Origin of the sequence: Salinarimonas rosea DSM 21201, assembly GCF_000429045.1 — a bacterium.
In the GTDB taxonomy this organism is placed as follows: Bacteria; Pseudomonadota; Alphaproteobacteria; order Rhizobiales; family Beijerinckiaceae; genus Salinarimonas; species Salinarimonas rosea.
Window position 1 is genome coordinate 263,876 of sequence record NZ_KE386841.1, and the last position, 113,897, is coordinate 377,772.

General features: G+C 71.5%; 97 protein-coding genes and 1 tRNA gene (2 of these 98 running past the window's edge). 38 read left to right on the forward strand and 60 right to left on the reverse strand.

Features of this window, described 5'->3' with window-relative positions:
- Both G407_RS0122560 and rpmB read right to left on the reverse strand, forming a co-directional pair.
- Positions 1-138 carry the start of a queuosine precursor transporter gene (locus tag G407_RS0122560; RefSeq protein ID WP_043540359.1) on the reverse strand. 498 nt of this gene lie to the left of the window's left edge, so only the first 138 of its 636 coding nucleotides appear in the window; its start codon is at positions 136-138; its stop codon lies beyond the left edge, outside the window.
- 92 nt (positions 139-230) lie between these two features.
- Positions 231-530 (reverse strand): 50S ribosomal protein L28, encoded by a 300-nt coding sequence (gene rpmB, locus G407_RS0122565; protein ID WP_029032629.1) that lies wholly within the window; start codon positions 528-530, stop codon positions 231-233.
- A gap of 386 nt (positions 531-916) precedes the next feature.
- Here rpmB and G407_RS0122570 point away from each other — a divergent pair, with 386 nt between their 5' ends.
- The 3 genes from G407_RS0122570 (at position 917) to G407_RS29480 (ending at position 3,295) form a co-directional block, all read left to right on the forward strand.
- Positions 917-1,756, forward strand: coding sequence for a DUF3108 domain-containing protein (locus G407_RS0122570; protein ID WP_029032630.1), 840 nt, complete (start codon positions 917-919; stop codon positions 1,754-1,756).
- A gap of 87 nt (positions 1,757-1,843) precedes the next feature.
- The gene (gene hrcA / locus G407_RS0122575; protein ID WP_052341762.1) at positions 1,844-2,956 is read left to right on the forward strand and encodes a heat-inducible transcriptional repressor HrcA; all 1,113 of its coding nucleotides are present in this window, start codon (positions 1,844-1,846) and stop codon (positions 2,954-2,956) included.
- Between the two features lie 99 nt (positions 2,957-3,055).
- Entirely contained in the window at positions 3,056-3,295 is a 240-nt protein-coding gene (locus tag G407_RS29480) for a DUF2093 domain-containing protein (protein WP_052341763.1), read from the forward strand.
- On the opposite strand, the gene lpxK is transcribed toward G407_RS29480, so the two are convergent.
- The 5 genes from lpxK to G407_RS29490 form a co-directional block, all read right to left on the reverse strand.
- Positions 3,292-4,293, reverse strand: a complete 1,002-nt coding sequence (gene lpxK, locus G407_RS0122585; protein WP_029032632.1) for a tetraacyldisaccharide 4'-kinase — start codon at positions 4,291-4,293, stop codon at positions 3,292-3,294. The genes G407_RS29480 and lpxK overlap by 4 nt on opposite strands.
- Positions 4,293-5,585 carry a 3-deoxy-D-manno-octulosonic acid transferase gene (locus tag G407_RS0122590; RefSeq protein ID WP_029032633.1) on the reverse strand — a complete coding sequence of 431 codons (1,293 nt, stop codon included), beginning with the start codon at positions 5,583-5,585 and terminating at the stop codon, positions 4,293-4,295. Before G407_RS0122590 ends, lpxK begins: the two co-directional genes overlap by 1 nt.
- A complete protein-coding gene (locus G407_RS0122595) occupies positions 5,582-6,322 on the reverse strand; it encodes a lysophospholipid acyltransferase family protein (protein WP_029032634.1) in 741 nt (246 codons plus the stop codon). Before G407_RS0122595 ends, G407_RS0122590 begins: the two co-directional genes overlap by 4 nt.
- Before the next feature lie 30 nt (positions 6,323-6,352).
- Entirely contained in the window at positions 6,353-6,637 is a 285-nt protein-coding gene (locus G407_RS29485) for a DUF4170 domain-containing protein (RefSeq protein WP_052341764.1), read from the reverse strand.
- A 72-nt stretch (positions 6,638-6,709) separates the two neighbouring features.
- A complete protein-coding gene (locus tag G407_RS29490) occupies positions 6,710-7,546 on the reverse strand; it encodes a 3'(2'),5'-bisphosphate nucleotidase CysQ (RefSeq protein WP_052341765.1) in 837 nt (278 codons plus the stop codon).
- Positions 7,547-7,829: 283 nt separating this feature from the next.
- Between G407_RS29490 and G407_RS30795 the strand changes: the two genes are divergently transcribed.
- The 4 genes from G407_RS30795 to G407_RS0122625 all read left to right on the forward strand — a co-directional run bounded on the left by G407_RS30795 (position 7,830) and on the right by G407_RS0122625 (position 12,900).
- On the forward strand, positions 7,830-8,321 hold the full coding sequence (locus tag G407_RS30795) for a DUF6101 family protein (protein WP_052341766.1): 492 nt from the start codon (positions 7,830-7,832) through the stop codon (positions 8,319-8,321).
- A gap of 86 nt (positions 8,322-8,407) precedes the next feature.
- The gene (locus G407_RS29500; RefSeq protein WP_052341767.1) at positions 8,408-10,705 is read left to right on the forward strand and encodes a putative bifunctional diguanylate cyclase/phosphodiesterase; all 2,298 of its coding nucleotides are present in this window, start codon (positions 8,408-8,410) and stop codon (positions 10,703-10,705) included.
- Between the two features lie 138 nt (positions 10,706-10,843).
- Positions 10,844-12,091: a phosphoglycerate dehydrogenase gene (gene serA, locus G407_RS0122620; RefSeq protein WP_029032635.1), complete on the forward strand. Its 1,248-nt coding sequence runs from the start codon at positions 10,844-10,846 to the stop codon at positions 12,089-12,091.
- 140 nt (positions 12,092-12,231) lie between these two features.
- Positions 12,232-12,900, forward strand: a complete 669-nt coding sequence (locus G407_RS0122625) for a L,D-transpeptidase (protein ID WP_029032636.1) — start codon at positions 12,232-12,234, stop codon at positions 12,898-12,900.
- 14 nt (positions 12,901-12,914) lie between these two features.
- On the opposite strand, the gene murD is transcribed toward G407_RS0122625, so the two are convergent.
- Genes murD through mraZ form a run of 8 tightly spaced genes read right to left on the reverse strand, consistent with a single transcriptional unit; the run spans position 12,915 to position 22,076 of the window.
- Complete coding sequence (murD, locus tag G407_RS0122630; RefSeq protein ID WP_029032637.1) at positions 12,915-14,300, reverse strand: UDP-N-acetylmuramoyl-L-alanine--D-glutamate ligase; 1,386 nt, start codon at positions 14,298-14,300, stop codon at positions 12,915-12,917.
- A gap of 13 nt (positions 14,301-14,313) precedes the next feature.
- Positions 14,314-15,399: a phospho-N-acetylmuramoyl-pentapeptide-transferase gene (gene mraY / locus G407_RS0122635; protein ID WP_029032638.1), complete on the reverse strand. Its 1,086-nt coding sequence runs from the start codon at positions 15,397-15,399 to the stop codon at positions 14,314-14,316.
- Between the two features lie 9 nt (positions 15,400-15,408).
- Complete coding sequence (locus G407_RS0122640; protein ID WP_029032639.1) at positions 15,409-16,881, reverse strand: UDP-N-acetylmuramoylalanyl-D-glutamyl-2,6-diaminopimelate--D-alanyl-D-alanine ligase; 1,473 nt, start codon at positions 16,879-16,881, stop codon at positions 15,409-15,411.
- Complete coding sequence (locus tag G407_RS0122645; RefSeq protein ID WP_029032640.1) at positions 16,878-18,332, reverse strand: UDP-N-acetylmuramoyl-L-alanyl-D-glutamate--2,6-diaminopimelate ligase; 1,455 nt, start codon at positions 18,330-18,332, stop codon at positions 16,878-16,880. The genes G407_RS0122640 and G407_RS0122645 overlap by 4 nt, the downstream gene beginning before the upstream one ends.
- On the reverse strand, positions 18,329-20,110 hold the full coding sequence (locus G407_RS29505) for a peptidoglycan D,D-transpeptidase FtsI family protein (protein WP_043540360.1): 1,782 nt from the start codon (positions 20,108-20,110) through the stop codon (positions 18,329-18,331). The genes G407_RS0122645 and G407_RS29505 overlap by 4 nt, the downstream gene beginning before the upstream one ends.
- Positions 20,111-20,113: 3 nt before the next feature.
- Positions 20,114-20,524, reverse strand: coding sequence for a cell division protein FtsL (gene ftsL / locus G407_RS0122655; RefSeq protein WP_029032641.1), 411 nt, complete (start codon positions 20,522-20,524; stop codon positions 20,114-20,116).
- Entirely contained in the window at positions 20,521-21,564 is a 1,044-nt protein-coding gene (rsmH, locus tag G407_RS0122660; RefSeq protein ID WP_029032642.1) for a 16S rRNA (cytosine(1402)-N(4))-methyltransferase RsmH, read from the reverse strand. The genes ftsL and rsmH overlap by 4 nt, the downstream gene beginning before the upstream one ends.
- Positions 21,561-22,076 (reverse strand): division/cell wall cluster transcriptional repressor MraZ, encoded by a 516-nt coding sequence (gene mraZ / locus G407_RS0122665; RefSeq protein ID WP_029032643.1) that lies wholly within the window; start codon positions 22,074-22,076, stop codon positions 21,561-21,563. The genes rsmH and mraZ overlap by 4 nt, the downstream gene beginning before the upstream one ends.
- A gap of 402 nt (positions 22,077-22,478) precedes the next feature.
- Here mraZ and G407_RS0122670 point away from each other — a divergent pair, with 402 nt between their 5' ends.
- The gene (locus G407_RS0122670) at positions 22,479-23,723 is read left to right on the forward strand and encodes a phosphopentomutase (RefSeq protein WP_029032644.1); all 1,245 of its coding nucleotides are present in this window, start codon (positions 22,479-22,481) and stop codon (positions 23,721-23,723) included.
- A 100-nt stretch (positions 23,724-23,823) separates the two neighbouring features.
- Here the strand turns inward: G407_RS0122670 and G407_RS29510 are convergent, their stop codons facing one another.
- The 10 genes from G407_RS29510 to G407_RS0122720 form a co-directional block, all read right to left on the reverse strand.
- Complete coding sequence (locus G407_RS29510) at positions 23,824-24,870, reverse strand: formate dehydrogenase subunit gamma (RefSeq protein WP_084327742.1); 1,047 nt, start codon at positions 24,868-24,870, stop codon at positions 23,824-23,826.
- Between the two features lie 83 nt (positions 24,871-24,953).
- Positions 24,954-25,550 carry a formate dehydrogenase FDH3 subunit beta gene (fdh3B, locus tag G407_RS0122680; RefSeq protein WP_029032645.1) on the reverse strand — a complete coding sequence of 199 codons (597 nt, stop codon included), beginning with the start codon at positions 25,548-25,550 and terminating at the stop codon, positions 24,954-24,956.
- 16 nt (positions 25,551-25,566) lie between these two features.
- Positions 25,567-28,530 (reverse strand): formate dehydrogenase subunit alpha, encoded by a 2,964-nt coding sequence (locus G407_RS0122685; RefSeq protein WP_029032646.1) that lies wholly within the window; start codon positions 28,528-28,530, stop codon positions 25,567-25,569.
- A 13-nt stretch (positions 28,531-28,543) separates the two neighbouring features.
- A complete protein-coding gene (locus G407_RS0122690) occupies positions 28,544-28,762 on the reverse strand; it encodes a twin-arginine translocation signal domain-containing protein (RefSeq protein WP_029032647.1) in 219 nt (72 codons plus the stop codon).
- 106 nt (positions 28,763-28,868) lie between these two features.
- Positions 28,869-29,654: a Cro/CI family transcriptional regulator gene (locus G407_RS0122695; RefSeq protein ID WP_029032648.1), complete on the reverse strand. Its 786-nt coding sequence runs from the start codon at positions 29,652-29,654 to the stop codon at positions 28,869-28,871.
- 97 nt (positions 29,655-29,751) lie between these two features.
- A complete protein-coding gene (locus G407_RS0122700; RefSeq protein ID WP_029032649.1) occupies positions 29,752-30,456 on the reverse strand; it encodes a DUF3306 domain-containing protein in 705 nt (234 codons plus the stop codon).
- Positions 30,453-30,965: a DUF3305 domain-containing protein gene (locus G407_RS29515; RefSeq protein WP_052341768.1), complete on the reverse strand. Its 513-nt coding sequence runs from the start codon at positions 30,963-30,965 to the stop codon at positions 30,453-30,455. Before G407_RS29515 ends, G407_RS0122700 begins: the two co-directional genes overlap by 4 nt.
- Positions 30,962-31,963, reverse strand: a complete 1,002-nt coding sequence (locus G407_RS0122710; RefSeq protein WP_029032650.1) for a DUF6352 family protein — start codon at positions 31,961-31,963, stop codon at positions 30,962-30,964. The genes G407_RS29515 and G407_RS0122710 overlap by 4 nt, the downstream gene beginning before the upstream one ends.
- Positions 31,960-32,523, reverse strand: a complete 564-nt coding sequence (locus G407_RS0122715) for a DUF6505 family protein (protein ID WP_029032651.1) — start codon at positions 32,521-32,523, stop codon at positions 31,960-31,962. Before G407_RS0122715 ends, G407_RS0122710 begins: the two co-directional genes overlap by 4 nt.
- Complete coding sequence (locus tag G407_RS0122720; protein WP_245259154.1) at positions 32,520-33,281, reverse strand: biotin/lipoate--protein ligase family protein; 762 nt, start codon at positions 33,279-33,281, stop codon at positions 32,520-32,522. Before G407_RS0122720 ends, G407_RS0122715 begins: the two co-directional genes overlap by 4 nt.
- Positions 33,282-33,440: 159 nt before the next feature.
- On the opposite strand from G407_RS0122720, the gene G407_RS0122725 reads away from it, so the two are divergent.
- The gene (locus G407_RS0122725; protein WP_156917692.1) at positions 33,441-35,435 is read left to right on the forward strand and encodes a 4Fe-4S binding protein; all 1,995 of its coding nucleotides are present in this window, start codon (positions 33,441-33,443) and stop codon (positions 35,433-35,435) included.
- Positions 35,436-35,494: 59 nt separating this feature from the next.
- Here G407_RS0122725 and G407_RS0122730 read toward each other — a convergent pair whose 3' ends face one another.
- Positions 35,495-35,785: a YggT family protein gene (locus tag G407_RS0122730; protein WP_029032654.1), complete on the reverse strand. Its 291-nt coding sequence runs from the start codon at positions 35,783-35,785 to the stop codon at positions 35,495-35,497.
- Positions 35,786-36,038: 253 nt separating this feature from the next.
- Between G407_RS0122730 and G407_RS0122735 the strand changes: the two genes are divergently transcribed.
- Positions 36,039-36,114, forward strand: a tRNA-Ala gene (locus G407_RS0122735).
- Between the two features lie 399 nt (positions 36,115-36,513).
- Here the strand turns inward: G407_RS0122735 and G407_RS0122740 are convergent.
- Genes G407_RS0122740 through G407_RS0122760 form a run of 5 tightly spaced genes read right to left on the reverse strand, consistent with a single transcriptional unit; the run spans position 36,514 to position 48,318 of the window.
- Positions 36,514-38,247, reverse strand: coding sequence for an HsdM family class I SAM-dependent methyltransferase (locus tag G407_RS0122740; RefSeq protein WP_029032655.1), 1,734 nt, complete (start codon positions 38,245-38,247; stop codon positions 36,514-36,516).
- A 12-nt stretch (positions 38,248-38,259) separates the two neighbouring features.
- Entirely contained in the window at positions 38,260-39,105 is an 846-nt protein-coding gene (locus G407_RS30800; protein WP_052341769.1) for a phospholipase D-like domain-containing protein, read from the reverse strand.
- Positions 39,102-41,318 carry a hypothetical protein gene (locus G407_RS0122750; protein ID WP_029032656.1) on the reverse strand — a complete coding sequence of 739 codons (2,217 nt, stop codon included), beginning with the start codon at positions 41,316-41,318 and terminating at the stop codon, positions 39,102-39,104. Before G407_RS0122750 ends, G407_RS30800 begins: the two co-directional genes overlap by 4 nt.
- A 24-nt stretch (positions 41,319-41,342) precedes the next feature.
- Positions 41,343-45,554, reverse strand: a complete 4,212-nt coding sequence (locus tag G407_RS29525) for a DEAD/DEAH box helicase family protein (RefSeq protein ID WP_052341770.1) — start codon at positions 45,552-45,554, stop codon at positions 41,343-41,345.
- A gap of 4 nt (positions 45,555-45,558) precedes the next feature.
- Entirely contained in the window at positions 45,559-48,318 is a 2,760-nt protein-coding gene (locus G407_RS0122760; RefSeq protein WP_156917686.1) for a hypothetical protein, read from the reverse strand.
- Positions 48,319-48,593: 275 nt separating this feature from the next.
- Between G407_RS0122760 and G407_RS0122765 the strand changes: the two genes are divergently transcribed.
- Positions 48,594-49,307 carry a hypothetical protein gene (locus G407_RS0122765; RefSeq protein WP_029032658.1) on the forward strand — a complete coding sequence of 238 codons (714 nt, stop codon included), beginning with the start codon at positions 48,594-48,596 and terminating at the stop codon, positions 49,305-49,307.
- A 25-nt stretch (positions 49,308-49,332) separates the two neighbouring features.
- Entirely contained in the window at positions 49,333-49,545 is a 213-nt protein-coding gene (locus tag G407_RS31920; protein WP_156917687.1) for a hypothetical protein, read from the forward strand.
- Positions 49,546-49,569: 24 nt separating this feature from the next.
- On the opposite strand, the gene G407_RS0122770 is transcribed toward G407_RS31920, so the two are convergent.
- On the reverse strand, positions 49,570-50,433 hold the full coding sequence (locus G407_RS0122770; RefSeq protein ID WP_029032659.1) for a DNA-binding protein: 864 nt from the start codon (positions 50,431-50,433) through the stop codon (positions 49,570-49,572).
- A 159-nt stretch (positions 50,434-50,592) separates the two neighbouring features.
- Here G407_RS0122770 and G407_RS29530 point away from each other — a divergent pair, with 159 nt between their 5' ends.
- The 3 genes from G407_RS29530 to G407_RS0122780 all read left to right on the forward strand — a co-directional run bounded on the left by G407_RS29530 (position 50,593) and on the right by G407_RS0122780 (position 52,669).
- Positions 50,593-51,357, forward strand: a complete 765-nt coding sequence (locus tag G407_RS29530; protein ID WP_052341771.1) for a hypothetical protein — start codon at positions 50,593-50,595, stop codon at positions 51,355-51,357.
- Complete coding sequence (locus tag G407_RS30805) at positions 51,339-51,524, forward strand: hypothetical protein (protein WP_052341772.1); 186 nt, start codon at positions 51,339-51,341, stop codon at positions 51,522-51,524. The genes G407_RS29530 and G407_RS30805 overlap by 19 nt, the downstream gene beginning before the upstream one ends.
- Before the next feature lie 77 nt (positions 51,525-51,601).
- Positions 51,602-52,669, forward strand: a complete 1,068-nt coding sequence (locus G407_RS0122780) for a type I restriction endonuclease (protein WP_029032660.1) — start codon at positions 51,602-51,604, stop codon at positions 52,667-52,669.
- A 12-nt stretch (positions 52,670-52,681) separates the two neighbouring features.
- Here the strand turns inward: G407_RS0122780 and G407_RS0122785 are convergent, their stop codons facing one another.
- Positions 52,682-53,293, reverse strand: coding sequence for a GIY-YIG nuclease family protein (locus tag G407_RS0122785; protein WP_169728824.1), 612 nt, complete (start codon positions 53,291-53,293; stop codon positions 52,682-52,684).
- A gap of 486 nt (positions 53,294-53,779) precedes the next feature.
- On the opposite strand from G407_RS0122785, the gene G407_RS29540 reads away from it, so the two are divergent.
- From G407_RS29540 to G407_RS0122805, 4 genes are all read left to right on the forward strand, one after another.
- Positions 53,780-55,840 (forward strand): AAA family ATPase, encoded by a 2,061-nt coding sequence (locus G407_RS29540; protein ID WP_052341773.1) that lies wholly within the window; start codon positions 53,780-53,782, stop codon positions 55,838-55,840.
- The gene (locus tag G407_RS0122795; RefSeq protein WP_029032662.1) at positions 55,833-56,036 is read left to right on the forward strand and encodes a hypothetical protein; all 204 of its coding nucleotides are present in this window, start codon (positions 55,833-55,835) and stop codon (positions 56,034-56,036) included. Before G407_RS29540 ends, G407_RS0122795 begins: the two co-directional genes overlap by 8 nt.
- A gap of 205 nt (positions 56,037-56,241) precedes the next feature.
- Entirely contained in the window at positions 56,242-56,484 is a 243-nt protein-coding gene (locus G407_RS29545) for a MerR family transcriptional regulator (RefSeq protein ID WP_156917688.1), read from the forward strand.
- Between the two features lie 147 nt (positions 56,485-56,631).
- Entirely contained in the window at positions 56,632-58,296 is a 1,665-nt protein-coding gene (locus tag G407_RS0122805) for a site-specific integrase (protein ID WP_029032663.1), read from the forward strand.
- Positions 58,297-58,348: 52 nt separating this feature from the next.
- Here the strand turns inward: G407_RS0122805 and G407_RS0122810 are convergent, their stop codons facing one another.
- Together G407_RS0122810 and G407_RS0122815 are read right to left on the reverse strand one after the other, a co-directional pair.
- Entirely contained in the window at positions 58,349-58,609 is a 261-nt protein-coding gene (locus G407_RS0122810; protein WP_029032664.1) for a hypothetical protein, read from the reverse strand.
- 22 nt (positions 58,610-58,631) lie between these two features.
- Positions 58,632-60,077: a hypothetical protein gene (locus tag G407_RS0122815; RefSeq protein ID WP_029032665.1), complete on the reverse strand. Its 1,446-nt coding sequence runs from the start codon at positions 60,075-60,077 to the stop codon at positions 58,632-58,634.
- A 229-nt stretch (positions 60,078-60,306) separates the two neighbouring features.
- Here G407_RS0122815 and G407_RS0122820 point away from each other — a divergent pair, with 229 nt between their 5' ends.
- A complete protein-coding gene (locus G407_RS0122820) occupies positions 60,307-61,563 on the forward strand; it encodes a DUF4427 domain-containing protein (protein ID WP_029032666.1) in 1,257 nt (418 codons plus the stop codon).
- Positions 61,564-62,219: 656 nt separating this feature from the next.
- Here the strand turns inward: G407_RS0122820 and G407_RS0122825 are convergent.
- Both G407_RS0122825 and G407_RS0122830 read right to left on the reverse strand, forming a co-directional pair.
- On the reverse strand, positions 62,220-63,728 hold the full coding sequence (locus G407_RS0122825; protein WP_245259155.1) for a tyrosine-type recombinase/integrase: 1,509 nt from the start codon (positions 63,726-63,728) through the stop codon (positions 62,220-62,222).
- A gap of 71 nt (positions 63,729-63,799) precedes the next feature.
- Positions 63,800-65,359 carry a fused MFS/spermidine synthase gene (locus G407_RS0122830; protein ID WP_029032668.1) on the reverse strand — a complete coding sequence of 520 codons (1,560 nt, stop codon included), beginning with the start codon at positions 65,357-65,359 and terminating at the stop codon, positions 63,800-63,802.
- A gap of 166 nt (positions 65,360-65,525) precedes the next feature.
- On the opposite strand from G407_RS0122830, the gene G407_RS0122835 reads away from it, so the two are divergent.
- A complete protein-coding gene (locus tag G407_RS0122835) occupies positions 65,526-66,533 on the forward strand; it encodes a GNAT family N-acetyltransferase (RefSeq protein ID WP_029032669.1) in 1,008 nt (335 codons plus the stop codon).
- A 70-nt stretch (positions 66,534-66,603) separates the two neighbouring features.
- Here G407_RS0122835 and G407_RS0122840 read toward each other — a convergent pair whose 3' ends face one another.
- The 8 genes from G407_RS0122840 to G407_RS30810 form a co-directional block, all read right to left on the reverse strand.
- Entirely contained in the window at positions 66,604-68,802 is a 2,199-nt protein-coding gene (locus tag G407_RS0122840) for a 3-hydroxyacyl-CoA dehydrogenase NAD-binding domain-containing protein (protein WP_029032670.1), read from the reverse strand.
- A 20-nt stretch (positions 68,803-68,822) separates the two neighbouring features.
- Entirely contained in the window at positions 68,823-70,031 is a 1,209-nt protein-coding gene (locus tag G407_RS0122845; RefSeq protein WP_029032671.1) for an acetyl-CoA C-acetyltransferase, read from the reverse strand.
- Between the two features lie 44 nt (positions 70,032-70,075).
- Positions 70,076-71,854 carry an acyl-CoA dehydrogenase C-terminal domain-containing protein gene (locus tag G407_RS0122850; RefSeq protein ID WP_029032672.1) on the reverse strand — a complete coding sequence of 593 codons (1,779 nt, stop codon included), beginning with the start codon at positions 71,852-71,854 and terminating at the stop codon, positions 70,076-70,078.
- Between the two features lie 233 nt (positions 71,855-72,087).
- The gene (locus G407_RS0122855; RefSeq protein WP_043540364.1) at positions 72,088-73,734 is read right to left on the reverse strand and encodes an ABC transporter ATP-binding protein; all 1,647 of its coding nucleotides are present in this window, start codon (positions 73,732-73,734) and stop codon (positions 72,088-72,090) included.
- Positions 73,734-74,882 carry an ABC transporter permease gene (locus tag G407_RS0122860; protein ID WP_156917693.1) on the reverse strand — a complete coding sequence of 383 codons (1,149 nt, stop codon included), beginning with the start codon at positions 74,880-74,882 and terminating at the stop codon, positions 73,734-73,736. Before G407_RS0122860 ends, G407_RS0122855 begins: the two co-directional genes overlap by 1 nt.
- A 19-nt stretch (positions 74,883-74,901) precedes the next feature.
- A complete protein-coding gene (locus G407_RS0122865; RefSeq protein WP_029032675.1) occupies positions 74,902-75,822 on the reverse strand; it encodes an ABC transporter permease subunit in 921 nt (306 codons plus the stop codon).
- Between the two features lie 97 nt (positions 75,823-75,919).
- Positions 75,920-77,521: a peptide ABC transporter substrate-binding protein gene (locus G407_RS0122870; RefSeq protein ID WP_029032676.1), complete on the reverse strand. Its 1,602-nt coding sequence runs from the start codon at positions 77,519-77,521 to the stop codon at positions 75,920-75,922.
- Positions 77,522-77,742: 221 nt separating this feature from the next.
- A complete protein-coding gene (locus G407_RS30810; RefSeq protein WP_052341775.1) occupies positions 77,743-78,423 on the reverse strand; it encodes an SH3 domain-containing protein in 681 nt (226 codons plus the stop codon).
- A 289-nt stretch (positions 78,424-78,712) separates the two neighbouring features.
- Between G407_RS30810 and G407_RS0122880 the strand changes: the two genes are divergently transcribed.
- The 8 genes from G407_RS0122880 (at position 78,713) to G407_RS0122915 (ending at position 87,276) form a co-directional block, all read left to right on the forward strand.
- The gene (locus G407_RS0122880; RefSeq protein ID WP_029032677.1) at positions 78,713-79,744 is read left to right on the forward strand and encodes a LacI family DNA-binding transcriptional regulator; all 1,032 of its coding nucleotides are present in this window, start codon (positions 78,713-78,715) and stop codon (positions 79,742-79,744) included.
- 212 nt (positions 79,745-79,956) lie between these two features.
- Positions 79,957-81,276 (forward strand): ABC transporter substrate-binding protein, encoded by a 1,320-nt coding sequence (locus G407_RS0122885; protein ID WP_029032678.1) that lies wholly within the window; start codon positions 79,957-79,959, stop codon positions 81,274-81,276.
- 192 nt (positions 81,277-81,468) lie between these two features.
- Positions 81,469-82,416, forward strand: coding sequence for a carbohydrate ABC transporter permease (locus G407_RS0122890; protein WP_029032679.1), 948 nt, complete (start codon positions 81,469-81,471; stop codon positions 82,414-82,416).
- Positions 82,413-83,354 carry a carbohydrate ABC transporter permease gene (locus G407_RS0122895; RefSeq protein WP_029032680.1) on the forward strand — a complete coding sequence of 314 codons (942 nt, stop codon included), beginning with the start codon at positions 82,413-82,415 and terminating at the stop codon, positions 83,352-83,354. Before G407_RS0122890 ends, G407_RS0122895 begins: the two co-directional genes overlap by 4 nt.
- Positions 83,351-83,539, forward strand: coding sequence for a hypothetical protein (locus tag G407_RS0122900; protein ID WP_029032681.1), 189 nt, complete (start codon positions 83,351-83,353; stop codon positions 83,537-83,539). Before G407_RS0122895 ends, G407_RS0122900 begins: the two co-directional genes overlap by 4 nt.
- A 3-nt stretch (positions 83,540-83,542) precedes the next feature.
- Positions 83,543-84,646 carry an ABC transporter ATP-binding protein gene (locus G407_RS0122905; RefSeq protein ID WP_029032682.1) on the forward strand — a complete coding sequence of 368 codons (1,104 nt, stop codon included), beginning with the start codon at positions 83,543-83,545 and terminating at the stop codon, positions 84,644-84,646.
- Positions 84,639-85,643: an ABC transporter ATP-binding protein gene (locus tag G407_RS0122910; protein WP_029032683.1), complete on the forward strand. Its 1,005-nt coding sequence runs from the start codon at positions 84,639-84,641 to the stop codon at positions 85,641-85,643. The genes G407_RS0122905 and G407_RS0122910 overlap by 8 nt, the downstream gene beginning before the upstream one ends.
- A 4-nt stretch (positions 85,644-85,647) precedes the next feature.
- Positions 85,648-87,276: a dihydroxyacetone kinase subunit DhaK gene (locus tag G407_RS0122915; RefSeq protein ID WP_029032684.1), complete on the forward strand. Its 1,629-nt coding sequence runs from the start codon at positions 85,648-85,650 to the stop codon at positions 87,274-87,276.
- A gap of 55 nt (positions 87,277-87,331) precedes the next feature.
- On the opposite strand, the gene G407_RS29555 is transcribed toward G407_RS0122915, so the two are convergent.
- Together G407_RS29555 and G407_RS0122925 are read right to left on the reverse strand one after the other, a co-directional pair.
- Positions 87,332-88,180: a DUF2189 domain-containing protein gene (locus tag G407_RS29555; RefSeq protein ID WP_084327745.1), complete on the reverse strand. Its 849-nt coding sequence runs from the start codon at positions 88,178-88,180 to the stop codon at positions 87,332-87,334.
- 113 nt (positions 88,181-88,293) lie between these two features.
- On the reverse strand, positions 88,294-89,265 hold the full coding sequence (locus tag G407_RS0122925; protein WP_029032685.1) for a glutathione S-transferase family protein: 972 nt from the start codon (positions 89,263-89,265) through the stop codon (positions 88,294-88,296).
- 175 nt (positions 89,266-89,440) lie between these two features.
- Here G407_RS0122925 and msrA point away from each other — a divergent pair, with 175 nt between their 5' ends.
- The gene (gene msrA, locus G407_RS0122930; RefSeq protein WP_029032686.1) at positions 89,441-90,067 is read left to right on the forward strand and encodes a peptide-methionine (S)-S-oxide reductase MsrA; all 627 of its coding nucleotides are present in this window, start codon (positions 89,441-89,443) and stop codon (positions 90,065-90,067) included.
- A 12-nt stretch (positions 90,068-90,079) separates the two neighbouring features.
- Here the strand turns inward: msrA and G407_RS29560 are convergent, their stop codons facing one another.
- Positions 90,080-91,192, reverse strand: a complete 1,113-nt coding sequence (locus tag G407_RS29560; protein WP_052341776.1) for a LacI family DNA-binding transcriptional regulator — start codon at positions 91,190-91,192, stop codon at positions 90,080-90,082.
- 168 nt (positions 91,193-91,360) lie between these two features.
- Here G407_RS29560 and G407_RS31925 point away from each other — a divergent pair, with 168 nt between their 5' ends.
- Positions 91,361-91,531: a hypothetical protein gene (locus tag G407_RS31925; protein ID WP_156917689.1), complete on the forward strand. Its 171-nt coding sequence runs from the start codon at positions 91,361-91,363 to the stop codon at positions 91,529-91,531.
- Between the two features lie 281 nt (positions 91,532-91,812).
- Here G407_RS31925 and G407_RS0122945 read toward each other — a convergent pair whose 3' ends face one another.
- On the reverse strand, positions 91,813-92,136 hold the full coding sequence (locus tag G407_RS0122945) for a hypothetical protein (protein WP_029032687.1): 324 nt from the start codon (positions 92,134-92,136) through the stop codon (positions 91,813-91,815).
- A 267-nt stretch (positions 92,137-92,403) separates the two neighbouring features.
- On the opposite strand from G407_RS0122945, the gene flhA reads away from it, so the two are divergent.
- Positions 92,404-94,554: a flagellar biosynthesis protein FlhA gene (gene flhA / locus G407_RS0122950; protein ID WP_029032688.1), complete on the forward strand. Its 2,151-nt coding sequence runs from the start codon at positions 92,404-92,406 to the stop codon at positions 94,552-94,554.
- A 64-nt stretch (positions 94,555-94,618) separates the two neighbouring features.
- A complete protein-coding gene (locus tag G407_RS29565; protein ID WP_043540365.1) occupies positions 94,619-94,834 on the forward strand; it encodes a hypothetical protein in 216 nt (71 codons plus the stop codon).
- Here G407_RS29565 and G407_RS29570 read toward each other — a convergent pair.
- Together G407_RS29570 and hemN are read right to left on the reverse strand one after the other, a co-directional pair.
- Positions 94,774-95,826, reverse strand: coding sequence for an Acg family FMN-binding oxidoreductase (locus G407_RS29570; RefSeq protein ID WP_052341777.1), 1,053 nt, complete (start codon positions 95,824-95,826; stop codon positions 94,774-94,776). The two genes, G407_RS29565 and G407_RS29570, sit on opposite strands and share 61 nt — an antisense overlap.
- Positions 95,827-95,872: 46 nt before the next feature.
- Complete coding sequence (hemN, locus tag G407_RS0122965) at positions 95,873-97,261, reverse strand: oxygen-independent coproporphyrinogen III oxidase (RefSeq protein ID WP_029032689.1); 1,389 nt, start codon at positions 97,259-97,261, stop codon at positions 95,873-95,875.
- A 164-nt stretch (positions 97,262-97,425) separates the two neighbouring features.
- Here hemN and gghA point away from each other — a divergent pair, with 164 nt between their 5' ends.
- Positions 97,426-99,816 carry a glucosylglycerol hydrolase gene (gene gghA / locus G407_RS0122970; protein ID WP_029032690.1) on the forward strand — a complete coding sequence of 797 codons (2,391 nt, stop codon included), beginning with the start codon at positions 97,426-97,428 and terminating at the stop codon, positions 99,814-99,816.
- A 272-nt stretch (positions 99,817-100,088) separates the two neighbouring features.
- Here the strand turns inward: gghA and G407_RS0122975 are convergent, their stop codons facing one another.
- The 4 genes from G407_RS0122975 to G407_RS0122990 all read right to left on the reverse strand — a co-directional run bounded on the left by G407_RS0122975 (position 100,089) and on the right by G407_RS0122990 (position 102,775).
- Positions 100,089-100,301 carry a DUF3126 family protein gene (locus tag G407_RS0122975; RefSeq protein WP_029032691.1) on the reverse strand — a complete coding sequence of 71 codons (213 nt, stop codon included), beginning with the start codon at positions 100,299-100,301 and terminating at the stop codon, positions 100,089-100,091.
- A gap of 76 nt (positions 100,302-100,377) precedes the next feature.
- Positions 100,378-101,217: a serine O-acetyltransferase gene (cysE, locus tag G407_RS0122980; RefSeq protein ID WP_029032692.1), complete on the reverse strand. Its 840-nt coding sequence runs from the start codon at positions 101,215-101,217 to the stop codon at positions 100,378-100,380.
- Between the two features lie 194 nt (positions 101,218-101,411).
- Entirely contained in the window at positions 101,412-101,906 is a 495-nt protein-coding gene (locus G407_RS0122985; RefSeq protein WP_029032693.1) for a ferritin-like domain-containing protein, read from the reverse strand.
- Between the two features lie 101 nt (positions 101,907-102,007).
- On the reverse strand, positions 102,008-102,775 hold the full coding sequence (locus tag G407_RS0122990) for an SDR family NAD(P)-dependent oxidoreductase (protein ID WP_029032694.1): 768 nt from the start codon (positions 102,773-102,775) through the stop codon (positions 102,008-102,010).
- A gap of 108 nt (positions 102,776-102,883) precedes the next feature.
- Here G407_RS0122990 and G407_RS0122995 point away from each other — a divergent pair, with 108 nt between their 5' ends.
- From G407_RS0122995 to G407_RS29580, 4 genes are all read left to right on the forward strand, one after another.
- Positions 102,884-103,786: an SMP-30/gluconolactonase/LRE family protein gene (locus G407_RS0122995; protein ID WP_029032695.1), complete on the forward strand. Its 903-nt coding sequence runs from the start codon at positions 102,884-102,886 to the stop codon at positions 103,784-103,786.
- 71 nt (positions 103,787-103,857) lie between these two features.
- Positions 103,858-104,916 carry an ABC transporter ATP-binding protein gene (locus G407_RS0123000; protein ID WP_029032696.1) on the forward strand — a complete coding sequence of 353 codons (1,059 nt, stop codon included), beginning with the start codon at positions 103,858-103,860 and terminating at the stop codon, positions 104,914-104,916.
- Between the two features lie 93 nt (positions 104,917-105,009).
- On the forward strand, positions 105,010-106,632 hold the full coding sequence (locus G407_RS29575; RefSeq protein ID WP_052341778.1) for a methyl-accepting chemotaxis protein: 1,623 nt from the start codon (positions 105,010-105,012) through the stop codon (positions 106,630-106,632).
- Positions 106,629-107,750, forward strand: coding sequence for an MBL fold metallo-hydrolase (locus G407_RS29580; protein ID WP_052341779.1), 1,122 nt, complete (start codon positions 106,629-106,631; stop codon positions 107,748-107,750). The genes G407_RS29575 and G407_RS29580 overlap by 4 nt, the downstream gene beginning before the upstream one ends.
- Before the next feature lie 19 nt (positions 107,751-107,769).
- Here the strand turns inward: G407_RS29580 and G407_RS0123015 are convergent, their stop codons facing one another.
- The 5 genes from G407_RS0123015 to G407_RS0123035 form a co-directional block, all read right to left on the reverse strand.
- A complete protein-coding gene (locus G407_RS0123015) occupies positions 107,770-108,966 on the reverse strand; it encodes an efflux RND transporter periplasmic adaptor subunit (RefSeq protein ID WP_029032697.1) in 1,197 nt (398 codons plus the stop codon).
- A gap of 4 nt (positions 108,967-108,970) precedes the next feature.
- Positions 108,971-111,337, reverse strand: a complete 2,367-nt coding sequence (locus G407_RS0123020) for an ABC transporter permease (RefSeq protein WP_029032698.1) — start codon at positions 111,335-111,337, stop codon at positions 108,971-108,973.
- A 13-nt stretch (positions 111,338-111,350) separates the two neighbouring features.
- Positions 111,351-112,073, reverse strand: a complete 723-nt coding sequence (locus G407_RS0123025) for an ABC transporter ATP-binding protein (protein WP_029032699.1) — start codon at positions 112,071-112,073, stop codon at positions 111,351-111,353.
- Between the two features lie 318 nt (positions 112,074-112,391).
- Complete coding sequence (locus G407_RS29585; protein ID WP_043540366.1) at positions 112,392-113,381, reverse strand: putative bifunctional lysylphosphatidylglycerol flippase/synthetase; 990 nt, start codon at positions 113,379-113,381, stop codon at positions 112,392-112,394.
- A 31-nt stretch (positions 113,382-113,412) separates the two neighbouring features.
- A protein-coding gene (locus G407_RS0123035) for an alpha/beta hydrolase (RefSeq protein WP_029032700.1) crosses the window boundary here: on the reverse strand, positions 113,413-113,897 show its 3' portion. It continues 406 nt past the right edge of the window; 485 of the gene's 891 nt are visible here — the last part of the coding sequence; its start codon lies beyond the right edge, outside the window — the gene reads right to left on this strand; it ends in the stop codon at positions 113,413-113,415.

The following is a 113,897-nucleotide window of genomic DNA, read 5'->3' on the forward strand; positions in this document are numbered from 1 at the left end:
GCCCCAGGTCAGCCAGTCCTGCAGGCCGAAGGACCGGACCGGGTGCTGCACGAGGATGTTCGAGGCGAGCACCACCAGGGCCATCGCCGCGACGGCGAGGACGATGGGGCTGCGGTCGTCGCTGCGCAGGGCGGCCATGATCGAACCTTCGGATGCTGGAAACGGCGAAGGGCGACCGCGAGGCCGCCCGTCGATCTCGTCTCGCGGAGAGGAGCGGCGCGCCCGGCGGGTCAGCCGGCGGCGGCGTCCGCCATCTGCTTCTTCTCGATCTCGCGCTTCACGCCGAGCGCCGTCTGCGACAGCTCGACTTCCTTCGCCTTGGCGAGGAAGGCGTCGAGGCCGCCGCGATGCTCCACCGTGCGCAGGGCGGCAGCGGAGATGCGCATGCGCACCGAGCGGCCCAGCGTGTCGGACTGGAGCGTCACGTTGACGAGGTTCGGCAGGAAGCGACGCTTCGTCTTGCGGTTCGAGTGGCTCACGAGGTGGCCGGTCAGAACGGCCTTGCCGGTCAGTTCGCAACGGCGCGACATGATCTCTTACGTCCTATCGTCGATGAGGTGCGGCCGCGTCTCTCCCCCACGCTCCCGCGCGTGACGCGCGCCGATGCGGGGCGACCGGACACCGGTGTCCCTGGAAGGTTGGAGCCTATAGGCGCAAAGCCCCCGGCGCGTCAAGGACGCAGGGCGCCTTCCGTCACCGCGCGGAAGGCGCGCCGCGGCGCATCGGTCTCCTCGCGCGGCGCGCGCGGGAGGTCGGCGAGGAGACCGCACCGCCTCCCGTATAGGAGTGCGTTAACCATCTGGCTCGATGGTCGATATCGCCTCGACAACGCCCGATTCGCCGAGGAGCCTCGACGGACGCCATCGTGCGCGGGCTCCCGGCGCGAACGGGACCCGACGGGACCCAAGGAAACGCCATGCGCGCGCGCCGCCTCGCACAAGCCCTTCTCGTCGCCGCCTTCGGCACGGCCCTCGCCGCGTCGCCGGGCACGGCATCCGCCCGCGGCTCGTCCTTCGACGCGACCTACGGCATCTGGCTCGCGGGCTTCCCCATCGGCGAGGCGGACGTGACGTCCTCCTCCGACGGGCGGCGCTACGAGATCTCGGTCCAGGCCCGGCTCGTCGGGCTCGCGGGGCTGATCACCGACGGGCGCGGAGCCGCGACGGCGACGGGGCGCGTCGACGGCGAACGGGTGGCGCCCGCGAGCTTCGCGGTGAACTCGGCGTCCAGCCGCGCGAGCCGGACCGTGCGCATGGGCCTCTCCGGCGGCGCGGTCTCCGCCGTGGAGATCCTGCCGCCGCTCCCCGAGCATCCCGACCGCGTGCCGGTCCGCTCCGCCGATCGCCGCGGCGTGGTCGATCCGGTCAGCGCCTTCCTCTTTCCCGCGCGCGGGCGCCTCGCGTCGACCGATCCGGGCCAGTGCGAGCGCACGATCCCCGTGTTCGACGGTGCCTCGCGCTTCGACATCGTGCTGAGCTACGGCGGCACGCGCGAGCTCGACAAGCCCGGCTATTCCGGCCCGGTGCTGATCTGCAAGGCGCGATTCCGGGCCGTCTCCGGCCATCGCGCGGGCAAGGAGGCCGTGCGCTTCATGGAGGACAACCGCGATATGGCGGTCTGGCTCGCGCCGGTGGAGGCGGGCGGTGTGCTGCTGCCGATGCGAATCGAGGTGCGCACGCAGATCGGCATGAGCATCATCGAGGCCTCACGGGTGTCGATCGACGGCGGCGGCGTCGCGCGCCGCGCCTCGAACTGAGCGGCGCGTGCCGATCCGCCGCTTGCGCGCGGGCCGGGGGCGGGTCACATAATCGGGTATGACCGACGCCAGGCACGATCACCCGCGATGACAGGCGAGAGCCCATCCCGCACGGACTTCCTCGGCCGCCTCCCCGGCCAAGCGCAGGCGCTGGCGGAGCTCAACGAGCGCTCGCGCGAGATCTTCCGGCAGATCGTGGAGAGCTATCTCGCCAACGGCGAGCCGGTGGGCTCGCGCAACATCTCGAAGCTCCTGCACGCGCCCTTGTCGCCGGCGTCGGTGCGCAACGTCATGGCCGACCTAGAGCAGGCGGGCCTGATCTTCGCGCCGCACACGTCCGCCGGCCGGCTGCCGACGGAGACGGGCCTGCGCTTCTTCGTCGACGCCATGCTGGAGCTCGGCGACCTGTCGCTCGAGGAGCGCGGCAACATCGAGGCGCAGATGCGCGCGGCCGCCCAGGCGCGCGACTTCGAGAGCGCGCTGGCGGAGGCCTCCGCCATGCTGTCGGGCCTCTCGCGCGGGGCCGGCGTCGTCGTCACCTCGAAGCAGGACCCGCGGCTCAAGCACATCGAGTTCGTGCGCCTCGATCCTGCCCGCGCCCTCGTCGTGCTCGTCTCCGAGGACGGCTCCGTCGAGAACCGCCTGCTCGACCTGCCGCCGGGCCTGCCCGCCTCCGCGCTGACGGAGGCCGCGAACTTCCTCAACGCGCGCATCCGCGGCAAGACGCTCGCCGAGGTCCGCGACGAGACCCGCGCCCTGCGCGAGGCGATGGAGCGCGAGCTCGACGCGCTCACCGCGCGGCTGATCGAGGCGGGGGTCGCGTTTCCCACCGAGGGCGCCGTCGAGCGCCACCTGATCGTGCGCGGCCAGGCGAACCTCCTCGCCGACCTCCAGGCGCTCGAGGACCTCGAGCGCATCCGCCTGCTGTTCGAGGACCTCGAGACCCAGACCGACGTGATCGACCTCCTCGGCCGCGCCGAGGCGGGCGAGGGCGTGCGGATCTTCATCGGCTCGGAGAACAAGCTGTTCTCGCTGTCGGGCTCCTCGCTGGTCGCCGCGCCCTTCCGCGACGGCGGGCAGAAGATCGTCGGCGTGCTCGGCGTGATCGGCCCGACGCGGCTCAACTACGCCCGCATCGTGCCGATGGTGGACTACACGGCCAAGGTGCTCTCGCGGATGCTGGAGGGCAGCGGGAGATGATCGCGCTCGCGGTCGCTGCCCCGAGTTGAACCGGCAGCCCCCTTTCCGCTATGGCTCGGTGGAGCGGTGCGCCCTTTCGCGCGCGGAACGGATGACGCGATGAACAAGATCGAGCGGCCGGGCGGCGAGGCCGAGGTCGAATACCTGGATTCGAGCTTCCGCGTGGTGAAGCCCGGCACCTTCGTGCGCTGCGGCGTCACCGGCGAGGCGATCCCGCTCGAGCGGCTGCGCTACTGGAGCGTCCCGCGCCAGGAGGCCTATGCGAGCCCGCAGGCGGCGCTGGTGCGCCTCGGCTACGCGAAGGACGCGGCGACGGACACCTCGCGGCAGTCGGGCTAGCGGCCGGAGACGGTCGTCGCGAGACCCAGGCGCGCCGCCAGCAGCGCGCGAACGCCGTCGACGTCCTCGAATCGCGCGCTCACCGGCAGCGCCAGGAGCCCGTCCAGCGGCGGGAGGCGGGCGGCGTCCTTCTCCGTCGTCACCGGCAGGAGCCCGCGGGCGCGCGCATGGTCGAGGAGCGCCTCCGCCTCGCCGCGACGGTAGACGTGGTGGTCGGGCAGGGCGACGCGCTCGACGACGCTCGCCCCGCAATCCTCCAGCGTTCGGAAGAACTTCTCCGGCCGGCCGATGCCGGCGAAGGCGAGCACGCGTGCGCCGTCGAGCCGCTCGCCCAGCGCCGGGTCCGGAGCGAGGCGCGCCTGGAAGACGGGCTTGCCGCGGGCGCGGGCCTCCTCGGCCAGCCGCGCGCCGGGCGCGCCGCGGCCCATCAGCACGAGCGCGTCGACGTGCGGCCATTGCGCGGAGAGCGGCGCGCGCAGCGGGCCCGCCGGCAGGCACAGCCCGTTGCCGATCCCGGTCTCGCCGTCCACCACCGCGAAGGCGAGGTCCTTCGCGAGCGCGGGGTTCTGCAGGCCGTCGTCCATGACGATCGCGTCCGCCCCGGCCTCCGCCGCGCGTGCGGCGCCGGCGACGCGGTCCGGCGAGACGATCGTCGGTCGGGCGCGGGCGAGCAGCAGCGCCTCGTCGCCCACCGCGCGATGATCGTGGTGCGCGGGGTCGACCAGGAGCGGCGTATGCGCCCGCCCGCCGTGGCCGCGCGTCAGGAAGGCCGGAGCGAAGCCGCTCTCGACGAGGAGGGCGGCGAGCGCCACGGCGGTCGGCGTCTTGCCGGCGCCGCCCGCGGTGAAGTTGCCCACGCAGATCACGGGGAGTCCGGTGCGCGTGCCGGGCCGGGCCATCCGCCGCGCGGCGACGGACCCGTACAGGGCGCCGGCGGGCGCCAGCAGGCGGGCGGGGAGGCTCGGCGCCTGCGCCGTCCAGAAGCCCGGTGCCCGCATCAGCTGGACGAGCCCGCGCGCAAATCGACGAGGAACGGGTCGATCGCCCGGATCGTGCGCTCCAGCGCGCCGCCGAGCGCGTCCACGGCGGCGGTGCCGGCACGTCCCATCGTGCGCATGCGCCCAGGCTCGGACAGGAGCTGGGCCAGGGCGGCGGCGAGCGCGCGCGCGTCCTCGACCGGCAGGGCGCCGCGGGCGCGGTCGATGGCGGCGTAGACGTCGGTGAAGTTGTGGACGTGCGGCCCGTGCAGGATCGCCGCGCCGAGCTTCGCCGGCTCGATCGGGTTCTGCCCGCCGTGCGGCACGAGCGAGCCGCCCATGAACACCACCGGCGCGAGCCGGTAGAACAGGCCGAGCTCGCCGATCGTGTCGGCGACGTAGAGGTCGACCGTCCGGTCCGGCTGCATTCCGTCCGCGCGCCGCACGGCGACGAGGCCCGATTCGAGCGCCGTCGCGGCGATGTCCGGTCCGCGGTTCGGATGTCGCGGCGCGATGATGGTCAGGAGGCTCGGATAGCGCCTGGAGAGCGCGCGATGGACGGCGATCGCCGCCTCCTCCTCGCCGGGATGGGTCGACGCCGCCATCCAGATCGGGCGCCCGGCGGTCAGCGCCTGGAGGCTCGCCACCGTGCGCGGATCTGCGGGCGGGGCCGGCGAATCGAACTTGAGGTTCCCCGCCACCGCCACCCGCGGCGCGCCGAGCCGCGCGAGGCGCTCGGCGTCGGCCTGCGACTGCGCCAGGCAGAAGGCGAAGCGCGACAGGATCGCCTCCGCCGCCTTGGGCGCGCGCATCCAGCGCCGGAACGAGCGCTCGGACAGCCTGCCGTTGACGAGCACGAGGGGGATGCCGCGCCGGTCGAGCGCGTGCACGAAGTTCGGCCACAGCTCCGACTCGGCGAACAGCGCGAGATCCGGCCGCCAATGGTCGAGGAAGCGCTTGACGTAGAGCGGTACGTCGAGGGGCACGAACTGGTGGATCGCGCCGGGCGGCAGGCGCCGCGCCACGAGCTGCGCCGAGGTCCGCGTGCCCGAGGTGACGAGGACCGTGACGCCCCGTCGCGTCAGCCGCTCGACGAGGGGGAGGATCGAGAGCGTCTCGCCGATCGAGGCGCCGTGCAGCCAGGCGAGCGGTCCCTCGGGCCGCGAGCGGCCGGCATGGCCGCGGCGCTCGCCGAGCCGCGCGGGGTCCTCCTTGCCCTTGCCGCGCCGCCACAGCAGGAGCCCCGCGGCGGCGGGGGTCAGCAGCGACACGCCGAGGCGATAGCCCGCGAGCAGCGGAGAGCCGCGCTTCATGCGCCGCCTCCCGAGGGCGCGGCGCGCAGGTCGCCGCCGGGGTCGCTCGCGCCGATCAGCGTGTAGGCGCGGGCATGGACCCCGTCGAGCCCCGCCTCGACCGCCCGGCGGGCGGCCTCGATCGCGTCCGGCCCCGCATCCCGCGCGACGAAGACGGGATCGCCGATGACGATTGCGCCGCGCCCGAAGGGCAGGCCCAGCGCCGCGCGATCCCAGCTGTCGAAGACCTTGCGCCGGCTCGTCACCACCGCGACGGGGACGATCGGCCGGCCCGAGAGGCGCGCGAGCGTGACGATGCCCTCACCGGCGCGCCGCGCGATCTTGGGAACATCGGCGGTCATCACGACGCTCTCCCCGCCCGCGAGCGCCCGGAGCATGGCGCGCATGGCCTGCGCGCCGCCCTTCTCGCGCACGCGCCCGCGCCCGCGATCGCCGGAGCCGCGGATCGGGCGCACGCCCAGATGCTCGAGCGCGATGGCGTTGAGCTCGCCGTCTCCCGAGCGCGAGACGAGGCAGGCGGTGGGGTCCTGCGGGCGCCTCGCGAGGTGCACCAGGAAGTGCTGGCCGTGCCACATCGCCGCGATCACGGGCATCAGCGGCCCGACGCGGTCGTGCGCGTCCGGCGGCTCCGTCGTGAAGCGGTTCGTCAGGCGCACGAGCCCGAGATAGCGCGCGAAGGCATAGCCCGCCGCGGCTTGGACACGCGGATGCCTGCCGATGCGCTTGAGGAGGGACATGCCCGTGACTTTTCTCGGCCCGCCCGTGATTCAGCCGACCGGCGGCTCGAGCAGGCGATGCAGATGGACGATGAAGTAGCGCATGTGCGCGTTGTCGACGGTCGCCTGCGCCTTCGCCTTCCAGGCGGCGAAGGCCGTCGCATAATCGGGGTAGATGCCGACGATGTCGAGCGCGTCGAGGTCGCGGAAACGGACCTGCTCGGGGTCGTCCAGCTCGCCGCCGAAGACGAGGTGGAGGAGCTGCGCGTCCTTGCCGGCGGCGGTCTGTGCCGCGGCTGGGGCGGGCGTGGGTGCGCGGGTGTCGATCTCGGTCATGCTGCTCTCGTTGCGCTCGGGACCCGGGTTTCGCGGTCGCCGGGAAGCACGGGGCGTGCCGCGATCGCGGGCTCAGCCCGCGGCGGCCGGCCGCCGCGTATCGGTATCGTCGCTCGTCATGGCCTCAACGAGGCGCGGATGCAAGGCGCGCGAGGCCGCGACGAGCACCCCGTGCACCGGCTCCGGCCGATTGTAGACCGGCGCGGCGCCCGCGGGGTCCGACAGCGTGCCGCCCGCCTCGGCGAGAACGAGATCGGCGGCCGCGAGATCCCAGTCGCGCGCATTGGCGGTCACGAGGGCGAGATCGTGCTCGCCGGAGGCGACGCGGGCGATCCGCAGGGCCAGGGACGGGACCTTGGTGACGGCGCCGAAGGGACCGCTGCGGCGCGCCAGCGCGTCCACCATGGGCTTGGGGCCCGCCACGTTCGCGCCGGCCAGCGTCTCCCGGCCGCCGGTCGCGATCGGCGTGCCGTTGAGCCGCGCCCCGGCGCCGGCCTGCGCCTCGTAGAAGCCCTCCCGCGCCGGGGCGTGCACCACGCCGAGCGTCGGCACGCCGTCGACGAGGAGTGCGATCGCCACCGACCAGTCGGCTATGCCGTTGAGGAAGGCGCGGGTGCCGTCGATCGGGTCGACGATCCAGACGAGGCGGCTGTCCAACCGCGCCGGATCGTCGCGGGTCTCCTCGGAGAGCCAGCCGGCCTCCGGCAGGAGCTGCGAGAGCCGCACCTTCAGGAAGGCGTCGACGGAGACGTCCGCCTCGGTGACCGGCGAGCCGCCGGCCTTGTTCCAGACCCGCGCGGTGGTCTTCTCCCCCTCGCGGAAATAGCCGCGGGCGATGTCGCCCGCCTCACGGGCGGCCTCCTCCAGCGAGGAGGCGAGATCGGCGCGTGTCTGGCGGGAAAGGGGCATCGGGGTCTCGTCCGCGGCGGCCGCGACGGCACGTCCGCTCAGCGACGAAGGTAGGGTCGGCAGGGGGCGGGCGCAAGCTCCGCGCCGGGCGCCGCGGCGCGAACGTCGCGCTTTTCCACAAACGTCGCAAGCATTCGTTCAGCATCGCCGGGATTGAGCGTCTTTTAACCGAAAAGCTTAAGCCCCCGGACGCGAAGCATCCGCATGATCGGCGCATGGATCGAGCGGCGATCATCCAAGAACAAGCCGCCGGCCACCCAACGCTGACAGGGCGTCGAGCATGATGGCGGACAGATCATACGCGGCCGGAGCCGTCCCCGCGGGCGGCTCCGGCCTCCTCGATACGGACGAGAGCGCCTGCGACACGCTGGGCCTGTGCGTGCCCCCGGGTCGCCTCGCCGGGCTGGCGATGCGCATCGCCGAGCGGGGCGACGACGAGCCCGCCGGTGGCCCGGCCTTCGAGATCGCGGCCATCGCCCGCACGGGCGAGATCGCGACCGTGCTCGGCCGCTTCGACGAGGAGGAGATCGTCGCCGTGTGGCGCCGCCTCGGCCAGGAGAGCGGCCTGCCCCTGATGATCCAGAATCCCGACGGCAGCCTCGTCGCGCCCTATCCGCAGATCGGGCCGCTGGCCCTCGGCGACGTGCGCCAGCGCCGGCGCCACGGCCTCCTCTCCGGCCGCCGCCCGCGCTTCCTCACCCGCCGCAAGACCGGCCGTCCGGCGGCGCGCCCGCTCGTCTTCCGCGAGCGCGAGATCGTGGCGGGGCGGACCTGAGCGGATTCCGCGGCGCTCGGGTCAGGAATAGAATCGTTCATTAATCGCTGGAGCGGTAGCCTTCGCAGCGCTGCGGAGGTCGATCGATGCATCCCGTTCCAGCCAACGAGACCGAACGCCTCGACGTCCTGAACAGCCTCAACATCCTCGGCACCCCGCCGGCCCGAGGCTTCGACGGCATCTGCCGCGCGGCGCGGGCGCTGTTCGACGTGCCGATCGCCCTCGTTTCGCTCGTCGAGGCGGACCGGCAATGGTTCAAGGCGCGGTGCGGGATCGATCTGGAAGGAACCTCCCGCGAGGTCTCGTTCTGCGCGCACGCGATCCTGTCCGACGACGTCCTCGTGGTCGAGGATGCGTGCGAGGATGCGCGCTTCCGCGACAACCCCCTGGTCGTCGGTCCCCCGCACATCCGCTTCTACGCGGGTGCGCCCCTCGTCCTCGCGCCGGGCGTCGGCGTCGGCACCCTGTGCATCGTCGACCACGCGCCGCGCCCGTTCGGGCCGGGCGAGGCCGAGAAGCTCGCCGACCTCGCGGCCGCCGTGATCGCGCAGCTCGAGGCTCATCGCGAGCGCGCGGCCGCCGAGGCCGAGTCCGTGGCGCGCCGCCGCAGCGAGGAGCTGCTCTCCCGCAAGCACGAGCAGCTCGTGCACACCGAGACGCTGCTGCGCGACATCATCGAGACGATTCCCGACGCGGTCGCCGCCTACGACGCCGACGACCGCCTCATCCTGTTCAACGCCGCCTACAAGGTCTTCTACGCCACGTCCGCGCCGGCCATCAGGCTCGGCGCGAGCTTCGAGGAGATGGTGCGCTACGGCCTCGAGCGGGGGCAGTACGTGGATGCCGGCACGACGTCGGAGACGCGTGCGGCCTGGCTCGACGCCCGCCTCGCGGCGCGCCGCAAGGACCGGAACGAGCGCGTCGTCCAGCACCTCGACGACGGGCGCTGGCTCCAGATCACGGAGCGGCGCTCGGAGAGCGGCGTGCTCGTCGGTGTGCGCACCGACATCACCGACCAGAAGCGCGCCGAGATGCGGGTGCGGAGGGTCGCCGAGACCGACGCGCTGACCGGGCTCGCGAACCGGGAGGTGATCTGGTCGCGTGCCGAGGCGGCCCTCGGCCGGCGCCGGGCCGCCGACGCGCGCGGCGCGCTCGTCCTGCTCGACGTCGATCATTTCAAGGCGATCAACGACACCTACGGGCACGACGCGGGGGATGTCCTGCTGAAGACCACGGCGGATCGTCTCGCCGCGGCCTTCCGCAACAGCGATACCGTAGCGCGCCTCGGCGGTGACGAGTTCGCGGTGCTCGTGACCGGCATCGAGCATGCCGACGATCTCGTGCGGCTGCTCCAGAAGGTTCATCAGCGGCTCACCGAGCCGGTGACGATCGCGGGCAAGGCGATCGTGCCCGGCGTGTCCATGGGCGCCGCCATCTATCCGGCCGACGCCGACACGGCGGAGGACCTGTTCAAGAGCGCGGACATCGCGCTCTACGAGACCAAGCAGAACGGCCGCAACGGCTGGAGCTTCTTCGACCCGACGCTGCGCGAGCGGGCGGAGCGGCGGCGGATGATCGCCACACGGCTGCGGGGGGCCGTCGAGGCGAACGAGATCGCCGTCGTCCTGCATCAGCAGGTCCGGATCTCGGACATGACGCACGTCGGCTTCGAGGCGCTCGCACGCTGGACGCTCGACGGCGACCCGATCGCGCCGTCCGAGTTCGTCGGTGTCGCCGAGGAGGCGGGCCTCGCGAACCAGGTCGGCGCGAGCATCCTGGAACGCGCGATCGACCTGCACGTCTCGCTGATGCGCCCCGGCCGTGACCCCGGCCGGCTCTCCGTCAACGTCGGAGCCACCCAGCTGCTCGACCCCGCGTTTCCCGAGCGCGTCGACGAGATCCTGCGCCGTCGCGCCTTCGCGGCGGATCGTCTGGAGCTCGAGATCGCGGAGCACGTATTGCTGGATCGCGGCGCCGACCGGATCGAGACGACGCTGCACCGGCTCGCCGCCATGGGCGTCGGCCTCGCCCTCGACGATTTCGGGACGGGCTACGCCTCGCTGGCGCATCTGAAGCGCTTCCCGGTGACGCGGCTGAAGATCGACAGGTCGTTCGTGCGCGACTTCGCCACGGACGCGGAGAACGCGGCCATCGTGCGCACGATCGTCGGCCTGGGGCTGAGCCTCGGCATCGGCGTCGTGGCCGAGGGCGTCGAGACGCCCGAGCAGCTCGCGTTGCTGCGCGGGACCGGATGCGCCGACGCCCAGGGCTTCCTCGTCGCGCGCCCGACGGGCGACGCGCGCGAGCTCGCGCGGCAGATCGCGAGCCCGGCGCGGGGTGTGCGCCGGTCGCAGCGATACTACCGCCGCGTGGGCGTGGCCTGAGGACGCGGATCCCGGCGGGTCACGGGTGGCGGTGCGGAGGTCGACCCGGCCATGCGTCGGCGCGGCTTGATTCCAGCGCCCGCGGCTGCGACATGGGAGCTGTGCCGCGCCGGTGCCGAACCCGATCAGAGATTGTCGATGACCGCTCCCCTCTCCCTGTCCAAGGACAAGATCCGGATCCTGCTGCTCGAGAACGTCAACGACAGCGCGGTCGCGCTGCTCGAGGCCGCGGGCTACGTCTCGATCACGCGCCTGAAGACGGCGCTCGACGGGGAGGCGCTGAAGGAGGCGGTCAAGGGCGTGCACATCCTGGGCATCCGCTCGCGCACCCGGCTGACGCAGGAGGTCTTCGAGGCCGCCGACCGGCTGATCGCGGTGGGCTGCTTCTCGGTGGGCACGAACCAGGTCGATCTCGACGCGGCGCGCCTGAGGGGCGTGCCGGTGTTCAACGCGCCGTTCTCGAACACCCGCTCGGTGGCGGAGCTGACCCTCGCCGAGGTCGTGATGCTGATGCGCCGGGTGGTGCCGCGCTCGAACGCCGCACACCAGGGCGGGTGGGACAAGTCGGCCACCGACAGCCACGAGGTGCGCGGCAAGTGCCTCGGCATCGTCGGCTACGGCAACATCGGCTCGCAGCTCTCGACGCTCGCCGAGGGCTTCGGCATGCGGGTGATGTACTACGACCGCACCGACAAGCTGCGCCACGGCAACACGGAGCCGGTCGACAGCCTCCAGGAGCTGCTCGCGAAATCGGACGTGGTGACGCTGCACGTGCCGGAGACGCCGGAGACCGCGGGCATGATCGGCGAGCGCGAGATCCGCGCGATGAAGCCCGGCGCCTACCTCATCAACAACTCCCGCGGCACGGTCGTCGACCTCGAGGCGCTCGCCGCCGCCCTGAGGGACGGGCACCTGCGCGGCGCGGCGGTCGACGTCTTCCCCAAGGAGCCCGGCTCGAACAACGAGCCCTTCGAGAGCCCGCTCCAGGGCATCGAGAACGTCATCCTCACGCCCCACGTGGGCGGGTCGACCGAGGAGGCGCAGGAGCGCATCGGCGTCGAGGTGGCGCGCAAGCTCGTCGAGTATTCCGACGTCGGTGCGACGGTCGGCGCGGTCAACTTCCCGCAGGCGCAGCTGCCCGGGCGCGCCCACGGCACGCGCTGGATCCACGTCCACCAGAATGTGCCGGGCATCCTCTCGCGCCTCATCGGCGTGTTCGCCGACCGCGGCATCAACATCGCCGGGCAGTATCTCCAGACGGACGGCGAGATCGGCTACGTCGTCGTGGAGGCGGACGGGGTGCCCGCCGACAGCCGGGAGATCCTCGGCGCGCTCAGGGCGCTCGAGGGGACGATCCGCGCGCGCATCCTCTACATGAGGCAATAAGGCCACAGCGGGACAGGAAAACCGTCCGCTGCCACGGCGGCGCTTGCGGCGGGGTAAGCGTTCCTTAAGAGCGTTCGTTAACCATGCGGATGCTCGCGACTCGCGCGGGCGCTTATCATCGCTTCTCCGGGTCGTCCTCCATGCTCGCGCGTCTCCTCCTGGTCCTCACGATCGGCGCCCTCGCGGCGTGCAACACCGCCACGACGGCGGACGGCCCTACCCGTGGAGAGTGGATCTCCCCCGCGGTCCTGGCGCAGGCGGTCGCGCTCGACGGGACGACCGCCTGGTACACGGGCTACAAGGCGGACGAGCCGTACGACATCCCGCTCGTCAATCGCGCGCTGATGCGGCCCGAGCTGATGCGCCAGCGCGTGTCCTACACGGGCCGCGAGGCGCCGGGCACGATCGTCGTCGATATCGACGGCCGCTTCCTCTACCTCGTGGAGGCCGACGGCAAGGCGATGCGCTACGGCATCGGGGTCGGCCGCAACGGCTTCTCCTGGCGCGGTGCGGCGCGCGTCGGCCGCAAGGGCGTCTGGCCGGGCTGGGGCCCCACCGACAACATGCTGCGCATCAACCCGGACCTGCCGACCTACATGGAAGGCGGGCTCGAGAACCCGCTCGGCGCCCGCGCGCTCTACCTCTACCAGGGCGATCGCGACACGCTCTTCCGCATCCACGGCACCAACGAGCCGTGGTCCATCGGCGAGGCGGTCTCCTCGGGCTGCGTGCGCATGCTCAACGAGGACATCGTCGACCTCTACGAGCGCGTGCCGGTCGGGGCGCGGGTGCTGGTTCGCCGGGGGTAAGGGGCCGACGGGGCTCAGGCGAGCCCCGCCACCAGCGCCTTGAAGCGCGCGCCGCGCTCCTCGAAATTCCGGAACTGGTCGAACGACGCGCAGGCCGGGGAGAACAGGACGACCTCGTCCGCCCCCGTCTCCGCCGCGTCCGCAGCGGCGCGCGCCACGGCGACGTCGAGCGTGCCGCAGCGCTCGTAGGCGACATGCCCGTCGAGGGTGGCCGCGAACTCCTCGGTCGCCGCGCCGATCAGGTAGGCCTTGGCGATCCGGCCCCAATGCGGCGCGAGCGCGGCGATCCCGCCGGCCTTGGGCTTGCCGCCGGCGATCCAGAACACGCGGTCGTAGGCGGCGAGGGCCACCTCGGTCGACTCGGCGTTCGTCGCCTTCGAATCGTTGACGAAGCGCACGCGCCCGCGGGTGCCCGCCTGCTCCATGCGGTGGGCGAGGCCCGGGAACGTCCGCACCGCGGCGCCGATCGCCTCGGGCGGCGCGCCGCAGAGCCAGGCGGCGGCGCAGGCGAAGGCGGCGTTCTGGGCGTTGTGGCGCCCGCGCAGCGATTCGACGCCCGCGAGATCGGCGAGCACCAGCGCGGCCTCCAGCGGCTCCCCCGCGTTGCGGGCGCGGATCTCGCTCCCAAGCGCGAAGAAGCCCCAGGGCCGCTCGCCCGCGGCCGAGACGGGATAGACGTCCGACCCCTCGCGCTCCGACAGGCGCCGGCCGATGGCGTTGGTCAGGTCGTCGTCGACGCCGACGAGCGCCGTGCGGGCACCCGCGACGAGGCGCTCCTTGATGGCGGCGTAGGCGTCGAGCGTCCCGTGGCGGTCGAGATGGTCGGGCGTGATGTTGATCAGGCAGCCGATCGTCGGGTCGAGCGACGGCGCGAGGTCGACCTGGAAGCTCGACACCTCGACGACGTGGACGCGCGCCTCGGAGGGCGGCGGCAGGGCGAGGATCGGCGTGCCGATGTTGCCGCCCATGGCGACGTCGAAGCCGGCCTCGCGCAGGACATGGGCGAGGAGCGCCGTCGTCGTCGACTTGCCGTTCGTGCCGGTGATGGCGACGAAGGGCGCATCCGGCGCGATCCTCCGCCGCTCGCGGCAGAACAGTTCGATGTCGCCGATGATCTCGATGCCCGCCGCCTTCGCGCGCTCCACCGTCCAGTGGGGCGCGGGGTGGGTGAGGGGGACGCCCGGGGAGAGCACGAGCGCGGCGTAGCCGGCCCAGTCCGCCGCGTCGAGGTCGACGACGGCGATGCCGGCCGCCGTCGCTTCCGCGCGCCTCGGCTCGGCGTCGTCCCAGGCCGCGACCGTGGCGCCGCCGGCGACGAGCGCCTGCGCCGTCGCGAGCCCGGAGCCGCCGAGCCCGAAGAGGGCGACCGACCGCCCGGCGAAGGTCGTGGCGGGGGTCATCGCGGACGTCCTCTCAACGCAGCTTGAGCGTGGCGAGCCCGACCATGGCGAGCACGACCGCGATGATCCAGAAGCGGATCACCACCTGCGGCTCCGTCCAGCCGAGCTGCTCGAAGTGGTGGTGGATCGGCGCCATCTTGAAGACGCGCCGGCCGGTGAGCTTGAACGAGACCACCTGGATGATCACGGACGCGGCTTCCAGCACGAACAGCCCGCCGACGATGGCGAGCACGATCTCGTGCTTGGTCGCCACCGCGATCGTGCCGAGCATGCCGCCCAGCGCGAGCGAGCCGGTGTCGCCCATGAAGACCTGCGCCGGGGGGGCGTTGAACCACAGGAAGCCGAGCCCCGCCCCGATCAGAGCCCCGCAGATCACGGCGAGCTCGCCCGTGCCGGGCACGAAGTGGATCTGCAGGTAGTTCGCGAAGATGGCGTTGCCGACGAGGTAGGCGATGAAGCCGAAGCTCGCGGTGGCGATCATCACCGGCACGATGGCGAGACCGTCGAGCCCGTCGGTCAGGTTCACGGCGTTGCCGGCGCCGACGATGACGAGCGCGCCGAAGGCCACGAAGAACCAGCCGAAGTTGATCAGCACGTCCTTGAGGAAGGGCAGGGCGAGGTGGTTCGCCAGCGCCGGCGTGGCGGTGTAGGCGATCGCCACGACGGCCACGCCGGCGATCAGCCCCTCGATCGCCAGCCGCGAACGGCCCGAGAAGCCCTTGTGGGACTGCTTCGTCACCTTGAGGTAGTCGTCGTAGAAGCCGATCGCGCCGAAGCCGACGGTGACCATCAGCACGATCCAGACGTAGGCGTTCTCGAGGTCGGCCCAGAGCAGGGTCGAGACGATGAGGCCGGCGAGGATCATCAGCCCGCCCATGGTGGGCGTGCCGCGCTTCGTCAGCAGGTGCGATTGCGGGCCGTCCTCGCGGATCGGCTGGCCCTTGCCCTGGCGCACGCGCAAGGCGGCGATGATCGAGGGGCCGAACCAGAAGACGAACAGGAATCCCGTCGCCGTCGCCATCCCCGTACGGAAGGTGATGTAGCGCAGGACGTTGAGCAGGCCGAACGTGTCGGAGAATTCGGAGAGCCAGACGAGCATGGGCGCGGGTTATCCTCGGCGCCCGACGGGCGCGGCCTCGGCGGCCGCGCGCGGCGCGGCGGCCTCGCTATAGCGCTCCTCGATCGCCGTGACGATCCTTTCCGTGCGCACGCCGCGCGATCCCTTGATCATCACGATGTCGCCGGGCCTGAGCGCGCCGACCACGGTGGCGACGAGTCCCTCCGAGGTCGCCGCCCAGCCGCCGCGGCGCTCGGGCGGCAGCGCGGCATGGAGCCCCTTCATCAGGTCGCCGACGGTGAAGACGAGATCGACGCCCGCCGCGAGCGCGACGGGCGCGAGCTCGCGGTGCTGGCGGGGGCCGTCGGGACCGAGCTCGAGCATGTCGCCGAGCACGGCGATGCGCCGCCCCCGCCAGGGCAGCTCCATCTGCCCGAGCGTCTCGAGCGCCGCGCGCACGGAGGCGGGGTTGGCGTTGTAGCTCTCGTCGACGAGCGTGACGGTGCCGCCGACGAGCGCGAGCTCGCGCCGCGCGCCGCGCCCGGCCGGCGGGGCGACGTCGGCGAGCGCCAGCGCCGTGAGCGCGACGTCCAGGCCGAGCGCCTTCGCCGCCGCGACGAGGGCCAGCGTGTTGAGCGCGATGTGCCGGCCCGCCATGCCGATCCGGTAGGCGAGGCGCTCGCCGAGCACCGAGGCGTCGACGATCGAGAGATCCGGCCGCGTGACGATGGTGACCGCGCGGACGTCGGCGCGCGGGTCCTCGCCGAAGGTGAGGATGCGGCCCGCATTGCTGGCGGCGGCGAGCGTCGTCAGCCGGTCGCAATGGGGGTTGTCGCGGTTGACGATGGCGACGCCGCCCGGCTCGAGCCCGAGGAAGATCTCGCCCTTGGCGTCGGCGATGCCGCGCACGTCGCGGAAGTTCTCGATGTGCACCGCCTCGACGGTGGTGACGATGGCCACGTGCGGCCGCACCATCCGTGCGAGCGGGGCGATCTCGCCGGCATGGTTCATGCCGATCTCGAAGACCCCGAACTCGGCGTCCGCCGGCATGCGGGCGAGGGTGAGCGGGACGCCCCAGTGATTGTTGTAGGAGGCGGCGGCGGCGTGCGTGCGGCCCGAGCGGGAGAGGGCGACCCGCAGCGCTTCCTTCGAGCCGGTCTTGCCGACCGACCCGGTGATGGCGACGATCCTGGCATCCGTGCGCGCTCGCGCCGCACGGCCGAGATCCTCGAGCCCGCGCAGGGTGTCGGGAACGACGAGCAGCGGACCCGCGTGCGCGAGCGCGCCCGCCCGGTCGTGCGCGACGATCGCCGCGGCGGCGCCCCTGGCGAAGGCGTCGACGACATAGTCGTGCCCGTCGTTGCTGTCGCCGACGATCGCCACGAAGAGATCGCCGGGTCGCAGCGTGCGGGTGTCGATGGAGACGCCCTCGATCCGCGCGGGGAGCGTTCCATGGGCGGTCGCACCCATGGCGGCCCGCGCGGCGTCTCCCGTCCAGAGCGGTGGGGCGGTCTCGGTCGTCATCGCATCCTCGCCTCGATCGCCGCCCGGACCTCGGCATGGTCGGAGAACGGCAGCGTCCGGTCGCCCACGATTTGGCCGGTTTCATGACCCTTGCCGGCGACGACCAGCACGTCGCCCGGCTCGAGCAGGGCGACGCCCGCGCGGATCGCCTCGGCGCGGTCGCCGATCTCGCGCGCGCCCGGCGCCGCGGCGAGCATCGCGGCGCGGATCGCCGCCGGATCCTCGCTGCGCGGGTTGTCGTCGGTGACGATCGCGACGTCCGCCCCCTCGACGGCGACGCGGCCCATGATCGGGCGCTTGCCGGGATCGCGGTCGCCGCCGCAGCCGACGACAACGACGAGCCTGCCCATGGCGAACGGCCGCAGGGTGGCGAGCACGTTGGCGAGCGCATCGGGCTTGTGGGCGTAGTCGACGACGCACAGCGCGCCGTTCGCCTCGCCGACGCGCTCGAGCCGCCCCGGCACGCCGACGAGGCCCGAAAGCGGCGCGAGCGCCTCCTCCGGCCCCGCGCCGGCCGCGACGGCGAGCCCCGCGGCGACGAGGGCGTTCTCGATCTGGAAGCCGCCGATGAGCGGGAAGTCGATCTCGGTCGTGCCGCCCGCATGCGCGATCGCGAGGCGCTGCGAGAAGCCGGTACGCGCCGCCGAGACGAGCCGAAGGGTCTCACCCCTGCGCCCCGTGGTGAGCACCTCCCGTCCGGTCTCGCGCGCGACGGCGAGAGCGCGCTGCGACCAGTCGCCGTCGAGGTTGATCACGGCCGGGCGCTCGGCGGGAAGCAGCGCCCGGAATAGGCGCATCTTCGCCTCGAAATAGGCCTCCATCGTCGGATGGTAGTCGAGATGGTCGCGGCCGAGATTGGTGAAGGCGGCCGCCGCGAGGCGCACGCCGTCGAGCCGCTTCTGGTCGAGGCCGTGGGAGGAGGCCTCCATGGCGAGATGCGTGATCCCGTCCGCCGCGAGCCGCTCCAGCGTCTTGTGCAGCACGACCGGGTCGGGCGTGGTCAGCCCGCCGTAGCTCGCGCCGGACGCCGTGACGATGCCGAGCGTGCCGAGGCTCGCGGAGGACGCGCCGCGGGCGGCCTCGATCTGGCGCACGAAGTCCGCGACCGAGCTCTTGCCCGCGGTGCCGGTGACGGCGACGATCGTGCCCGGCTGCTTCGGATGCATCCGCGCCGCGGCCTGCGCCAGGGCGGCGCGGGCATCGGCGACGCGGACCCAGGCGACCTCGCCCGGCAGGTCGGCGGGGCGCTCCGCCTCGCCGGCGACGGCGCGGGCGCCGGCCGCGACCGCGGCGGGCACGAAGCGCATGCCGTCGACCCGGGTGCCCGGCACGGCCACGAACAGCGAGCCGGGCGTCACCGCCCGGCTGTCGACCGCCACGTCGTCGACGAGGAGATCCGCGAGGTCCGGCGGGGCCTCGTCCAGCAGCGCGCCGAGCCGCGCGCCGCTCATTGCGTCGTCCCCCAGGCGCCCGCGCGGGCCATGGTCGGGAAGGGCGCTGCGGGCGGCTCGAAGCGGGGCGGGATGTCCAGCATGGGCGCGACGCGCTCGATGATCCGGCCGGTGGTCGGGGCGGCGTTCCAGCCCGACGTGGCGAAGCCGTGCGTCTCCGGCAACGCCTTCGGCTCGTCGAGGATGGTGAGGAAGAGATAGCGCGGATCGTCCGCCGGGGCGACCGCGAAGAACGTGTTGAGCCGCTGGTCGTGGGCGTAGCGGCCGTTCACCACCTTCTCGGCCGTCCCGGTCTTCCCGCCGACGTAGAAGCCCGCGATCGTCGCGGAGCGGGCCGATCCCCGCTCGGCGTTGAGCCGCATGACGTAGCGCAGCGCCTCGCTGGTCTCGGGGGAGATCACCTGGTCGGCGATCGCCTGCGCGTCCTCCTCCGCGCGCTGGAGGAAGGTCGGCGGGATCAGGTAGCCGCCGTTGACCATCGCGGCGGTCGCCATGGTGGCGGCGAGCGGCTGCACGGCGATGCCGTGGCCGAAGGAGATCGTCGCCGTGTTGATCTCGCCCCACCGCGACGGCACCAGCGGCGCGGCGCTTTCGGCGAGCTCGGTGCGCAGGCGCCCGAGCAGGCCGAGCTCGCGCAGGAACGCCTGCTGGTGCTCCGCCCCGAGCGCCAGAGCCATGCGCGCAGTACCCACGTTCGAGGAGTAGATGAAGACTTCCGGCACGGTCAGCGGGCGGTTCTCGCCGCGATAGTCGCTGATCGTCTGTCGTCCGAAGCGGAGCGATCCGCGGGCATCGAGCACCGAATTGATGGTGAACCGGCCCGATTCCAGCGCCATGGCGGTGGTCACCGCCTTCATGACCGAGCCCATCTCGTAGACGCCGACGTTGATCCGGTTGATTCGGTCGGGCTGCTGCGCGTCGACGGGAACGTTGGGGTCGAAGTCGGGGAGCGAGACGAGGCTGATCACCTCGCCGGTGCGCACGTCGAGGACGAGGCCCGCGGCGGCGATGGCCGAGAACTTCTCCATCGCCGCGACGAGCTCGGCACGCACGGCGTGCTGGACGCGCAGGTCGAGGGAGAGCCGCACCGGCGAGGGCTCCGGGTTCTCGCCCGGCGCGATCTCGTCGCCCGAGAGCGCGAGACCCTGCGCGTCGATCCACCGCTCGATGCCGGCGATGCCGACGTTGTCGATGTCGGCGAAGCCGAGGACGTGCGCGGCGGCGACACCGTTGGGGTAGACGCGCTTGTTCTCCGGCAGGAAGCCCACGCCGGGGATGCCGAGCGCGTGCACCTCCGCCTGCTGGCGCGGCGTGATCTCGCGCTTGACCCAGATGAAGCCGCGTTCCGTCGAGAGCTCGTCGCGCAGCTTCGTCGCGTCGAGGTCGGGGAAGACGGCGGTGAGCAGCTCCGTCGCCTCGTCCGGGTCGATGATGTTGCGCGGCTCGGCGAAAACCGAGGCCATGGTGATGTCGGTCGCCAGGATCTCGCCGTTGCGGTCGAGGATGTCCGGGCGCACGGTGCCGATCTCGCTCGAGGCCGCGCGGCGCGGGCCGGTCTCGGCGTCCGGCTCGATGCCGAGGAGGACGAGACGCCCGGCGATCACGATGAACAGGCCCGCGAAGCAGACCATGCCGAGCGCGATGCGCGCACGGCTCTTGTCCGCGCGCAGCCGGAACAGCCCGCCGAGGAAGCCCGGGCGCCGGTCGCCCGGCGCCTCGCCGGCGCCGGGCGCCGCGGGCCCGGGGGTCTGTCGCTGCGTCGTCTCGAGCGTGGGCACGGGCTACCTCGCGGGCGTGCGGGTGGTGGGCGTCACGGCGGCGCGGACGGGGATCGAGCCCGTCGTGCCCGGCGTCGCCGTGGGCGCCGCGAGGCCGAGCGCCTGGAGCTTCGCGCCGATCTCGTCCGCCGCGGGCGGACGCTCGGGCAGGTCCTCGAAGCGCGCGAGCTGCTCGACCGTGAACGGCACGATCTCGGGCAGGTGCGCGTCCGCGAGCGCCTCGACCCGGTCGGGCCGGTTGAGGAAGGCCCATTCGGCGCGCAGCACCGCGATCATCTCGCGCTCGCGGGTGATCTCGCGCTCGAGCCGCGCGAGCTCCTCGGTCTGGCGGATGGTCTCGTACTTGATGGAATAGGCCCAGACGGCCGAGCCGATCAGCCCCGCGATCGCCGCGACGTGCAGGATCTTGATCATCGGCGGGCTCGCGGGCGGATGGGGGCGGGGAGGGTGGCGAGCGTCTCGAGCGCCGAGAGCGGCGCCTGCGCGGGCGCGTCGAGCCGCTCGCCGGCGCGCAGCTTCGCCGAGCGGGCGCGCGGGTTCGCGGCGAGCTCGGCCTCGCCGGGGACGACCGGCCCCTTCGTCGCGAGGCGGAAGCTCGGCTGCGGCGCCTCGCCCGCCGGCAGGTGCCGCGAGCCGCCGGGCGACCGGCCCGCGCGGGCGGCGAGGAACTGCTTGACGATGCGGTCTTCCAGCGAATGGAAGGTGACGACGACGAGCCGCCCGCCCGGCACGAGCACGCGCTCGGCGCCGTGGAGCGCGCGCACGAGCTCGCCCAGCTCGTCGTTGACGGCGATTCGCAGGCCCTGGAACGTCCGCGTCGCCGGGTGCGGGCCGTGCGGCTCGGCGCGCACGAAGCGCGCCACGAGCTCGGCGAGCTGCGTCGTCGTCTCGAAGCGGGTCTTGCGGCGCGCCTCGACGATCCCGCGGGCGATCGCCCGCGACCGGCGCTCCTCGCCGTAGTGGTAGAAGATGTCGGCCAGCGTCGTCTCGTCCGCCTCGTTGACGATGTCCGCCGCGCTGGGGCCGGCCTTCTCCATGCGCATGTCGAGGGGACCCTCGAAGCGGAAGGAGAAGCCGCGCCCGGCCTCGTCGAGCTGCATCGAGGAGACGCCGATGTCGAGGACGACGCCCCCGAGACCTTCGGGCGCGACCTCGCCGGCGATCCGCTCCAGCGCGCCGAAGCGGGCTTCCACGAGCGACAGGCGCGGCGCGTAGGCGGCGACGAGCGGCGCGCCGCCGGCGATCGCCTCAGGATCGCGGTCGAGGGCGACGACGCGGGTGCGCGCATCCGCATCGAGCAGCGCACGGGTGTAGCCCCCCGCGCCGAAGGTGCCGTCCAGGATCGTGCCGCCCGCGGCCGGCGCGAGGGCCGTGACGACCTCCTCGAGGAGCACGGGTGCGTGACGGGCCGGTCCGCCAGCGGCTCCGGCCGGGCCGTCGCCGCGGCCCGTCATCGCACCCGTGCTCCCGGAGTGTCGTCCTCCGACGGGGCCGAAGCCCCGAGAGACGTCGTCCCGAGCGTCGCCGTCCCGATCGATCGCTTGAGGTCCCGCACCTTCGCGCGCGCCGCCTCCAGATGCGCGCGAAAACGCTCGGGCTCCCAGATCTGGAACTTGTGGCCCAGGCCCACGAAGGTCACGCTGTCCGCGATCTCCGCATGGGCCTTCACGCTCTCCGTCAGGATGACCCGTCCCTCCGTGTCGACCTTGAGGATCTCGCTCGTTCCGAAGAGCGCCGTGGACAGCTGGTCGCGCTCGTCCGAATAGGGTGTGAGGCTCGACAGGAACGCGTCGATCTCCTCCAGCAGACGATTGCCCCCCGCGTCCAGGGCCGGCGCGTCCAGCGCCGGATGAACGTAGAGCCCCTCGAACCCGTCGCGCGCCAGCACGGCACGGAACGTCGCCGGGATCGACACGCGCCCCTTCGCATCCAGCCGATTGGTGAAGTTGGACACGAAGCGGTTCATCGGCCGCCCTGACGCTCCCCGAACCGAACCCGCCGGCAGATACGCCGCCGGACCCCGTCCACGACGGCGCGCGCATACGCTCGGGGCCGCGTGAGCGGCATCCGTGCGGCTGGCGAAGCACCGTGACCGGGATGATTTGGGATACCATGGGCGTGTATGGTCGTCAACGGAAGCGGCACGGGACGAAGCACCCGCAGCCTGTGCTCCGATGAGAGCGCGATACGGTTAACGAAGTCTCACGCCCCGGGGTCCCGCGCGCGATTTCGCCAGGGCCTGCAAGGGAATGGCCAAGCTCGGGAGGCGGATCGAGAAGCCCCCCCTCCCGCCCGGAGAGGGGAACGGCCGGGATGACATCGCCCGCGGCCGGGGCTAGCCTCTCGCGCCAGGAAGGAAGCACGCAAGATGCACCGCGCTCTCGTCATCGTTCTCGATTCCGTCGGCATCGGCGGCGCCGAGGATGCCCACGCCTATGGCGACGACACCTCCGATGCCGGCTCGGATACGCTCGGCCACATCGTCGCGGCCTGCCGCGACGGGCGGGGCGACCGGGCGGGCCTGCGCGAGGGACCTCTGCGCGTCCCGAACCTCGCACGCATGGGCATCGGCGTCGCGCACGCCGCCTCGACCGGCCGGACCGATCCGCTCCCGCACCTCGCGCCGCCGACCGAGGGGCCGGCGGGCGCGTTCGGCTATGCGGTGGAGACCTCGGCGGGGAAGGACACGCCGTCGGGGCACTACGAGATCATGGGCTGCCCCGTGCCGTTCGCCTGGGGAACCTTCCCGCGCACGCAGCCCACCTTTCCGAAGGCGCTGACCGACGCCCTGATCGAACGGGCGGGCCTCCCCGGCATCCTCGGCGACAGGCACGCCAACGGCATGGCGATCATCGAGGAGCATGCCGCCGAGCACATCCGGACGGGCGCGCCGATCTGCTACACGTCGGCGGATTCGGTCTTCCAGATCGCCGCGCACGAGGAGCATTTCGGGCTCGAGCGGCTCTATGCCGTCTGCGAGATCGCGCGGGAGCTGTGCACGCCGTACAAGGTCGGGCGCGTCATCGCCCGCCCCTTCGTCGGCACGCCCGACAGCGGCTGGACGCGCACCGGCAACCGCAAGGATTATGCGCTGCCGCCGCCGGCGGACACGCTTCTCGACGTCCTGGCCCGCGAAGGGCGTACCGTCGTCTCCGTCGGCAAGATCGGCGACATCTTCGCCCACCGCGCCACCGGCGAGGAGGTGAAGGGCCACGGCAACGCGGCCAACCTCGACGCGGCCCTCGGCGCTCTCGCGCGGCTGCCGGAGGGCGGGCTCGTCTTCGCCAACCTCGTGGACTTCGACCAGGAGTTCGGCCACCGCCGTGACGTGCCCGGCTATGCCGCCTGCCTGGAGGCTTTCGATGCACGCGTGCCGGAGATCGAGGCGGCGCTCGCGCCCGGCGATCTCGTCGTGATCACCGCCGACCACGGCAACGACCCGACCTGGACCGGCTCGGACCACACCCGCGAGCACGTGCCCGTGCTCGCCTTCGGGCCGGGAATCGCGCCGCGCGCCCTCGGCCGCCGGGAGAGCTTCGCCGACATCGGCGCCGCCGTGGCGCGCTGGCTCGGCGTTCCGGGGACGGGGAAGGGGACGCCGTTCGAGCCGTGACCCGTCGGGCTCCGCACGCGAAGAGGCCCGGCGCGATCGCGCGCGCCGGGCCTCTTCGTGTCTCTGCCGGCGGCCCCGCGAGGCCGCGGATCACTCGGCCTTACTCGGCCGGCTGCGGCGCCGGGCGCGCGCCGGGCGTTCCCGCGGAGGCGCCGCCCTGCTTGCGGCGGGCCTCCTCGGCCCAGAGCGAGTGGTGCTCCTTCGCCCAGTTGAAGTCGACCTCGCCGGAGCCCATGGCGTCGAAGGCGCCCTGCATCCCGACGGAGCCGATGTAGATGTGGCCGACCATGATCGCGACGAGCACCGCCGCCACGATGCCGTGGATGATCTGCACGAGCTGCCAGTCGGCGTAGCCGCCGGCGAGATAGGGGAAGAGCAGCAGCACGCCGGTGACGGAGAGCGCCGCGCCGCCCAGGATGACGGACCAGAAGATCCCCTTCTGCCCGGCGTTGAACTTCTTCGCATCCGGGTGCACGCCCTTCTTCAGGAGCCCGCCACCGGCCTTGAGCCAGGCGACGTCCGTGCGATCGGGGATGTTGTCCTTGATCCAGACGGCGAGCATGAAGACGAGGCCGGCCATGAACGGCCAGGCGAGGTAGTTGTGCGCGTACTTCCCCCACTGGGTCGCCGCGGCGAAGGCCTCCGGCCCGAACAGCGGGATCAGCACGTAGCGCCCGAGCACGAGGTTCAAGCCCGTCAGCGCCAGGATCAGGAACGACCCGGCGGTGAGCCAGTGCACGAAGCGCTCGAAGGAATTGAAGCGCAGGATCTTCAGGCCCGACATCCCCGAGTCGATCGTGATCTTCCCGCGCACGGCGTAGAAGGCGACGACGATCGCGAGCATGCCGAGAAGCGCGATCGCGGTGATCCAGAGCATCGTGCCCTGGTGGAAGGCGCGCCAATCCTGGCCGCCGGGCTTGATCAGGCCCGTCGCCTTCTGGTCGGGAATCGAGACGCGGCCGGCGATCTCGCCGCCGGGCTGGAGCGCCTGGAGGAGCTGCTCCTCGGTGACCGCCGAAGCGGTGGGATTGATCGACTGCGCCCGCACGTCGCTCGGGACGAGCACGGCGGCGAGGCCGAGGAGCGCGAATGCGGCGAGCGCGGTGCGGGCGCCTTTCGCGAAGGAGGTGAGGCTCGCGCGGAGCATGGGGGTCGTCCTTCCCTGAACCTTTTGAACACGAGGCGGTCCGGCGGCGGAGCCTCGCCCCGCCGCCTCTGTCGAGCCGCGCCTCAGATCGCGACCGTCTCCTTGTAGGCCGTCTGCCAGCCCCAGGCGCCCGAGCCGTAGCCGCGGGTGACCACGCGCTCGCGGTAGATCTCGGCGATGATCTCGCCGTCGCCGGCCAGAAGCGCCTTGGTCGAGCACATCTCGGCGCAGATCGGCAGCTTGCCCTCGGCCAGACGGTTGGCGCCGTACTTCTCGTACTCCGCCATCGTCACGTCCGCCTCGGGGCCGCCCGCGCAGTAGGTGCACTTGTCCATCTTGCCGCGCGAGCCGAAGTTGCCGACGCGCGGATATTGCGGCGCGCCGAACGGGCAGGCGTAGAAGCAGTAGCCGCAGCCGATGCACAGGTCCTTCGAGTGCAGCACCACGGCGTCCACCGTCGTGTAGAAGCAGTCGACCGGGCACACGGCCGCGCAGGGCGCGTCCGTGCAGTGCATGCAGGCCATCGAGATCGAGCGCTCGCCGGGCGTGCCGTCGTTGATGGTGACGACGCGCCGGCGGTTGATGCCCCACGGCACCTCGTGCTCGTTCTTGCAGGCGGTGACGCAGGCGTTGCACTCGATGCAGCGGTCCGCGTCGCAGAGGAACTTCATCCGAGCCATTGTCGCTATCCCTCGTTCACGCGGCCGCGATCTGGCACAGGGTGACCTTCGTCTCCTGCATGCCGGTCACGGGGTCGTAGCCGTAGGTGGTCACGGTGTTCACGGACTCGCCGAGCACGATCGGGTCGGTGCCCTGCGGGTACTTCGCGCGCTGGTCGACGCCCTGGAACCACCCGGCGAAGTGGAAGGGCATGAACGCGACGCCGCGTCCCACCCGCTCCGTGACGAGGGCCTTGACCCGCGTCTTCGCGCCGCTCTCCGGGCCGGTGACCCAGACGAGCTGGCCCTCGCCGATGCCGCGCGCGGCCGCGTCCGCCGGGTTGATCTCGACGAACATGTCCTGCTGGAGCTCGGCGAGCCACTTGTTCGACCGCGTCTCCTCGCCGCCGCCCTCGTACTCGACGAGGCGGCCCGAGGTGAGGATGATCGGGAAGTCGCGGGCGATGCTCTTCTCGATCGCCGTCTTCTGCACCGTGTGGCCGATGTTCGGCACGCGCTGCTGACGGAAGTCGTCGCGGGTCGGGTACTGCGCCACGAGATCGGTGCGCGGCGTGTAGATCGGCTCGCGATGGACCGGCACCGGATCGGGCAGGTTCCAGGCCATGGCCCGGGCCTTGCCGTTGCCGAAGGGGATCGCGCCGTGCTCGAGGCAGACGCGCTGGATGCCGCCGGAGAGGTCCGTCGACCAGGAGACCGCGTCGGCGTTGGCGCCGCCCTGGGTCTCGATGCGGGTGCGCTCCGCCTGCGTGAGGTCGGCGTCCCAGCCGAGCTGCTTGAGCACGCCGTAGGTGAACTCGGGATGCCCGTCGGTGAGCTCCGAGCCCATCGGCGCCGAGCCCTCGGCGAGCAGCGTCACGCCCTCGCGCTCCACGCCGAAGCGGGCGCGGAAGGAGCCGCCGCCGTCCTTCACGTGGAGGTTCGTGTTGTAGAGGATGTGCGTGCCGGGATGGCGGATCTCCGGCGTGCCCCAGCACGGCCAGGGCAGGCCGTAATAGTCGCCGCCGACGTCCGCCGCGTCACGCGGCGCGCGCAGGGTGACGAGGTCGAAGGCGCCCTGGTTGGCCATGTGCGCCTTGAGACGCTCCGGAGACTGGCCGCAATAGCCGGTCGACCAGCCGCCGCGGTTGATCTCGGAGAGCACGCTCTCGGGCTGCGGCTCGGGGCCGAACTTGCCCTCCACCATCTCGATGTTCTTGAACATCCGGTCGGCGAAGCCGAGCTTCTCGGCGAGCTGGTAGATCACCCAGTAGTCGTTGGCCGACTCGAAGATCGGCTCCACCACCTTGTCGCCCCACTGGATCGAGCGGTTGGAGGCCGTGCGCGAGCCCGAGCACTCGAACTGCGTGCAGATCGGCAGGAGGTAGGTGTTCTCCGTGCGCTCGCCGAGCACCGCGAAAGTGGTCGGGTGCGGGTCGGCGACGACGAGGAGGTCGAGGCGCTTCAGGCCCTCCGCGACCTCCGGCATCCGGGTGACGGTGTTGCCGCCGTGGCCGAACACCATCATCGCCTTGATGTTGTCGCGCTGGTCGACCTGCTCGGGGTCCAGCATCACCGCGTCGAACCAGCGGGTGGTGGTGATCCCCGGGGTCTCCATGTTGGCCTTGCGGTCGCGGCCCTCGCGCCCGCCCTTGGCCGGCACCTCGTCGAAGCGCGCCTGCAGCCAGTCGTACTCGACCTCCCAGACCCGCGCCCAGTGCCGCCAGCCGCCCTCGGCGAGGCCGTAGTAGAGCGGCAGCGAGGTGACGTCGAGGCCGAGATCCGTCGCGCCCTGCACGTTGCAGTGGCCGCGGAAGATGTTGGCGCCCGTGCCCTCCGAGCCGACGTTGCCGGTGGCGAGCAGCAGGTTGCAGTAGGCGCGCACGTTGGCGGTGCCGACCGTCTTCTGCGTCGCGCCCATGCACCAGATCAGGGTGGAGGGCTTCTGCGTCGCGAACATCTCGGCGACGCGCTTCAGCTGCTCGCCCGGAACGCCGGAGACGCGCTCCACCTCCTCGGGGGTCCACTTCGCGACTTCCTTGCGCACCTCGTCCATGCCGTAGACGCGGCTCGCGATGAAGTCCTTGTCCTCCCAGCCGTTCTCGAAGATGTGCCACATCATGCCCCAGATCACCGGGATGTCGGTGCCGGGACGGATGCGGACGTACTCGGTGGCGTGGGCGGCGGTCCGCGTGAAGCGCGGATCGACGACGATCATGTTCGCCTGGTTCAGCTCCTTGCCCGAGAGCACGTGCTGGAGCGAGACCGGGTGCGCCTCCGCGGGATTCCCGCCCATGATGATCATGGTCTTGGAATTGCGGATGTCGTTGTAGGAGTTCGTCTGGGCGCCGTAGCCCCAGGTGTTGGCGACGCCGGCCACCGTGGTCGAGTGGCAGATGCGCGCCTGATGGTCGACCGAGTTCGTGCCCCAGAAGGCGGCCAGCTTGCGATAGAGGTAGGCGCCCTCGTTCGAGAACTTCGCCGAGCCGAGCCAGAACACGGAGTCGGCGCCCGACTGCTCGCGGATCGTCCCGAGCTTCGCCGAGATCTCGGTGAGCGCCTCCTCCCACGAGGTGCGCTGCCACTGTCCGCCGACGAGCTTCATCGGGTACTTCAGGCGGCGGTCGCCGTGGACCAGCTCGCGGACCGACGCGCCCTTGGCGCAGTGCGTGCCGCGGTTGATCGGGCTCTCCCAGGCCGGCTCCTGGCCGACCCAGACGCCGTTCTGGACTTCCGCGATCACCGTGCAGCCCACCGAGCAGTGGGTGCAGATGTTCTTCCGGGTCTCGACGGCGACGCCCTCGGCCATCGGGCCGGCCTCGGCCTGGCGCACCGCGCCGAGCGAGAGGGAGCCCGCGGCGGCCAGCCCGCCGACGGCGAGGCCGGAGCGGCGCAGGAAGGTGCGGCGATCGATCGCTTGGTTGACGAGCCCCGCGACGATGGCGGGATGGCGGGCGCGGCGGGCCTCGCCGGATGTGCCGTGCGTCTTGCGCTTGACGAGCATGGAACCCGCCTCCTCAGTAGCGGTTGGTGCGGTAGAAGGCCTGGACGTGCGCCGTTTCCTGGTAGCGCGCCTTCACCTTCTCGTCGGCGGTCTCGCTCGCCTGCGCCTCGCTCCCGGCGAGGGGGGAGACGACGACCGCCGCAGCGAGGCTGCCGGCACCGCCGACGGCCCGCAGGAAGCCGCGCCGATCGAGCGCCTCGCGGGCGCTCTCGTTCGTTTGCGTCTTGCGCATTCCCGGTCCTCCACATCGGATCCGTCGGGGGGCGGACCCGTTTCCCTGGGGCGGTGCGGACCGCCCGTGATCGTTGCCGGCGCGCCCGCGCACGCGCCCGTTCCGCTCAGTCCCCGATCTCGAAGGCTTCCGCCTCGATCTCGAGGAAGGTCCGGCCCACCGCGCCGACGGCCCTGTAGAGCCGCGACGAGGGGGCGATCTCCAGATCCGCGAAGAAGCGCGGCGCCCACGGCTCGAGGTGCCGCTCGAAGAAGCCGCGCTCGGCGCTGTCCTCCGTGTCGAACCGACGCCCGGCGAGGCCGGCCATCACGTCGCAGAGGATGGCGATGTGGTCCTCCGGGTCCTTCAGCCCGCCCTCGCGCTCGAGCCCGAGCGACTTCAGGTCGGCGCGCACCGCGGCGAGCGGCCGCTCGTGCAGGAAGCCCGTGAGGTAGAACGAGGCGTAGGGCAGCAGCTCGCCGCGCCCGAGCCCGATGAAGAGGTCGAAATACTCGCGGCTCGCCGCCTCCGGCCCGATCCGCGCCGCCGCGTCGGCGAGCTGGAGATGCGCCATGCCGAGCGGGCTCGAATCGCCCTTCAGGCCGCGAAGCGCGTCCAGCGTATCGGCCGTCGGCGCCTTGCCGAGGAGATGCGCGAGGAGGTCGTACTCGCGGGCGCGCAGGAGGTCGATCTCGTCGACCCCGCCTTCGGGCTCGCCGGCGCCGCCCTGCGGGTACAGATCCGGCCGCAGCAGGCTGCGGGAGACGCCCGTGGCGGTCTCGACCGCGAGCACGCGCTCGGCCGGGATCCGGCTCCAGTTCGAGACGGACGGCTGGGAGATGCCGAGCGTGCGCGCGAGTGCGCCGACGCCGCCGGCGGCACGGATCGCCAGATCGAGCCCTTCGTCCCGCATGCGCTTCCCCGGTCCTGCCGCCTTCTCGGGACGGTCTCCTTCGAACGGTTCCATAGTACGTGGCTATGGGGTACGGGCAAGCTTCTTTTGAACGACTTTAGACGGGGGTGGCGCCCCCGTGGCGGCGCGGTCGCGGGCGCGGATCCGGGGCTGCGGCCGGGGTGCGTCCGCTCGACGGCTCGGAAACCTCATGCGCGGCCGTGCTTTTTGTTAAGGCAGGTTCGTCGCCGCTGGCGGGTTCCGGCGTCTCTTCCGGCTCTGTGTCCCTATTGTGTTGCGCACTCTGCACAGATGGCGTTGGCATCTCGCCCATGTCGGGATCCGGCTCGGCGGTCGCTTCCGGAGCCCGGGGAGCCTCGGCGAGGGCCGTCTCGCGCTTGCCGAACAGCCGGTCCGCCAGCGCCTTGGCGTCGAATCCCGGCCCGAGCGGCCCGTCGCCCGGAACGCCTCCGGGCGTGTTCCAGTCGTAGGCGTACTCGCGGGCCGGATCGAGATAGTCGCGCACCGCGGGGTTCGTCGCCCAGGCGCGCCGGAGCGCGGCGTTCTTGAGGACGGCGGGCACGCCCTTGCGCAGGAAGCCGGTGATGTCCGTGGTCGCGTCGATCGTCTCGATCGGAGGCAGCGCGGCGAGCTCCTCCTCCGACAGGGTCGGCTCCGGCTCGGGCCCGGGTTCGGGCGCGGGCTCCGGCGCGGGGGCGGGGAGGGCGGAAGCCTCGGGTCCGGGGTGCGCCTCGGGCGCCTCCCCGCGATCCTCCTCCCGCTTCCGCCGCGACCAGCGCGAGAGGAACCCTTCGCCGCTCATCGCCCGTCCTCCTCGTCCGGATCGAGGCCGAGGACCCGCGGCGCCCGGCGCGCGAGCGCGTTCGGGTCGGCGGGCTTGCGCTTGCGCTTGTAGAACTCCCGCTCGACGTGGAACTCGGCGACGAACGCCGCGACGAGCGCCTCCACCTCGGGCGGCATCGGCAGCGCCTCGAGGATCAATGCGTCGTCCCCCGCGAGCGCCTCGCCCTCGTACGGATCGACGCTGACGGCGGCGACCCCGAGCCGCTCGCCGTCGCGCCGCAGCGCCACCCAGACGGACGGGCGGCCCGAGGCGAGATTGTCCCGGTAGTGCGCCGTCTCGCCGGGATGCAGGTCGAGGGTGGCGGGCCCGACGTACCAGGTCTCCTCCGGCCCTTCGGCGGCGAGCCGCGTCCAGGGCGCGGTCGCCGGCGCGGCGGGGAGCACGGCGGCGGGCGCCCACGACACGGGCGCCCAGCGATTGCCGGTCTCCCGCCGCCGCGCGACGATGCCGAGGGTCGTGTGGGTCATGACGATCTCCCGACCAGCGGCAGCCCGGTCACCAGGTTCTGCGGCTTCGCCCGCACGACCTTGTCCTGGTTCATCGCGAGCAGGAGATAGACCGGCGCGCCGGCGACCCGCGGCTCCACCGGCGCGTCCTTGCCGAAATCGAGGCGCAGCAGGCACAGGATCCGGGCGTGGTCGTCGTACCCCATCGGCTCGCCGCGCCAGAGGCGGTTGCCGATGGCGGTCGCCTCCGCGTCGAGGCCGACGAACCAGCGCCAGGAGGGGTCCTCGATGCGCTCGAGCGGCGTCACCGTGCAGGACACGCCGTGCATGTGAGACACGAACGCCTCGATCGCCCGGGCGAGCCCCTCGCGGGCCTTCGGCGCGGAGCCGAGCGGCAGCGCCATCGTGTGCGCGTCCGAGCGGCTCCAGTAGGTCCAGGAATTGCCGTCGTCGATGACGTCGAGCTCGTCGGCGGCCGACTTGCCGAGCATCCCGACGAGCGGCGAGACCGGGCCCTTGCCCTCGAACTCCTCGATCAGCTCGAGGTCCGCGAGCAGCGTCGCGCCCTCGTAGGTCGAGACCTTCTGCGGGCGGAAGAACAGCTCGGCCGCGCGCAGGGTGTAGGGGTCCCCGCAGCCGTCCAGCGCATTGCGCAGGACGAGATGCACCATCTGCGAGAGGAAGAGCGGCGGCACCGCCGCGCCCTCGCGCACGATGCCGGCATAGGCGGCCTCCACTGTGCCCGCCGCGACGAGCCGGTCGCGGAAGCCCGCGAGGAACTCCCAGTTCTCCCGCGCGTCCGGGTCGGCGAGCGCCGCGATCTCGCCGGGCGCGATCGGCCGGCGCGGATCGCGCATGAGGGCCGCGTGGAGCGCGCGCTCGGCGTCGCAGGCCTCCTCCGGCGGCAGGATCTCGGGGCGGGCGAGGTAGGCGAGCAGCAGCTCGTCCGTCACCGCGAGCGCACCCTCCGGCGTGCGCCGGGTGAGATGGTGGCCGCTCGAGACCCAGAACTCCCTCATGGCGCGCGGCCCTTCATCATGTCCACGAGATCCACCCGTTCCTCCGGCGCCTCGTCGTCCTCGCTCTCGACGACGATGAAGGCCTTGGCGTGGCTGTGCAGGCGGTCGGCGCCGGGCGCGCCGGCGTCGCGGTGGCGCAGGGTGCGGAACTGCTCGACGAGCCGGCCGTCGCGGATCGTGCGATGCAGCGCGATCAGCGTGCCTTCCGCGTGCTCCTCGCAGAGCGACGCGGCGTAGGCGACCTCCTCCGCCGCGGCGGCGCGGGCGTGCTCGAGGCTGGGCGCGCGGAAGCGCACCCCGATCTCCCGGGCGAGCGCCTCGACCGCGGCGTCGCGCTCCTCGGGCGTCGCGGGCGTGACCACGACGAGCGTCGAGAAGCCGAGTGCCTCCACGTCGGCGAAGCCGGCGCGGAAGGCCGCGCGCTCCTTGCCCGTCATCGTCTCGGGGTCGGCGTCGAGGAAGAGGAACGAGCCGGTCACCGCCCAGCGCCCGGGCTCGGCCGGGGTGGCGAAGACGAAGGTGTCGGACGGGTCGAGCCGGATCGTGCGCGGGAGCTTCACAGGCGCGGCCCCATCAGTCGAGGTCCCTTGCGGCTCGGATCGTACCACGCGCAGGCGGCGAGGCCGGGGAGCAGCGCGCGACGCTCGGCGCCCGTGACGCCGTGGCGATGGACGAGGAGATCGCCGTTTCCGTCGATGCCGCGCCGCTCGCCGGCCTTCTCCTTCCTCAGCCGCGCGAGATACGGGTCCGCCACCTTGCGGAAGCCGCGGTTCGTCCAGGCGTCGACGTGCAGCATGAGGTGGCGCGCGAAGCTGCCCATCAGGGCGTGCGGATCGGCGAAGCCCTCCTCCTCGAGCGAGGTCGAGTCGGGGGCGAGCCCCGCCTCGTCGACCATCAGCCGCGCGGCGATGAGCTGGGCGCCGAAGACGAGCCAGGCGGGCTCCTCCTCCTCGGCGCACGCCTCCGGCCAGCCGAGCCGGCCGCCGCCGATCAGCGCGTCGTCGTAGAGGATCGTGTCGGGCCAGACGAACTCCACCGCCTTCTCGGGCGGGCAATGCGCCGCGATGGCGTCGGCGAGCGCGGCCATGCCGGCGAAGAACGCGCGCCGCGCGGAGACGAGGGGCTCCTCGGGCTCGAGCACCACGGCGAACTCGACCAGGTCGTAGCGCCCGACATGGACGAAGGTGCCGGCGCCGGCGTCCGCCGCGATCGCGCGGGCATGGGCGAAGGCGTCGCCGGATTCGCGCAGGCGCACCGGTGTGAACAGGGGGGGGAGGTCGAGCCCGGAGGCGGCTGCGACCATGTGGGACGGCGGCACGCGGCGTTTCCTCGTCTGGGCGGCTATCCAGCGCCCTTCCTTGGGTCTATTCCAATATAAACCGTTTCACGGCAAGAGCATCACCCAACGCTCCCGAAGGTCCGCCGCGTCATGTCACAGCCCGACCGCATCGTCTTCGCCTGTTCCTGCGAGCGGACCATGCCGCTCGATACCGAAGCCCTCGCCAAGGGCCTGGAGGCGGGCTGCGGTGGGCGGCTCGAGACGGCGACGCAGCTCTGCCGGGCCGAGATCGCCCGGCTCGAGACCGCCTTCGCGACCGGCGCACCGGTGACGATCGGCTGCACGCAGGAGGAGGCCGCCTTCGCCGATGCGGCGGAGGCCGCGGGCACGAGCGCGCCCTACGCGCTGGCGAACGTCCGCGAGACCGGCGGCTGGTCGGCGGATGCGCAGTCGGCCGGGCCGAAGATGGCGGCGCTCCTCGCCATGGCGAGCGTGCCGGTGTCGGACGCCGCCCTCGTCACGCTGGAGAGCGAGGGCGTCGCCCTCGTGCTCGGCCGCGACGAGGTCGCGATCGAGGCCGCGCGCCGCCTCGCGGATCACCTCGACGTGACCGTGCTCCTCGACCGGCCCGGTGAGGTCGTGCCGCCGCGCAAGGCGGACTTCCCCGTGCTGAAGGGGCGCGTGCGCAACGCAGCGGGCCGTCTCGGCGCCTTCGAGCTGACGATCGACGACTACGCCGCACCCTCGCCGGCATCCCGCGCGGCGCTCGTCTTCGGGTCCGCCCGGGACGGCGCGACGTCCGCCTGCGACGTCGTGATCGACCTCACGGGCAGGGACCCGCTCTTCCCCGCCCACGACCTGCGCCCGGGCTACCTGCGTGCCGACCCGCGCGACCCGGTCGCCGTCGAGCGCCTGCTGCTCGACGCGTCGACCCTGGTCGGCACCTTCGACAAGCCCCGCTACGTGAACTTCGACGCGGGCCTGTGCGCGCATTCGCGCTCGCGGATCGTCGGCTGCACGCGCTGCCTCGACCTGTGCCCCACGGGCGCCATCGCCCCCGCCGGCGATCACGTCGCGATCGACCCGGCGGTCTGCGCCGGCTGCGGCCAGTGCGCCGCCGCCTGCCCGACGGGCGCGGCCTCCTACGCGCTCCCCGGGGCCGGCGATCTCGTCGCGCGGCTGCGCGTCATGATGCGCACCTTCCGCGAGGCGGGCGGGCGCGACGCCGTCGTCCTGTTCCACGACGTCGACCACGGCGAGCCGCTCGTCGACGCGCTCGCGCGCTTCGGCGACGGGCTGCCGGCGAGCGTGATCCCCGTCGCCGTCAACGAGATCGGGCAGGTCGGCCCCGAGACGCTGGCCGCGCTCTTCGCCTACGGCGCGGCCGGTGCGCTGTTCCTGGCGCGCGCCAGGCCGAAGCATCCCCTCGATGGGCTCGCGCGCACCGTGGAGACGGTGAACACGATCCTCGTCGCGCTCGGCTTCGGCGCGGCGCCGGTCGGCGTGATCGAGACCGACGATCCGGACGCGCTCGGCGCGGCCACGCGCGCGGCCGCGGCGGCCCGGGCCGGTGCCGGTTCCGCGGTGCCGGCGTCCTTCCTCGCCCAGCCCAAGAAGCGCCAGCTGCTCGAGATCGCCTTCCGCGAGCTCCACCGCGTCGCGCCGGCCCCGGTGCCGGTCGTGCCGCTCGCCGCCGGCGCGCCCTTCGGCGGGATCGTGGTGGACGTCGAGGGCTGCACGCTGTGCCTCTCCTGCGTCTCCGCCTGCCCGGCGGACGCGCTCTCGGACAATGCCGAGCGCCCGATGCTGCGCTTCACCGAGAGCCTGTGCGTGCAGTGCGGCCTGTGCGCCGCGACCTGCCCGGAAGGCGTGATCGCGCTCGAGCCCCGCCTCGACTTCGCCGCCTGGGACGCGCCCAAGCGCGTGCTCAAGGAGGAGGAGCCCTTCTGCTGCGTGGAATGCGGCAAGGCCTTCGGGACGCGCTCCACCATCGAGCGCGTCACGGAGAAGCTCGGCGGGCGCCACTGGATGTTCGCCGGCGCCGACGGCGAGCGGCGGCTTCGCGTCCTGCAGATGTGCGAGGATTGCCGCGTCCAGGCGGTCGTCGACGAGAGCTTCGACCCTCACGCGGTCGAGCGCGCACGCCCGCGCACGAGCGAGGATTACATCCGCGAACGCGGCAAGCTCTCCTGATCGCGTTCCCGCGATCGCGACATCGCGGGAACGCGCGCGGTCGTCGCGGGGAGTGCGGCTCAGATCACCGCCGGCGCGACGTCGTTGATGAGGAAGCTGCGCAGGAAGAAGATGAGGAGCAGGAGCACGATCGGCGAGATGTCGATGCCGCCGAGGTTCGGCAGGATGCTCCGGATCGGCCGCAGCAGCGGCTCGGTCAGCCGGCTCAGCACGTCGTAGATCGTGCGCACCACGTCGTTGTTCGTGTTCACGACGCCGAAGGCGATCAGCCAGCTGAGGATCGCCGACCCGATGATCAACCAGGTCAGGAGTCCGAGGATCAGGTCGATCGTTTGGAAGAGCGCGATCATGAGGTCGTCCTGGCTGCGGGTCCCGCGGCCCGCCACGGACCGCCGCGCTTCGTTTAGCGGGCTTCGCCGCGGGAAACAATGCGGGAAGCGATGCGGCATCGGCACCGGTCGCGAGCCGTGCCGCGGGCCGTGTGAATCGCCGCGCGAATCGCCGCGCGAATCGCGTTGACAGCGGCGGCGGACCCCTCTATCAACCGCCCACCCGGACGGCAGCGCCCCCAAGCGCCGCCCCAGACGTCCGGCCCGACCGGTCGGGGCTGTAGCTCAGTTGGGAGAGCGCTGCAATCGCACTGCAGAGGTCAGGGGTTCGAATCCCCTCAGCTCCACCAGGTCTCCTCTCGGAAGAAATCGTCCAGCGTTTTCAATGTCTTGGCGAATGGGCTTGGGTGGCCTTGTACCCAGTCATGTACCCACCGGGGTGTGCCCGAATCGGCGCATGCGAGGGAATATCCGCGCCGCCGATCATCGACATCATCGGCCCTTCCGGTCGGCGTAGGCGATCGCCGCCTTCAGCCTCAGACGCGTGGTCTAAAGCGGGCGGCTAAGCTCCAAGGCGTCGTGCATGCGGCCGAGGATCTCCTCGCGGCTCCTCTTCCGGGCAGGAAGCAGTGCCGCGAGTCTCAAGCGCTCGGCGAGTGGGATGTCAGCGAAGCGCGTCCATAGCCCGTCTCGCAGGCACCGGGTTGGACGGCGGACCATCGAGCGCCACCGTGCGCGATCCGACACCGCTAGTGCTTCTTGCCGCTGCGGCCGCGCCTCGATCTCGTGCCTGGTTCGGGGATCCAGGCCTTCGGAAATGGCATCTGCATCAGAAGGCGCACCGACACGGTGGCCGTACCGCTGCGCTCGCTGAACAGCGCATTGAAGGCACCGCTGGACAACAAGGCGGCCCAGTCATCCAGCTCGTTCTCGGCTATGTCTGGCGGTGGGCTCAGAACCACGACGTGGTTTTCGGCCAATGCGCCGGTGCGCCCGACGAACGACGAGGGCAGGACGGCGGCATTGACACGGCGGCGCTGCTGCTTGTTGCTGGTTCGCTGGACGAGGATGGACGCCTCTCGGATCAGCGAGGGGGAATTTTGGGCGCAGCGCACGTAGATCAGTTCCCTTGCCTCCTTCATCCTTTCGGGATCGAACGAGCCGTCGGGCGAAATGGCCTTGCTCCACAGAAGAGGGACCACGGCTTCGCCTCGCGGGGCGTCGTCCGACCGCTCTTTAAGAAGGGTTCCGGTCGACCTGTGCGGAACAACGGATCCGACGCGGCCCACCCATCCCAGGGCGGCAAGCGTCGTCGTCTCGGCATCCGAGCTCTCGGCCTCAATGGTCGCCGAGCCGCACGACATGCGCCATGGGGCTCCGTCCGTGGCGGGCTCGAAAGCCTGGCCGTTCAGATAAGTCCCTTCAGAAGAGAGGTAGCCCAAGGAACATCTCTTCGTGCGCACGCGGCGGCCCTTACGCTTGCGCAGGATCAGGAAGCAACAGTCCTGCTGAACGGAAAAGAAGAGGCCGTGGCGTTGATCGATATGGTCAAGCTGGAGGAGCTCGGCACGTCGAAGAACGTCTTCGCGGAACGCCTCGTAGCTGGGGCTGCCGACGAAGCTTGACGGTAGCACGAAGCCGAGCAGACCGCCCGGGCGCAACAAGTCCAAGCCGCGGCGTACGAAGATCGAGAACCAGTTCAGGTGCCCTTTGACGATCTCCGGATACCGATCCCGCCAAACGGCGAATTCCGAGGCACCCAGCCGTCCGTAGGGTGGATTTCCGATGACCGCGTCGAAGAGAGGAGTCGGGAGACCCTCGAGTGCATCTGCCTCGCGAACGAGACCGCATTCCTCGGCGGTAGGACCGAACGAAAGCAGCTCCCTTTCCACCGCTCGCCGAATCATGTGGTTGGCGAGCCGTCCGAGATCGCCCTCGACCTCCACTCCAGCAAGGCGGCTCCGCAGGTCGGCGACCCGACGATCAGGTGAGCTTCCGACGGAGAGCTCGAGGAGTCGGCGCGCAAGCGGGACGACGAAGGCCGCACCTCCCGCCGCCGGATCGATGATCCGGTGTCTTCTCAGATCTAGGCCGTGTGCGACCATAGCTTGGATAAGGTGCCGAACGAGCGGAGGAGGGGTGAAAAACACGCCGCGCCGCTGCCGAAGCTGCGCGTCCATGGTCAATGCGTAACCGGTGGCGATCGCGTAGTCCCGTTCGTCCGGCTCCATGCCCCGCAAGGCGTCGATCAGCGCACGCGGCCCGGTGCAATGATCATTGCCCGGATCGCGTTCGAGAGAGGCATCGTACAGGTCGCGACAGAACGCCAGAGGCGCCCCGATTTGGCGACGAGCGGCCAGGCGTCGGAACTCGCCGAGGTAGAGGCGCAGAAGGCCCGGCGACGTGGATCGCGAGGCAGGAGCGCAGGCGCGACCGACCTCGCCGATTTCCTCCGTCCCGCAGATCTTCGGTCCCAGGAACACCTCAGCCCCCCGCTATGATCCCAGCTCACATGGGCTCGCGACGTCGCGAATCGCTCGAACCAGCCCCGCGACCACCCGCACTATGCCACCGTTCAGGACTACCCCAAGCTCCACGCTCGATCGAGCGTACCGCAGGAAGTTCGCGGAGCCCACGTAAGCGCAGTCGCTGTCGGCAAGAACGACCTTGGCGTGGAATGTCTCATAGGCGCTGGCATCGATCACGCGATGGTAGTCCACGATCCGGACGCCGGCGAGATGGGAGGCGACCGTCTCCAGCGATGGCTTGACTCGTTGGAAGTTGCGCACGACCAGGACGCGGCTCCTGGCGCGCGTGGCGTCGAAGACCCTTGCGAGGGATGGAGCCGCCGCGGCGTTGACGAAGGGCGTGACGACGACAAGCTCGTCGATCGCCTTCGCCGCGAGTTCGTCGAGGGCTTCGTCCGTCGTGATCAGGCGGGTATGGTCGAGGGACACTTGCCGCAGAGCATCGTCCAACGCGCTCGGCCGTGTCGGAAGCGTGACCGCGATGTCGGGTGCCAGCTTCTTGCGCGCGACATTCCAAGCCGCTGCGGCGCCTTGCAGGGCCGTAGCCAACTCCGCGAGACGGCTGCCCGGAGCACAAACCCAGCCGCCCTCGACGGGCCTCAAGAGGCCGAGACCGGCGAGCACGCCCATGGCTCGTATGGCCTCACCGTCCCTCTCGACGTCGATGCCTCTGGCCACCATCCATTCGGACCTGACGACAGACGTGGTCCCTGCGCCGGCGGCCCTGAGGACGGCGGCCACGCGGGATAGGTCCGCGCCGCCGTCCACGACAGCCTCGACAATTTCCTGCAGAAACCTTTGCCCCCCGGTCATGGCGCGGGAGTTCCCCGCCGCTCACGCGCGACCTGGGCGGCGACCTGGTAATACCCGGCTACGGAGCCTGGGGACGTAAGATCCCAGTGCGGACGACCCACCCCACGCAGGACCGAGCGGCTGAGAAGAGCGTTCCGCGTGATGCAGCTGACCTCGGGGATCAATATGCAATCCGGGCATGCCCCGCCGCGGTTGTCGCAAAGGGAACCCGACCCGCAGCGAAGCGAGGCCGGGTCCAGCATCCGTCGAAGAACGGCGTTGCCGACGGTGGGATCCGTGCAGGCGCGCCAGGCGGAACTGAGGTAATTGAGATCCATGGTGGTTCCCCGCCGGTAGACGACGTAGGCGAGGTCTGGGACAAACAGGTGTTCGCTCATGTTCCCGAGGTCCAGGCCCGACACCTGAGCGAGTTCGTGCATCAGATGATGCGCCATGGTGTGGAGCAGCGTGTAGACGTAAGCGTAGGGATTGCGTGAACCCGCCTGCGGCTTACCACGGTACTCGTCCAGCCACTTGGAGAAGGGCTGCGAGGCGAACTCCTCGATCAGCATGGCGCCAAGCTTGGCATGCGGGCCAGGCAGGGTTATGGAGAATTCGTTTGCCTCCAGCCAGCGACGCACGATTTCCTCGTCCAATCTGACGTAAAAGGCCTCGTTGTCCTGTCGCAGGACGTAAATTGGACGCCTCGCCCCCTCATCCTCGGTTATGTAGACCCGATCGAACAAATTGAGCCGAACAGGCAGGTTTATCTCGATGTTGTTCTTCTTCCTTTCGAGAACTGGATCCGGTGAGGTGCGCGTGTAGCCGAAAGAGAACTCGCAAACCGGGAACTCGCGCACCATGCGCATGTCCTCGATCCCAAGCAGATCGAGTGCCTCTCCGATTTTCAAGACTGCTGCCTGCTCGTCCGCTGCGCGCAGGCCGGGCAACAGCGATTTGTCCGGGTGCCGGACGTTGACGACGCCCCGGAGCCCTTTCGGCCCAAGAATAGTCTCGGCCAACGTCTTGTGCTCGACAGCCTGGCGGATAGGATCGTATCTGCGCATCCAGTTCTGCCGCTCTCGGACCGCGCGCGTCAGGACGGGGCTCGGCACCATTTCCATAGGGAGATCGTCGGCCCACTGGGCCTCCATCGCCCGCAACGCGTCGCGCAGCGGCTGTGTCCCGGCTTCATTCCCCGCCTCCTCGTGGGTATGAAGCATGGCCCGCAGATCCTTGTAGCTCTTCCAGAGCCCGCCCCGTCCGGCCCGCACGAGCACGTCTTCCTTTTGCTCATCGCTGAGCGGCGTCTGCGGGTAGCCGTACTCCAGCGCCAGGAACTCGGCGAGGGCATCGTTCTGCCGCAGCCTGAGCATCTTGAACCACTTGTCGTCGACGAAGACGAGAAGCCTGTCCGCTTGGACATAGTATGCCGCGTTCGCTCGGATCGAGATCGGCTCCATGTTGCTTTCGATCCGCCAGTGTGAGCCGGTGCTTATCCCCTCCCCGATGACCTCGAGCGTTTGGCGATCCTGCTCTTCGGGCAGCGGCTGCGCGAGCGAGCAGGCCGTGCATTCCAGGCGCCATTTGGAGAACACCGGCGCAGGCCTGAGCAGCTTGAAGCGCTCGCCGCCGCAGACGCATCTCACCGAGCGCCGGTCGACGGCGCGGTCGTTCGGATCCCACCGGTTCACCTTCAGAGTGATTGGCTCGAACCCGCCGCTCCAGTGTACGAAGGCGACGTCGAGCTGCTCCCAGCTGTCGGCGCACGAAGCGGCTCCGCTGGGGCAATTATCTCTCATCGAAGCGCGCTTGGCGCAAAACTCCTTGACCGATCCAAAGGCCTGCAGCAGGTCGCAGCGGCGGCAGACGAAGGTCATGGGCATCGGCTCGTAGCCGACCCGGTCCGGCACCAGGAACTTGAAGCTGTCGCGCAGGAGCTCGATGTTGCCCTGCCGGGACCGAAAGCCGCCGCCGAGGACCAGATCCTCCCTTATCGGCGGCTGCGATGCGGTCCGAACGGCGTTCATGGCCTGCTCGAGCCAGGAACGGGCGCGTTCCTCGATGAGTTCGAGTATCTGCGTCTCCACCAGGTCGCCAAGGCTCTCGGCAGTCGACGCCTTCACCGGCCGGGCGTGGCACGCGCCCATCCCCCCCTCGAACGAGAAGAAGCTTCCGGGTGCGTACGTCATCCCGACCTGGGTTCGGGAGCGGTTCATTTCGTAATCGCTCATGGACTTGCCTGCTCCCCGGCTGCGCTAGTTCGAGCCGCCTCGGCGGATGAACTGCATGGTTTCCTTCACCTGCTTCAGTGCATCCACTTTCCCGAACTGGGCGAAAGGCGTGATCCGTCCGGGTGCGTCCACGTCGCGCAACGAAGTCATGGGCATGTCGAGTTGCGCGGCGTTGAACTGCCAAAAGGCATCCATTTCTCCCGCCGCATGCGGCTCGTCGATGTTCTCCACGAATCGGTCGATCTGCGTGGCCACCAGCGCCTCGTAGGTTTCCCGGTCGGAACCCGCTCCCCCGACGACCTCGTCGACGCCGATTGCCGCCAAGACATGCTCGGTGAGGGCGCGCTTGAACTCGGTCGCACCCAACTTGTCCTTGAGGCGCTTGACCTCGCGGCGCTGCGTGAAGTGCGGCACCGAGTGCTTCATGTCGGCGGGCGCGCGTTGGAATTCCTCCTGTGTCTTGATGCCGACGAGCCAATTCTGGATAATGGAGGGGATGACCCGCCGCACCGCCCGGGAGGCCCAGCGCTCGATCGCAGGCGGCGCGATCATGCGTTCGAGGAAGCGGTGGAAGGGCTCGTGAACCTCGGCGATGTACCGGTCGCGACGCGCCTGCGGCGTCGGGACGAGCATCACGAACCCGACATGGGTGCGCCCCACGCGCGAGGACGCCTGGATGTATTCCGCTATGTCGGTGGGCATGCCGGCGAAGAACATGGAATTGAACCGCTCCACGTCCACGCCGTGAGATATGGCCGAGGTGGCCACGATCATGCGCAGCGCGTCTGAGAGATCCATCGTTGTCGGGTCGAAGGGCCTTTCCGCTTCTTTGACGATGCTTTCGATCTCGCCGGCGTCGACGCCTCCGCTGATCAGGCGCATTCTCAGATCGTCGACCACATACGGCTGACCGATCGAACGGTGCTCCTGGTCCGCGACTGCCGCCGTGGCCGAAAGGATCTGGTCGCCGCCCTTCCTGTTCGTGACATATGTCAGGGCGACGCGATGCAGGTCGACCACCGACGCCAGAACGTCGTGGCGCCCGGCCGCGTCGAGCGCCCTGATCGCCGCCTCGTGGCGCTGCCGTAGCGGGCCGCGCCTGAGTGACGCGACCAAATCCTCGACCGCGGACCGCTTCCGGGCTTCTTCGGGCGCGCACAGGTCCCGAAGAAGCCGTGTGACGATCGCCGCGAAGGCGCTGAGGATCGTGACCGTCGTGACGGTGTGGGGGCGCCCGTTCGTCATCAGGCTCACGTAGACGCGCGCCCAAGGCGCGAGCCACTCCGAATCCGCGGGGTTCGAAGCCCAGCCTTCGCGTTCGCGCGCCGCGCCCTCGAAGGCCCGCGGAGCCGCATAGAAGCTGCGGTGCAGCTCCGGCCCGGGCTGCGGAAAGCGCTCCACCTCGCGCTGGTAGAGAGCCTCGACCTGCTTTTCTGGATCGCTGATCGTCGCGGTCGCCGCGATCACCTTCGGCATTCGGACCTGGGTGGGCGCTCCCGGCACGGTGGCCATGCGTGAGCCAAGGATGGTGCGCAAGGAGCGGAACCACTGGTACAGCGTGGTCTCGAAGAGGCCAGCGAAGGTGCCGAGGCTTTCCTCCAGCAGATGCGCCTCGTCCTGGACGATGATCGCCGGTACGGGATCGACAAAGACCTCCTCGCCGCCCCGATAGGCCGGGCCTACCGGGGATTTCCCCGCCGGCGGCGATCCCTTGAGTTCGTCGTGAAGGTGCGGCGACTCGAGCAGGCCCGTTCCGCTTGCGATCCAACGCGCAGTCCCGAACATCGACGCCAATCGATTGATCGTGAGCGGATGGTGGCCAATGAGGGCGAGCTTGTCCACGGTGCCGAGCAGGATGGCCGGCGCGCGGCGATAGATGTCGCGGTCCGTGAGGAGGAACGGCAGGGGCTCCAGTGCTCCGGAACGGCGGGAGATCTTGTTCCACCGGCAGCCATCGTCGAAGCAGACGATGCCAAGCCGCTTCTCGCGCTTCGGATACAGGCGCAAGCCGGTCGTCTTGCCGCAGAAGGGGCAGGTCGGCAGCTTGTTGTAGTCCCTCAGCGCCGCTTTGTAGCCGTCCTTGGCGAGTGCCTTCGCCTCCTCAGCCTTTGCGGAAGGACCGATCTCGGGCACGTCCTTGAGGCCTTCCCGGATCTTGCCGTGCCTGTCCAGCGTCGAGTTGGGAGTGCTCGCCCCTCCCACCCAGAAGCCGATCTCGAACGGTGCACCGCCGATGCCTTCGTCTGCCTTGATCACCTCGGCCTCGGCGAGGAGGAGCGCGAGACGCCGCGCCTGCTGGGCGGTCAGCAGGCGCAACGGGTACCGCATCAAGGCGCTCACCCCGCGGTGCTTGCCGCGCATCCGGTCGAAGAACAGGGTGAAGATGAGCAGGCCGAAGAAGGCCTCCGACTTGCCGCCTCCGGTCGCGAAGTAGAGCAGGGAGACCCTCTCGTCCCGTTCGGCGGCGTAGTGGCCGTGGAACTCCTCCATTCGCGTGGCGACGGCGGTCAAGCCGCTCAGAACGAAGCCCAGCTGGAATAGACGCCAGCCGGCCTCGCTCTCTTTCCAGCCCCTCCGCCGGGCTGCCTGGAGGAAAGTGCGGTTCATCAGAAGCCAAGCCCGGAACGGGATCGCCCTGCGGTCTGCCGGGTCTTGACGGAAGGCGCCCTCGCTCTCCTTGAGGAGTGCTATGCCGGCCCGAAGCGCCTCGACTTCGCGTCCCCAATCCTCGATGTTCTTCGCGAAGCTCTCGCGCTCGCGCTCGCGGGACGCCGCGTCGGCCGGGTCGAGCCCGCGCTCCGGGTCGACTTTGCCGACCGTGTCCTCGATCCAATCGACGAAGCTGTCTGGGAGCGGCTCGAGGGAGGCAGCCGAGCGCGCCGGGTTGGACAGGCCGAGATAGGTGACGTCGAAATCGGCGATTTCGTTCGGCACGATGCGGGGCAGATGATAGCGCGGAGCCCAGGTCGTGGTGAGAGCGACGCTTCCCTCGTCGTTGGCGCTCTCGACGCCGCAGTTTACCCCCGCGGCGTCGACCTCCATGTACCCGGCGATCGAGTACGAGGGTCGAACCCGCTCCAGGGTGAAGGGACGCAGCGCCGCGCGGGGAACGCTGACGCGCATCGCGACTTGGAACAGCCCGTTCTCCCCGACGTCGGCCGCCCTGCCGTGCTCGAGCGCGAGCCGAACGCTGATCGTCGATGGATCCAGCGGATCCGGGGTCCACTCGACGGCGAACGTCGGCTGCTGCGCCGGGCAGAGATCGCTCATGCTCGGCGCGTCCTGCCGCACGGCGATCAGGACCTGTTCCCAGCGCTCCCGCGATCTGAAGGCGCTCGGTGGGAAGCGGCGCGGACGCCAAGCCCACGCGCGCCCGTCGTCGCTGCCCAGGAACTCCGCGTATGCCGAGCGGATGGCCTCGGCGAGGGAGTTCCCGTAGTCGGCGGTCGCCTCCCCACGGCGCCTATCGTCGGCCTGGAGGTCGATAGCGAACTCTGGCACCCTGATCGGCAGCCGCCGCCACTTCTGCGGTATCTCCTCTTCGACCGTGACGTTGTCCGGCGCTGTGTCGCTCTCCCCCAAGGTCTCGACGACTGCGACCGGCCCCGCTTCTACCGAATCCGTCCCAGGCTCCGAATCCGAACGACCGTCCAGAGCCTCCTCGACCTTAATCAGTACGCTGCGCTGGTCTGATCCGTCGAGACGAATTCCACGCTCCAGCATCAACTCTCTTGAGAAATGCGAGATCAAATCTCGAAGCTTGCGCTGCTCGCCATCCTTTTTTCTTTCCGCCTGCGCCTTTGACTTCGCTTGCTGGTAGATGTCCCTGCGGACGCCTTCCTTCAGCCGAGGCTTCGGGGGCAGTTCCCGGGCCGGATCGGCCAAGTCCTCCCAGGTCGGAAGGACGCGGACGTAGACGGCGAACTCGGGCGCGACGCTCAGCGTCCCTCGGGAGCCGGCCTCGATCTTGAACTCCACTCCATGCACGGCGATGCGGATATCCGACGTGTCGTCACGGCCGCTTCCGGTAAACCTCGGCAGCAGGAAATCACTGACGAACCAGTCGCTCGGCTTGACCCCGTAGACCACCTCGCCCGCCGGCCCGAGACCGCCTGCGCGAGCATGGGTCATCTCGATGAGAGCGTCGCAGATCGCCTCCTTGAGTTCGTGCCGCTCGTCGAAGGACGGAATCGCTTTGTCTACGTCGACGAGCTTGAAGCTGCCCTGCACGATCATGCCCCTATCCTTCCTTGACGCAGGAGACGACTTCTTCGAACGCAGTCGCCATCTCGTCCCACAGGACCCGAAGCTCGGCGCGCTCTTCGGTGAAGCGGGCGTAGAATTGATGCGGGTTGACGAGAAACCGCATCGCGCGTTGGTTCTCCCGAAACCCCGCGCTCACGTTCTCGGCCCGGGTCCTTACGATGGAATTGCCCCAGAACTGCGCCGCGAGCGCCTCGTCCACGCCCAAGGCGGTCATGAAGTAGCGGAAGGCGCGCTTCTCGCGCGGCGCGCGAGGTTGGCGGCTCTCGTCGTCGGGCCGAGCGGAAAGCCAGCGCGCTACGTTCTGAAGCTCGTTTTTGCCGAAGGGCCTACCGCCGTCGCTGCCGTTCGCGCGAGCGAGGTCGTGCATGCGGCCGAGCAAGTGGCAGGCCTTCTCCCGCATCACCTTGCCCGGAAGCTGGTCGGCGCGGTCTTGGACATGGGAGCGATACAACCTTAGAAACGTGTCGTCTCCCGCTTCTACCGGACCGAGCAGCGTATCGAGGCGCTCCTCGAGGCGGCCTGTCATGATCATGATCTCGTCGCCGGCTGCGACCTTGCCGGCTTCGATTTGGTGGAAAGGGGCGTTCCTGTCGTCGCGGCGCACCACGCATTCGCCCTGGGCTCGGTAGACCAGCTGGTACCCGCCCGTGGTGCGGATGACGACCTTTGGCCCGTCCGAGCCGCCCGCCTGCCCGCTTCCGCTGAAGTCGAGCGTGATCGCCGTGGAAAACGGCAGTTGGGCGTCTCCCTCCAGGGTGCCACCGTCGTCAGGGTCGTCGCACACGGCCAGCGGGACGATGAAGGCCTCCAGCCGCGCGGCGAGCTCGGGCACCAGGTGCTTGACGTTCACCAAATGCTGTCGCGCACGGCCCAACGCTCCCGCGTCACCGACCAGGACCACTTCTGGCAGCACGGGAAGCGAGGCGATCCGCTTCACGCATTCGATCGTGGGCTGCAGCACGACGAGCGTGTCGACGCGCGCCGACCCGTGCACGTCCACCGCGGCGACGTCGACGGTGCGGGGAGTGCAAAGAGTAAGCTTCCGAAGCAGGCGCTTCGCCTCGACGCCGTCGAAGCCGCCCTCGTCGATGAACTCCCGTAGGGCGTCCTCGATCATCGGATTGCGGACTACCACGACGGTTCGGTTGGCCTTCCTGCTGGCCCTTTCGAGAAAGTCCCGGAGGCACTCGCTCACTTCCGTGGTCTGGCGGAACGCCTTCAAGGCGTCGAGCAGATACCGCCGGAACTCGACGAGATCCTCCCGAAAGGGACCTGCCTCGTCGGCGGCGCTCATGAGCATGCTCGCGACTTCGATCTCCTTGAAGCGCTTTGCCCCCCAGACGGAGACCCGGCGCTCCTCCTCCGCGCCCTCGACGCTTTGGATGAAGAAGTCGTACCCGACGGGTAGAGAGGCTACCTCCTGGAGGAACGCGATCCCGCCGCGAATCGCTTCGGCGGCTTCCGGGCAGCCGGCCGTCTGCAGATCGCGAGCCTTGGGCAGCCACTCCTTGCGAGCCTTCGCGACCTGTGCCGTCTTCACGAGAACGGACACCTTCGGCGCGTCACGGCCCGGGAGCGGGCCGTCGGTCGTCGAGAAATCGACCGACTGCGTCTTGAGGACCGCGCTGACCAGGGGAAGGCCAGCCGCCGATGCGTCCAAGCTCGTCGCGTCGGCGAGGATCTCACGGCAGCGATCGGCGAGGAACGGGTCGGCGCAGGCGACGACGAAGGCCGGTCTGCCCCCGACGTTCGTGGCGAACGAGTTCTTGACCCTGCGCAGCCGCGACATCGTCTCGGCCACCTTCCGGAGATCGGCCCGGGTCAGATCGACGACGACGACGTCGGTCTCGGCTCGCAACCGCCGGGTGAACCGGAGGCATCGGTCCATCGACTGCGCGTCCTCGGGCAGGCCGAAGACGCAGACCGGCGCGCCGGACGCGTCCGAAGCGCAACTCGCGGCTTGCGGCTTCTCCCGAAGAAGCTCGCGCTTGCCCCCGAGATCCGCCAGGAAGTTTCGCGCACCCCGCGAATAGGGTGGCTGCGCGTCATCGGACGGCTCGAAGATCGGAACGAGCTCGAACAGGTTGGGGCTGAGGACCGGCTCCCCGCCGAGGCCCGCCTTTCGACCGGAGACCTTGGCCGAGGCGGTTGCCCGCAGGAGATAATCGTAGTGGTAGATCGGCCCTCCCCACTCGGATTTCTCCCGGCTTGTGATCCGCGCAAGAGCTCGAGCGGCCAGGTCGACCTCGTCGACGAAGAGACGGCGCAGCTCCGTCTTGAGACGCAGCCCGTAGGGGTAAAAGGCGATGGTCACCGGCCTTGCGAGGTCGGCCTCGTGCAAGGCCAACGCTGCCGCAAGGGTCGCGCCGAGGGGGCTTTGCAGCTTGTCCGGCCAGGTGAAGACGACGCGATCGGTCTGGTCGCCGACCGCCGCGAACACCGCGTCGATCATTGCGCTCGCGCCCGCTACCGGAGCCAACTTCGTGCTGGTATCCGATACGTGGAAGAACGACAGGTCGGCTCCGCGAACGCCCCCGGGAAGGGGCGCGCGCCGGCGGCACGCCGGGGCGGACGGCTTGGGCCTCGGAGCGGGATCGAGCTTGGGCGGCGGCGGCGCGGCCTGCTTCTCGCGCATGCGGGCGACAAGTTCAGCCTTGCTGCTGCGCGCATCCGCCTGGTGCTCGCGAAGACGCGCGAGCTTATCCTTCGGCCTGAACCGAGCGTCGTGATGCACGATGCCGCCCCCGAATCCGCAACACGGCAATGATGCGGGTTCGGCGAAGCGATCGCAAGCAGCGGGAGCCCTCTTCGGCACCCGCGCAAGCCCACGCATCCAAATTTTATCATTTCGCTACAGGCGCGCCGATCACCGCAAGGATCGACGAAACGGACCACGGGGCAAAAAGGGCCCGACTTCTTAGGGCAAAGACCAGCCGACCGCACCTGTTCGCACGCCCGCCGCGACATGTGCTGGGCTTTCGACCGAACCCGACCGCAAGGAGGCTCGGAATGAAGACCGCCGCCGACGAGCACACATGCGTAAACGACGACGAAATCCTCGACATTGCGAACGAGGTGTTCGGCGCGTCCGCAGAACAGAGCGTCGGTCGGGCGCTGGGTCGCCACCACCGATTTGGCCACTCGCCCAGGATGGTCGAGGATCCGAACGACCCGCCCTCGTGGGCGCACCAAGGGATGGAGCGCCTCGACTACGAGGAAGCGCTCGGGCGCTACGATCCGGACACGGGCACCATTACGAAGTGGCCCCGCGGCATCGCGCGCGCCGCCGAGGTCCTCGACGTCAAGCCGCACTCGCTGGACCGCCTGGTCGACCTGCACGAGCACGCGCACTCGCTCCACCACCGCGGCGTGGCTTCGACATCGGCTCGTCCGCAGGAGATCGCCGACCTCCTCAGCCGACAGGACAAGGTATTCCGGGCGATAAGGAAGGATGCAGGCGAGCAGGTTGCGCAGCTCGCCACCCTCCTCGTTCTCCGCCAGAGCCGCGATCTAGCCAGGCATCGCCGCGCTGTGGCAACGTTCGACGATTTCCTCGACGCCTTCTTTTGCCTGATGCGCCGTCAGTCCGATCCTTACCGACTGCCTCCGGGCACTCGAACCATGGATCTCTCGCGTCTCCAGGACAAGCTCATCCTGCTCGTCGAGATGACGGACGCGGGCATGTCGCCCTCCGCGGATAACATCCGGCGCATTCTCGACTGATAGCGCCTGCTCATTCGGGCAACCCATGACGCTCGACGTCCTCGACCTCGACTTCTTCCTCGACGACATTGCGTACAACCGGAGACATCGCCTCGAATTCGTTTCTAATCTGTTCGTCTTACCGCGGACGCCGCGACCCGAAACCGGCTTCCCGCCGCCGGGATCGCGCAGTCTTAAGGAGATCCCGGCGCCCGGCCTGAAGCTGCGTTCGACACCCAAAAGGGCGAATATGCCCTGATCCCCACCAGCAAGAAACGGCAGGTCAATCCACGCCGCCCGACCGCCCACCTCGCCTGATCTCTGCCATGGCGGCCGCGGTCGCCGCCCGGCGCGCCGCCGAGAGCGCGAACGTGGTGTAGCGCGGAGGCCGCCTGGGCCCGCGCGGCGTGATCGCCTTGAAGCCCTCGCCGTCCCTCGCCCTCCTCGTGAGCCACTGCCGAACTTTGGCCTCGCCGTCCCGGCCGAGAGCGGTGATCAGCCGCAGCCGGAATGCGGGCTCCAGCGCGTCGAGGATCTCCTGCGTGGTAAGTTCCTTCCCGGCGGCCTCGATCACGCGCTCGGCAGCGGCGCCGAACTCGACCCAAGGGGCTTCGTCCCTTGCCGCCCGGGGCCTCCTCCCGGTCGCCTCGGCAACGGCCTCGGCGGCCGCGGCTTCCGCGGCGCGTCGGGCCACTTTCTCCGCCGAGAGCGCCGCGGCGAGGTCCGCCGCCCTCTGCTCGGCGGCGCGGCGGTCCTCGCGCTCGCGCCTGTTCGCCTGGCTCACGAGTTCGCGCTCCAGCCGAAGCTCGTCGAGCTGGAGGTCTCTATCCCAGACCTGCGTCTCGAGTTCGATCAGGCGACCGTCCATCGCCTCGGTTTTCGCCTGCGCCTCCTCGAGCGACCGCCGCGCCTCCGCCCGCGCCAGGATCCAGACGCGGGACAGGAAGTCCGCGTAGGCGCGGTCCACGATCTCGGGGCGCTCGGCGGGTTCGTCGTCCCGCTTCTTGTGCCATTCCCTCAACAGCGGCCCAACCGCGTTGGGGCTCCCGCCGGTCGGGAGCAGGGCCGTAACCCGGCGCACGGTCGGGTCCTCTCCGCGCCGGCGCAATTCGTCGGCCGCGTCGAAGACCTGGGCGCGGTCCACCATGGCGTTATCCTCCCGGCGTTATCCCGCGTTATCTCCTAGCCGTTATTCGTTGTTATCCCCTTACGCACGCCACTTGGGGCGATCGGGCGCGCATTCATCCCGGAGGCGTAGCGGTGGTGCTAGGATCGCCCGAGCGCATGAGCGGGGTCGGAGGGGCGAATGGCCGTCGTGGAGTATCCGTACGCGGTGTTCAACGCGTCGCGCGGGACGGGCTACGAGGACCGGATCGAGACGCGGTACCACTTTCCGCACGGCCTGCTGAAGCCGGCGACGGCGGCGCTGGGCAAGCGCATCGTCTACTACGAGCCGCGCCGGGCGGCCGAGGGGCGCGGGCGCAACGCCTATTTCGCGACGGCGCGTCTGCGCGAGATCGTGCCCGATGAAGAGACGGGGCGCCCGGGGCACCACTTCGCGCTGGTGGACGACTTCATGCCGTTCCGGGTCCCGGTTCCGCTGCGCAGGCCGGACGGGTCATATCGGGAGAGCCGGATCGAGGCGCCCCAGAGCGCGAAGGGGCTGCTTCAGAACTCGATCCGCGGCCTGCCGGCGCCGGACTTCGCGGCGATCGTCGTCGCCGGCCTGGGCGACCTCTTCGACCCGTCCAAGGTCGCCCTGCACGACCTCGACGAGGCGGTCCGGGATCCGGAGACGCGGGAACTCCTCCACCTTCCGAGGGACGACCTGGAGCGCCGGGTCGAGCAGATCCTGGTGAACCGGAAAGTCCGCGACGCGAGCTTCAGGGCGAACGTCCGCGAGGCCTACGCCTTCCGCTGCGCGGTGACCGGGCTCGCGCTCCGCAACGGCGGGGGCCGACCGGAGGTCCACGCCGCCCACATCTGGGCGGTCGAGTACGGCGGGCCCGACGTCGTGCAGAACGGGGTCGCGCTGAGCCAACATTCCATTGGATGTTCGACCGCGGCCTGATCGGGATCCGGGACGACCTGTCGCTCATCGTCTCCGACAACAGCATCCCGCCCGCGCTGCGTGGCCTAATCGGCGATCAGAGGAAGCGGATCATCGCGCCGGCGGACGAGAGCCTGCGCCCCGACCCGTTCTACCTGGCGAAGCACCGCGAGAGGCACGGCCTGTGAGCGCACCTGTTCGCGCGCCCACGTTGAACTGCTATGCTCCCCGACGAATCCGATCGGGCGATCGCGGGGGCGGGGCATTGAACGAGATCGAAAGCACGATCGAGCGGCTGCGGGCGCGGATCAAGGACCTGCGGGAGCGCCGGGTGGCGCGGCCGACCGAGGCGGACACGATCCGCGTCCTGATCACGCCGCTGCTGCGCGCCCTCGGCTGGGACATCGACGACCTCGACGAGGTTCGCAACGAGTATCGGCACAATCCTTCCGACAACCCGGTCGATTACGCCCTCTTCCTGAACCGCACCCCCGTGCTTTTCGTGGAGGCGAAGGCGCTCGGGGAAGGCCTCGACGAGCGCAAGTGGATGGTGCAGACGATCAACTACGCCAACACCAGCGGCGTGGACTGGTGCGTGCTGACCAATGGCAACGAGTACCGCTTCTACAAGGTCCACGCCCAGGTCGAGGTGCAGGAAAAGCTCTTCCTGAGCGTCGTCCTGGACGACGACGCGCCGATCCCGGCCAAGGTCCGGAGCCTCTCCCTGATCGGCCGGGAGCGGATGGGCCAGCGCGCCATCGACGAGCTCTGGACCGAATGGCGGGTGGATCGCCAGGTCCGGCAGGTCCTGGAGGGACTGCCGACGGACGAGGCCTTCCTGCGCCTCATCGCGAAGAAGAGCGGGGGCCTGAGCATGGGCGACGTCCGGAACTCGCTCCGCCGCGCGCACCTGCGCGTCGACTGTCCGGGCGTCTGCGACGTGATCGAGCAGCCGCATCGCACGGCGAACGGCGCCGCCGGCGAGCCGATGCCGGCCTTCGCCGCGCAGGAGGTCGCGCACGCCGCTGCCGAGATCGAGGTCGAGGACGCGCCTGCGGAGGCGGTCGGGGCCGCGCCTCGCAGGAAGCGCCGCCTCATGCGGACGACCGAAATGATCGAGCGGGGGCTGCTCCGGGCCGGGATGCGGTTGACGATCAAGGGGCGCCCGGGAAGCGAAGCGGTGGTGGTGGACGGCCGCCATGTCGAGTTCGGCGGGGAGCGGATGTCGTTCAACGACTGGGGCTGCCGCGTCACCGGGTGGACGGCGATCCAGATCTACGAATGGGCGGAGATGCCGGACGGCAGGTTGCTAAGCGCGCTGCGCGAGGCGTGAGCCGGCACGCGCTCACCGTGGCGGGCGCCAGTCGTACAGGCCGTTCCGCTTGGAGAGCCACGGATCGCCCTCGATCCGGGCGCCGTCCAGAGCGTCGTAGATCGCCTGCAGCGCCTCGGCCGTCGAGCAGCGACGCACCTCGGAGGCCTTCTGGCTGCGCCCCTCCTTCGCGTAGGCGAGCCCCGCGCCCGCCGCGCCAAGCAGCGCGAGCGCCCTGAGTTCGACTTCGCCGGCGTTGGGCAGGTAAAGGTGGAAGAGCATCTCCCAGTCGTCGAGACCGGCGTAGGCCTCTGCGCAAAGCGACCGCTCGCGGTCCCGGACGTTCTCCGTCGAACCGATCTTGACGACCTTCCCGCGCAGCGAGCCGGCCACGTAGACCCAGCCCGGCTTTCCGTGCCGGCGATGGTAGGCCAACTTGCTGCTGTCGCACTGCACGCAGTGGCCGGACCGGGTGCGGAGGCGATGCCCGCCGCGCGCGCAGGGAGATCCGATGATCACCGGCTTGCCTTCCGCTCGCGCCCGCTCCCGCCATTCGGACTTGGACAGCCCCGAGGCGTCGAACACCGCCGAAAGCGGAATTCCGTGGTGGGCGAGAAAGGCCCTCTCGTCCAACGTAAGCTCCATGGACGCCTCCCTTATCCGGCCTAGCGGCGCGCTCCCGCCGTGCCCCGTCGTTAACTATGCTGCTCGGCGCGCAGAGCGAAATCCGGTCTCGTCCCAAAATCGGCGTTGACATCGCCTTAAATTGTTCCTTATATGTTCGCATGACCGTGCACGCCGCCATCCTCCGCGACCCGAAACCGGCCCCCCGCCGTCGGGATCGCGCCGTCCTCCGGCGATCCCGCCGCCCGGCCTGAGGCCGCGCGCCCGCACGGGAGGTCGCCCGCCGAGGATCCGCCCGTGGCCAGACCCGATCCCGCCCCGCCTAAACGCTTCGCCCCGGCCGCCGCCGCGCGGCCGGCCGCGCGCGCGACCTGACGCCCCGCGGCCGTCAAGCCCGGGCCTCCCGGCGCGCGAGATCACCGTTCCCCTTTTCCTGCAAGTCGGCGGAGGCGCGCCGGCGCGCCCCGACGCGCGCCGCGGCCGCACCGCCATGCGAGGCGACCAGCCATGGCCCGAAAGCGCAGATACGACACGAGCCACCCGAGCCCCCTGAAGGCGCTCAAGGACAGATCCGAAGACCCTTCCGCGCCGGGGGAGGACGGCGATCCGGCGGGCGACGCCGTCGATGAGTTCGTCGCGGGCCTTCCCGCGCCCGGTCCCGGCGGCCACGCGTCGCCGGACGCCCCGGTCCCCGACGCCGCCGGCGCGCTGGCGGACCGCGCCCTCGCCGCCGCCCTGGCGCCGCGGTCTCGACGGATCCTGCTCGGGAAGCCGGGCCTCGCCGTCGTGGTCGCGGTGCCCGGGGCGGCGTGGGTCGCGCCGATCCGCGGCGCCCTGCGCCACGCCGGGCTCGAGGGCGCCGTCGCGGTCGCCCGCGACGGCTCGGAGCGCCGCGCCCGCGAGGCCGGGCGCGACGAGAGGCACGTGGCCGAGTGCCTGTCCTCCGGCTTGACCGTGGTCGGGATCTCGCACGCCCCCGCGGCGCTGCTGCCGCCGGCGCTCGTCTCGGCCGCCGACCTGCGGATCGCGGTCGCACCGCCCTCGGGCGCGACCCTGCGCGCCGTGCTGCGAACCGTGTGCGGCGGGCGCGTCCCTCCGGTCCCCGACGCCGCCGCCGCCGGCCTCGGCTTCTGGGAGATCGTCGCCGCGCTGCGCCCGGGGACCACGGCGCGGGCCTGCCTCGCCCGCCTCGCCGCGGCGCGGGCCGCCGCGGCCGGGCCCGGCGACCGGGAGGCGCCGCCGGCGCTGGCCGACCTGCGCGGCTACGGCGAGGCCATGGACTGGGCGCTCGATCTTTGCCGCGACGTCGCGGCCTTCCGCGCCGGCGGGCCGTGGACCCCGCACCCGGCGGTGCTCGCCGGCCCGCCGGGCACGGGCAAGACGCTGCTGGTCAGGGCGCTCGCACGCGAGGCCGGGCTGCCGCTCGTCGCCACCTCGATGGGCGCGCTGATGGCGGGCGACGGCCACCTCGACGCCGTCTGCCGGGCGCTCGCCGAGACGGTCTCGCGCGCCGAGCAGGCCGCCCCGGCGATCCTGTTCTTCGACGAACTCGACGCTGTCCCCTCGAGGTCGAGCGGCGGGCGCGACAAGAACGACAACTATTTCCGTGTCCTCGTCACCCACTTCCTGACGCTTCTCGACGGCGCGGCGTCGGGCGCCTCGCGGATCGTGCTGGTCGGGGCGACCAACGCCCCGGGCCTGCTAGACCCCGCGCTGGTGCGGCCCGGCCGCTTCGGGCGGATCGTGCCGGTGTTCCCGCCCGACGCCGAGGCGCTCGCCGGGATCCTGCGGCTGCACCTCGGCGACGACCTCCCCGGCGCCGACCTCGCCGGGCTCGCCGGCATGGGCGAGGGCGCGACCGGCGCGGTCGCCCGCTCCTGGGTGGAGCGGGCCCGGGCCGACGCGGCGGCGGCCGGCCGGCCGCTCGCGTTCGGCGACCTGCTGCACCAGGCCGCCCCGCCCGAGACCCGGCCGGCGGCGATGCTGCGGCGGATCGCCGTGCACGAGGCCGGCCACGCCGCCGCCGTGCACGCGCTCGGGCTCGGGACGCTGTCGCGCGTCTCGGTGGTGGCCCGCGGCACCCGAGGCGGCTCCACCGGCGCGGTGCTCGCGCCCGAGGCGGGCCTGCCGACGCGCCGGGACGCGGAGGCCGGGGTGGTCGCCGCGCTGGCCGGCCGCGCCGCCGAGGAGGTCCTGCTCGGGGAGGCGTCCGCCGGCGCCGGCGGCGGGCCGCGCTCCGACTTGGCCGAGGCCACGGCGACGCTCGTCGCCCTGCGGACCTCGTACGGGCTCGGCGGGTCCCTGCTGCACCGGGCCGACCCCGGGGCCTGGCAGGCGGCGCTGGCGCGCGACCCCGCCCTGGCGCGCGCCGTCGAGGCCGCCTCGGCGCGCCTGCACGCCGAGGCGGTGGACCTCGTCCGACGGCGCCGCGCCGGCATCGAGGCGCTGGCGGAGGCCCTGGTCGCCCGTCGCCACCTCGGCGGCGCGGAGGCGGCGGCGATCCTCGACCGTCACGCGCCCCGCCGCCGGGCCCGCCGGGCCGGATCCGCGGGAGGCGACCGTGGCTGATCGGAGCGCCCCCGACGAGCGGCTCGTGCTGGCGCGCCTGCGCCGGCTGCGGGCCGTGCTGGGCGAGCGCGCCCACGCCGAGGCGGTGGCCCGCGCGCTCGCCGGGATCGGCCGCGCTGCGCTGCGGGAGGCGGAGCGGCGGGCCGGGCGGCGCGCGTGCCGTCCGCGGCCGCGCGCCAAGCAAGAACAAGGATAGGATCGCTTATTCTTGCGAGGACGGGCGGCGCCGCGGTGCATCCGCGCGGCCGCGGCGCCGCCCCGAAAGAAGCCGGCGGGCAAGGCAAGTCGGCCCTGTCCTTTCGACGGGACCGCAGACAGGGGGCGCGCCGGACGGCGACGAATACTGCGCGCGAATACTTGATAACGACCAAGGAGCGAGGACTTGCGCGATGGAGAATACCATGCTTCCTGAGAACGGCCCCGGGCGGCAGCGCCGCGTCGAGCGGCGTCCGGATCCCCGATCTTGGGACCCGGACGAGATCATGACGCTGCCGGAGGCGGCCGCCCTTCTGTGGCCGGACGGCGTCGTGACGGTCGCGACGCTCAGGACGGCCATCCGCGACGGGATCCTGGTCCCGGTTCGGATCGGGCGCCGGCTGTTCGTGACCCGCCGCCTGCTGGCGGCGCTCGGACGCCCGGCCTGAGGGCCGAGAAAAGCGAAGGGCCGACCGGGCGCAAGCCCGGCCGACCCATCGAAACGCGGCGGCGGCGCGAACCGCCCCGCGGGTATCCAACCGACGCACCCACGAGCTTGCCGGCGAGGGGTGCGTCCAGCCAAGGGACGATAGCACATGAGGACGACGAAGCAAAGCCGGGCGCGGGCCCGGGACGGGCTCGCGCACCCGGTCGAGGACGGTGGTCTCCCCCGCCCCTGGTTCGAGGACGACGACGGCGGCCCGGCGCCGGCCGCGCCGCCCGCGGCGGGGGCCCGGCCCGGCGGCGAGGCGGTGCCGGGCCGGGACGATGCGGATCCGCTCGCGGACGCCTCCCGGCTCGCGCTGGAGGCGGCGCGGGACGCCCAGCTGCGCACCGCGATCGCGGCGCTGCCGGCCGGCGAGGACCCCTGCGCCGGCTGCCGGCTCGATCTGCGCCCGGCGCGCGCGCAGCACACGCTGGGCATCTACTACGTCCGCAAGGGACGCAAGTGGCTCGAGCCCCTGGGGGTCCGCGAGGGCGACCACGCCAGGGCGCAGAGCGCGTTCGACCTGTGGAAGCTGCAGCGCCGCGCCGAGGCCGTCGGGCTCGTCGCGCCCAAGTCGATCCCCATAGCCGCGGTGACGGGGCGGGCGCTCGACGAGCTGCGGCCCGGCCCCGGGGCGACGCAGCGCGACAGGGAGACCTTCGCGGACCTCCAGCGCCGGGTGGACCGCATCCTCAAGCACTTTCCCGGCCGAACCGTCGGCGACCTCGTCGGGCGCAACATCCGGGCCTACGCCGGCCAGCGGATCCCGGACGCGCGGTTCACGGTCCAGCGTGAGACGCGCTACCTCTCGCCCGCCACGCTGCGCCTCGACATCTTGGCCCTCCGCCGCTGCCTCAAGGTGTTCAAGTCGGAGGTCGGCGTGTCCTGGGCGCCGGAGATCGTGCTGCCCCAGGCGAAGACGGGCCGGGAGCGCCTGTACTCGCGCGACGAGATCGCCCGCATGCTGTGGGCCGCCCGCGGCCGCGTCTGGGACGCGGCGACGGGCGGCTGGGCGCGCGAGCCCGTCGCGGACGGCGTCGACCCCGCGACGGCGCCGCGCGTGCTGCGCCCCCCCGAGGAGCGGCTCCGGCGCGAGCCGATCCGCCGCGCCGTCATCACGATGTCGAAGTCGGCGACGCGGATCGACGCCGTCATCGGCCTGCTCTGGCGCCCGCACCCGCACTGCGGCTGCGTCGACGTCGAGAGCGGGCTGATCCACCGGGGCGGCTACGGCATGTCCCGCCACCAGGGCAAGCCGCAGCTGACCTCCGCGCTGATGCCCGACCTGCTCGGCTTCCTCGAGCGCTGGCGCCGGCGCGACCTCGCGGCCGGCGTCGTCGGCGTGATCCACAAGCCGATCGGGAAGAACCGCGGCAAGCGCTACAAGGATTTTCCCTACACCTTGTGGTGGCGCACCATGGCCGACGCGGGCCTCGGTCTCGACAGCGACCCGCACGCGCTCTGCCACTACTGCATCACGTCCCTGCTCGCCGCCGGCTACGACCCGGTCGCCGTCGCCTACCTGGTCGGGCGCGACCCGATCACCATCCTGCGGGACTACCTGCACTGGAACCTCGAGGCCCAGCTCCACGCGGTGGGCGCCGGGCGCCGGCCGCCGCTGAAGCTGCGCATGGCCGACCTCGCGGACGGCGAGCACGGCACCCGCCGCTCCCGCCGCTACGCCCAGCCGGAGCACCACGGCCGCTACAAGCCGCCGGCGCGCGACGCCAGCGGCTTCCCGACCACGCGCCGGAGACGCGGCGCGCGCCTCTGATCGGCAGGGCTCCGAGAGGTGCGCCGCGAACGCGCGGCGCCCCTCTCGCGCGTCAGCGCACGCTCGCCGCCACGGCGCGCGTCGGGAACAGGGCGGGCCGGCGCGGGTCCGCCGCCGGTGACATCCGGACGTAGAGGTCCGGGTCGGCCATCACGGCCGGGAGGTCGCGCTCCGGCACCAGGACGTAGTTCTCCTTCGCCTTCCAGCGCGGGTCGCCGGGCACGTAGCGCACAGCGCGGTAGAGCCCGTCGGGATAGCGGTGCGGAAGGCAGGCGCGGCCTTGCCGGTCGGTGGCGACGTAGACGGTCGTCATGTTCGGTCCTTTCGGATGGGGATCAGCTGCGCATCAGGCGGCGGAAACGGGCGTCCGGAAGCCGGCGGTCGCGCCGGGTCCGGGCGAGATGGGCGTCCATCGCCCGCATGCGGTCGGACAGCTCCCCCAGGAAGGCGCTGACGATGGCGAGGTCGTCGCCGAGCAGCGCGTGCTCGATGCGCTCGAGGAGCGGCGCGTCGGCTCCGTCGGCATCCGGCAGGGCCTCGGGAACGGCGAAGCCCGGCACATACGGCCAGGGCTGGGCATTCAGCAGCGCGCGCCGCCAGCGGACGTCCTCCCCCGGCTCGACGAGTTCGCGCAGCGTGTCGGCGTCGATGCGCAGCTTGCGCGAAACCTGGAGATCAGAATAGGCGAGGCGGCTGAAAAGCCGACCCGTGTCGCCCTTGTCGGCGGTTGCTTCGACGTGGGTCCGATAGACGGGGCAGGTGATCTCCAGCTCCGAGCCGAGCTCCACGCCGAGGTCGCCGTCCCCGTCGCGCATCGTGAGAGTGTGACGGAACGGGACCCCGGAGGCGAAGACGAAGCGCTCCGCCGGCTCCGTCTCGGTTGACGGCGCCGACGCGACGGCGGTCCAGGGATCGGCGAACAGAACAGCGCGCAGACCGCGCTCCCGCACGATGCCGAGCCAGACCACCTCCAGGATGACCGCCTCCCGGGCGCCGAGCGGCTGCGGGCGGACGGCGTCCTCGTCGCTCGCGTCGGCGTCGTAGCGGATCGTCTCGACTTCGGCACGCCCGACCCGGCGCACGAACAGGGGAACGCGCAGCGCCTCCCAGAACGCCGAGTCGAGCACCTCCTCCTCGTGAGCCGGGACCAGCGTTCGCCGGCCCGGGGCCCAGGCGAGATCCTCGCGGACGAGGAAGCGCAGGAATTCGGGGTAGTCCACGGGCTCGCCGTCGGTAGCCTTCTGGACGCGCCCGAGGAAGGGGGCGAGCATCGACAGGTTGGCCGCGAGGCGCTCGTAGGGGTCGGCGCGCTCCGGCGCGAAGGGGGCGAGGTAGTCGGCGAGCGCGCCGCCGAGCTCTTCCAGGAGGTCGTCCTCGGCAACGCCCGCCTTCGCCGCGATCGCCTTCGCCATCGCCGCGTAGGCGGCGAGGCCCTTGTGGACGGGCCGGCCCACCCGCAGCGGGGCGACCAGCGTGCCGGCGTCGTCCATCTCCCGTGCGGTGAGCGCGTACTTGTAGGTCTGGTTGGGGTCGGCCGTCACCTTCGCCGCCCTGCAGGCCTCCGAGACCCCGATGCGGTGGCGGCGCAGCATGCGCGTGACGGCCGTCGCCGCGGCGACGGCCTCCGCCTGCGCGAGCTTCCGCCGCGCACCCGGGGGCGGCTTGGGCTTGGAGCGGTCGGCGAGGAAGCGCTCGGCCTGGCGGAGGGCGAGGGCGTTCGGGTGGGTCGCGGCCAAGACGGCCTCCTTGATTAGCATCGCCACGGTTTCGTTCTGGCTCATGGTCCTCTCCTTCGTCGGGGATGGCCCATCCTCGCCGAAGACGGTCGGATCTCCACGCTCTTAGTCAGAACGACGCTACGCAAATTCTGCATAGCGTACCCGGCGCGTTTCGAATAGTCGGCGGATCCGGCCGGGGCGATGCCCGGCCTGCCCAGGATTCGGGTGACGGCGCGTTCCGGGGCGGCTATCGTCGGTGCCCGTGAGCCGACGGCGCGCATCGGAGGGGAGATTGGCCAGAAACGACGAGCGGTACGACCTGTCCGACCGGCTGATCCACTTTTTCAGGGCGGTTCGGCCCTACGAGCCCGACACCCCGCCGCTGCCGGAGGTCTGGAGCGGCGGGCACCTGTGCGAGGGCATGGACGACCCGATCTCGCCGTTCTTCCTGATCCGCAATGCCGTGCGCCAGGGACGCATCTGGGCGACGTGGTCCGTTCGGGGCGGCCGGCGGACCGTCTACGGCCCCGATCCCGCCGTCTGCTTCACGGAAATGCCTATCGCCGCGTTCATCGAGGCGGGCGTCGCGCGCTCGGCGATGGGACAGGCGATGAGCGCCTACGGACTGGTGCTGCCGAAGGCCGCCGCGTTCGGGCTCGGCGCGCGACCCGTGATCTACGCCCTCGACGAGCCCGCCCGCGTGACGGACCGAGCGGACGGCCCCCGCCTGATCGACCCGACGCAGATGCCCGAGCGCGAGCAGTATCGCTACGTCACCTACGACCCGACGGGCGGGCGACCGATCGACTGGACCCACGAACGCGAATGGCGCTGGCCGCTGCGCGGAGCGCCCGCGATCGACCTCGACGATCCTCCGGCGGAGTCCGACGACTACCCCGGCTTCGACCTCGATCGGCCCGAGCTGACGGGTATCGGCGTCGTCGTGAGGACGAGCCGGCAGGCCGAGCATCTCGTCGCGGACATCCTGGCGAAGGTCGATCGCGGCGACGTGCCCCGGGACCATTACGAGTTCGTCATCGCCTTGGACGCCGTGCCGCGGGTGTCGGACCTGCGCGACCGCGCCGCGTTGATGGCGGCGATCGACGCCGCCCGGATCGACCTGTCCTCGTTCTTCGCGATGACGGAGGAGCAGGCCGCGCCGATCGGCGATGCCTTCTCCGCGCTGGTCAGCGAGGTCGAGAACGCTTCTGCGCCGTCCGAGGCGGGCGAGTTCGGCGGGTGCTGGCTCTGGATCCTGGACGCCCGGGCCGAGCTGACGCGGGCGCTCCTGCTGGACGGGAGGGCGTTCGTCTCCAGGAAAGGAAAGTACCTCGTGCGGCTCTACGGGTTCCGCGACGACCGCAGCCTGCGCCAGCGGCAGGAGATGACCGAGCGCCTCGCCGCGCTGGCGAAGGAGCGGTTCGGGGTGACGGCGACCTATTTCTCCGTTCTGGGCAGCGACGACCCGGACGGGCTGCCCTTCTACAATGGGGACATGCTCGACGAGCGCAGCTTCTACAATCACGCTCGCGACGCGGACGACTACTGAGCCGCGTCCTACGGCGGCGGCGCCGAGGACGCGGCGGGTGCCCGTGCCACGCGGGCGCCCGCCTGGGCGAGGCCTGCGCCTGTCCGGACGCGCACGGCCTCCGGCGGCGCGAGCCGCGGGGGGGCCCGCGTCCCGCCGGCGGGCCGCGGCCAAGCCGTTGCCGCCGTTGGGGATCCCGCCCGCGCGCCGGTACGCCGTCACGGATAGAGCATGGCGCGGTTCGCGCCATGCTCTTGCGTTTCCTCCATTTCTGTTCGTTCCGGCTCCGTTCGGCGCACGACCATCGGCGCTCTTTGCGAGCCGCGGGACGCCCGCAAGACCCGCCCCACGGGCGATCCGTCGATTTTTTTAATCCCGCGGTTTCTTGCGAAGACGACGCCAGGGCCGTAGCCCGCGTCGTATGGACTGGCGATCGTCGAGGGTTGCGCGGGCGTTCGACTTGCCCATGGGTCTTACGGCAACGTGGATAGGCACCAACGGCCGCCTTACCGCCGCCCTGCGCCGATTTGCCAAGCTGTCTATCGCCCGCCCGAAGCCGCCGCGAAGAAGAGCGCGCGGCGCCGCCAAGTTCTCGAAAAGGACAGCCCCTGGCCGTTCCGCAGATGCCGCCGGAGCGGTGCCGGAAGGTCTCTGCCCTCTGACCTTGGAGCGCGGTACTACCGCTTGGTCCGCTTGAGCGGCCGCGCCTCCGGCACAGGGCCCTGATCGAGCGGAGGCAGCCGGATCGCGTCGATGAGAAGCTTCGCCTGCTTCCATGCCGGACCGGCGCTGTAGCGGTCCAGCGTGATCGACCCGTGCGCGTGGCCGACCACGGCGGAGATGATGTTGGCGGGCATGTCCGCCCGCTCCGCGGCGGTCGTGAACCAGCGCCGGAAGCTGTGGAAGTTCACCAGGGAGCGACGCTGCCCCTCGACCACGTGCGCGACCTCCAGCTTGCGGCGGTACTCGGTGAAGCATCGGCTCGTGTAAAAAGACCGCTCGCGGAGGCTCCCGGGCGGCGGCTCCCGCCATTCGTGGAAAAGGGCGTCGTCCGGGGCTTTCCCCCGGCTGCGTCGCTCGATGATCTCCACCAGGTCGCGGTGGATCGGCACGTCGCGCTCCGTTTCCTCCCCCTTGGCGGCCTGGAAGCGGATCCCGCCGTCGATGCAGTCGCCGACCTTGAGCCGGACGATCACGTCGAGGCGCGCCCCCGTGAGGGCGCCGAACATCATCACGTCGTGGAGCTTCGGCGACGCCCCGCCGGAAAGCAGGCGCCGGAGTTCCTCGTCGGTGAAGGCGCGCTCGGCCTCCTTCTTCCCGGCCGAGGGGATCTGCCGGCCCTGCCATGGATTGGCCTCCCAGTCGTATGCGTTCCCGAGGAAGACCCAGTAGCGGTTCAGACGGGTGAGGTACTTCTTCTTGGTCGCCGGGTCGATCCCGCCGGCCATGCCGCCCAGGTCGGCGAGGAAGCGCGTCGCCCTCGCCTTGGTCATCCCCTGCAGCGTCGCCGGCACGCGCTCCTTCTCGCACCAGGCGACGAGATACCGTAGCGCGCGGACGTCGTCGGCCCTTGTGCGGCGGGTCACGGTCAGCGTCGCGAGGTACTGCTCGTGGTGCAGGGCGAGGGGCGTCGCGCTCCCCGTCGCCACGGCCATGAAGTCGTCTGCCAGGGCCTTCCGGCGTTCGTCGTAGATCGGGAAGGCGTCGCCGGTCTCGGGGTCGATCAACTCGCGGACCTCGGGTCCGAGGATCTCCGCCTCCCGCTCGAGCACGGCGCGCGCGAGGACGTCCGCTCCGGCGTCCCGCGCGCCGCCCTCCATCTCTCGGTACAGCGCCCGGATCTGGGCGGCCTCGCGTATCAAGGCGCGGGGCTTGCCGGCCACCTGCTCGGCCGCCTGGTCGATCCGGTCGCGGAGTTCCTGCAGCACGCCGTGCTTCAGCGCGTTGGCGATGATGAGGCTGTCGGTCCCGAGCGACTTCTTCAACCGCGTCCCGAGCACCTTGTGCAGCTCCTTCGGCACCCCCAGGGTGACCCGGTAGTGAGCCCCGTGCTTCTCGAGGTAGCTCAGGTCGCCGGACCTCTTGCGCGGCATGGTGGAGTCTCCGCCTGTACCCAGCCTTGTACCCCGGTGCTGTACCCGGGAGGCATGGCTAGCAAGGCTTTCCTTACCGGGAAAGGCCTTCATCTTCGTTGATGAGGTCTCCCCTCAGCTCCACCAGGTCCTTTCCCGAAAATCAGCAGACACCGACGCCGAACTCAGTACCACGATGCCGGCACGGGGAAGACCGACGGTGCCGGGGTGGCGCGGGCGATCGCGAGCGCGAAGTCGTTGCTCCAGTCGGTGAGCGGCGCCGTGCCGGCGAGGTCGGCGGGCCCGAGGAGCTCCGGGACCAGGCGGCGGGGCCCTCGGGCGAAGAGGTCGCTCGGGTAGTCGGCGAGGGCGAGCGTCGGCGGGGTGCGCGCCGACGGGCCGGCGAGCACCATCCGGTTGAGCCGCCCGGCCGAGCCGCGCACGTCCTCGTAGACGGCGAGCGGCCCGCCGGTCCCCGCCGCGATCGCGGCGAGGAGGCGGCGCGTCGGGCGCGTGCCCAGCGGCGGCACCACCGCGTTGACGACGAGGGCACCGGAGGGCGCGAGGCACGCGTCCGCCGCGGCGAAGGTCTCGCGGGTGACGAGGTGCTCGGGAATCTCGAGCCCCGAGAACACGTCGACGAAGATCGCGTCGTAGGGCCGTTCGCAGTCCTCCAGGAAGAGGCGCGCGTCGGCGATCCGCAGGTCGATCTCCGGTGCGAGGTCGAACCAGCGCCGGGCGACGGCCGCCGCGGCCGGGTTGACGTCGACGGCCGTCACGGCGAAGCCGGCCCGGGCGATATCGCTCGCGATCACCCCGCCCGCGAGGCCGAGCACCAGCACGCGCCCTCCGGGCGGAACCGTTTGCGCGATCAGCGCCTGCGTGATCGCGGCGTAGAGCAGCGGCGTGCCCGGCAGGTCGCGGCCCGCCGCGCTCTGGATCTGGTTCTCCTCGAGGTAGAGCCGCACGGTGCCGTCGCGCCCGGGCCGGGTCACGTCGGCGACGATCACCGTGGCGTGGGCGCTGCGCTCCGTCGCCACGTGGTCGACGCGGTAGGGGCCGAAGGCGATCGCCGCGGGCGCGGACAGGAGCGCCGCGCCGGCGAGCGCGATCGCGGCGACCGCGCCGGGCAGCAGGAGCGCCAGCGCCCGCAGCTCGCCCAGCGTGCGCGCGGCGACGAGCGCGACGGCGACGAGGGCGCCCGCGAGCACGGCGAGCGTCGCCGGCGGCGGCATGTAGGGCAGGAGCGCGAAGGCCGCGAGGAAGACGCCCGCCACCGAGCCCACGGTGCTGATGGCGAAGACCTCGCCGGCACCCGAATCGCCCGAGCCGGTCGAGAGCAGCGCGATCGCGAGCGGTCCCATGGCGCTCAAGAGGACGAGCGCCGGCGCGAGCACCAGCACCACCCCGACGAAGGCGCCCGTGAGCGCGCCCCCGACCGCCAGCTGCGGCAGCAGCATCGGCGCGAGTGCCCCCGTGAGGCCGAGCACGATCGCCGCGAAGGCGGGGATGCGCGCGAAGCGCCGCGCGGGCGCATCCGCCGACCAGCGCGAGCCGAGATGGTAGCCGAGCGCCAGCGCGAGGAGCGTCACCGACAGGATCGCCGTCCAGACCACGAGCCCGCCGCCGACATAGGGCGTGAGCAGCCGCGACGCGATCAGCTCGAGGGCGAGCGTCGCCGCGCCCGTGACGAGGAGGGCGGCGTGGACGGCGAGGCGGACGGGGCGGGCGGAGGCGTGCGGCACGCGCCGTCCTAGCGCGGCGGGGCCCGAGGGTCCAGCTGCGCGGCAGCGGCGCGAGGCGAGCGGCGAGTTGCGTTGGCATGGTTTCTGAAACGTGAACGACGCGCGGCGCTTTCGAGCGACCCGCCGTCCCGGAGCGGGACGAGAGTGACCATCCAGGAGCACAGGCATGATGTTCGCGTCCGCGTCCCCCCACGGCCAGACGTCCCGCGGCGGCACGGCCCGGCGGCCCGAGACGTCCGCGATCCCCCGCCTCGACGTGGGCGGCTTCGGCATCGAGCTGCGCGGGCCGCTGGATCTCGACGCGATCGCCGCGCCCTGGACGGCGCTCGCCCGCCGGGCGCTCGTGCCGAGCCCCTTCGCGGAGCACGCGCTGCTCGCGGCGGCGGCGCGGCACCTGCCGGAAGGCCGCCAGCTGCAGACGCTCCTCGTGTGGAGCGGCGCGCGCCTCGTCGGCGTCGCGCCGGTGACGAGCGCACGCAGCCCGCTCGGCGCGAAGCGGCTCGCGCCCTGGCGGGTCGATTTCTTGCCCGCCGCGACGCCGCTCCTCGACGCGGAGGCCGCCGGTCCGGTGCTCGACGCCATGCTGCGCTTCGCCCGCGCACGGGGCACGCCGCTCGTCCTCGCCGACGCCCCCGTCGGCTCGGCGCTGGCCCACTTCTTCCGTGCCGCCGGCCTCTCGGCGAACGCTCCCGCACCGGCGCTGGAGCCCGAGCCCGACCGGTCCGTGGTCCCCTTCACCGATCTCGCCTACGACAGCGCCCGCACGGCCGCCGAGGTGCGCGACGCCGTCGAGGTCTTCCTCGCGCTCGACGTGGAGGCGGCGGCCGCGCAGCGGCGGCACGCGCTGGTCCAGGATCCGGGCCACGCCAACCTCGTGCGCACCGCGACGCGCCGCGCCGCCCGCGAGCGCAGCTGCCGCGTGGCGATCGCCCGGCGCGACGGCGCGGCGGTCGCGGCGGCGATCCTGGTGCGCGACCACGCCTGGCTCACCGTGGCGACGCCCGCCGAGGAGCCCGCCCTCGCGGCGCTGCTCGCGCGCCGCCCCCTCGCGCCCGCGCCCGTGCGCAACGACTGGTCGCTCGCTCCGAGCGCCGTCGGCCGGCCCGGCCTTCCCGCCCGCGGCCTGCTCGCCGCCGCCCGCCGGCTGATCGCGCCGCTGCCGCGAGCGACGTGAGGGGTATCCGGAACGAAGCAGGGCTCCCGCGAGGGAGCCCTGGATCACGACCGCGTCTGGGCCCGGCCGCTCACGCGGCGGGCTTCATCCGCCCGTAGAACGTCTCGCCCGCGTCCGCCATCTGCCGCAGCAGGGCCGGGACCCCGAAGCGGGCGCCGTGGATCGCGGCCAGCCGGTCGGCCTTCTCGACGAAGGCGGCGGCGCCCATGAAGTCGATGTAGGAGAGCGCGCCGCCGGTGAAGGGCGCGAAGCCGAAGCCGAGGATCGAGCCGACGTCGGCCTCGCGGGGGTCGACGATGACGCCTTCCTCCACGGTACGGGCCGCCTCCAGCGCCTGGGCGACGAGGAGCCGGTCCTGCAGCTCGGCGAAGTCGATGGTCTCGCCCTCGCGCGGCGTCTTCGCCATGGCGGAAAGGCCCGGCCAGAGCCGCTTCTTGCCGCCCTCGGGATAGTCGTAGAAGCCGCGGGCGTTCTTGCGCCCGAGCCGGCCCTCGCCCTCGACCATGGCGACGAGGAGCGCCTTCTGGTCGGCGTCGACCGCGCCGGCGCCGAGCTGCGCCTCGGTCGCCTTGACGATCTTGAGCGCGAGATCGAGCGCCACCTCGTCGTTGAGCGACAGCGGGCCCACCGGCATGCCGGCCGCCTTGCCGGCGTTCTCGATCATCGCCGGGGGCACGCCCTCGACGAGCATCTTGTGCCCCTCCAGGATGTAGGCGCCCACGCAGCGGTTGGCGAAGAAGCCGCGGGCGTCGTTGACGACGATGGGCGTCTTCTTGATGGCGCGCACGAAGTCGAGGGCGACCGCGAGCGCGTCGTCGCCGGTCTTCTCGCCCATGATGATCTCGACGAGCATCATCTTCTCGACCGGCGAGAAGAAGTGGATGCCGACGAAGCGCTCCGGCCGCGCGGACGCCTTCGCCAGCCCGGAGATCGGCAGCGTCGAGGTGTTGGAGCCGAAGATCGCGGTCTCGCCGACGGCGGCCTCGACCTCGGCGATCACCTCGGCCTTGACCTTCGGGTCCTCGAACACGGCCTCGACGACGAGATCGCAGCCCTTCAGCGCCGCGTAGTCGTCGGACGCGGTGATGCGCGCGAGCAGCGCGTCGCGGTCGGCGGTCTTGGCGCGCCCCTTCATGACCTGGTCGGTCATCAGCTTGTGCGAGTAGGCCTTGCCCTTCTCCGCGCTCTCCATGTCGCGGTCGACGAGCACGACCTCGAAGCCGGCGTTCGCCGCGACGTAGGCGACGCCCGCGCCCATGAAGCCGGCGCCGACGACGCCGATCGTCTTCAGCCTGGTCTCGCCCACCGAGGCCGGGCGGCGCGCACCCTTGTTGAGCTCGCCCATCGAGACGAAGAGCGTGCGGATCATCGCCGCCGCCTCCTTCGAGCGCAGGATGTGGGCGAACCAGCGGGACTCGACCTTGAGCGCGAGGTCCATGGGCAGCTGCAGGCCCTCGTAGACGGACTGCAGGATGGCCTTCGCCGCCGGGTAGTTGTCGTTGGTCTCGCGGCGATAGATGGCGTTCGCCGCGGGCCAGATCTGCATGCCGGCGGGCGAGTAGACCTTGTTCGAGGGGAGCTTGAAGCCCTTCTGGTCCCACGGCGCCACGGCCGAGCCGCCGTCGCGGATCCAGGCCTTGGCCGTGTCGACCAGCTGCTCGTGCGGCACGACCTGATGGACGAGGCCCATGTTGCGGGCCATGAGGCCCTTGATCTGCTGGCCCTTGAACAGCATCTGCAGCGCGTCGCCGGTCTGCATCAGCCGCGCCACGCGCTGTGTGCCGCCGGCGCCGGGGAAGAGCCCGACCTTGATCTCGGGGAGCCCGACCTTGGTGCGGTCGTGGTCGCACAGGACGCGGTGGTGGCAGGCGAGCGCCAGCTCGAAGGCGCCGCCGAGGCAGGTGCCGTGGATCGCCGCGACGAACGGCTTGCCGCAGGTCTCGAGCCGCCGGTAGAGCAGCGAGAGACGGCGCGATTCCTCGAAGAAGACGCGCATCGCCTCCTCCTCGCCCTTCTCGCGGGCGAGCGCGCCGTGCATGTCGCGCAAGCCCTGGAGCATGGTCAGGTCGGCGCCGCCTGAGAAGTCCTTCTTGCCCGACGCGATCACGCAGCCCTTGATGCCGTCGGTCGCGGCCACGTGCTCGATCACGCGGGCGAGCTCGTCCATCACCGCGAGGGTGATGACGTTCATCGAGCGCTCGGGCATGTCCCAGGTGAGCAGCGCGATGCCGTCGGAGTCGGTCTCGAAGCGGAAGTTGGTGAGGTCCATGGTCGTGTCTCCCGGCTCTCTCAGACGCGCTCGATGATGGCGGCGGTGCCCATGCCGGCGGCGACGCACAGGGTGACGAGCGCCGTCTGCTTGCCCTGGCGCTCCAGCTCGTCGAGCACGGTGCCGAGCACCATGGCGCCGGTGGCGCCGAGCGGGTGGCCCATGGCGATGGCGCCGCCGTTGACGTTGACGATCGCCGGGTCGAGGTCGAAGGCCTGGATGTAGCGCAGCACGACCGACGAGAACGCCTCGTTGATCTCGAAGAGATCGATGTCGGCCTTCTCCATGCCCGCCTTCTTCAGCACGAGCTCGGTGACGTCGACCGGCCCCGTCAGCATCAGAGCGAGGTCCGAGCCGATCGAGGCGAAGGCCTTGATCCGCGCGCGCGGCGTCAGGCTCGCCATCTCGCCGGCCTTCCTCGAGCCGACGAGGACGGCGGCCGCGCCGTCGACGATGCCCGACGAGTTGCCGGCGTGGTGCACGTGGCGCACCGCCTCGACGTCGGGATGGGCGGCGATCGCCACCGCGTCGAAGCCCGCCATGTCGCCCATCTGCTCGAACGCCGCCTTCAACCCGCCCAAAGACTGCATGTCGGTCGACGGGCGCATGTGCTCGTCGCGGGCGAGGATGGTGAGGCCGTTCACGTCCTTCACCGGCACGACGGACTTCGCGAAGCGGCCCTCGTCCCAGGCTCGTGCCGCGCGCTTCTGGCTCTCCACCGCGAAGGCGTCGACGTCGTCGCGCGTGAAGCCGTACTTCGTCGCGATCAGGTCCGCCGAGATGCCCTGCGGCAGGAAGTAGGTGTCGATGGCGAGCTTCGGATCCACCGGCCAGGCGCCGCCGGACGCGCCCATGCCGATGCGCGACATCGATTCGACGCCGCCGCCGATCGCCATCTCCTTCATGCCGCTCATCACCTGGGCGGCGGCCAGGTTCACGGCGTCGAGGCCCGACGCGCAGAAGCGGTTGATCTGGACGCCCGGCACCTCCTTGCCGAAGCCGGCCTTGAGCGCGGCGGCGCGGGCGATGTCGCCGCCGGCCTCGCCGACGGGATCGACGCAGCCGAGCACCACGTCCTCGATCATCACCGGCGGCAGGTGGTTGCGATCGCGGATCGCCTGGAGCGTGGTGACGGCGAGATCGATCGCCGGCACCTCGTGCAGCGACCCGTCCGGCTTGCCGCGCCCGCGGGGCGTGCGGACGTGATCGTAGATGTAGGCCTCGGTCATCGTTGCCTCCCTTTGGAGTTCGTATCGTGCGCGTCGCCGCTCGCTCAGAACGCCTCTGCAGACAGCGCCATCGTCGTGTCCGAGCCGGCCGAGATGCGCGCCACCTGGGCCGCGGTCTCGGGCATCAGGCGCTCCATGTAGAAGCGGCCGACGACGAGCTTCTCGGCCATGCCGGGCGCGCCGTCCTTCTCGAGTGCCGCCTTCGCCATCAGCCCCCACATGTAGCCCATGGCGACGAGGCCGAACATGTGCATGTAGTCGGTCGCGCCGGCGCCGGCGTTGTCGGGCTTGGCCATGGCGTTGTTCATGAACCACATCGTCGCCTGCTGGAGCCGGCCGAGGCCCTCCGCGAGCGGCCCGACATAGGGCTGCATGCGCTCGTCGCCCTGGTTTTCCTGGCAGAAGGCCTGGACCTCGCCGAAGAACGCCATCACCGCGCGCCCGCCGTCCTTGCCGAGCTTGCGGCCCACGAGGTCCATGGCCTGGATGCCGTTGGCGCCCTCGTAGATCATGGTGATGCGGGCGTCGCGCACGAACTGCGACATGCCCCATTCCTCGACGTAGCCGTGCCCGCCGAACATCTGCTGGGCCTTCACCGCGTTGTCGAAGCCGAGATCGGTGAAGACGCCCTTCACGACGGGCGTCATCAGGCCGAGGAAGTCGAGCGCCTTCTGGCGGGCGGCGGCATCGGGCGAGCGGTGGGCGATGTCGCTCTCGAGCGCGGTGCGCAGGATCAGCGCGCGCGCCGCCTCGTTGATGGCGCGGATCGTCATCAGGGTGCGGCGCACGTCGGGATGGACGATGATCGGGTCGGCCGGGCCGTCGGGGTTCTTCGGGCCCGTGAGCGAGCGGCCCTGGAGGCGGTCCTTCGCGTAGGCCACCGCGTTCTGGTAGGCGACCTCCGAGACCGCGAGGCCCTGCACGCCGACCGCGAGGCGCGCCTCGTTCATCATCACGAACATGGCGGCGAGCCCGCGATTCTCCTCGCCGACGAGCCAGCCGGTGGCGCCGTCGTAGTTCATCACGCAGGTGGCGTTGCCGTGGATGCCCATCTTGTGCTCGAGCGAGCCGCAGGAGACGCCGTTGCGGGCCCCGAGCGACCCGTCGTCGTTCACGAGCACCTTGGGCACGACGAAGAGCGAGATGCCCTTCGTGCCCGCCGGTGCGCCCTCGATGCGGGCCAGCACCAGATGGACGATGTTCTCGGTGAGGTCGTGCTCGCCCGCCGAGATGAAGATCTTCGTGCCGGTGAGCGCGTAGGACCCGTCGCCGTTCGGCACGGCCTTGGTCTTGATCATGCCCAGATCCGTGCCGCAATGCGGCTCGGTCAGGTTCATCGTGCCCGACCAGGTGCCCTCGACCATCTTGGGCAGGTACTTGGCCTTCTGCTCCGGCGAGCCGTGCTCGATCAGGGCGGCGATGGCGCCCATGGTCAGGCCCGGATACATGGCCAGCGCGAGGTTCGCCGAGGACGCGAACTCCTGCATGACGGTGTTGAGCGTGGTCGGCAGGCCCTGGCCGCCGAACTCCTCGGGCGCCGAGAGCCCGAGCCAGCCGCCCTGGACGTAGGCCTCGTAGGCCGCCTTGAACGAGGCGGGTGTGGCGACGCTGCCGTCGGCGTTCCGGGTGCAGCCCTCCTGGTCGCCCGCGAGGTTCGTCGGCGCCCAGGACGCCTGCGTGAGCTTCGCGGCCTCCCCGAGAATCGCGGCGACCGTGTCGGGCGTGGCGTCGGCGAAGCCCGGCAGATCGGCGTGGCGCGACAGCTTCAGGACGTCGTCGAGGATGAAGGACGTGTCCGCAACGGGTGCCTGGTAGACCGGCATGGGCTCTCTCCCTCGGGGGTCGGCGAGCGCGCATTCAGCGGGTGCGCGCCGTGGATAGTTCACATATAAACTATCTCGACGCCGATGGCTAGGGGGCGCGGTTGCGCATCCCGCGGCGGCGCGGTTCGCCGTCTCGTGGAGCCGGTACGCGACGGCGGCGCAGACCGGCCGGGACGCCACGCCTCCCGGCCCGCCGGTGGCGCCGTCGCGGCAGCCGCGGCGCAGCGGCTCCGTCACCCGCCCTGGGCCACCCGGCGCGCTTCATCGTGGAAGTCGGTGAGCGCGAAGGCGGCGTGCATCAGGCTCTTCGTGTAGTCGCTCGCCGGGCGCTCGAAGATCGCGCCCGTCGGCCCCTCCTCGACGACCCGGCCGGTCTTCATCACCACGACGTAGTCCGACATCGCGCGCACCACGGCGAGGTCGTGGCTGATGAAGAGGTAGGCCATGCCGTAGCGGGACTGGATGTCGCGGAGCAGCTCGACGATCTGCTTCTGCACCGAGCGGTCGAGCGCGGAGGTCGGCTCGTCGAGGACGACGACGTGCGGCTTGAGGATCACCGCGCGGGCGATGGCGATGCGCTGGCGCTGGCCGCCGGAGAACTCGTGCGGATAGCGGTTGCGCATCGCGGGGTCGAGCCCGACCTCGCGCAGCGCCTCGACCGCGCGCCGCTCGCGCTCCTGACCCGACAGGCCCGGCTCGTGGACGAGCAGGCCCTCGGTGACGATCTGGCCGATCGTCATGCGCGGCGAGAGCGAGCCGAACGGGTCCTGGAAGACGAGCTGCAGCTCCTTGCGCAGCGGCCGCATGGCGGCCTTGTCCGCGGCCGAGATGTCGCGGCCCATGAAGACGATGCGGCCCTCGCTCGACAGCAGCCTGAGCAGCGCGCGGCCCAGCGTCGACTTGCCGGAACCCGATTCGCCGACGACGCCGATCGTCTGGCCCTTGCGCAGCCGCAGCGTCACGTCGTCGACCGCCTTCAGCACGACCGGCGGCCCCTTGAGCAATCCGCCGCCGATGTCGAACGAGACCCTCACGCGCTCGCCCGAGAGCGCCATCGGCGCGTCGGCCGGCGGGGGCGCCTTCTCGCCGGCCGGCTCGGCGTCGATCAGCATGCGGGTGTAGGGGTGGCGCGGGGCCTCGAAGACGGTGCGCGTGTCGCCGCTCTCCACCACCTCGCCCCGGCGCATCACGTAGACGCGGCTCGCGAAGCGGCGCACGATGCCGAGGTCGTGGGTGATGAACACGATCGCCATGCCGCGCTCGCGCTGGAGATCGGCGAGCAGCGTCAGGATCTGCGCCTGCACCGTCACGTCGAGCGCCGTCGTCGGCTCGTCGGCGATGAGGAGGTCCGGGTCGTTGGCGAGCGCCATGGCGATCATGACGCGCTGGCGCTGCCCGCCGGAAAGCTCGTGCGGGTAGGCGTCGATGCGCCGCTGCGGGTCGGGGATGCCGACGCGGTCGAGCAGCGCGATCGCCTTCTCGCGGGCGGCGCGGCGCGAGAGGCCGCGATGGTGCAGCATCGGCTCGGCGAGCTGGCGCCCGACCCGGTAGAGCGGGTCGAGCGAGGTCATCGGCTCCTGGAAGATCATCGTGATCTTGTCGCCGCGGATGCGGTTGAGGTCGCGCTCGCGCATGCCCACGAGGTCGCGCCCGCGGTACACGGCCTTGCCGCGCGCCCGCCCGTTCGACGCGAGGAGGCCCATCGCCGCCATCATGGACTGGCTCTTGCCGGAGCCCGATTCGCCCACGATGGCGACGGTCTCGCCGCGGTGGACGTCGAGATCGATGCCGCGCACGGCCTCGATCGTGCCGTCGTTCGTCTCGAAGGCGACCTCGAGGCCGCGCACGGTGAGGACGGGATCGTCGGAGCGCGCGTTCATCAGCGGTCCCTCGGGTCGAGCGCGTCGCGCAGGCCGTCGCCCAGGAAGTTGAGCGCGAACAGGATGACGATGAGCGTGATGGCGGGGAAGACCAGCATCCAGGTCGCCCCCTGCATGTTGGCCGCGCCCTCCGAGATCAGCACCCCGAGCGAGGTCAGCGGCTCCTGCACGCCGAGCCCGAGGAACGACAGGAAGCTCTCGAGCAGGATCACCTTGGGCACGAGCAGCGTCAGGTAGACGACGACCGGCCCGAGGGTGTTGGGCACGATGTGCCGGCGCACGATGCCGCCGGGCTTCACGCCCAGCGCCTCGGCGGCCTGGACGAATTCCTGGCGCTTGAGGGAGATCGTCTGGCCGCGCACGATGCGCGCCATGTCGAGCCACTCGATGGCGCCGACTGCAAGGAACATCAGCACGAAGTTCCCGCCGAAGAAGACGACGAGCAGGATCACGAAGAAGATGAACGGCAGCGAGTAGAGGATGTCGACGAAGCGCATCATCACCCCGTCGATCCGCCCGCCGAGGAAGCCCGCCACCGCCCCGTAGGCGACGCCGATCACCAGCGCCGTCAGCGAGGCGAGCAGCCCGATCGCGAGCGAGATCCGCACCCCGATCATGGTGCGCGCGAACAGGTCGCGGCCGTTGGCGTCGGTGCCGAAGAAGAAGTACGTGCGCGCGACGTCGGCCACCATCGTGGCGCGGGTCTCGTCGGCGGAGATGTCGACGATGCGCGCGTTGGTGAACAGGTTCGAGCGCTCGACGAAGCGGGTGAAGCGCGGGTCGATGCCGCTCCCGGAGACGATCGGCGCGGAGATCGTGCCGCCGTCGAGCGAGATGTCGCCGACCTCGACGCGGGCGCGGGCGAGCACGCTCTCGAACTCGGGGACGATGCTGTCGGCGCGCGGGTAGGCCTCGAGGCTCGCGGGCACCCGCACGTATTGCGGGAAGACCCGGTCGTAGGGATTGGGCGCCAAAGCCGGGCCGAAGATCGCCACGAGGGCGAAGAAGGCGAGCACGAGCCCGCTCGCGACGGCCGCCTTGTTGCGGCGGAGCCGCAGCCAGGCGTCCTGCCACAGCGAGCGCGAGGGGCCGGCGTCGGCGATCGATCGGGCGAGGTCGTCGGAATCCGCGGCGGGGTCGAGGCGCATCTGCATGGTCGGGCCTCCCTCAGCGCTCGTAGCGCACGCGCGGGTCGAGCAGCGCGTAGGCGAGGTCGACGAGCAGGTTGAAGATCACGACGAAGATCGCGATCACGACCACGGTGCCCATCACGAGCGTGTAGTCGCGCGCGAGCGCGCCCTGGACGAAGTAGCGGCCGATGCCGGGGATGCCGAAGATCGTCTCGACGACCACCGAGCCCGTGAGCAGCGCCGCCGCCGCCGGCCCGAGATAGGAGACGACGGGCAGGATCGCCGCGCGCAGCGTGTGGGTGACGACGACGACGCGCGTCGGCAGGCCGTAGGCGCGCGCCGTGCGCACGTGGTTCGAGCGCAGCGCCTCGATCGTCGCGCCGCGGGTGAGGCGCGCGATAATGGCGATCTGCGGCAGGGCGAGGGTGACGACCGGCAGCACCATGTGTGCGGGCGTGCCCCAGCCGCCCGCCGGCAGCCAGCCCATCCACACGCCGAACAGGAGCGAGAGGATCGGCGCGACGACGAAGTTGGGGATGGTGATGCCGAAGGTGGCGATGCCGACGACGGCGTAGTCCGCACCCTTGTTCTGGCGCAGCGCCGCGAGCACGCCCAGCGAGGCGCCGACCACGAGCGCCAGCGAGAGCGCGAGGCCGCCGAGCGTCACCGACACCGGCAGCCCCACCGCGAAGAGGTCCGCCACCGAGAAGTCGCGGCGCGTGAAGCTCGGCCCGAAGTCGCCCTGCAGCAGGTTGCCCAGGTAGAGCAGGTACTGGCGCCAGAGCGGCTCGTCGAGATGGAAGGCGGCGTTGAGGTTCTGCATGATCAGCGGATCGAGCGGCCGCTCGAGGTCGAACGGTCCGCCGGGCGCCGCCCGGATCATGAAGAACGCGATCGTCACGACGATGAAGATCGTCGGGATCGCACCGGCGAGGCGCCGGAGCACGAAGCCGAGCATCAGGTGTCGGGTCCCGTTTGCGCGCCGCGGCGCGTGAGCCGTCCCGCGCGCGGGATCACGGCCGGGGCCGTGCCGCGCGCGGGGGCGAAGGTCGTGCTCAGTTCGACAGCGACAGGAAGCGCGTGCCGTGCACGTTCATGATGTTGTCCTCCCAGCCCTCCAGCTTCGGAGAGACCAGGGCCTTCGAGGTGTAGTACAGGATCGGGATCGCCGGCACCTGCGAGAGGAAGAGGCGCTCGGCCTCCGCCAGGATCTCGGCGCGGGCCGCGAGATCGGTCTCGGTCTCGGCCTGCTGCATCAGGCGATCGTAGTCCTCGTTCGCCCAGCGCGGATAGTTGAAGCCGAGATTGTCCGACTCGTAGAGGAAGAGGAAGTTCTGCGGATCGTTGTAGTCGCCGATCCAGCCGGCGCGGGCGATGTCGAAGTCGCCGTCCTCCTTCAGGTAGTTGAAGTAGGTCGCGCCCTCCATCTCGGTCAGGGTCGACTCGATGCCGATGTTGCGCAGCATCTCGCCCACGGCCGTCATGGTGTTCTTGTTGTTCTCGGAGGTGTTGTAGCGCAGGTCCACCGTCAGCTCGCCCGCTGCGACGCCCGCCTCCTCGAGCAGCGCGATGGCGCGGTCCTCGCGGTCGAGGATGTCGACGTCCGCGTACTCGAGGGTCGGGGCGTCCTCGACGTAGTTGTTGATGCCCGGCGGCACGAGCGAGTAGGCCGGCACCATCGTGCCCTGCCAGATCTCGTCGGCGAGGAAGACGCGGTCGATCGCCATGGACATCGCCTCGCGCACGCGCGGGTCGGCGAACTTCTCCTTGGTGACCTTCACCGGCAGGTAGTAGGTGCCGAGGTAGGGGGCGATCCGGACCTGGTCGCCGAGGCGCTCGCGCAGCTCGGTGATCTGCTCGGAGGGCAGGTCGGAGCAGGACTGCACCTCGCCCGCCTCGAAGCGGCGCACGCAGGTGGCGCGCTCCTCGAAGGGGATGAAGTTCACGACGTCGATCTGCACGTTCTCGGCATCGTGGAAGTTCGGGTTCTTGCGCATCACGATCCGGTCGTTCGGCGTGAAGCTGTCGAGCATGAAGGCGCCGTTCGAGACGAGGTTGCCCGGGCGCGTGAAGGCGTCGCCGTGCTCCTCGACCGAGGCCTGGTTCAGCGGCAGGCCGGTCTGGTGCGTCAGCAGCTCGATGAAGTAGGGCGTGGGGTTCGCGAGCGTGATCTCGAGCGTGCGCTCGTCGATCGCACGGGCGCCGAGCTCCTCCTTGGGCATCTCGCCCGAGTTGATCGCCTCGGCGTTCTTGATCGGATGGAGGATGTTGGCGTAGCCCGCGGCGGTCGCCGGATCCTGGATGCGGCGGAAGGCGAAGACGAAGTCGCTCGCCGTGACCGGATCGCCGTTCGACCAGCGCGCGTCCTCGCGCAGCCGGAAGGTGTAGACCAGGCCGTCCTCCGAGGTTTCCCAGCTCTCGGCGACCCCGGGAATGACCTCCGCCGCGGCGTTGTAGACGACGAGGCCCTCGAACAGGTCGCGCAGCACGTGCGCCTCGGCGACCGTCGAGGTCTTGTGCGGGTCGAGCGACGACGGGTCGGTGTCGTTGCCGCGGTTGTAGACGACCTCCTGCGCGAACGCCGGCGCGCCGGTGACGCCGAGGGACGCGGCGAGCGCGAGCGAAAGCGCGCTCGCCTTGAGCATGGTCTTGATCATGAGCGTTGTATCTCCCTGCTGCCGTGGACCGGCAGATCGCTCCGTCTCCCACGACGGATTAGATATAAACTATCCGTTAGGCAGCCGGGCCGCAAGCGCGGCAACGCCCGATCGGCTATTGCGCAGCATCGTTGCGCGCCGGCCCGCGCCGCCGCAACGCCGCGCTTCGGGGAGCGCTGCTCACGCAACGTCGGGATCGAGTCGCCCGCGCGGCGGCCGTCTCAGAGCACCTCCGACCCCGTCGTCCCGCCCGCACCCTCGCGACGGCGCAGGCGCCGCTCGCTCGGCGTGCCGGCGTCGGTCTCCACGTCGGGAGCCGGCTCGGCCGGGGTGGTGTTCGCGTCGTCGCGCGGCCGCGTCTGCGCCTCCGGCTCGAGCTCGGGGCGCGGCACCTCGACGACGGGCGCGGCATCGCGCAGGAGCCCGCCGCCCCGCGGGGGCGACGAGGGACGCTCCGGCGGGCGCTCCTGCGGCGCGGTGGAGGGCCGCGGACGCGCCCGGCGCTGCGGCTCCGGACGCGGCGCCGGACGCTCGATCACCCGCGGCGGCGCCGCGGCCGGGGGCGGGGGCGCCTCGTAACGGGGCCCGGGTGCGGCCTGCGGGTCGAAGAGGTCGAGGAGCGGAAACCGCGGTCGCGTGCGCGGTCGCACCGGGATGCGTGCGAGGTAGCGCCCGCTCGCCCAGCCGAGCGAGCCGCGATAGACGACGAAGCACCACGTTCCCCGGCAGCCGCGCATGTCGACCACCTCGCCGGGCGGCATCGTGGCGACGATCGCGTAGGAGACGCCCGGTCCGGCGCGCAGGTTGAGCTGCGTCGTCGTCTGCACGGGCACGGCCCGGGCCGCCGTCGCCAGGACGAGCGCGAGGAGCCCCATCGCGAGTCCGGCCATCGTGCGTCGCATCGCTCGTTCCTCCCTCGGACCACCCCGGTCCTGCGGCCGCCTTCGTTGCCGCGCCGGGACGTCGGACCATCCATCACGCTGGAGGGGAAAGGCGGGGATGTGGCGAAGTTCCCTCGCCCAGGGGAGGCGCACGGGACGCGCACAGGACGCGCCTGCGCAGCCCGTGGCGCGGTGGGCCCGCTCGAGCCGAGCGACGCTCCGGGGGCGCGTACACGTGTCGATTGACGTACCTCGAGGCGCGGACGATCATCGCGCCCCCTCGCCGCGAGGGCAATGTGGGAACTCCGTCGTGCAGCGTCCGACCGTAAACGACATCGCCAAGGAAGCCGGCGTCAGCCTCGCGACGGTGGATCGCGTGCTCAACGCCCGGCCGGGCGTGCGGGCGCGCACGGTCGTGCGGGTGAACGAGGCGATCGAGCGGCTCGGCTACGTGCGCGACGTCGCGGCCGCCAACCTCGCCCGCCGGCGCAGCTACCGGGTCGCCTTCGTGTTGCCGGACAGCCGCACCTCGTTCATGCAGGCGTTGCGCGGGGCGATCGAGTCCGCGGCGGGGCTCGCGGCGTTCGACCGAACCGCGGCGCGGATCGTCACCGTCGCCGCCTTCGACCCGACGGCGACCGTGCGGGCGCTCGCGGGGCTCGACGGCGTCGACGGCGTCGCGCTGATGGCGCCGGAGACGCCGCAGGTGCGCGACGCGATCGGCCGGCTCGCGCAGGCCGGCACGCCGGTCGTCGCGCTCGTCTCCGACCAGCCGAACTCCGCGCGCAACCGCTTCGTCGGCATAAACAATCTCGCGGCGGGTCGCACGGCGGCGCAGCTCGTCGGCCGCTTCGCGCGCAGGCCCGATCCGACGGTCGTGGTCGTCGCCGGATCGATGATGGCGCGCGACCAGATGGAGCGGCGGCTCGGCTTCGACGAGACGATGCTGCGCTTCTTCCCCGGGGCCACGATCCTGCCCTCGATCGAGGGCCGCGACGATTCCGACGTCGTGGCGCAGCGCCTCGCGGAGGCGCTCGCCGCGCATCCGCGGGTGGACGCGCTCTACGCGCTCGGCGCGGGCCATCGCGGGCTCGTGCACACGCTGGCGGCGCTGGGGCTCGCCGGGCGGATCACCGTCGTCGCCCACGAGCTCACGCCGGCGGCGCGCGCGGCGCTCGAGGACGGCACCATCGACGCCGTGATCACCCAGGACGTGGGGCACATCGCCCGCTCCACCCTGCGAGTCCTGCGCGCCGCCATCGACGGGACGCCGCTCGACCCGGGACAGGAGCAGATCCGCATCGAGATCCTGCTGCGCGAGAACCTGCCGCCGGCCGGGTGAGGCGGGCGCCTCGTATGGCGCAATCGCCTGATCTCGAACGCGAATTGCTCCGTTCGCACGAGTGCATTCCGCAACGGCATTCGCTGCGTTGCGAAATGAGGGGCGTACCTCAGAAAAGCGTGGACAGCGCCCGACGGCTGCGCTTATCGTTCGGGAAGGCGACAAGACCGGCACCACGACCGGCGCGCTGCTCTCTGGGAGGAGATCCGAGGATGAGGAAAGCACCCTATCTCGCCGCGACCGTCGCCGCGCTGGCGCTGGCGGCCGGCTCCAACGCCGCGCAGTCCGAGGAGCTGACCCTGTGCTGGGCGGCCTGGGACCCGGCGAACGCGCTCGTCGAGCTCTCCAAGGAGTTCGAGGCGCAGTCCGGCCATACGATGCGGTTCGAGTTCGTGCCCTGGCCGAACTTCGCCGACCGCATGCTGAACGAGCTCAACTCCGGCGGCCAGCTCTGCGACCTGCTCATCGGCGACAGCCAGTGGATCGGCGGCGGCGCCGAGAACGGGCACTACGTCAAGCTGAACGACTTCTTCGACGAAGCCGGGATCAGCATGGACGACTTCGCCCCGGCGACGGTCTATGCCTATTCCACTTGGCCGAAGGGCACACCGAACTACTATGCGCTCCCCGCCATGGGCGACGCCAACGGCTGGTTCTACCGCAAGGACTGGTTCTCCCGTCCCGAGCTGCAGGAGGCCTTCCAGGCCGAGTACGGCCGCCCGCTGGCGGAGCCGACGACGCAGCGCGAGCTGATGGAGATCGCGAAGTTCTTCCAGGGCCGCGAGATCGACGGGCAGACGGTCTACGGCGTGTCGATCTTCACCGAGCGCGGCTCGGAGGGCATCACGATGGGCGCCACCGGCGCGCTCTACGCCTGGGGCTTCAAGTACGAGAACGAGCCCGGCTCCTACGACATGGAGGGCGCGGTCAACTCGCCGGAGGCGGTGGAGGCGCTGGAGTTCTACAAGGAGCTCTACGAGTGCTGCACGCCCCCGGGCTACACGAACGCCTACATGGAGCAGTCGCTCGACGCGTTCAAGTCGGGCCAGGTGGCGATGGCGATGAACTGGTTCGCCTTCTTCCCGGGCCTCTACGCGGACCCGACGGTGGGTGGCGACAAGATCGACTTCTTCGTCAACCCGCCGCAGAACGTCGCCGCCTCGACGCTGGGCGGGCAGGGCATCTCGGTCGTGTCCTACTCGGACAAGCAGGACGCGGCGCTCGAGTACATCCGCTGGTTCGCGCAGCCGGACGTGCAGGCGAAGTGGTGGGCGCTCGGCGGCTACTCGGCGCACAATTCCGTGCTGAACGACCCCGGCTTCGTCGAGAGCCAGCCCTTCGCCGGCGACTTCCTCGAGGCGATGGGCGGCGTGCAGGACTTCTGGCAGGAGCCGACCTACGCCGAGCTGCTGCTCGCCATGCAGGAGCGCCTGCACAACTACATCGTCGCCGACCAGGGCACCGCCCAGGAGGCCCTCGACGGCCTGATCGAGGACTGGACGGAGGTCTTCGAGGACGACGGCAAGCTGTGAGGCGCTCTCCCCCCTCTCCCGCGAGGGAGAGGGGTCGGGGGTGAGGGATCGACGCCCGCGGGCTGGGCCCGCCGCAGACGGCCGCCGCCGGCGTCGGTGCACGAACGGCGAGCCGTACACCCTCACCCCTGCCCCTCTCCCGTCCGGGAGAGGGATCGCCGCCCGCAGCCATCCGAAGCACGGTCGTTCTTCATGACGAACAGCGTCATCACCGCCGCCGCCGAGAAGACGCCGCCGTCGGTCGCGCGCAGGGTCCGGGGGCTCTCCGACCGGGCGATCGCCTGGATCTTCGTCGCCCCGACGATCTTCCTGCTGCTCGCCATCAACATCTTTCCCCTGATCTGGACGGTGCGGCTGTCCTTCACGGACTACCGCGCCAACCGGCTCAATCGAGAGGTCGAGTGGGTGGGTCTGCGCAACTACGAGCGCATCCTCACCGACGACGGCATCTGGATGAACATGCAGGCGACGGCGCACTTCCTGGTGTGGACGATCGTCTTCCAGGTGCTGATCGGCTTCGCGCTGGCGTACCTGATCAACAAGAAGTTCAAGGGCAACGCCTTGTGGACGACGATCATCGTCCTGCCGATGATGCTCTCGCCCGCCGTCGTCGGCAATTTCTGGACCTTCCTCTACCAGCCGCAGATCGGCCTGATCAACTACATGGTCGAGTTCTTCACCGGCATCCCGGCATCGAGCTTCTCCATGCTCGGCTCGGTGGAGCTCGCGCCCTGGTCGATCGTCATCGTCGACACCTGGATGTGGACGCCCTTCGTGATGCTGATCTGCCTCGCGGGCCTGCGCTCGATCCCGGACTACATCTACGAGGCCGCCGAGATCGACCGGGCCTCGAAGTGGCGGCAGTTCTGGACCATCACGGTGCCCATGGTGCTGCCGTTCCTGATGCTCGCCGTGCTCTTCCGCGGCATCGAGAACTTCAAGATGTTCGACCTCGTCGTCCAGCTCACCGGCGGCGGCCCGGGCTCGGTGACCGAGCTCGCCTCGATCAACCTGAAGCGCGAGGCCTTCGAGAAGTGGCGCACGGGCTACTCCTCCGCCTACGCCGTGATCCTGTTCGTGACGATCTTCGGCCTGGCCTCGATCTACGTGAAGGCGCTGAACAAGGTCAAAGCCCGATGAGCGCGCATTCCATCACCGAGCCGTCCGCGACGACGAAGTGGATCTCGGGCGGGCTCGTCGTCGCCTACGCGGTGGTCACGCTGATTCCGCTCCTGTGGATCGTCGCCACCGGCTTCAAGACCCCGGCGGACGCGATCAGCTATCCGCCGAAGGTCGTCTTCGACCCGACGATCGAGGGCTACGTCAACCTGTTCACCACGCGCACCCGCGTCACGCCCGAGCAGCTCGAGTCGCTGCCCCCGCCGGAGGGGATCGCGGAGGAGATCGTGCGCTCCTACGGCATGGTCATCGCCGGGCCCTCGCGCTTCGGCGAGCGGTTCATGAACTCGGTCGTCATCGGCTTCGGCTCGACCTTCCTGTCGGTCTTCCTCGGCACGCTCGCGGCCTACGCCTTCTCGCGCTTCAAGATCCCCTTGAGCGACGACCTCCTCTTCTTCATCCTCTCGACGCGGATGATGCCGCCGATCGCGGTCGCGATCCCGATCTTCCTCATGTACCGCCAGCTCGGCCTGTCCGACACGCACCTGGGCATGATCCTGCTCTACACGGCGGTGAACATCTCGCTCGCGGTGTGGCTGCTCAAGGGCTTCATCGACGAGATCCCGCGCGAGTACGAGGAAGCGGCGCTGATCGACGGCTACACGCGTTTCCAGGCCTTCTACAAGGTCGTGCTGCCGCAGGCGGCGACCGGCATCGCGTCCACCGCGATCTTCTGCCTGATCTTCGCCTGGAACGAGTACGCCTTCGCGGTGCTGCTGACGTCGGGCACGGCGCAGACGGCGCCGCCCTTCATCCCCACCATCATCGGGGTCGGCGGCCAGGACTGGCCGGCGGTGGCGGCGGGGGCGACGCTGTTCCTGCTGCCGGTGCTGATCTTCACCGTGCTTCTGCGCAAGCACCTCCTGCGCGGCATCACCTTCGGCGCGGTGCGCAAATGAGAGACTTCCTCGACGGCATCGTCCGCCTGCGCCGCGGCCCCTGGGAGATGCTCGCCACCGTGCTGATCGCGCTGGGCGTCGTCATGCTGATGCAGCCGCTCTTCCTGTGGGCCTACACCTGGTCCTTCCTCGTGACGCTGACGGGCACGGTGATGTTCCTCGTCGTCAGCCACTTCCCGGAGTGAGGAATGGCCGAGATCGTCATCCGCAATCTCCGCAAGGAGTTCGGCGACTTCACCGCCGTCGAGGGCTCGTCCTTCACCATCGGCGACGGCGAGTTCTTCATGCTGCTCGGCCCCTCCGGCTGCGGCAAGACCACGACCTTGCGCATGATCGCGGGGCTCGAGCTGCCGACCTCCGGCGAGATCCTGATCGACGGCGAGGACGTCACCCGCAAGCCCGCCTCGCAGCGCGACATCGCCTTCGTCTTCCAGATGTTCGCGCTCTACCCGCACATGAACGTGCGCCGCAACATCGCCTACCCGCTCGTGTCCCAGGGCATGCCCAAGGCGCAGGTGAAGGCGAAGGTGGCCGAGGTCGCCCGCATCCTCGGCATCGAGGAGATCCTCGAGCACCCCGTGAGCGGCCTGTCGGGCGGCGATCGCCAGCGCGTGGCGCTCGGGCGCGCCATCGTGCGCAGCCCCAAGGCCTTCATGATGGACGAGCCGATCGGCGCCCTCGACGCCGAGTTTCGCGAGCGCATGGCCGAGGAATTGCGCGCGCTGCACGACCGGATGGGCGCCACCACCGTCTACGTCACGCACGACCAGCTCGAAGCGATGCAGATGGGCGACAAGATCGTGGTGATGAACCACGGCGTCGTGGAGCAGTTCGGCACGCCCCAGGAGATCTACGACCATCCGGCGACGATGTTCGTCGCGGACTTCATCGGCTCGCCGTCGATGAACTTCATCCGCTTCGAGGGCGGCTTCCGGCCCGGCGACACGTCCGTCCGGCTCGCGGGCGCCGAGGTCGCCGTGCCGGCGCTGCGCGAGGAGGCGGACGGGCGGCGCCTCGTGCTCGGGGTGCGGCCCGAGCACGTGCATCTCACCGATGCCGCGGACGCCGTCCTGCGCGGGCGCGTCGAGGCGGTGGAGTATCTCGGCACGACGCAGATCGTCACCCTCTCGACGGTCAACGGTCCGCTGCGTGCCCGCGTCGCCTCGAGCGAGGTCGTTCGCCCCGGCGAGGTCGCGGGCCTCGCCTTCGATGCGCGCACGCTCTCGCTCTTCGACGCGGGCACCGGCCGCGCCTTCGTCACGGCCGCGAACGAGGGGGTGCACGATGGCTGAGGTCGTGCTGCGGAACCTGACGAAGCGCTTCGGCAAGGTGCCGGCGGTCGAGGACGTGAGCCTCGGCGTGCCCGACGGCGCCTTCGTCGTGCTCCTCGGCCCCACCGGCGCCGGCAAGACGACGACGCTGCGCCTCGTCGCCGGCCTCGAGCGCCCGGACGCGGGGGACATCCTGATCGACGGGCGCAGCGTGCTCGGCGAGATGCCGGCGCAGCGCGACGTCGCGATGGTCTTCCAGCAATACTCGCTCTATCCGCACCTCACCGTGCGCGACAACCTCGCCTTCCCCCTGCGCTCGCCGATCCTGCGCTGGGACGAGGCGGCGATCGAGAAGCGCGTGCGCGAGGTGGCGGAGGTGCTGCGCATCGCCCACAAGCTCGGCAACAAGGCGACGCAGCTCTCCGGCGGCGAGATGCAGCGCGTCTCGATCGGCCGGGCACTCGTGCGCCGGCCGCGGATCTACCTGATGGACGAGCCGCTCTCCTCGCTCGACGCCAAGCTGCGGGCGGAGCTGCGCATCGAGCTCAAGCGCATCCAGCAGGAGCTCGGCGCGACGCTGCTCTACGTCACGCACGACCAGATCGAGGCGATGACGATGGCGACCCACGTCGGGGTGCTCGACCGCGGGCGGCTCGTCCAGTTCGGCACGCCCCGCGAGATCTACGAGGACCCGGTGAGCGTCTACGTCGCCGAGCGGCTGGGCCAGCCACGGATCAACACGCTGCCCGCAGACCTCTTCGGCACGCGCCCCGACGGCGCGGCCACGATCGGGCTGCGGCCCGAGCATATCCGGATCGGGGAGGGGCGCGAGGCGCGGGTCGGCCGCATCGAGCGGCTCGGCGACCAGACCCGGCTGCATCTGACCCTCGACGGCCACGAGATCGTGACGCTCACCGAGGTGCACACCCGCCTGACGCCGGGCGACATCGTCGCCATCCGGCCGCAGGCCCCGCTCTATTTCGACGCCGCCGGCGCGCGCGTCCCTTCCGGGAGGTGAGACCGTGAAGCAGTTCATCAACGACAGGGACACCCTCGTCACCGAGGCGATCGACGGCCTGGTGCGGGCCTCCTCCGGCCGGCTCGCCAGGCTCGACGGCTACCCGCACATCAAGGTCGTGGTCCGCACCGACTGGGACCGCGGCAAGGTCGCGCTCGTCTCCGGCGGCGGCTCGGGACACGAGCCGAGCCATGCGGGTTTCGTCGGGCGCGGCATGCTCACGGCGGCGGTGTGCGGCGACGTCTTCGCCTCGCCCTCGGTCGACGCGGTGCTCGCCGGCATCCTCGCCGTCACCGGCAAGGCCGGTTGCCTGCTCATCGTCAAGAACTACACCGGTGACCGGCTGAACTTCGGATTGGCCGCCGAGCGCGCCCGCGCCTTCGGGCTCACGGTCTCGATGGTGATCGTCGACGACGACGTGGCGCTGCCGGACCTGCCGCAGGCTCGCGGCGTCGCCGGCACGCTCTTCGTCCACAAGATCGCCGGCGCGATGGCGGAGGAGGGGGCCGACCTGGAGACGATCACGGCGGCGGCCGAGCGCGTCATCGCCGGCGCGATCTCCATCGGCATGTCCCTCGACACCTGCACGGTGCCGGGCTCGCCCAAGGAGGACCGCATCGCCGCCGGGCGTGCCGAGCTCGGGCTCGGCATCCACGGCGAGGCGGGGATCGAGCAGGTCGAGTTCGACGGCGCCCGCGCCGCGATGGCCATGGTGGTCGAGCGGCTGCGCCCGCATCTCGGCGCGGGGGACCACGTCGCGCTGATGAACAATCTCGGCGGCGCGACGCCGCTCGAGATGTCCGTCCTCGTGGAGGAGCTGGCGCGTTCGGAGATCGGCGGGCGGGTGCGCTGGATCGTCGGCCCGGCGCCCTTGATGACCTCGCTCGACATGCACGGCTTCTCGCTCTCGCTCCTCCCTCTCGACGAGGCGCAGGCGAAGGCGCTCGCGGCGCCCGTCGTGCCGCAGGCCTGGCCGGGGCTCGAGCGGCTGGGCGAGCCGACCGTCCTGCCGCTGCCGGACGGGCTCACCCCGATCCAGCCGATGGCCTCGGCTCATCCGCAGAACCGCGCCCTGATCGCACGCTGCTGCGAGATCCTGATCGCGGCGGAGGCCGACCTCAACGCGCTCGACGCCAAGTCGGGCGACGGCGACACCGGCTCGACGCTCGCGGGCGCCGCCCGCGCGCTCGCCGGCGCGCTCGACCGCATGCCCCTCGCCGACCCGACGCAGCTCTACCGGTCGATCGGCATCGAGCTGTCGCAGACGATGGGCGGCTCGTCCGGCGTCCTGCTCGCGATCTTCTTCGCCGCAGCCGGTGACGCCTCGGCGTCCGGCCGATCCTGGATCGGCGCGCTCTCGGCGGGGCTCGAGCGGGTCATGCAGGTGGGCGGCGCCCAGCCCGGCGACCGCACGATGATCGACGCGCTCGCCCCCGCGCTCGAGGCGCTGCCGGACGGCCTCCCCGCCGCCGCCCGGGCGGCGCGCGCGGGGGCCGACCGCACCGCGGAGATCACCCGCGCCAAGGCCGGCCGCGCCGCCTACCTCGCGCAGGACAAGCTCGCCGGCCACAAGGATCCGGGCGCGGAAGCCGTGGCGCGCCTCTTCGAGGGGCTGGTGGACGGGGAGGCGTGACGCGCCCGCCTGCGCCGGCGCGACGCCTGCGGCTGCCGCCCGCGCACCCCCGCGCTCACCCCCGGGCGGGGGTGCGGGCGACGCTGTCGCGGTCCACCGCCCGCCGGTAGATCCGCCAGGTCGCGTGGCCGAGGACCGGCATCACGACGACGAGGCCGACCAGGAGCGGGATCGAGCCGAGGACGAGCAGGCCGGCGACGATCGCCGCCCACAGCGCCATGGACTTCGGGTTGCGGCGCACGGCGGCGAAGGAGGTCGCGAGCGCGACGCCCGCGCCGACGTCGCGGTCGACCAGCATCGGCAGCGAGACGACGCCGATCGCGAAGGCGAGCGCGGCGAAGACGAAGCCGACCGCGTGGCCGACCACGATGAGCGCCCAGCCGCGGGGCGTCGTCAGCGCCTCGCCCAGGAACGCGAACGGCGCAGCGGGCGCCGGCCCGCCCCAGGTCGCGGCCCAGATCGTCTGCGCGGCCGCGAGCCAGAGCACGAACAGGACGCCGAGCAGGATCGCGATCAGCACGATCGAGGTCACGCCCGGGCGCCTCAGCGCGTCGAGGCACTCGATCCAGGCGCAGTCCTCCCCCGTCTCCAGGCGCCGGCTCGACTCGTAGAGCGGGATAGCCGCCACCGGGCCGACGAGAGCGAAGCCGGCGACGAGAGGGAAGACGAGCGAGAGCCCCGCGTCGGAGAACACGGCGAGCCCGAGCACGAGGCCGAAAAGCGGGTAGAACAAGGCGAGGAAGAACAGGTGCGACGGCTTGGCCTGGAAGTCGGCGAAGCCCTCCTGCAAGGCGACGATCACATCGCGGGGCGGGAGGTCGCGGATAGCGGGCCGTGGCGGGGCGAGGACGTCGGCGGACGTCGGGTAGGTCGCCGTCGAGCGGGTCGTGTCGGCGTGCGTCATGCGCGCCTCCTCCGGTTCCGGTACGCCCCCACGCCATTATCGACGAGACAGCAGCTAGGGCGCCCCGGGGTTCCCGGCGACCCCCCGCTCGCGCATTCGTGAGGCGGGGCGCGTCAGCCGCGCCCGTGCGGCGCCTCGAGATCGAGCTCCGGCCCGAGCGGTACGATCCGCGACGGGTTCACGCTCGGGTGGCTCTGGTAGTAGTGGCGCTTGATGTGGTCGAAGTCGCAGGTATCGGAGATCCCCGGCACCTGGTAGAGCTCGCGCAGGTAGCCCGACAGGTTCGGGTAGTCGCGGATGCGCCGGATGTTGCACTTGAAGTGCCCGACATAGACCGGATCGAAGCGCAGGAGCGTCGTGAACAGCCGCCAGTCCGCCTCGGTGATCGTGTCCCCGACGAGGTAGCGCGTGCGCGACAGCCGCTCGTCCAGCCAGTCGAGCGTCGCGAAGAGCGGGCGAACCGCCTCCTCGTAGGCTGCCTGCGTCGTGGCGAAGCCCGACTTGTAGACCCCGTTGTTGACGTCGTCGTAGACGCGCGCGTTGACCGCGTCGATCTCCTCGCGCAGTGCCTGCGGGTAGTAGTCCCCCGGCGCGGCGCCGACCCCGTCGAAGGCGGAGTTGAGCATGCGGATGATCTCCGCGCTCTCGTTCGAGACGATGGTGCCGCGCGCCTTGTCCCAGACGACCGGCACGGTGACGCGCCCGGTGTAGTGCGGGTCCGCCTTCGTGTAGACCTCGTGCAGCACGCGCGCGCCGTCGACGGCGTCGGGGACGACGCCCTCGCCGGGCTCGAAGCTCCAGCCCTCCTCGCCCATGAACCAGTGGACGACGGACAGCGAGATCATCTCCTCCAGACCCTTGAGACGGCGGAAGATCAGCGTGCGGTGCGCCCACGGGCAGGCGAGGCTGACGTAGAGGTGGTAGCGCCCCGGCTCGGCGCGGAAGCCGCCCTCCCCGGAGGGGCCGGGCGCGCCGTCCGGCGTGATCCAGCTGCGGAAGCTCGACGTCTGGCGCTCGAAGCGCCCGCCCGTGGATGAGGTGTCGTACCACCGGTCCTGCCAGCGGCCGTCGACGAGGAGGCCCATCGTCCCGTCCTTTCGCGTCTCGCGTCGGTCCTTGATCGTCTACGCAAGGAACAGCGGTACGGCGAGGAAGTTCGCTTGCGCTGGCGCGAACAGGGGCTTGCGGGTCGCATTGCGTGCGGGCGGTCGCGCCCCACATACCCGCGACACGGACGAGATCCGCCGAGGAGGCCAGACCATGTCCCGCCCGCTGCTCGCCGTGCTCGCCGCGGCCACGCTCGTCGCCGCCCCCGCCGCTGCGCAGGAGGGCGACGACACCGCCCGTGCCGTGTTCGCCGGCGGCTGCTTCTGGTGCGTCGAGGCCGATTTCGACAAGGTCCCCGGCGTGCTGGAGACGACCTCCGGCTATGTCGGCGGCAGCCTCGAGAACCCAACCTACCGGCAGGTCACGGCCGGCGGGACCGGCCACGCAGAGGCGGTCGAGATCGTCTACGACCCCGGTCGGGTCGGCTACGAGGAGCTGCTCCACGTGTTCTGGCGAACGATCGATCCGCTGACCGCAGGCGCGCAGTTCTGCGACGTCGGGGATTCCTACCGGTCGGCGATCTTCCCTCTGAACCCCGAGCAGGAGGCGCTCGCCGAGGCCTCGCTCGAGGAGGTCGCGGCGCGGTTCGAGGCGCCGATCGCCACCGGGATCGAGGAGCCGACGACGTTCTGGCCGGCCGAGGACTACCACCAGGACTATTACGAGAAGAACCCCGTCGCCTACCGCTTCTACCGCTGGAACTGCGGTCGCGACGCCCGCGTCGAGGCGCTTTGGGGCGAGGAGGCCGGCGGGCTCGGCATCTTCGAGGGCCGCAGCTGACGTGTGCGGCGCTCAGCCCCCGCGCGCCGCCTCGGCGATGCGCGAGGGGCGGTCGCCGGCGCTCGTCGGTGGCGCGTCCGCCGGCGGCGCGGCGGTCGAGGCCCGCACCACGAGGCTGGTCGGCAGGATGACGTGGTCCCGCGCGCCGGCGAGCAGCATCCGCGCCGCCACGCGGCCCTTGTCCTCCACCGGCTGGCGGATCGTGGTGAGCGGCGGCACGGCGCGCTCGGCCTGCGGCACGTCGTCGAACCCGACGATGGAGACGTCGTGCGGCACGCCGAGCCCGCGGCGCGCCAGCGCGGCACAGGCGGCGAGCGCCATCGTGTCGGACATGGCGAGGAGGGCCGTCGGGTGCGCCACGCCGGGCGCGAACAAGGCGTCGATCGCCTCCTCCACGGAGGGCGCGTCGTTCAGGCACTCGTAGGCGACGATGTCGGCGGGCGGGATGCCCGCCTCCTCGAACACGTCGCGGTAGCCGAGCAGGCGCGCGCGCGGCGTGGTGAAGCGGATCTCGGCGAAGCGCGCGTCGTCGATGAAGCCGGTGCGCTCGCGGTCGTCGACCTCGAGCGACAGGATGCCGATCTTCCGGTGGCCGAGCCCGACCACGTGGCGCGCGGCCTCCGCCGCCGCCTTGCGGTCGTCGACGTCGACCGCGCCGGCGCCCGGCACGTCCCCCGAATCGACTGCGACGAAGGGCAGGCCGCGCCGGCGGGCGAGCTCGACGAGGCGGTTCTCCTCGCTGATGCAGAACAGGATGAAGCCGTCGACGATGGCGGTCTCGATCGACCAGCCGTCGCGCCGCTCGGCGTCCGCCGAGACGATGGTCAGCCCGATACGCGCCTCGTCGCAGATCTCCGCGATGCCGGAGATCAGCTTCTGGGCGAAAGGGTCGTTGACGATGTAGTGCAGGCTCGCGTCCGCCACGATCGCGACGAGGTCCGAGCGGCCCGATCGCAGCACGCGCCCCGCCGGCGCGGGGCCGCGAAAGCCGATCTTCTTGGCCGCCGCGAGGACCCGCTCGCGCAGCTCCTCGCGGACCAGCTCCGGGCGGTTGAAGACGTTGGACACCGTGCCCTGCGACACGCCCGCGAGCAGCGCCACGTCCTTGAGCCGTGCTTTTCTCATCGCGCCTCGTATACCCGATCGATGAATCGATTCAAGGAGCCGCTGGAACCCTTGACGGCCCGCGGCATCGAGGCCATATCCGGCGCGTGCTTGAATCGATTCAGACTGCCGTCGACGACAGCGGTTCCGGCACGGTACCGAGGGCTCGCGCATTCAGGAGACAGAGCCATGATCCCCGCAACCTTCATCTATCCCTGGCTGGTCGACGCGGAAGAGCCGCTGCGCCGGACCGACATCGACATGTCCCGCCGCGCGCTGCGCACGCCGTGGATCGCGCACGCCCGTTCCATCCAGTACGCCTGCGCGCTGGTGGCGGCCGTCGTCTTCCTCGGCGGCTGACCGGCCCCGGCGCGACCGGCGGCCCGACGCGGCGCGGGAGGACGGTCCGCTCGCACGAGGCCGACCGGGTGCACGCGAGAAGCAGAGGTACCGCCTCTCGCCGGTCACCACAATGCCGCAGGATACCGACGAGACGGGGCCTCGGCTCCGCCGGAGCCCATGGCCGGGACGACGCAACCGGCCTGCGACGGGCGAAACCGGATTTTCCAGGGTGGCGCGCACGCCGGCGCCCGGTTCGAGAGACCCTCGCCGGGCGCTCGGTGCGTTCGGAGCCCTCGCGGTCAGGCGACGATCTCGACGTGGATCGAGGCGAGGATCGCGTCCTTCTCGCGAATGATCACCGTGTGGAGGAGCGGCGCGTCGCGCGGGCGCTCGAGACGCTCCGTCACGTCGATCCAGGTGAAGACCTCCGTGTCCGGGCTGCTCGGCGGCGTGAGGACGAGCTCGAGCTCCAGCACCTCCGCCGGGCCGTCGGGCGTATCGACCGGCACGAGCCGTGCCGTGTAGCCGGACGAGGGCGCCCTGACCTGGCCCTGGACCCGCAGCCGCGGCGGCTCCGGCGGCATCGTGTCGAGGACGGCGGACCACTTGCGCGTTTCGGTCATGACGATCTCCTCCCGCGTCGGTCTCCGCGTCTCGGGCCCCTCGCCCGTGCCCGCTCCGGCGGTGCAGCGGAATGTCCGACCACGGAGGGTAGCTTAGCACGGACGAGCGTGGCTTTGCAGTAGCAAGCCGCGAGAGGTGCCGGGCAGGTCTCGCGCTCCCGCGAACCGCCCGTCGCGGTCCCGGCGACGCGCGTCCCGCATCCCTCCCTTAACGCTTCGTTCACCATCCTCCCGGCAGAACTTGCCTAGTCTGGCGAGAGGGCTGCGATGAGTGAAGCGGGGGCACCGGCTGCGGTGGGGACGGGCGCGTCGCGGGGCGCGGCCGGCCTGTCGGCGCTCGGTGCGCTGACGAGGCGCACGGACCTGTTCCTGGCGCTCGGCGTCACCGGCATCCTCGTGGTGCTGATCTTCCCGCTGCCGGCGGTCGTCCTCGACCTGCTGCTGGCGGTGTCGATCATCTTCTCCGTGCTGATCATGATGACGGCGCTGTTCATCGAGGAGCCGCTCGAGTTCTCGTCCTTCCCGACGATCCTGCTCATCGCCACCATGCTGCGGCTGGCGCTGAACCTCGCCTCGACGCGGCTCATCCTGAGCTACGGCCACGAGGGCACGGACGCGGCGGGCCACGTCATCGAGGCCTTCGGCGGCTTCGTCATGGGCGGCAACTTCGTCATCGGCGTCGTCGTCTTCGCGATCCTGGTCCTGGTGAACTTCATCGTCATCACCAAGGGCTCGGGCCGCATCGCCGAGGTGGCCGCGCGCTTCACGCTCGATGCCATGCCCGGCAAGCAGATGGCGATCGACGCCGACCTCTCGGCGGGCATCATCGACGACAAGCAGGCGAAGGAGCGCCGCCAGAAGCTCGAGGACGAATCGAGCTTCTTCGGTGCCATGGACGGTGCCTCGAAGTTCGTCCGCGGGGATGCCATCGCCGGCCTCCTGATCACGCTGATCAACGTCATCGGCGGCATCGTCATCGGCGTCGTGCAGATGGGCATGAGCTTCGGCGACGCGGCGCATTCCTACACGATGCTCACCGTCGGCGACGGCCTCGTCTCGCAGATCCCGGCGCTGATCGTCTCCACCGCGGCGGGCCTCCTCGTCTCCAAGGCGGGCGTCAAGGGCGCCGCCGACAAGGCGCTCGGCAAGCAGCTCGCGAACTACCCCAAGGCGCTCGGCATGTCGGCGGCGGTGATGGGCATGATCGCCCTCCTGCCGGGCATCCCCTTCATCCCCTTCATGACGCTCGCCGTCGCCGCCGGCTTCGCGGCGTGGCACTTCGGCAAGAAGGGCAAGGAGCGCGCGGCGGAGGAGGCGGCGCAGGCGGAGGCCGCGCGCCGCGAGGCGGCGGCGGAGGGCGGCGACACGCCCGGCGAGCCGCCGATCTCCGACACGCTCAAGATCGACGACGTCAAGATCGAGATCGGCTACGCGCTGCTGCCGCTCGTCAACGGCAAGACCGCGAGCGGCGCCGACCGGCTCACCGAGCAGATCAAGGCCCTGCGCCGCCAGCTCGCCGCCGAGCTCGGCTTCGTGATGCCCAGCGTGCGCATCCTCGACAACGTCCAGCTCGACGCCAACGCCTACGTCATCCGCGTCAAGGAGATCGAGGCCGGCCGCGGCGTGGTCTATCCCGACCAGTTCATGGCGATCGACCCGATGGGCGGTCAGGTGCAGCTGCCGGGCCAGCACATGCTGGAGCCGACCTTCGGCCTTCCGGCGACATGGGTCGATGCGGGGCTGCGCGACCAGGCCCAGCTCAAGGGCTACACCGTGGTCGACGCGGCCACGGTGCTGTCCACGCACCTCACCGAGGTGATCAAGGCCAACATGGCCGAGCTCCTCTCCCACATCGAGGTGCAGAAGCTGCTGCGCGACCTGCCCAAGGAGCACGCCGACCTCGTCAAGGAGATGGTGCCCTCGCAGATCACCGCGACGGGTATCCAGCGCGTGCTCCAGTTGCTGCTGGCCGAGCGCGTCTCGATCCGCGACCTCGGCACGATCCTCGAGGGCATCTCCGAGGTCGTCGGCGGCACCCGCGCGCCGCGCGAGATCGTCGAGCACGTGCGCCAGCGCCTCGCCCGCCAGATCTGCGCGCAGTACACGGGGCCGAACGGGACGCTGCCCATCGTCACGCTCTCGCCGGCCTGGGAGGCGGCCTTCCTGGAATCCATCGTCGGTCAGGGCGACGACCGCCAGCTCGCGATGCAGCCCTCCAAGCTCGGCGAGTTCGTCAACGGCGTGCGTGACCGCTTCGAGGACGCCGCGCGCCAGGGCGAGATGCCGGTGCTGGTCACCTCCGCGCAGTCGCGGCCGTTCGTGCGCTCCATCATCGAGCGCTTCCGCCGCGAGACGCCGGTGATCAGCCAGGCGGAGATCCACACCCGCGCGCGGCTGCGGACGGTGGGGAGCGTGTGAGGCGCCGGGCGCGTTGAACGGTGGCGGCTTTCGCCATATCGTCGCAGCGAACGGGAGACGCCCCATGAGCGACACCGCAGACCGCAACGCCATCGAGGCGAAGCTCGCCGACCTCGATGCGGCTGTCGCGCGAAGCCTCGCCGAAGCCGATGCCGGCCTGGGGCTCCCGGCGCACGACGTCTTCGCAGAGCTGAAGGCGCGCTACCGGATCGACCCGCCTCACCCCACCAGCACCGCCTCCACCGGCCGCCTCAGCGAGCGCGGCATCGCCGGGGCGTAGCCGACCCGCAGCACGAGGTTCGGGCGGCGCTCGCCCAGGCCGAGGAGGTCGCGCAGCGCCGCGCGCTGCTCCGGCACCTCGACGCACTGGTTGACGAAGGCGAGCGTCGCGCCGGCAGCCGTGGCCGCGAGCGCCGCGCGGGTGTAGGCGCGCCCCGCCGCCGCCCAGCCGGCGGGGTCGTTCGTCTGCGCGACGAGCACGAACACGCCCGCCGAGGAGCGGACCTGCCGTGCCACCTTGTCGGTCTCGGGGCCCTTGCGGAAGACGAGATCGAACATCCGCCGGCCGAGCCAGGGCGGCAGGGTCGGGTTGCCCGCCGCGGCGGCGTAGAGGCCGTCGCCGGTGCGCGCGGCATGGGCCGCGTCGAAGCGCAGCCAGGACTTCAGCTCGGCGACGAAGGCACGGTCGTCGATCTGCGCCGCGTTGCCGGCGAGCACGAGGGCGAGCACGTCCTCCGCCTGGGAGCCCTGCGGAAACCACAGCAGATCGACGCCGACCCGCGCCGCCTCCGCCGTCATGCGCTCCACGACCGGCGCGGGGAGGGGCCGGCCGTCGTAGAGGCTGCGGGTCGATTGCCGCTGCGGGATCGCGGCGAACAGGTCCGCCTCGTCCGCCGGCGCCGCGCCGCCGGGCGCGAGATCGACTGCGATCGCCTCCTCGCCCGCGTGCGCGACGAAGCCCGCCTCTGCCGAGAGCCCCCGGGCGCGGGCCGCGATCCCCAGCGTCTCCGCCGCGCAGCCGAGGCTCGCCCACAGGTGATGGTCGTCCGGGTCGACGACGGGCGTGCGCCGGGCGAGGTCCGGCAGGATGTCGACGCCGTCCGCCCGTGGGCGCAGGCGCCAGGGCTGGGTGTTGTGCCCGTTCGCCGCGAGCGTGGCGTAGCGCAGCAGATCGCGCGTGCCGGCGGGGTCCGGCAGCGGCGCCCGCATGCGGGCGAGGCAGGCTTCGTAGTCCGAGCCGCTGCCGCGCCCGAGGCCGAACGGTAGAGCCATGCGCCGTCTCCCCGGATCGTTGTCGAAACCGCGGGCTGCGCGAGCCTCACACAGCCCGCGAATGCCGCGTTGCCTGCGGCGCCCAGTAGCCGTCGAGCCGGGCGGCGACGTTGCGCACGTGGAAGCGCGCGTGCGCCGGCACGCTCACGCGACGCCCCTCGATCGTGCACAGCCGGTCCGCGGCGAGCGGCGCCAGGCCGGCGATGTCGGGGTCGAACGTGTCCTGCGCGAAGCCCCGCTGCGCCGCCAGCGCGCCGAGATCGACGGTGAAGGCGCTCATCAGCGCGTAGATCGCCGCGCGGCGCAGCGCGTCCTCGTCGCTCACCGGCACGCCGCGCACGACCGGGATGCGCCCCTCGTCGATCGCCTGCGCCCACTTGCCGAGATGCGGCTCGTTCTGGGCGTAGCCCATGGGCAGGGCGCCGATGGCGGAGGCGCCGAAGCCGATCAGCGTCTCGGCGGTGTCGGTCGTGTAGCCCTGGAAATTGCGCTTGAGCGTGCCCTCGCGCACCGCCACCGCCAGCGGGTCCTGCGGCCGGGCGTAGTGATCGAAGCCGACCTCGACCCAGCCCGCCTGCGCGAAGGCATCGGACGCCGCCTGCGCCTGCGCCAGCCGCTCGGCGGCGCCGGGCAGAAGCGCCGCGTCGATCGCCGCCTGGTGCTTGGCGAACCACGGCACGTGGGCGTAGCCGAACACGGCGGCGCGGTCGGGCTCCAGCGCCAGCACGGCGGCGATGCTGGCGCGCACGTGGGCGACGGTCTGCGTCGGCAGGCCGTACATCAGGTCGACGTTGATGCGCATGATCCCGTGCGCCCGCAGCAGCGCCATCGCGGCGGCGACCTGCTCGGTCGGCTGCACGCGGTGGACGAGCCGCTGGATCTCGGGGTCGATGTCCTGCACGCCGAGCGAGACGCGGTTGACGCCCGCCCCGGCGAGCGCCGCCGCCATCTCCTCGGTGAGCGTGCGCGGGTCGATCTCGACCGCGATCTCCACGTCGGGCGCGAAGGGGAAGGCGTCCTTCAGCCGCCCGATCACGGCGGCGAAGTCCGCAGGCGCCAGGATGGTCGGCGTCCCGCCCCCGAAATGCAGGTGCGCCACCGGCCCCTTGCGCGGCATCGCCGCCGCGACCCGCTCGGCCTCCGTCTCCAGCCGCCGGGCGTAGCGGGCGATGCGGGCGTCGTCGTTGAGCACGCTGGTGTGGCAGCCGCAATACCAGCACAGCGCCCGGCAATAGGGCACGTGCACGTAGAGCGACAGCGGCGTCTCCCCGTCGAGCTCGCCGAGCCAGCGCCGGTAGAGCGCCTCGTCGACGCCCGGCCCGAACTGGGCCGCCGTCGGGTAGCTCGTGTAGCGCGGCACCGTCTCGAGCGCGTAGGCGGCCGGGATGGCGGCGGGGGGCGGAGGGGAGGCGAGGGGGAGGGTGGTCGTGCGCATGGCTTCAGTGAACCGCGGGCGCCGCGGCGCGTCGTTGATCTGGCGCAAGACGGCGGGCGAGGGGGTAACCCGCGCACGGCCGGCATGCGCGCGAACCGTCCCGCCGCCGGGGGTGGACATCCCGGCCCGCGCCGCTAGCCTCCCCCGCGCGCAAGGAGACACGTATGGATCAAGCCCTCACCGCCGGCACGCCTGCCCTCGACCGAGCCGCCACGGACCGCCTCGTCGCCTGGCTTTCGGACGAATTGCAGACCCATCGCCCCGCCTTCGAGACCGCCCGCGTCGTGGCGGCCCGGCTCGGCGCGCGGCGCGCGGGCGATGTCTGCGAGGTGATCTTCTGGGCGCCGGAGCTGCTGGAGCGCCGCGTGCCGGAGGGGGACGTGTTCGTCGAGGTGCTCGACCCGGAGGAGGAGCTCGTCCTCGCCCGCTCCCGCCAGAGCATGGCCTTCCGGCGCACGCGCGTGCCGATCGTGCGCATCGAGAACTACTGTGTCGCCGCGATCTCGGGCATGCGCCCGGGCTCGCGCGAGCGGGTGGGCAGCTTCTACTCCCTCGTCTGGCGCGATGCCGAGAACACCTGGTCGCGCGTGCTCGACCCGCTCGCCGCCTCGCTTCCGTTCGGCGTGTTCGCGCCCGCCGAGTACTACGACGTGGACGCGATGCTCGCCGCGCGCACGGACGGCGCCTACTGGGCCGCGCTCCCCGAGGGTGACCCCGTCAAGCTCGGGCCGGCGGCGAACATCCTGCAGATCCACGCGCCGACGGCGACCGCGTCGATGACGCTCGCGGGCCTCACGCGGCACATCGAGACGCTCGCCGAGCGGGTGCGCCACGACGTGCCGCTCGCGCCCGCCGACCGCGTCTTCCTCGGCTACGAGGCGATCCAGCTGCTCCCGGTCGAGCCCACCACCGTCTACGAGGCGGGCCCCGCCTTCTGGGCCGAGGAGGAGGGGCCGGACGGCGATACCGACGAGCGCGTCGTGGTCGACCTGCGCCGGCCCGACACCACGAACTGGGGCTACGACATCGTCATCTCCGGCATGGCGGCGGTGAACCCGGCGCTGCTCGAGACCGGGCGGCCGGACGAGCTCGTCGATCTGGCCTGCGCGCTGCACAACTTCCCCGGCCGGCCGAAGAAGCTGATCCTCGACGTCGTCTTCGGCCACGCGGACAACCAGGGGCTCGACGTGCTGAGCCACCACTGGTTCGCGGGTCCGAACATGTACGGCCAGAACGTCAACTATCGCAACCCGATGGTGCGGGCGATGCTGCTGGAGATGCAGCGGCGCAAGGTGGACTACGGCGCCGACGCCGTCCGCGTCGACGGCGCGCAGGACTTCAAGTGGTGGGACGCCGATGCCCAGGTGCTGCGCCACGACGACGAGTACCTCCAGGAGATGGCCGACATCGTCCAGGAGGTCGCCGGGCGGCGCTACCGTCCGTGGTTCATCTTCGAGGACGGGCGGCCCTGGCCCGAGGAGGATTGGGAGCTGTCCTCGACCTATCGCGCCGTGATCGAGCACCAGCGCGACGACGACGTGTTCCAATGGGGACCGCTCACCTTCGCCCACAATACGCCGTTCCTGTACACGTTCTGGCTGACCAAGTTCTGGCGCATTCGCGAGATCCTCGAGCACGGGCAGAACTGGATCTCCGGCTGCGCCAACCACGACACGCTCCGCCGCGGCACCCAGATCAACCCGAAGCTCAACATCAACACGCGGCTCGGCGACACGCGGATGGAGATCCTGGACAAGGCCTACGACCACCCGGCCGCGCAGATGCTCACCTACGCCGCCTTCCCGGGCGTGCCGATGGACTTCCTCAACGCCATGGCGCGCGCCTCCTGGGGCTTCATCCGCAACCAGGACGATCGCTGGGGCGTGAAGATCGTCGCGGAGGAGGCGATCTCGCTGGGCTGGCAGGTGGACGACTACACCTACTCGATGCCCGGCTCGTTCACCCGGCTGAAGGAACTCGGCTTCGCCGACCGCGACGGGCTCGGGCGGTTCTTCAAGATCCTGGAGGCGCTGGTCGACGTCACCGACTACGATCTGGAGGTGATGGCGAAGCTGCTCAACGAGGTCGACCCGCCGCTGGAGGGCCCCTCGCCGTTCACCGCGCGCGTGCTCAAGCAGATCGCCCGCGCCTGGATGGACGACATGCACGACTATTGCAACGTCACCAAGTATCTCGACAAGCTCGGCGAGGCGCACACCGAGTACATGCTGGCGCTGCGCGAGTTCCGCCTGGCCCGGCCCTGGCTGCGCGGCGGGCTGAGGCCGCAGGACCACTTCGACTATCAGGCCCCGACCCGCGGCTCGGTGGCGTTCCGCTCGCTGCGGCACGGGCCCGACGGGGAGCAGGTCTTCGCCATCGCGCATCTCGAGGGCAAGCCGCTCCTCGACATCGTGCCGACCGAGCTGCCGATCCCCGGCCTCGCCGGCGGCGGCTGGGAGGTGGCGCTCGCCTCGCCGCCGATCGGCACCGACTACGCCGGCGGCCCGATCGACCTGCACGACGGCATGGCGGTGCTCTACACACGCAGGCGGTGAGCCTCCCGCCCCCTCGGGGCGGGGACGATCCGCGGTAGCGGATCAGGGGCGGCGTCCCGTGGCGAGCCGCGGGAGACGTCGGCTGCCCCCGAGGCGCGCCTTCGGTGCGCACCCCATCCGTCTCGGCGCTACGCGCCGATCCACCTTCCCCTGCAGGGAAGGAGAAGGGTCGGCGCGCCGGTCGAGGACCTCCACGACGCCGCGCGTCGAGGGCCGGGAGCGGCGTGGGACGATTCTCGAGTCGGCCGGACGACGGGGGAGGATCGTCCCGCTCAGCCCTCGATGTCGGTCTCGAGGATCGCCATCTGGAACTGGTAGGAACGGTCCTCGTCCTCGTCGTCGAGGAAGAGCACGCCGATGAACTCGTCGCCGATGTAGACCTCGGCCGAATCGTCCTTCTTCGGGCGTGCGCGCACGGTGATGGAGTGGTTCGCGAAGGTGCGGCGCAGGTAGCTCTCGACTTTGGCCAGCTCGGATTTCGTCACGCGGGAACCTCGTCTCGTTGGATGGCGGGCGAGGCCCCGGCATGCCACGGGGCGCCGCGCCGGGCAACCCGGCCCGTCACTCGGGCGAGAGGCTCTGCGCCAGGATCTGGTCCATGCTGCGCGCGGGCTCCGCGCAGCCCGCCTCGCCGACCACCTTGGCGGGCACGCCGGCCACCGTCGTCTTGGCCGGAACGTCCTTGAGCACGACCGAGCCCGCCGCCACCCGTGCGCAGCGTCCCACCTCGATGTTGCCGAGGATCTTCGCACCCGCGCCGATCAGCACCCCGCGACGGATCTTGGGGTGGCGATCGCCGCCCTCCTTGCCCGTGCCGCCGAGCGTAACGTCCTGGAGGAGCGAGACGTCGTCCTCGATCACCGCCGTCATGCCCACGACGAGCCCCGTCGCGTGATCGAGGAACACGCCCCGGCCCATCCGGGCGTTGGGGTGGATGTCGGTCTGGAACACCTCGGAGGAGACGCTCTGCAGGTAGAGCGCGAAGTCGATGCGCCCCTGCGTCCACAGCCAGTGCGCGAGCCGGTGCGTCTGGATGGCGTGGAAGCCCTTGAAGTAGAGCATCGGCTCGATCAGCCGGGTGCAGGCGGGATCGCGGTCGGCGACGGCCAGTATGTCGGAGCGGAAGGACTGCCCGATCTCGGGGTCCTGCCGCAGCGCCTCGCGGTAGGTCTGCTCGATCAGCGTCGCGGAGAGCGCCGGATGCGCGAGCCGCGCCGCGACGCGGTGGATCACCGCGGCCTCGAGCGAGGAATGGTTGAGGATGTTGGTGAGCAGGAAGTTCGTCAGCGACGGCTCCTCCCGCACCACGGCCTCGGCCTCGCGCCGGGCTCGCGCCCAGACCGGGTCGACGGTGCCGACGACGGGATCGATCTCGTTGGTCTTGACGCGCGGCTGGCTCATGCTCTCGCCCTCTCACCGGAGACGTTCTCCTGAGGTAGGAACGCCGCCGCCGGGAGGAAGCCCCCGGCGGGAGGGATTCTGCCAGAGCGGGGGCGGCGCGTCGAGGCGGGGGCGCGCATGAGTCATGCGTCGCCCGGTAGACGGTGCCGGACCCGGGCCCCCGACGGCCTTCGGCGCCCGGGAGGACGACGCGGTCAGTCGTCGTCGTCCTGCTCCGCCGTCGACGACACCTGCCGCGAGACGTAGAGCTGGTCGCCCATCAGCTTCATCAGGTCGAACTGCGTCTCGACGAAGTCGATGTGCTCCTCCTCGTCCTTGAGGATCGAGCGGAACAGGTCGAACGTGCCGAGGTCGCCGGCGTCGCGGGCCTCGCGGGCGGCCTTGTCGTAGTAGTCGCGCGCCTCGTTCTCCATCTTGAGCTGGGTCTCGAACATGGCGCGGATCGTGTCGTCCTGGCCGATCGGGTCGAGATCGTGGACGTTGGCCTCGCCCTCGAGGAAGAGCAGCCGGTCGAGGAAGCGGTGGAAGTGGCCGCGCTCCTCCTCGACCTCCTCCGACATCCGGTCGGCGAGCTGGTCGACGCCCCAGTCGCGCAGCTTGGCGGCCTGAAGCTCGTAGGTGTTGACGGTGGTCAGCTCCATCGTCACGGCACGCTGGAGATGCTTCAGGGATACTTCCGGGCCCTTCATGGCGTCGCTCCTCTTCGGGTTCGATCTCTCGCGAAGAGAACCCGAGCGGCGCGAGGCCGGTTCCGGAGCGTGGCCGGACGCGATGTCGCGTCCGCCGGCGCCTATGTCAGCCCGCCGTCCACCACGAAATCCTGGCTCGTGCAGCCCCGCGAGGCGTCGGAGGCGAGGAAGAGGGCGAGCTCGGCGACGTCTTCGCCGTCGAGCGCCCGCGGCAGGCACTGCTGCGCGACGATCCGGTCCTCCTCCTCGCGCGAGATCCACAGCTGCCGCTGCTTCTCCGTGAGGATCGCACCCGGGACGATCGCGTTCACGCGCACGAGGTCGCGCCCCCATTCGCGGGCGAGCTGGCGGGTGAGGCCGCGCACGGCGGATTTCGCGGTGGCGTAGGCGGTGAGGTTCGGCACGCCCAGCCGGTACGAGGTCGAGCCGAGGTTGACGATCGAGCCGCCACGGGGCGGCGTCATATGGCGATGCGCGGCCTTGGCCGCGAAGAACTGGTGCTTGAGGTTCACCGCCATCGCCGCGTCCCACGCGTCGGGATCGACCGCCTCGACCGGCGCGCGGCGGTCGTTGGCGGCGTTGTTGACGAGCACGTCGAGGCGCCCGCCGATCGACGCCGCGTGATCGATCGCGGCCTCCAGCGCGGGAATATCGGTGACGTCGACGCGCAGGAACGCGACGTGCGCCCCGGTCTCGGCCGCGAGCCGCTCGGCCAGCGCCCGGCCGCGGGGCTCGTCGATGTCGACGAAGACGGTCGTCGCCTTCTGCCCTGCGAAGGCGGCGACGATGTCGGCGCCGATGCCCGTGGCCCCGCCCGACACGAACACGGTCTTCCCCGCGAGATCGGGGTAGCGGGCGACGATGGCCATGGCGACGGGGCTCCGAGGCGGGGGCGAGCGACGAGGTTCGCGACGCTAGACGCGGGCGCCGCGATCGTCAAAGGTCCGGGCGACGCGTCCCCCTACCGGAGGCCCCCCATGCGCACCCTCGAGGCCCGTCTCCTCGTCGCAACGAGCGCCTTCCTCGCCGAAGGCATCCAGTGGAACGCCGAGCAGGGCCGGCTGTGGTGGACGGACATCCACGGCCGGCTGCTGCTCTCCTGCGACGCCGACGGCGGCGATCTGCGCAGCCTCGCGCTCCCGGAGCGGCTGACGGCCTTCGCCTTCGGGGAGGGCGGCCTCGTCCTCGCCGCCTTCGCGAGCGGCCTCTTCGTGCTCGACCCCGCGAACGGTGCGCGCCGGCGGCTGACCACGTACGAGCCCGATCGCCCGCAGACGCGCCTGAACGACGGGCGCTGCGACCCCGCCGGCGCCTTCGTCGTGGGCGGGATGGACGAGGTGGACCTCGCGCCCGTCTCGAGCGTCGTGCGCTTCGACGGCGCGGCCGAGACGACGCTCGTCACCGGCATCGCCATCGCCAACGCCATCGCCTTTCCCGAAGGCGGCGCCGCGATGTACCTCGCCGACAGCCCGACGCGGACGATCTGGCGCTACGATCGCGATCCGGAAACCGGCGCCCTCGGCGAGCGGGAGGTGTTCGCGCGGGTTCCGGAAGGGGAGGGCGTGCCCGACGGCGCCTGCATCGACGCCGCGGGCGCCCTGTGGAACGCGCGCTTCGACGGCGGGCGCGTCGAGCGTCTCCTGCCGGACGGCACGCCCGACATCCGGGTGCGCCTCCCCGTCTCGAAGGTCTCCTGCTGCTGCTTCGGCGGGGAAGACCTCGACCGCCTCTACATCACCACGGCGCGCGAGGGCATGACGCCCGACGCCTATGCCCGCGAGCCGCTCGCCGGCGGGATCTTCGTGTGCGATCTCGCGGGGGAGGGCATCCGCGGCCTGCCGGAGCGACGGTTCGGGGGGGCTCTGTCCCTGGAGGGGTGAGAGCCTGTCATCCGCATGTCATCGCGCCGCGGGACACGGCGCGATCGTCCGGCGACGACACGGGAGAGACGATGGGCGGGCTCGAGCTCGACGAGGTGACCAAGGCGTTCGGGGCGAGCCGGGCGGTGGACGACGTGAGCCTCGTCGTCGACCCCGGCGCGTTCGTCGCCCTGCTCGGCCCGTCCGGTTGCGGCAAGACCACGCTCTTGCGCCTCGTCGCCGGCCTGGAGCGGCCGAGCGCCGGGCGCATCGCCATAGCGGGGCGGGTCGTCGCCGAGGGCGGGCGCTTCGTCGAGGCGGAGGAGCGCGGGCTCGGCATGGTGTTCCAGTCCTACGCGCTGTGGCCGCACATGTCGGTGGCCGACAACGTGGCCTTCGGGCTGAAGGTGCGCCGCCTGCCCGCCGAGAAGCGCCGCCGGCGCATCGCGGACGCGCTCGCCATGGTGGGCCTGTCCGAGCTCGCCGACCGCAGGCCGGCACAGCTCTCCGGCGGCCAGCGCCAGCGCGTGGCGCTGGCGCGCTGCCTCGCGCTCGAGCCGCCGCTCGTGCTCCTCGACGAGCCGCTCGCCAATCTCGACGCGCACCTGCGCGAGACCATGCAGCGCGAGTTCCGCCGCCTGCATCGCGAGACCGGGGCGACCTTCGTCATCGTCACCCACGACCAGGCGGAGGCGATGGCGCTGGCGGACACGATCGCCGTCATGCACGAGGGCCGCCTGCAGCAGGTCGCGACCCCGCACGGCCTCTACTCGGCGCCGGCGACGGAGATGGTGGCGCGCTTCATCGGGCGCGGTGCGCTCGTGCCGGTGGCGATCCTGGAGCCCGCCCGCGACGGCCGGCTGACGGTCTCGCTGGCCGGCCGCACGCTCCCCGCCCGCGGGGCCGCGACGGTGCCCGGCCCCGGCCGCCTCGTGCTCCGCGCGGAGACGCTGGCCCTGAGCGATGCCGCGGACGCGATCCCCGCCCGGGTGGTCGACGCGGTCTATCGCGGCGGCTTCCACACGCTGGAGATCGCCATCGACGGCGTCGAGGGCGGGCTCGTCCAGGTCCAGTCCCGCGAGGCGCCGGCGCCGGGGGACCGGGTCGGGCTCGCGATCACGGATCCCTGGGCGCTGCCGGCCGGCGGATGACGCGTCCGTGATCGCCCGCGCGGCCTCCGCTCGAGCGGCGTTAAGGTCGTGCATGCAGGCTGTGTGCGGTTCCATGCAACGTGAGCGACGACGATGCGTCTGTTTTCCTCGGTGCCGATCTGGGCTCGTGTCGCCGCGCTCGCGGCCCTGCCGGCGATCGGCCTGCTCGTAGTGCTGCTCGTCGTCGTCCAGGGGCAGCGTGCGATCGACGACGCCGCGGCGCGCGCGGACGCGCGGGCGCGGATCACCGACACCGTCCGCGTCCTGCAGACCGGCTTCGCCACGATGCGCGTCGCCGAACGGGAGACGATGCTCGGCGGCGACGGCGAGGCCTTCGCCGCCCGCCGGGCCGAGGCCGAGGCTTTCCTGCAGGCGATCGCATCGAGCGAGGCCGGCACGAACCTCGCGGGCACGGTCTCGGCCACCCGCGACGCGCTGGCGGCCTATGCGGACGCGGTGGTCGGCGGCGCGGGCCGCGATACGGTCGACGAGCGCTACGCCGAGGCGCTCGGGCTGTCGGAGCAGGTGGCGGCGCTCGCCGATCGCGGGAGGCTCGCGGCCGTGCGGGAGGCCCGCGCCGTCTCCGCCCGCGTGTCGCGAGACGGGCTCGTGGCGGTGGCTGCCGCCATCCTCGTGGCGAGCCTCGTCGCCATGCTGGTCGCGCGCTCGATCGTCGGCGAGCTGCGCACCCTCGGGGCGGCCATGCGTCGGCTCGCCTCCGGCGACTACATGACGGACGTGCCGCTCTCCGGCTCCAGGACCGAGATCGGCACGATGGCCGGTATCCTCCAGGGACTGCGTGTCACGCTCGCCCGCAGCGCCGCGGACGCCGCCGCCGCCGCCGCCGCCCAGGAGGAGCGCGCCGCGCGCGGGGACGAGATCGAGGGGCTCGCACGGGACTTCGAGGCCGCGATCGGCGCCGCGCTCGAGGCGGTGGGTGCGGCGACGTCCGACCTGACCGCCATCGCCGGTCGGCTCGGCGGTATCGCCGATGCGGTGGAGGACCGGGCCGTCGAGGCGGCGGACGCCGCGGCCATGACGGCGCAGACCGTGGAGGGCTCGGTGGAGGCGGCCGGCCAGCTCTCCGTCACGATCGGCGAGGTGGGCGACACCACCGCTCGGTCGCGCGCGATCGCCGAACGTGCCGTCACCGAGATGCGATCGGCGCGCGCCACGATGGACGATCTCTCCGCCGCCGGGGCCCGGATCGGCGACGTCGTCTCGCTGATCGAGGCCGTGGCGGCGCAGACGAACCTGCTCGCGCTCAACGCCACGATCGAGGCGGCCCGCGCGGGCGACGCCGGTCGCGGCTTCGCCGTCGTCGCCGCCGAGGTGAAGGAGCTGGCCGGCCAGACCGCCCGCGCGACCGAGGAGATCATGGGACATGTCGGTGGCATGCGCGACGCGGTCGGGCGCGCCACGGGCGCGATCGGTGCGGTGGAGGGCGTGATCGAGGAGGTCTCGACGATCGCGGATGCGCTCGCCGGTGCGGTGGAGGCGCAGGGCGCCTCCGTCGGCGCCATCGCGGGATCGTCGGCACAGGCGGCCGACGGCGCCCGCGCGAGCGCCGGCCGGATCGACGCCGCCCGCCTGGCCGCGCGCGAAGGCGCCGACGCTTCCCGTTCGGTCTCGGACGTCTCCGAGACGCTCGGGCGCGAGGCGGCGGGCGTGGCCGAGCGGGTGCGCGGCTTCCTCGCCGCCGTGCGCGCGGCGTGACGGGCGGGCGCATCCGGGTCACGGCCGTTTCCGGCTTCGGCGCGAAGGGGCCGGCCTGCTTCCTCGTGGAGATCGCCGGCGCGCGGCTCCTGCTCGATTGCGGCGTGGGACCCGATCGCGGCCTGCGGCCCGACCTCTCCGGCGTGGGGCCGATCGACGCCGTGCTCCTCAGCCACGGCCACGCCGACCACGTCGGCGCCCTCGACCTGATCGCGCCCGCCGTGCCGCTCCATGCCACGGGCACCGTGATCGCGCTGGCCGGGCATCCGGCGCTCGCGCGGGCGCGGCCCCTGCCGCTCGCCGGGGAGGCGACGATCGCTGGCGTGCGGGTGGAGACCGGGCGGGCGAGCCATGCTCCGGGCGGCGTCTGGATCCGTCTCGGCGGACCCGACGGGGTGCTCTATACCGGCGACTTCACGGCGGAGAGCCCGGCCTGGCCGCTCGATCCGATGCCGCCCGCCCGGCTCGTGATCGCCGACGCGGCCTACGGCACCTGGGACGTGCCGCTCGCGGAGGCCGCCGCGCCGATCGTCGCCCGTGCACGAGCCGGCGCAGCCCTGCTGCTGCCGTGCCCAGCGGACGGACGCGGCCTCGACATGGCGCTCGCGATTGGGGATGGCGCGCGCGTGCGGCTGTGCCCGGCGCACCGGCAGGTCGCCGAGATCGCGCTGGCGCAGGGCCTCCTCGCCGATGCGGCGGTGGCGCGGGCCGTCGCCCGCCTGCTCGACGCGGAGGCGCCGCTGGGCGAGGCGAGCCCGCCCGACGGCGTCATGATCGCCGCCGGCCCCAATGCCGAGAGCGGCGTCGCCGCCGCACTCTTCGCACGGGCGGGATCCGCGCGTGCGGGATCCGCGCGGCCGATGGAGACGATCTTCACCGGCCATGTCGCCCTGGGCACGCCCGCCGCGGCGGCGGTGGCGCAGGGCCGCGCGCGCTTCCTGCGCTGGAACGTGCACCCGCGGCTGCGCGACCTGCGCGCGCTCTGCGAGGCGACCCGGCCGCGGACGCTGATGCCCGCCTTCCTGCCGGCCGAGCACCGGCCCGCGCTCGCCGACGCGCTCGCCGGCGCACTCCCCGCCGGGCGGCTCGCCGAGGGCCCGACGCTCGAGGCCGACTGAGCCTCCGTCCCGCCTCGCCCTAGCCCTCCTCCCGCGCCGCCACCGTGGTGCCCGGCACGATCCGGTCGCTGGCGTGGAGGATCACGGTCTCGCCGGGCTCGAGCCCCGAGAGCACCTGGGCCGAGCGCATCGTGCGCTCGCCGAGCGTCACGGGCCGCACCCGCGCGATGCCCTCCTCGACGACGAACACGGCCCATTCGCCGCCCTCGCGGAAGAGCGCGCCGAGAGGGACCTGGAGGACGTCCTCCTCCTGCCAGACGACGATCCGCGCGACGACCCGGTAGCGGTGCCCGAGCTGGCCCCGCGCCGCGCCGGGATCGAGCAGGGCGAGGACGACGCGCACGCGCTGCTCCTCGATGCCGAGCGCCGAGACCTCGGTGAAGGCCGTCGGCTCGACGCGGACGACCCGCGCCTCGAGCGGCTGCTCGCCGCCCCAGTCGTCGATGATCGCGGGGGCGCCGGGCACGACGCGCACCGCGTCGCGGGAGAGGAGGTCGACGACCACCTCGAGCCTGTCGGGGTCGCCGACCTCGACGAGGGGCGTGCCGGCCTGGACCACCTGCTCGCTCTCCACCAGGACGCCGAGCACGCGCCCGTTCACCGGGGCGCGGACCTGGATGCAGCAGGCGGCGGAGGCCTCGGTGTCGCCGCCGGGCTGGATCAGGTTCGCCCGCGCGCTCTCGAGCTCCCGCACGCGCACCTCCCGCGTCGCCTCTGCCGAGGCGAGCGCGCTTTCGGCCGAGCGCACGGCGAGGCGGACCCGGTCGAGCTCGCGCGTGGAGATCGCCTCGCGGCGCGACAGCTCCTCGGCGCGGGCGAGATCGCTCTCGGCGAATTCCAGCTCGGCCGCAGCCTGGCTCACCTGCGCCTGCGCCAGCGACACGGCGGAGGCCGCGGCCTCGACGGCGGCCTCGGCGACGCGTTGCGAGCGCACGTCGAGGAAGGCGGGCGCCATGGGCTCGATCACCGCGAGGATGGTCTCGCCCGCCACGACGACGTCGCCGACGCGCCGGGGCGAGCGCTGGAGCGTGCCGCCGGTCGGCGCCGAGACGGTGTAGACGTCCTCGATGCGCGCGATGCCCTCGTCCTCGACGCGCACCACCATCGGCCCGACGGCGATCACGGCGAGGTCGGCGGGGACCGGCCGGGGCCACAGGGCCCAGGCGGTCGCGGCGGCGAGCGCGAGGAGCACGATCGCGACGATGAGGCGCTTCATCTGATCATTCTCGGGTCTTGAGGACGGCGATGAGATCGAGCCGATCGATGCGCCGGCGCACGATCAGCCCGGAGACGAGGGCGGCACCCACGACGACGAGGCTCGCCCAGGCGTAGACCTCGCGGTTGACGACGAGAGGCACACGGTAGAGCTCGCTCTCGAAGCCCGCCGCCATCGCCACCGCGAAGCCGTAGCCGATCAGCCAGCCGAGAGGCTGGGCCAGCAGCACCAGGATCGCGAGCTCGGAGAGCAGGATCCAGGAGATCTCGGCCTTGGTGAAGCCGAGCACCCGCAGCGAGGCGAGCTCGCGGCCCTGCTCGGAGAGCGAGATCCGGGCGAAGTTGTAGACGACGCCGAAGGCGATGATCGCCGCGAGCCCGGCGTAGATCGACACCATCGTCAGGAGGTTCTGCGCCAGCGTCTCGCGGAACTTGGCGAGCGAGACGCGCTGGAGCGCGACGAAGCTCGCGGCGGGAATGGCCTTGAGCTCGGCGAACAGCGCCTCGCGGCGCGTCTCGTCGAGCGAGAGGTGCACGCCCGAGACCAGCGCGCCTTCCCGCATCAGCCTGTTGACCGTTCCGATGTCGGCATAGGCCATCAGGCCGAGATAGCCCTCGACCACCATGGCGACGGGCATCGTCACCGTGCGTCGGTCGCCGGCCATCAGCTCGACCTCGACGACGTCGCCGGTCTCGACGCGCAGGATGGCGGCGAGCTGGTCGGAGAGCGCGAGCCCCGTCTCCGGCATGTGCACGGGCGCGAGATCGCTGCCGAGCACCCGGCTGAGGTCGGGATCGTCCGGCTTCCCGGTGATGGCGGCGCGCCGCTCGACGTTGGCGGCGCGGATCTTCACCGGCACGGAGCGATAGGGCTCGGCGGCCATGACGCCGGGCAGCCGGGCGATCTCCTGGACGGCGGAGGCCTCCCGCTCGCCGACGAAGGTGATCGTGGCGTCCTGCCTGTCGGAGCGCTGGAAGGTCACGTCGATCATGAACTCGATCGAGCCGAAGGACCAGAACGAGCCGACCAGGATCGAGGTCGCGAGCGCGATGCCGACGAGCCCGCCCAGCGAGCGCGCGGGATAGCGCACGAGATGGCGCATGGTCATCACCGCCGACTGCGGCATGCGCAGCGCGGCGTGCAGCCGGTCGAGCAGCGTGCGCCGGTAGCGCGCCGGCGCCGGCGGCGTCATCGCCACGGCCGGGGCGAGGCGCACCACGCCCGTCGCCGCCTTGAGCGCCCCCACGATCGCGGCGGCGAGGGTGACGCCCACCGCCACCAGGTAGACCGACGGGCTCATCTGGAAGATCAAGAAGGGGAAGTGGAAGAAGTCGCCGTACATCCGCGTCAGGCCCGTGCCGAGCCACGTTCCCGCTGCGGAGCCGAGCGCGGCGCCGATCAGCGCGATCGCGGCGACGAACTTCAGGTAGTGCATGCCCACGGCGAGGTTGGAGTAGCCGAGCGCCTTGAGGAGCCCGATCTGCTCGCGCTCGAGCGTGATCAGCCGCGCCAGGGTCATGTTGACGAGGAAGGCCGCCACGACGAGGAAGATCGGCGGCAGGATCCGGCTCATCGCCTGGAGCTGGGTCAGCTCCGCGTCGAGGAAGGCGTGGGAGAGCTGGTCCTTGCGCCCGTGCGCGCCCTCGCCGCCGTAGGGGGCGAGGATGCGGTCGATCTCCTCGATCACGGCGCTCTCGGAGGCGCCGCGCAGCAGGCGCACGCGCAGGTCCGAGAAGGCACCCTCGAGGTCGTAGGCGGCGGCGAGCGCGGCGCGCGACATCCACACGACGCCGAAGCGCCGATCGTCCGGCATCAGGTCCCAGGGTCCGAGCGCGTAGACGAACTCGGGCGAGAGCGCGGTGCCGACGATGGTCAGCTCGCGCTTCACGCCGTTGAGGATGGCCGAGAAGGTGGAGCCGATCTCGTAGCCGTGCGCCTGGGCGAACGGCTCGGAGACGACCACCTCCCGCGTCGCGCCCGGCAGGGGCGTGCGGCCCGAGCGCAGCGTGATCAGGTCGAGCGTCTGCTCGCCGAGGTCGGGCAGCGAGACGAAGATCGCCGAGGCGGGCTCCGGCATCTCCGAGAGGTCGAGCAGCGCGATCTTGCCGACGCGCGTCTCCACGGCGCCGACGCCGTCGATCTCGGCGATCCGTGCGGCGATCCGCTCGGGCGCGCGGGTCACGCTCGCGAACACGTCCGAGAAGCGGTTGCGCTCGTAGTAGGCCGCGCGGGTCTCAGACAGCGAGGCGTGGGCGCCGACGCCCAGGATCAGCGTCGCGACGCCGGCCGCCATCACGAGCGCGATCGCGAGCGCCTGCGGCCACAGCCGCACGAGGTCTCGCAGGAGCTTGCGGTCGAGGGCGCTCGTCACGGTCCGCTCCGCCTCACCAGGTGACCTCCTCGGGCCGCAGCCGCGCCGCGTTCGTCTCTACCGCCTGGATGCGCCCGTCGGCGAAGCGCACGACGCGGTGGGCGATCGCGGCGATGCCCGCGTTGTGGGTGATGACGAGGGTCGTCGCGCCGAAGGATTCGTTGACGCGGGTCAGCGCGTCGAGAACCTTCACGCCCGTCTTCGAATCGAGCGCGCCGGTGGGCTCGTCGCAGAGCAGCACCTCGGGGCGCTTGGCGATGGCGCGGGCGATGGCGACGCGCTGCTGCTCGCCGCCGGAGAGCTGGGCGGGGAAGTGGTCCATCCGGTCGCCGAGCCCGACGATGTCGAGCGCCTCCTCCGGGCGCATCGGATGGCGGGCGATCTCGGTGACGAGCCGCACGTTCTCGCGTGCCGACAGGCTCGGCACGAGGTTGTAGAACTGGAAGACGAAGCCGACGTGGTCCCGCCGATAGGCGGTGAGCGCCGCGTCGCTCGATCGGGAGAGGTCGTGATCCTGGAACCAGGCCTCGCCGGAGGTCGGCCGGTCGAGGCCGCCGATGATGTTGAGGAAGGTCGACTTGCCGGAGCCCGACGGCCCGAGCAGCACCACGAACTCGCCCGCGCACGCCTCGAAGTCGACGCCGCGCAGCGCGTGGACCTCCACCTCCCCGGTGCGGTACACCTTGGCGAGAGCGCGGGTGCGAAAGACGAGCGGGGGAGGGGTCTCGACGTTCATGAATGGCGAGAAATACCGCTTTACGGCACTCCGCAATGATCCTGATCAATGCTCGGGCGCGATTTTCGCGCTTTTCTCCCGAAATCACAGTTTCGCCGTTTTCGCGCCCCGAGCGCGCCCCGATGGGCTGCGATCAATGATCATGCCTCGCTGGTTCGTGGTCTCGGTCTACCGGACACGTCAGCCCCCCAGCCCCCCGGTTCATCGGGGTCACGAACGCAAACAGTCAGAGGCGGGCCGTCCTTCGGGACGGCCCAATTTTTTTGTCGCGACGCCTTCGTGCTCGTCACGACGCCTCGGACCCCTCCGCGCGCGCCTTCACTCTCCCTTGCGACCCTTCAGGCTGCGCGCGCGCTGCTTGAGCGCCTGCGCCAGGCGATGCCGCTCGAACACCGCGACGACGACGAGCGAGAAGGCGAAGGGGATCAGGAGATAGAGCACCCGGAAGAGGACGAGGGCGGCGAGCAGCTCGGCGTCCGGCACGTCGGGCATCGCGGCGACGAACACGAGCTCGAACACGCCGAGCCCGCCGGGCGCGTGCGAGATCAGCGCCGCCGAGAACGACGCAAGGAAGACCGCGAGCACGACGAAGAAGCCGGGGTTCGCATCCCACGGCAGGAGGAAGTAGACGATCGCCGCCGTGAAGAGCAGGTCGAGCGTCGAGGCGGCGAGCTGCCGCAGCGTCACTGCCGGGCGCGGGTACTCCAGCCGGAAGGCGCGGACCCGCAGGGGCGGCAGGCCCATCAGCGAACCGATCAGGTAGAGCGCGACGAGCGCGAGCAGCACGGCGCCGATCGCCTGCGCGAGCGGTGCGATCTCCATGAAGCGCGGCAGCACGCCGGTGAGGCGCGCGAGCACGTAGGGCTCGAAGATGAGGACGAGCCCGGTCAGAAGCACCACGCCGAGCAGGAAGGTGAAGGTGCACAGCCCCACCAGCACCGCGATCTGGCTCGCGGTGAGCCCCCGCGAGGAATAGGCGCGGTAGCGCACCATCGCCCCCGACAGCACCGAGGCGCCGATGTTGTGCGACAAAGCGTAGGTGGTGAAGGAGGCCAGCGTGATGAACGTCCAGGAGATGTGCTCGACGCCCAGATGCAGGAGCGCGATCCGATCGTACCACGCGAGCGCCGCGTAGCCGGCGACCGTCGCCGCCGCCGCGGCGGCGAGCTGCCAGGTCGCGATCGCGCCCATCGCGGCGAGGACGTCCTCCGCCGAGATCGCGCGCAGTTCCCGCGCCAGCAGCCAGAACGAGAAGGCCACCGCGACGAGGCCGACGACCGGCCAGGCGTAGTCGAGCACGCGCTTCATGGGGCGGCCGCCGTCGGGCGATGGGACGCCCTCACAGCCCCTCGGCCTCGAGCCAGTGGACGATCCGCCGGCCCAGCGTGTCCGCGCAGACGTCGAGCATGGGAAAGTGGCCGGACGGATCGAGCGTCTCGTGGCGGGCGGCGTGGTAGAAGGCGGTGCGCAGGGTGCAGGCGCGCCAGACCAGCCGGTCCTGCGCCGCGCCGACGACGAGCGTCGGCAGGCGCGTGAGGAAGGCCGAGAGGATCGGGCCCGGTACGTTGGCGGCCCCGAGGGCCCGGGGCGCCTCGGGCGTCATCATCGCCGCATAGCGCCGCGCGCGGGCGGGCGGCAGGCCCTCGGAGAACAGCAGCGTGCGCGCCTCGCCGGCGACGGTACCCGCCATCGCGCCCGCCCGGGGCGCCGTCGCGCCGAGGAAGGCGTCGAGCCACACGACCGGCTCGGTGACGGCGGTGCGAAGGTTCACCGTGGCCAGTCCTTCGGGCGGCAGCGAGCAGACGAGGGCGAGCCCCCGCATCT

Coding starts and splice junctions, on each gene's coding strand:
- mraZ (WP_029032643.1), bottom strand. CDS start 22,076: ATGAACCGCTTCGTGTCCAACTTCACCAATCGGCTGGATGCGAAGGGG.
- G407_RS0122835 (WP_029032669.1), top strand. CDS start 65,526: ATGATGTTCGCGTCCGCGTCCCCCCACGGCCAGACGTCCCGCGGCGGC.
- G407_RS29540 (WP_052341773.1), top strand. CDS start 53,780: ATGGCCCGAAAGCGCAGATACGACACGAGCCACCCGAGCCCCCTGAAG.
- G407_RS0123000 (WP_029032696.1), top strand. CDS start 103,858: ATGGGCGGGCTCGAGCTCGACGAGGTGACCAAGGCGTTCGGGGCGAGC.
- G407_RS29555 (WP_084327745.1), bottom strand. CDS start 88,180: ATGACGCACGCCGACACGACCCGCTCGACGGCGACCTACCCGACGTCC.
- G407_RS0122815 (WP_029032665.1), bottom strand. CDS start 60,077: ATGAGCCAGAACGAAACCGTGGCGATGCTAATCAAGGAGGCCGTCTTG.
- G407_RS0122860 (WP_156917693.1), bottom strand. CDS start 74,882: ATGCGCCTCGACCCCGCCGCGGATTCCGACGACCTCGCCCGATCGATC.
- G407_RS29515 (WP_052341768.1), bottom strand. CDS start 30,965: ATGACCCACACGACCCTCGGCATCGTCGCGCGGCGGCGGGAGACCGGC.
- rsmH (WP_029032642.1), bottom strand. CDS start 21,564: ATGACGGGCCGCGGCGACGGCCCGGCCGGAGCCGCTGGCGGACCGGCC.
- G407_RS0122765 (WP_029032658.1), top strand. CDS start 48,594: ATGAAGACCGCCGCCGACGAGCACACATGCGTAAACGACGACGAAATC.
- G407_RS0122690 (WP_029032647.1), bottom strand. CDS start 28,762: ATGCGCAAGACGCAAACGAACGAGAGCGCCCGCGAGGCGCTCGATCGG.
- G407_RS0122570 (WP_029032630.1), top strand. CDS start 917: ATGCGCGCGCGCCGCCTCGCACAAGCCCTTCTCGTCGCCGCCTTCGGC.
- flhA (WP_029032688.1), top strand. CDS start 92,404: ATGAGTGAAGCGGGGGCACCGGCTGCGGTGGGGACGGGCGCGTCGCGG.
- G407_RS0122870 (WP_029032676.1), bottom strand. CDS start 77,521: ATGATCAAGACCATGCTCAAGGCGAGCGCGCTTTCGCTCGCGCTCGCC.
- G407_RS29570 (WP_052341777.1), bottom strand. CDS start 95,826: ATGGCTCTACCGTTCGGCCTCGGGCGCGGCAGCGGCTCGGACTACGAA.
- G407_RS29530 (WP_052341771.1), top strand. CDS start 50,593: ATGGCCGTCGTGGAGTATCCGTACGCGGTGTTCAACGCGTCGCGCGGG.
- lpxK (WP_029032632.1), bottom strand. CDS start 4,293: ATGCGGGCACCGGGCTTCTGGACGGCGCAGGCGCCGAGCCTCCCCGCC.
- G407_RS0122985 (WP_029032693.1), bottom strand. CDS start 101,906: ATGAAGGGCCCGGAAGTATCCCTGAAGCATCTCCAGCGTGCCGTGACG.
- G407_RS29485 (WP_052341764.1), bottom strand. CDS start 6,637: ATGACCGAGATCGACACCCGCGCACCCACGCCCGCCCCAGCCGCGGCA.
- G407_RS30795 (WP_052341766.1), top strand. CDS start 7,830: ATGGCGGACAGATCATACGCGGCCGGAGCCGTCCCCGCGGGCGGCTCC.
- G407_RS0122590 (WP_029032633.1), bottom strand. CDS start 5,585: ATGAAGCGCGGCTCTCCGCTGCTCGCGGGCTATCGCCTCGGCGTGTCG.
- hemN (WP_029032689.1), bottom strand. CDS start 97,261: ATGCGCACGACCACCCTCCCCCTCGCCTCCCCTCCGCCCCCCGCCGCC.
- G407_RS0122840 (WP_029032670.1), bottom strand. CDS start 68,802: ATGGACCTCACCAACTTCCGCTTCGAGACCGACTCCGACGGCATCGCG.
- G407_RS29585 (WP_043540366.1), bottom strand. CDS start 113,381: ATGAAGCGCGTGCTCGACTACGCCTGGCCGGTCGTCGGCCTCGTCGCG.
- G407_RS0122805 (WP_029032663.1), top strand. CDS start 56,632: ATGAGGACGACGAAGCAAAGCCGGGCGCGGGCCCGGGACGGGCTCGCG.
- G407_RS0122625 (WP_029032636.1), top strand. CDS start 12,232: ATGCTCGCGCGTCTCCTCCTGGTCCTCACGATCGGCGCCCTCGCGGCG.
- G407_RS0122890 (WP_029032679.1), top strand. CDS start 81,469: ATGACGAACAGCGTCATCACCGCCGCCGCCGAGAAGACGCCGCCGTCG.
- G407_RS0122595 (WP_029032634.1), bottom strand. CDS start 6,322: ATGTCCCTCCTCAAGCGCATCGGCAGGCATCCGCGTGTCCAAGCCGCG.
- G407_RS29565 (WP_043540365.1), top strand. CDS start 94,619: ATGAGCGACACCGCAGACCGCAACGCCATCGAGGCGAAGCTCGCCGAC.
- G407_RS0122695 (WP_029032648.1), bottom strand. CDS start 29,654: ATGCGGGACGAAGGGCTCGATCTGGCGATCCGTGCCGCCGGCGGCGTC.
- G407_RS0122900 (WP_029032681.1), top strand. CDS start 83,351: ATGAGAGACTTCCTCGACGGCATCGTCCGCCTGCGCCGCGGCCCCTGG.
- G407_RS30800 (WP_052341769.1), bottom strand. CDS start 39,105: ATGACCGGGGGGCAAAGGTTTCTGCAGGAAATTGTCGAGGCTGTCGTG.
- G407_RS0122700 (WP_029032649.1), bottom strand. CDS start 30,456: ATGAGCGGCGAAGGGTTCCTCTCGCGCTGGTCGCGGCGGAAGCGGGAG.
- G407_RS0122640 (WP_029032639.1), bottom strand. CDS start 16,881: ATGACGACCGAGACCGCCCCACCGCTCTGGACGGGAGACGCCGCGCGG.
- G407_RS30805 (WP_052341772.1), top strand. CDS start 51,339: ATGTTCGACCGCGGCCTGATCGGGATCCGGGACGACCTGTCGCTCATC.
- murD (WP_029032637.1), bottom strand. CDS start 14,300: ATGACCCCCGCCACGACCTTCGCCGGGCGGTCGGTCGCCCTCTTCGGG.
- G407_RS0122730 (WP_029032654.1), bottom strand. CDS start 35,785: ATGATCGCGCTCTTCCAAACGATCGACCTGATCCTCGGACTCCTGACC.
- G407_RS0122995 (WP_029032695.1), top strand. CDS start 102,884: ATGCGCACCCTCGAGGCCCGTCTCCTCGTCGCAACGAGCGCCTTCCTC.
- mraY (WP_029032638.1), bottom strand. CDS start 15,399: ATGCTCGTCTGGCTCTCCGAATTCTCCGACACGTTCGGCCTGCTCAAC.
- G407_RS29490 (WP_052341765.1), bottom strand. CDS start 7,546: ATGCCCCTTTCCCGCCAGACACGCGCCGATCTCGCCTCCTCGCTGGAG.
- G407_RS0122750 (WP_029032656.1), bottom strand. CDS start 41,318: ATGAGCGATTACGAAATGAACCGCTCCCGAACCCAGGTCGGGATGACG.
- G407_RS0122945 (WP_029032687.1), bottom strand. CDS start 92,136: ATGACCGAAACGCGCAAGTGGTCCGCCGTCCTCGACACGATGCCGCCG.
- G407_RS31925 (WP_156917689.1), top strand. CDS start 91,361: ATGATCCCCGCAACCTTCATCTATCCCTGGCTGGTCGACGCGGAAGAG.
- ftsL (WP_029032641.1), bottom strand. CDS start 20,524: ATGATCAAGATCCTGCACGTCGCGGCGATCGCGGGGCTGATCGGCTCG.
- G407_RS0122885 (WP_029032678.1), top strand. CDS start 79,957: ATGAGGAAAGCACCCTATCTCGCCGCGACCGTCGCCGCGCTGGCGCTG.
- fdh3B (WP_029032645.1), bottom strand. CDS start 25,550: ATGGCTCGGATGAAGTTCCTCTGCGACGCGGACCGCTGCATCGAGTGC.
- G407_RS30810 (WP_052341775.1), bottom strand. CDS start 78,423: ATGCGACGCACGATGGCCGGACTCGCGATGGGGCTCCTCGCGCTCGTC.
- G407_RS0122845 (WP_029032671.1), bottom strand. CDS start 70,031: ATGACCGAGGCCTACATCTACGATCACGTCCGCACGCCCCGCGGGCGC.
- G407_RS0122925 (WP_029032685.1), bottom strand. CDS start 89,265: ATGGGCCTCCTCGTCGACGGCCGCTGGCAGGACCGGTGGTACGACACC.
- serA (WP_029032635.1), top strand. CDS start 10,844: ATGACCGCTCCCCTCTCCCTGTCCAAGGACAAGATCCGGATCCTGCTG.
- rpmB (WP_029032629.1), bottom strand. CDS start 530: ATGTCGCGCCGTTGCGAACTGACCGGCAAGGCCGTTCTGACCGGCCAC.
- G407_RS0122910 (WP_029032683.1), top strand. CDS start 84,639: ATGGCTGAGGTCGTGCTGCGGAACCTGACGAAGCGCTTCGGCAAGGTG.
- G407_RS0122725 (WP_156917692.1), top strand. CDS start 33,441: ATGCCGCTCGATACCGAAGCCCTCGCCAAGGGCCTGGAGGCGGGCTGC.
- G407_RS0122685 (WP_029032646.1), bottom strand. CDS start 28,530: ATGCTCGTCAAGCGCAAGACGCACGGCACATCCGGCGAGGCCCGCCGC.
- G407_RS31920 (WP_156917687.1), top strand. CDS start 49,333: ATGACGCTCGACGTCCTCGACCTCGACTTCTTCCTCGACGACATTGCG.
- G407_RS0122865 (WP_029032675.1), bottom strand. CDS start 75,822: ATGCTCGGCTTCGTGCTCCGGCGCCTCGCCGGTGCGATCCCGACGATC.
- G407_RS0122670 (WP_029032644.1), top strand. CDS start 22,479: ATGCACCGCGCTCTCGTCATCGTTCTCGATTCCGTCGGCATCGGCGGC.
- G407_RS29545 (WP_156917688.1), top strand. CDS start 56,242: ATGCTTCCTGAGAACGGCCCCGGGCGGCAGCGCCGCGTCGAGCGGCGT.
- G407_RS0122710 (WP_029032650.1), bottom strand. CDS start 31,963: ATGAGGGAGTTCTGGGTCTCGAGCGGCCACCATCTCACCCGGCGCACG.
- G407_RS0122850 (WP_029032672.1), bottom strand. CDS start 71,854: ATGCCGGTCTACCAGGCACCCGTTGCGGACACGTCCTTCATCCTCGAC.
- gghA (WP_029032690.1), top strand. CDS start 97,426: ATGGATCAAGCCCTCACCGCCGGCACGCCTGCCCTCGACCGAGCCGCC.
- G407_RS0122645 (WP_029032640.1), bottom strand. CDS start 18,332: ATGAGCGGCGCGCGGCTCGGCGCGCTGCTGGACGAGGCCCCGCCGGAC.
- G407_RS0122895 (WP_029032680.1), top strand. CDS start 82,413: ATGAGCGCGCATTCCATCACCGAGCCGTCCGCGACGACGAAGTGGATC.
- G407_RS29575 (WP_052341778.1), top strand. CDS start 105,010: ATGCGTCTGTTTTCCTCGGTGCCGATCTGGGCTCGTGTCGCCGCGCTC.
- hrcA (WP_052341762.1), top strand. CDS start 1,844: ATGACAGGCGAGAGCCCATCCCGCACGGACTTCCTCGGCCGCCTCCCC.
- msrA (WP_029032686.1), top strand. CDS start 89,441: ATGTCCCGCCCGCTGCTCGCCGTGCTCGCCGCGGCCACGCTCGTCGCC.
- G407_RS0123015 (WP_029032697.1), bottom strand. CDS start 108,966: ATGAAGCGCCTCATCGTCGCGATCGTGCTCCTCGCGCTCGCCGCCGCG.
- G407_RS29500 (WP_052341767.1), top strand. CDS start 8,408: ATGCATCCCGTTCCAGCCAACGAGACCGAACGCCTCGACGTCCTGAAC.
- G407_RS0122785 (WP_169728824.1), bottom strand. CDS start 53,293: ATGGAGCTTACGTTGGACGAGAGGGCCTTTCTCGCCCACCACGGAATT.
- G407_RS0123025 (WP_029032699.1), bottom strand. CDS start 112,073: ATGAACGTCGAGACCCCTCCCCCGCTCGTCTTTCGCACCCGCGCTCTC.
- G407_RS29525 (WP_052341770.1), bottom strand. CDS start 45,554: ATGATCGTGCAGGGCAGCTTCAAGCTCGTCGACGTAGACAAAGCGATT.
- cysE (WP_029032692.1), bottom strand. CDS start 101,217: ATGAGCCAGCCGCGCGTCAAGACCAACGAGATCGATCCCGTCGTCGGC.
- G407_RS29560 (WP_052341776.1), bottom strand. CDS start 91,192: ATGAGAAAAGCACGGCTCAAGGACGTGGCGCTGCTCGCGGGCGTGTCG.
- G407_RS0122855 (WP_043540364.1), bottom strand. CDS start 73,734: ATGAACGCGCGCTCCGACGATCCCGTCCTCACCGTGCGCGGCCTCGAG.
- G407_RS0122990 (WP_029032694.1), bottom strand. CDS start 102,775: ATGGCCATCGTCGCCCGCTACCCCGATCTCGCGGGGAAGACCGTGTTC.
- G407_RS29510 (WP_084327742.1), bottom strand. CDS start 24,870: ATGCTCCGCGCGAGCCTCACCTCCTTCGCGAAAGGCGCCCGCACCGCG.
- G407_RS0122905 (WP_029032682.1), top strand. CDS start 83,543: ATGGCCGAGATCGTCATCCGCAATCTCCGCAAGGAGTTCGGCGACTTC.
- G407_RS0122770 (WP_029032659.1), bottom strand. CDS start 50,433: ATGGTGGACCGCGCCCAGGTCTTCGACGCGGCCGACGAATTGCGCCGG.
- G407_RS0122825 (WP_245259155.1), bottom strand. CDS start 63,728: ATGAAGGCCTTTCCCGGTAAGGAAAGCCTTGCTAGCCATGCCTCCCGG.
- G407_RS0122810 (WP_029032664.1), bottom strand. CDS start 58,609: ATGACGACCGTCTACGTCGCCACCGACCGGCAAGGCCGCGCCTGCCTT.
- G407_RS29480 (WP_052341763.1), top strand. CDS start 3,056: ATGAACAAGATCGAGCGGCCGGGCGGCGAGGCCGAGGTCGAATACCTG.